Source organism: Bradyrhizobium vignae, from assembly GCF_004114425.1.
In the GTDB taxonomy this organism is placed as follows: domain Bacteria; phylum Pseudomonadota; class Alphaproteobacteria; order Rhizobiales; family Xanthobacteraceae; genus Bradyrhizobium; species Bradyrhizobium vignae.
On the sequence record NZ_RDQF01000017.1, the window covers coordinates 55,696 to 149,399 of the forward strand.

Consider the following 93,704-nt stretch of genomic DNA (forward strand, 5'->3'; position numbering starts at 1 on the left):
CAATCGAAGCAGGCCGCTCAAAATGCCGAGGTCATGGGTGTCGTCATCTCCAAACCGGACAAGGAGCTCTGGCCTGATGACGGCAATGGTGAGCCCGTCACCAAGCTGGACCTTGCCCGCTATCTCGAAGCCGTCGGCGAATGGATGATCGTGCACCTCAAGGGCCGGCCTTGTTCGCTGATCCGCGCCCCCGACGGTATCAAGGGCGAATGCTTCTTCCAGCGCCACGCCATGCAGGGGCAGTCGAACCTTCTGGAGCTCGCGCGGGTCTCCGGCGACCGCAAGCCCTATCTCGAGATCGATCGGGTCGAGGGGCTTGCCGCCGTGGCGCAGATCGGCGGCGTCGAGTTGCATCCCTGGAACTGCGCGCCTTATGCCTACGACACGCCGGGCCGGCTGGTGTTCGATCTCGATCCCGCGCCCGACGTGGACTTCGCCGAGGTCGTCGAAGCGGCCAAGGAGATGCGGCAGCGGCTGGGTGATGTCGGCATGGACAGCTTCTGCAAGACCACGGGCGGCAAGGGCCTCCACGTGGTGGTGCCGCTGCTCCACGGCGCGCGCGAGAAGGTGAGCTGGAAGGAAGCCAAGGCATTTGCACAAGGCGTCTGCCAGTGGATGGCCAATGACGATCCCGAACGCTATCTGCTCAACATGTCGAAGAAGCTGCGCAAGCGAAAGATCTTCCTGGATTATCTCCGCAACGACCGCATGTCGACCGCGGTTGCCCCGCTGTCGCCGCGGGCGCGCGTCGGCGCCACGGTATCGATGCCGCTGACTTGGGCGCAGGTGAAGAGCGATCTCGATCCGAAGAAGTATACGCTGCGCACCGTGCCGGGCCTGTTGCCGAGATCGAAAGCATGGGAGGGTTATGACGATGCCGCCGCGTCGATCAAAGCGGCGATGAAGAAGCTGGCGGCGAAGGCGAGCTAGGTGCTTTCCAAACGTCATTCCAGGCTGCGCGAAGCGCAGACCCGGAATCCAGAGATTTGTGGCGCGAGGTTCCGGGTTCGCGCGTGCGCGCGCCCCGGAATGACCGCCCTAACTAGATCCGCCCCATCAGCAGTAGGATCAGCAGGATGATGATGACGAGCCCAAGGCCGCCGCCGCCATAATAGCCGGTGCCGTAGAACGGCCCGCCGCCGATGCCGCTGAAGCCGCCCAGCAGGGCGATGACCAGAATGATCAGAATGATCGTGCCGATTGACATACGAATCTCCTCAGCCCTTTGATGAAAGGGTCGTTTGCACCTGTCCCGTCGTGTGGGAGCAACTTGCCGTATGTTTTAAAGTTCCGGCTCCGCAACGTGGGCGCCGGCCCCAGCTCGCATGGAACCTTTGCCCTTCCGTCGGCCATGTCTAGGTGGGGATCAGTCAGCAGGGGTCAGGACCATGTCAGCGCCGCTTGTCGTCTCAATTCCGCATCGTCTCGGCCGCGAGGAGGCGGTGCGCCGGCTCAAGGCAGGGCTTGGCCGCGCCGCAGCAAGCATTCCCGTGATGCAGGTGGAGGAGGAACGCTGGAGCGGAGACAGCATGAACTTCCGCATCCGTGCGCTGGGGCAGGTCGCGACCGGTCAGATCGACGTGGCCGACGATCAGGTCCGGGTCGAGGTGGTGCTGCCCTGGCTGTTGCAGCGCTTTGCCGAGATGGCGCAGGCGACGATCAGGAAGCGCGGCCAATTGCTGTTGACCAAAGACGGGGGAAAGTAACTTCAGGCGTGCACGCGCTGCCGCGAGGGCCTGATGGCGTTCGCAGTTCGGGCCGCGATGGCCGAGGCGGGAAAGTCGCGGAAAGCCTGGGCGAGCGGCAGGTCGTTCCCCGCAAGGCCGGGCACGGTATAGCCTGTGATGTCGATCGTCGCGTCAAGCCCCTCCAGTGCGGGCCATTCCCGGCCTGCTTGGGTGAACGGCGCGAACTGACGCCCGACCACGACAATCGCAGCCGTGCGGCCGTGGCGACGCGCGAAGGCGATGACATGGTCGGCATGTGCGCCCTGTACTTCCAGCGGCTGGTAGTCGCCTTGCGCGAACACGTCGGCAAGCTCGTTGCGCAGCTTGACCAGATGCCGCGTCCAGGCCAGCTTGAGCCGGCCGTCCGGCCAGCTCTTGATCAGGCCGTTCCAGTCCGGCGCTTCCAATGACGTCAGCGCCGCGCGGCGCGCGGCGAAGTCGACGGGGCGGCGGTTGTCGGGATCGACCAGCGACAGGTCCCAGAATTCGCTGCCTTGATAGAAGTCCGGCACGCCCGGCAGCGTCGCCTTGAGCGTGAGCTGGCTCAGCGAGTTCAACGTGCCGAGCAGCGCGACGCGGCGAGCCAGGGTTTGCAACGCCTCCAGGAATTCGGCGGATTGAGCGGGGTCGAGGATCTTCTCGATGAAGTCGCGTATGCCGTTCTCGTAGGCTTCATGCGGATTGAGCCAGCTCGTCTCCTCCTTGCCTTCGCGCGCGGCCTTGAGCGCATAAGCCTGGATGCGCTCGACGAAGGCGGCATCGATCGACTCTTGCAGCGGCCAGGTGCCGAGCAGGGTCTGGTAGAGCATGTATTCGAACGTCGCCGACGGGGCGCGGAAATTGCCGTGGAGTGTGAGATGCGGCGCGTTCAACACCTTCCATCGCGCCACCGCGCTGGTCCATTCGCCGGGAACCTCGCTCAGCGCCGCGATACGCATGCGGGCATCCTCGCCGCGCTTGGTATCGTGGGTGGCCGTCGCGGTCATGCCTTGCGGCCATTCCCTGGCGCGGGCCTGCATGGCCTGGTGGAAGGCGGGAATGGTGAGGCCGGTGCTCGCGGGATCGCCGCCGACCTCGTTCAGCGCAAGCAGCCGGTGGAATTGATAGAACGCCGTGTCCTCCAGCGACTTCGCCATCATCGGCCCGGTGAACTGCTGCACCTTCAGCGCGAACCGGCGCACGCGCGGCGTGCTGTGCGGAGGACGGCCGGGCTTGAGCAAGTCCATGGTCAGCGCGTCCCGCAGGAAGTCGAAAATGCCTTCGTCGGCGGCAAACCACTCCCGGCGGGCGCGCGCGATGGTGTCCTCGATCAGCTTGCGGTCGTGCGCGGTGGGGCCGCTGTGCGTCAGGTAGGTGCGATAGACCGGGAAATGCAGCACATAAAGTTCGAGCGCCTGCCGCAAACTGTCGGCTGAGAAGTCGCGTGTCGAATAATGCCCGTTGGCGATGCGCGCGAGCAGGCGCGTCAGCACGGTGAACTCGCTGGTAAGCAAGGTCTCGAGCACCCGCCGCTTCGCCTCCTTGACGTAAGGCGCAAGCCGCGGCGGGCGGTTGCTGATCTGCCGCCAGGTCTCGTCGAGCGCTTCCAGGCCTTTGGGATCGACCAGCACATGGGTAATGACGTTCATCCACTCGTAGCCGGTGGTGCCCTGGACGCCGGCGAAATGCGGCAGGCGCTCGTGCTCGCACAGGATCTTCTCGATCACCGTATAGAACGGCTTTGTGTTGCCCTGGGCGTCGCGCACCAGCCGGCGCAGCCGCTGGCAGTATTGTGCGGGGTCACGCAGGCCGTCGATGTGATCGAGCCGGATTCCCTGTAGTTTGCCCTCGGCGATGAGTTGCTTCACCAGCCGATGCGTGGCGGCAAATGTGCTCGCGTCCTCGACGCGCAGGCCGGCGAGGCCGTTGACGTCGAAGAAGCGGCGATAATTGATGTCGCTGGAGGCAAGCCGCCAGTGCCCGAGCTTGTAGTGCTGGCGCTCCAGGAGATGATGCAGCGTCAGCGTCTGTGCCGGGCGGTCCTTGCCGGCGCGATAGGCGGCAAGGCCGCGACTGATGATGTCGGCGGCGCCTGCGATCTCCTTGAGCTCGGTCTTGAAGGCGGGAGCTTCCTTGCGATTGGGGCGGCGCAGACCGGTGTAGCGCGCCGCGAGCGCGAGCAGGCGCTTGCCGGGCTCCGTCTCGGCGGCGTCCGCCTCCTTGACGATCACGCGCAGTATCTCGCCGTAGCGCTCCGGCGCGATGGGTAAGCGGTGCTCGAAATACCAGGCGGAGAGACTTCCCTCGTCCGGATCGTAGCGCAGCTCGATGTCGCCGCGCTCCAGCGCCTCGCCGTAGGACGTGCCGAGGATCGGCAGCAGCACGCCGCCGCGGGCGCGGTAGGCCAATTGATCCCAGTCGATGTCGAAGGAGGCCGCGTGCGGCGAGGCCTGGCCCCATTCCAGCACGTCGAGCCACCAGGGATTGTCGGAGAAGTGCACGCCGACATGGTTGGGCACGAAGTCGATGATGAGGCCGAGATCGTGCTGCTGAAGCGCCTCGCTCAGCCGCGCAAAACCGGCCTCGCCGCCCAGCTCCGGATTGAGCTGGCTGTGGTCGACCGTGTCGTAGCCATGGCTCGAGCCCTTTCGCGCCTTCATCACCGGCGAGGCGTAGAGATGCGTGATCCCCAACGCTTTCAGGTAAGGTACGACCGCGGCAGCCTTGTCGAAGTCGAAATCCGCCGTGAGCTGGAGCCGGTAGGTCGCGAGCGGAATGGCAGGAGGCATGTCAACCTCCGAGACGCCAGACCACCGACCAGGGCGGAATCCGATTGCCGGCCGCGCTGCCCCAGATCGGCGCGCCCGCACTGACGGTGGAGGTGATCTCGTGATCCGAGAGATTGGCGACGAGGCGCAACGTCGTGCCGTCGCCCATCCGCCAATGCGCGGTGAGCAGGCCGTTGTCGGCCGCCTCGGCGTCACCGAAGCTCGCGCCCTTCAGCCGCGGCACGATCTCCTTATGACGGAGCGCGAGCAGGTCCTTCACCAACGCAAGGCGCTCGTCCTGCTGCGGCGTGCGGCCGGCCCAGTCGAGCACGGCCGATTGCAGCGTTGCGGGATCGAGTGGGTCGGGCACTTCGTCGCCGTATTTTTCGTACGCCCAGGCATATTCCTGCCTGCGCCCCTTGCGCACCGCATCGGCGAGTCCACCTTGGAAGTCGCAGAAAAACGGGAAGGGGACCGTCGAGCCCCATTCCTCGCCCTGAAACAGCATCGGCACCATCGGGGCGAGCAGGGTAACCGCGAGCGCGGCCTCGATCTGTTTTGGCGATGCCAGGCTTTCCAGCCGCTCGCCAAGCGGACGATTACCGATCTGATCGTGGTTCTGCAGGAAGTTGACGAAGGTCGCCGGCGGCAGCTTGCCGCTCGGCTCGCCGCGCGGCTTCTTGCCCCAGAATTCCGAAATCTCGCCCTGATAGACGAAGCCGGAGGCGAGCGCGCGCGCAAGATCCATGCGCGGCGTCTGGTAATCTCCATAATAGCCGGCATGCTCGCCGGTCAGCATCACGTGCCAGACGTGATGATAATCGTCGTTCCACTGGCCACGATATTTGCCGTTCGGCGGGTCCTGCGCAGCATCGAGCAGGCTGGCGCAATTGTCGCCGTTCTCCAGCACGAGGTGGATGTGGCGTCCCGTGGCCTTGGCGAGCTCGCCGGCGGCAACGCTGAGGTCCTGCAGCATGGACTGCTCGCCCGGGACAGCCATGATGTGGTTGGCGGCGTCGAGCCTGAGGCCGTCGAAGCGGTAGTCGCTGAGCCAGGACAGCGCGTTCTCGACGGCAAACGCGCGCACCTGCGGCAGGCGGTAGTCGATCGCGCTGCCCCATGGCGTGTGCGCATCGGTGAAGAAGGTCGGCGCATAGCGGCCGAGATAATTCCCCTCCGGGCCGAAATGATTGTAGACCACGTCGAGGAACACCATCAGCCCGCGCAGATGGGCCTCGTCGATCAGCGTCTTCAGGTCTTCGGGCCGGCCATAGGCGCTGTCGGGCGCATACCACAGCACGCCGTCATAGCCCCAGCCGCGGCGTCCTGCGAAATCTGCCAGCGGCATCAATTCCAGCGCGGTGATGCCGGTTGCCGTGAGATGATCGAGCTTGTCGATCATGGCGCGGTAGGTGCCTTCGGCCGTGAAGGTGCCGACATGGGTCTCGATCAGCACCGTCTCTTCCCACGGACGGCCCCGCCATTCGCGCGCGCGCCATACGAAGGCGTCGTGATCGATCACCTCGCTCGGGCCGAACACGTCCTCGGGCTGGAAAGCCGAAGCAGGATCCGGCACGTCGATCTCGTCGTCGATCCTGAACTTGTAGGGGCTGCCGGCGGTGAGGCCGGCAATGTCGGCGACGTACCAGCCATCCTGCCGGCGCTGCATCGCGTGCCTGCGGTCGAGCAAGAGGTCGACACGGCGCGCGGCGGGCGCCCATAGCCGGAACGACACGCCGTCCTTCGTCGGCCTCGCCCCGAAGGATGCCCTCATGGTGCCCCCGCAAAGGCGAGCACGGAGCGCGGCGGCGCCTTGCTGTCGCTCCCGGGCAGGAAGTCGATCGTATTCAGCTTGGCATCGGTCGTGTTCAGGATCTGCTGCCAGCTCTTATATTCGGCCATTCTGGGCAATTTGAATGCGATCTCTTCGGGGGCGGCGTTCAGGACGATAAAGATCGCAGCCCCGCCCGGTTCCATCGGGCCCATCACATAGGAGAGGAATCTGCCTTCCGGAAATTTCCAGTCGCTCTCCGTCATCTCGTCGCCGGCGGGCGTCAGCCACAACGCACCGTAGGAGGCGCCGTCGTTGGGCCGGCCATCAAGCCAGCGATGGCTGCGCAGCTGCGAGAACCGGCGGCGGATGTCGGCGAGATGGGCGACGAAATCGACCATGTCGTCGCCCTCCTTGCCGAGATTGTCCCAGCCGACCCAGCCGACTTCGTTGTCCTGGCAATAGGCGTTGTTGTTGCCGGATTGCGAGTTGCCGACCTCGTCGCCGGCGAGGATCAACGGAACGCCCTGCGCCAGCATCAGGCAGGCCAGCACGTTCTTGCGCAGCTGCCGGCGCAGGCTGATGATGTTGGGATCGTCGGTCGGCCCCTCGACACCACAATTGTTGCTGTGATTGTCGTTGGAGCCGTCGCGATTGTCCTCGCCATTGGCCTCGTTGTGCTTCTCGTTGTAGCTGAAGAGGTCGGCGAGGGTGAAGCCGTCGTGGACGGTGATGTGATTGATGCTGGCGCGCGGCCGGCGTCCGTCGTGGTTGAACAGGTCGGACGACGCGGTCATACGGCTGGAAATGTCGCCGATCAGGCTGCCTTCGCCGCTCCAGTAGCGGCGCATGGCGCTGCGATAGCGATCGTTCCATTCCGACCATTGCGATGGGAAGGCGCCGACCTGGTAGCCGCCGAGCCCGAGGTCCCAGGGCTCCGCGACGAGCTTGACGGCCGCCAGCACCGGGTCCTGCCGGACCGCGGTCAAGAACGAGCTGCCGCGATCAAAGCCGTGCGGTCCCCGCGCCAGCGTGGTGGCGAGGTCGAAACGGAAGCCATCGACATGGCAGACCTCGACCCAGTAGCGCAGGGAATCCATCACCATCTGCAGCACGCGCGGGTGGGTGAGGTTCACCGACGAGCCGCAACCGGTGAAATCGTCGTAGTAGCGCGGGTTCTCGCGGTTCAGCCAGTAATAGGAGGCGTTGTCGATGCCGCGATAGCACAGGGTCGGGCCGAGGTGGTTACCCTCGGCGGTGTGGTTGTAGACGACGTCGAGCATCACTTCGATTCCGGCATCGTGCAGCCGCGCCACCGTGGTGCGGAAGGAATCGAGCGCGTTGTCCTGAGCGTAGCGCGGCTCGGGCGCGAAGAAGGACAGCGTGTTGTAGCCCCAGTAATTGGCGAGCTTCTTTTCCACGAGGATGCGGTCGTCGACGAAGCTGTGGATCGGCAACAGCTCGACCGTGGTGACTCCGAGCTTCTTCAGGTGCTCGATCATCGCCGGCGAGGACAGGCCGCCATAGGTGCCGCGCAAGTTCGGCGGCACGTCGTCGCGCGTCTGAGTGAGGCCCTTGACGTGGGCCTCGTAGATGATGGTGTCTTCCCAGGAGATGTTGGGACGGATCTCGCGGCGACCCCAGTTGAAGGTCTCGTCGACCACGACGGCCTTCGGCATGCCGCGCGCATTGTCGCGCCGGTCGAAGGACAGGTCTTCGCGCGGTGAGCCGGTGCGATAGGCAAAATGCGCATCGCTCCAGACCAGCCGCCCGGCAAGCCGCTTGGCATAGGGGTCGAGCAGCAGCTTGTTGGCGTTGAAGCGATGGCCGTGCTCGGGCTCGTAGGGCCCGTGCACGCGATAGCCGTAGAGCTGGCCGGGCGAGACGTCATTGAGATAGCCGTGCCAGACATCCTCGGTCTTCTCAGGCAGCTCGATACGCTCGAGCTCGCGGCGGCCTTGCGCGTCGAACAGGCAGAGCTCGACCCTCTGCGCGTTGGCGGAGAACAGCGCGAAATTGGTGCCGCGTCCGTCCCAGCTTGCGCCGAGCCGTGCGGGCGATCCGGCGGTCAGGCGCATCGATCAGCTTTCCGGAACGAGGAAGATCGCGGCGAGCGGCGGAATGGTGAGGCGGAGCTCGGGCGTCTTGCCGTCAACGGTCTGAACCTCGCCGATGTTCCCGACATTGCTGCCGCCGTAATGGGCGGAGTCGGAGTTGAACACCTCTTTCCACTTGCCGGCCAAAGGCACGCGGACGCGATAGTTGCGATAGACATTGGGAGAGAAATTGACGACCACCAGACATCGCGCCTGCTCGTCAAAGCCCTTGCGCAGCCAGGCGAACACGTTGCGGTTGGCATCGTCGGTGATCAGCCATTCGAAGCCGGCCTGGTCGCAATCCATCTGGTGCAGCGCCGGCACGGCCCGGTAGAGCCGGTTGAGGTCGCGGATCAGCGCCTGGATGCCGGAATGGTACTTGTATTCGAGCAGGTGCCAGTCGAGCGATTGATCGTGATTCCATTCGCTGCTCTGCGCGATTTCCGCGCCCATGAACAGCAGCTTCTTGCCGGGATGTCCGAACATGAAGCTGTAATAGGCGCGCAAATTGGCGAAGCGCTGCCACTCGTCGCCGGGCATGCGGCCGAGGATCGAACGTTTGCCGTGCACGACCTCGTCATGCGACAGCGGCAGGATGAAGTTCTCCGAGAACGCGTAGTGCAGGCCGAACAGGATCTCGCCGTGGTGGTGCTTGCGGTAGATCGGATCCTTGCTGATGTAGCTCAGCGTGTCGTGCATCCAGCCCATGTTCCACTTGTAGCCGAAGCCGAGCCCGCCGAATTCGACCGGGCGTGAGACCTGAGGCCAGGCAGTGGACTCCTCAGCCGCCGTGGTCGCCTGCGGGAAGCGGGCGAACACTTCCGTGTTGAAACGGCGCAGGAAGTTGATCGCCTCGATGTTCTCCCGCCCGCCATACTGGTTCGGAACCCATGCGCCGGGCGGCCGGCTGTAGTCGAGATACAGCATGGAGGCCACCGCGTCGACGCGCAGACCGTCGATCGCGTAACGCTCCAGCCAGAACAGTGCATTCGACACCAGGAAGTTCGTCACTTCGGTGCGGCCGTAATTGTAGATCAGCGTGCCCCAGTCGAGGTGGCGACCCTGGAGCGGGTTGGCGTGCTCGTAGAGCGAGGTGCCGTCGAAATGGCCGAGCCCGTGCGGATCATCCGGGAAATGGCCGGGCACCCAGTCGAGCAGCACGCCGATGCCCTCGCGGTGGCAGGCATCGACCAGTGTCGCAAAGTCATCGGGTGTGCCGAAGCGGCTGGTCGGCGCGTAGAGGCCGGTCGGCTGGTAGCCCCAGGAGCCGTCGAACGGATGCTCGCTGACGGGCAGGAATTCGAGATGGGTGAATCCCATGTCGCGGGCGTAGGCCGGCAGCTGCTCGGCCAGTTCGCGATAGGTGAGCCATTCATTGTTGCCCTTGCGCCGCCACGAGCCGAGATGGACCTCGTAGATCGACATCGGCGCCGACAGGGCATTGATGCCGTCGGGCGCCGGGCGCGGCCGCGGCAGACGCGCCTCGTCGAACACGATCGAAGCCGTCTTCGGCCGCAGCTCGCTGGCAAATGCCAGCGGATCGGATTTCAGCGGCAGCAGGTGGCCGTGCGGGCCGATGATCTCGAATTTGTAGTGATCGCCGGCCTTCGCATGCGGAATGAACAATTCCCAGTAACCGCTGCCGCGCACCCGCATCGGGTGACGCCGCCCGTCCCAGAAGTTGAAGTCGCCGACCACGGATACGCGCCCCGCATTTGGCGCCAGCACCACGAAGCCGATGCCGTCCACGCCCTCGAGCCGCATCGGATGCGCGCCGAGCTTGTCGTAGAGGCGCTGATGGGTGCCTTCGCCGAGCAGGTAGAGATCGAAATCGGTCAGGATCGGCGGAAAGCGGTAGGCATCCTCGAACTCGACGACGTCGTTGCCGAAGGTCGCGCGCAGCTGGTAGTGCTTCGAGCCATTGGGCAGGGCGCCGATGAACAGGCCGGAATCGTGCACGCGGTCGAGCGGAGCGACCTCGCCATGCTCGCCGACCGCCTCGACATTGGTGGCCTCGGGCAGAAACGCGCGCACCACGCTTTTGCCGCCCTCGGGATGCAGCCCGAGATAGTGGAAGGGATCGGAGTGGCGGCCCTCGATGATCGCATAGGCCTCGGCAGGCAATTTAGGCATGGGCTTCGCTCTCGGCACTGGACAGAATGCGAAGCAGTTCGGTCAGCGGCGCATGGAGCCCCTCAGGCCGGTGGGACAGCTCGTGCTCTACTTCGTCGAACGCTTGATCAAGCAGGAAAAACCTTAACAGGCCTCGCGTTGATGGCCGATCTTCCGGCCACAGCCTCCGGTCGGTCATGGCTTCGCGGTAGGCGGATAGGAAGGTCGCGGTGGCGCGTTCGCGCCATTCGTCGAGCGCGGCGACGAGCCGGCCCTGCTCGTCGGAGGCGCCCGTGAGCGCGCGACTGAGGGCCGCGTTAACCGAAACGTCGATCGAGTGGATCAGGCCCGCGACGTCGCGGGCGGCCGGAGCCTTGCGCCGCTTGTCGACCAGTGGCACGCGCGGATCGCCGTCGAAATCGATGATGAAGATGTCGTCCTTCACGATCAGAGTTTGCCCGAGGCGGAAGTCGCCATGATGACGGATGTTCAACCCACGGGTCCCGGAAGGCAATAGCGCATTCAGCCGGTCGGACAGGCCCGCACGCGTCTCCGTAAGCCGATCGATCAGCGGCCGGTGCGCCTCCGGCAGGCCGTGGCGGCTGTCGGCCAGCCGTTCGAAAACCTGCTCGGCGCGAGCCTTGAGGTCGGATACGAGGCGCGCGATGCATGCGGAATCGATCGGCTCCGGAGCGAGCTCGTCCGGTCTTGCCGCGGCGAGGGCGACATGCAGCTCGGCGAGCCGCCGGCCGATCTGCGCGATGAAATGCAGATACGGCGCCTGCTCCTGGGTTTCGCGTGGCATCTTATCGGCCGGCGCCACGCGCTGCTCGTCGATATAACGATCGAGATAGCCCGTGGTCACCGTCCAGCCGTCGCCCTGGTTCTCGACATAGGCATGCAGCACGCCGAGCGCGCTGCGCTGGTCGCCGTCGACCAGCTCGACGCTGCCGAGCAGCGCCGGTGTGTTGGCGAAGCGCGCGACCTCGGTGAGATAGTGGCCGATCTCGATCTCGGGGCTGATGCCGCTTTCGAGCCGGCGATAGATCTTGGCGACGTACTGGTTGTCGACCAGCGCGGTGCTGTTCGACTGCTCGATCGCACGGATGCGCCCGGGCTCCTTGATCGTGTAATCGGCGAAGCGGCTGGTGGCCTTGAACTCCAGCCGCAGATTGTTCTCTTCCACCACGAGATTCTGCGACAGATTGCGCAGGAACAGGCCGATGAAGATCTGCTCGGTCGCGACATCGAGCAGCGTGCCTTCGCGCGCGCCCTGGCGCACGGCGGCCAGCGCTTTCGGGTTGAAGCGCTCGCGGTCGAAGCGCACCCACTCGATCTGTAGCGGCAGTACGTAGCGTGTGGTCGCGTCCCCCTGCCTGGTCTCGAAAAACGCGATCCAGGGGCGGTTGTCGCCGATGTCGCAGAACGGTACCGCAGAGGTCAACGCGGTCTTGATCTGCTTGGGATTGTGCTCGGGGAACCAACGCGTCCGTGACAGAAATCCCGGCAGCACGTCGCGCTCGAACACGCCGCGCTCGCGGGCAAGCGACACCCAGTTCGAGTTCACCGGGACCACCAGCGTCTCGAACTCCGGCACCGCGCTCGGCGTCACCGGCTCGGACTTGTCGCGCTCCAGAAGCTGGAACCAGTAGAAGCCATAGGGCCCCAGCGTGATCATGTAAGGCAGTTCGCCGATCGGGGGAAAGCGGGTGCGGCCGAGCATCTCCTGCGGGATGCGGTCCTTCCACGGCGACAGGTCGAGCTCGGTCGCTTGCGCGGCACGGGAGAGATTGGCGACGCAGAGGATCACCTCGTCGCGATACTGCCGGACATAGGCCAGCACGGCGCGGTTGGCCGGGCGGATGAAGGTCATGGTGCCGCGGCCGAAGGCGAGCGTCGACTTGCGCACCGAGATCAGCCGCTTGGTGGCGCTGAGCAGCGACGACAGGCTGCGCGACTGTGCCTCCACGTTCACCGACTCATAGCCATAGACCGGGTCCATGATCAGCGGCGCGTAGAGGCGGGCCGGATCGCAGCGCGAGAAACCGCCGTTGCGGTCCGGGCTCCATTGCATCGGCGTGCGCACGCCGTTGCGGTCGCCGAGATAGATGTTGTCGCCCATCCCGATCTCGTCGCCGTAATAGATGATCGGCGTGCCGGGGAACGACAGCAGCAGCGAGTTCATCAGCTCGATCTTGCGGCGGTCGTTGTCCATCAGCGGCGCAAGGCGCCTGCGAATGCCGACATTGATGCGCGCGCGGGGATCGTTGGCGTAGGTGGTCCAGAGATAGTCGCGCTCGACGTCGGTGACCATCTCCAGCGTCAGCTCGTCGTGGTTGCGCAGGAACAGCGCCCATTGGCAGCTCGCCGGGATGTCCGGCGTCTGGCGCAGGATGTCGGTGATCGGGAAGCGGTCCTCCTGTGCGATCGCCATGTAGATGCGCGGCATCAGCGGGAAGTGATAGGCCATGTGGCACTCGTCGCCACGGCCGAAATATTCCTGCACGTCCTCTGGCCATTGATTGGCCTCGGCCAGCAGCAGCTTGCCTTTGGAATACGCATCGAGCTCCTGGCGCAGGCGCTTGATGATCGCATGCGTCTCGGGGAGGTTCTCGTTCGAGGTGCCCTCGCGCTCGCAGAGATAGGGAATGGCATCGAGGCGGAATCCGTCGACGCCGGCATCGAGCCAGCGCTTCATCACCTGGATGATAGCGCTGACCACGCGCGGATTGTCGAAATTGAGGTCCGGCTGGTGCGAGAAGAAACGGTGCCAGTAGAACGCGCCGGCCTCGGGATCCCAGGTCCAGTTCGACTTCTCCGTATCGGTGAAGATGATGCGCGTGCCCTGGTATTTCTGGTCGGTGTCGCTCCAGACGTACCAGTTGCGCGCGCTGGAGCCTGGATGGCTGCGCCGCGCGCGCTTGAACCACTTGTGCTGGTCCGAAGTGTGGTTGACGACGAGCTCGGTGATGACGCGCAGGCCGCGCTTCTGCGCCTCCTGGATGAAGCGCTTGAAATCCTTCATCGTCCCGAAATCGGGATTGACCGACCCGTAGTCGGCGATGTCGTAGCCGTCGTCGCGGCCGGGCGAGGGATAGAACGGCAGCAGCCACAGCGCGGTGACGCCGAGCTCCTGGAGGTAAGGCAGCTTCTCGGTCAGTCCGGCGAAGTCGCCGATGCCGTCATTATTGCTGTCGGCAAAAGCCTTGACGTGGAGCTGATAGATGATGGCATCCTTGTACCAGAGCTCATCCACGACCTCGGCAGCCTCGGCTTTTTTGGCATCGACGGAAGACAGGACATTCATGGCGTGAACCCTTACGCCAGGCCGCGGAATAGAAGCGCCGGATCGCGCTCTGGATCGATACGCAATCTGATTCCGCCCCATTCGATGCAGGACCGCTCGCCGGTGACGAGGTTTTCGAGTGTCGTCACATGGTGTCGCTGCCCGCCGACGTCAATGGTGACGTCGCCGAGCGGCAGCCAGAATTCGCGCACGTGGCGCGACAGCGCGATCACGACGATGACGGCATTGTCCGGCTCGGCCGTCTGCTTCACGAAGGCAATGGTTTCGCCATCCTCGACGCCGAGGAAGCGCAGATTGACCGTCTGCCGGAGCGCCGCGTTCTCGGTGCGGATGCGATTGAGCGCGGCGATGTAGGGCTTGATGTTGCCGGGCTTGTCCCAGTCGCGCGGCTTGATCCGATATTTCTCGGAATCCAGATATTCTTCGCGGCCGGGAATGGCCTCATGCTCGAGGAGCTCGAATCCGCCAAAGATGCCGTAATTGCCCGAGAGCGTCGCCGCCAGTGCGATGCGCGACTTGAATGCCCAGGCCTCTCCGCTCTGGAGATGATAAGGCAGCAGGTCGGCCGTGTTGACGAACAGGTTCGGACGATAGAACTCGCGCTCGGGATAGCGCGTCAGCTCGCCGAGATATTGCTCCAGCTCCCACCTTTCCGTGCGCCAGGGGAAATAGGTGAACGACTGCGCAAAGCCGAGCTTGGCGAGGCCGTTCATCAGCTTCGGCCGTGCATAGGTCTTGGAGAACAGGATCACCTCCGGATGCCGGCGGCGGATGTCGTGGATCAGCCACTCCCAGAATGGAAGCGGCGCGGTGTCGTGATTGTCGATGGCGAAGATGGTGACGCCATGGTCGATCCAGAACAGCATGGCGTCGCGAAACGCATTCCACAGGCCGGTGCGATCCACCGAGGCGAAATCGGGAATGACGATGTCGGAATAAGGGCCGTCGGCCGTCCGTACCGAGCGGTCCGGCCGCCATTTGAACCATTCCGGATGCTGAGTCATCCAGGGATGGTCCGGCGAGCACTGCACCGCGAAGTCCAGTGCGAGCTCGAGCCCGTACTCGAGGCATGTGGCGACCAGCGCGCGAAAATCCTCGATCGTGCCGAGCTCGGGATGCAGCGCATCGTGGCCGCCCTCGGCCGAGCCGATCGCATAGGGCGAGCCCGGATCGCCCTCATTTGCCACCGGCGCGTCGTTGCGGCCCTTGCGGCTTGTGTGACCGATCGGGTGGATCGGCGTGAAGTAGAGCACGTCAAAGCCCATGGCAGCGATGTCGGGCACGCGCGCGATGCAGTCGCGCAGCGTGCCATGCCGGCCCGGCAATGCGCTCTGGCTGCGCGGCATCATCTGATACCAGGCGCTAGAGCGCGCCTTGTCGCGGTCTATGCTCAGCGGGAAGAGTGGTGAGCGGGTGAGGTCGGGGCGCGACTGGCTCTCGGCCATCGCTGTGCCGAGCTCGGCTGCGAGCAGTGAGGCGACGTCGCCGTTCCTCAGATAGTCCTCGCATTGCCTGATGATGACCGCTGCCGCGTCCTGCCGCGCGCCATGCGCCTTGGTCAAAAGGCCCGCGCCCTCGATGGCATCGAGGCTGACATCGGCCCCGGTACGCCGCTTGCGCGCGACCGCGTGCGACCAGGTGGCGAACTCGTCGGTCCAGGCTTCGATCGCGTAGACATATTGGCCGGGCTCAACGGGCGTGAACGCGCCGCACCAGCGGTCGTTGCCGTGATGGGTCATCGGCTCGCTCCGCCATTCGCGGTCCTGCTCTCCTCGCCAGATCAGCGCGGCGGCGATCACGGCCTCGCCGTCGCGGTAGATGTCGGCCCAGACCTCGACCGGTTCGCCGGCGATCCGCTTCACGGCGAAGCGGCCGCCGTCGATCGAGGGATAGACGTCCTCGATCAGGAAAGCGCTGCCGGCTGCGGCACTTTCGACAGTTTGAATTGTCTTGTTCACGGTGATGCCATTGACAAGAAAGCAGGAGCCCGTTTCCCTTGTCGGGAACCCACGCTTGGTACCATTATAGAAAGCCGCTTATGTGTCATTGGTTCCCCCGGGAACGGCAAGCGCAGTGTGCGAGTTACCCCTGACTAACCTCTTCCGCGACCTCGTTAAAATCGATGCCCCTGGCCAAACAATGGCCTGCAAGCTGCGTGCCGAATGGATCTTTTAGCTCAAGCCCGGATCAAGGGCGTTCAGTCCGAATTCATCGACGCTCTCGGCAAGCTGCGGGTCACCGCGCCCGAGGCTCTCAAATCCATCCTCGAGGCGCTGCCGGAGAAGCGGGTTTACAGCTTCGCCAGCGGGCCGGTCGTGGTGCGTGCGCTGGGACATCCGCGCACGGAATTGGCTTCTATCGGCACGCCGCCGCTGCAATGGAAAATCCTCGGCAACGGCAATGTGATCGCCCAGGGCGAGACGCGCGAGCCCGTGATCGCCTGGCCCGCCGGCCTGCCACTCGGCTATCACCGCCTGACGCTGACGGATGCCGCGGGCGTGACCGAAGAGGTACCGATGATCGTGGCGCCGGAGCGCGCCTTCGGCGGCGATTTCGATCGCGGCTGGCTGCTTGCCGTGCAGCTCTACAGCGTCCGTTCGGACCGCAACTGGGGCATCGGCGACTTCACCGATCTCGCCGGGCTGGTCCGGCTTGCCAAGCAGCTCGGGGCCGACGGCGTCGGCCTCAATCCGCTGCATGTCCTGTTCGACGACCACCCCGCCGATTGCAGCCCCTATTCGCCGAACAGCCGGCTCTTCCTCAACCCGCTCTACATCGACGTCGAGGCGATTCCCGAATTCTCGGCAGACCTCGTGCCCAACGCGGCCGCGACGGCGGCCCGTCTGCGCGAAGGTGATCGCGTCCCTTATGCCGACATGGCGGCGTTGAAATGGCTGGGCCTGCGCGCCGCCTTTGACAGCTTCGTGACGAGCGCGAGCCAGGCGCGCCGCAAGGCGTTTGACGGCTTCCGCGCCGCTCGCGCGCCGCTGTTGTCCCGCTTTGCCTGCTTCGAGGTGCTGCGGCATCGCTTCAACGCACCCTGGTGGGAGTGGCCATCCGAATGGCAACAGCCGGACGAGGCCAAATGCACCGAGCTGCGCAATGGCCCGGGCAAGCGCGAGATCGAGTTCGTCGAATTCGTGCAATGGACGGCCGACAGCCAATTGCATGCCGCCAAGGAGCTCGCCAGCCAGCTCGGCATGCGGGTCGGGCTCTATCTCGACGTCGCCGTCGGCGTGCAGTCCAACGGCTTCGATGCCTGGAACGAGCAGAAGGCGATTTCCCGCCATCTCGCCGTCGGCGCGCCGCCCGACGTGCTCAACACCATCGGCCAGGACTGGGGTCTCGCCGGTTTCAACGCCGGTGGGCTCGAGGCGCAGTCCTTCGTGCCGTTCGCCGACATGCTCGCAGCGTCGATGCGCCATGCCGGCGCCATCAGGCTCGATCACGTGCTGGGTCTGAAGCGGCTTTATCTGGTGCCGCGCGGCTTCAAGCCCGATAACGGTGCCTATGTGCAGATGCCGTTCGAGGCGCTGCTGGCGGCCGTCGCGTGCGAGAGCGCGGCCCACAAATGCATCGTGATCGGCGAGGACCTCGGCACCGTGCCTGAAGGTTTCCGCGAGATGATGCAGGATTTCGGCATCTGGTCCTACCTCGTCATGATGTTCGAGCGCGACGATGCCGGCCATTTCCGCAACGTCGACCACTACCGGCCCAACGCGCTGGTGACGCTGAACACGCATGACCTGTGCACCTATGCCGGCTGGCGCTCCTTCAGCGACCTCAAGATGAAGCGCTCGCTCGGGCTCGATCCCGGCGAGAACGACCAGGCGCGCTGGGATGCGCTCGGCAGGCTCGACGAGATCCTGCGCCAGAACGGCATCGGCGCCAACGACCTCTATTCGGTGCTCGCCTTCCTGTCGCGCACGCCCTCTCGCCTGCTCGCGGTGTCCATGGAGGATCTGCTCGGTGTGATCGACCAGCCCAACATTCCCGGCACGATCGACGAGCATCCGAACTGGCGCCAGCGCCTTCCTGTTGCGCTCGACAAGATCGCGTCCAAGATCGATCTCGCGGCTTTGAAGGCCGCGACGCGGGAACGTTCCTTGCCCGGCGGGAGTTGACAGTCGGGATTCCCAGGCTCGCACCACATTGGCTCAGAGGATCGAGGACTATGCGCTGATCGGCGATTGCGAGACCGCGGCGCTGGTCGGGCGCAACGGCTCGATCGACTGGCTGTGCTGGCCTGCCTTCGATTCCGATGCCTGCTTTGCCGCCATCCTCGGCACGCACAAGAACGGGCGCTGGCTGATCGCGCCGAGTGAGCACGCGACCCGCATCTCGCGGCGCTATCTCGGCAATACCCTCATCCTCGAAACGTGTTTTGAGACGAGTAGCGGCACCGTCGCGCTGATCGACTTCATGCCGCCGCGCGGCAAGGCCTCGGACATCGTGCGGCTGGTCCGAGGCGTCAGCGGCACCGTGAAGATGCGGATGGAGCTCGTCATCCGCTTCGGCTTCGGCGCCGACATTCCCTGGGTGCGGCGAATGGATCATGCGCTGCTCGCGATCTGCGGCCAGGACATGACGGTGCTGCGAACACCCGTCGAGACCCGCGGCGAGGACCTGACGACAGTTGCCGAGTTCGACGTCGGGGCGGGCGAGACCGTCCCGTTCGTCCTGACCTACGGCCCCTCGCATCTCGAGCCGCCGGCATCGATCGATCCGGAGCTCGCCTTCCAGGAGACCGAGAAATTCTGGCAGGACTGGTGCGGCCATTGTGCCCGCGACGGCGGCTATCAGGACCTCGTCTTGCGCTCGCTGATCACACTGAAGGCGCTGACCTTTGCTCCGACCGGCGGCATCGTCGCGGCCCCCACCACCTCCTTGCCGGAAAGGCTGGGGGGAAGCAGGAATTGGGACTACCGCTTCTGCTGGCTGCGCGACGCCACGTTCACGTTGCTGGCGCTGATGAACTCGGGCTACACCGAGGAAGCCTCGGCCTGGCACAGTTGGCTGCTGCGCGCCGCCGCCGGATCGCCGGCGAACATGCAGATCATGTACGGCATCTGGGGCCAGCGGCGGCTGCTGGAATGGGAGGCGGGCTGGCTCGGCGGCTACGAGGGCGCGCAGCCCGTGCGCGTCGGCAACGCCGCGCATGCGCAGCTCCAGCTCGACGTCTATGGCGAGCTGATCGATGCCTTCCACCAGTCGCGCATGGCCAAGCTCAAGCTCGACGAGCAGACCTGGGCGCTGGAATGCGCCGTGCTCAATCATCTGGCCGAGGTCTGGGACCGGCCCGACCACGGTATCTGGGAGCGGCGCGGACAGCCCAAGCATTATGTCTTCTCCAAGGTCATGACCTGGGTCGCCTTCGACCGCGGCATCAAGAGTGCCGAGACCTTCGGCTTCAAGGCGCCGCTGCTGCATTGGCGCACTCTGCGTGAGGCGATCCATCGCGACGTCTGCAACAACGGCTTCGATGCAGAGGAAAACGCCTTCGTCGAATCCTACGGCTCGAAACTGCTCGATGCCAGCGTGCTGCTGCTGCCGGCCGTCGGCTTCCTGCCGCCATCGGATCCGCGCATCCGCGGCACCATTGCTTCCGTCGAAAAATGCCTGATGCGCGACGGCTTCGTGCTACGGCACGATCCACGCGAGCTGCCAGCGGGGCAGCCACCGCTCGAAGGCGCGTTCCTGGCCTGCAGCCTGTGGCTCGCCGACGCCTATGTGCTGTCGGGCGATCTCGACAAGGCGCAAGCCTTGTTCGATCGCGTCGTGGGCATTGCGAACGATGTCGGGCTGCTGGCGGAGGAATACGACTCCGTGGCCCGCCGGCAGACCGGCAATTTCCCGCAGGCGCTGACCCACATCGCCCTGATCAACACCGCGCATAACCTCTCGGCGGCAAGACGGAAGAGCGAGAAGCCGGCGATGCAGCGGTCGAAGAAGTGACCGCTGCGGCATTGTTCACCTCTCCCGTAGCCCCGTCGGGGAGTTAGAGGTGGATACCGAGCGTCAGGCGACAGTCGAGGTCATTGGTTCCTTGGGGGCTTCAACTCCTACCCAACCCCATTCCGCTTCAAGATCATCTCCATCGCCTCGGCAAAACCGTCCTGCTCATTGCTCGCAGTGACGTGCGTCGCCTCGTCCTTGACGTTGTCGGCGGCATTGCCCATGGCGATCGAGACGCCGCTGACGCGGAACATCGCGAGGTCGTTCTGCATGTCGCCGATGGTGGCAACGGCATCGGTCGAGATGCCGACGCGCTTGGCCATGGCCTCGACGAAGGTGCCCTTGTTGAATCCCGGCGGGGTGATGTCGAGATAATAGGTCTGCGAGCGCACCGCGGTGGCTTCGCGGCCGAGCGCCTCCTGCATCGCTTTCTCGCAAGCCGCGAGCCTCGCCGCATCGGCACTGGCGCCGACGATCTTGCAGGCGCTCGATAGGTACGGCGAGAAATCGGGCACGATGGTGGGGTCGGCGCGGATCGTGTGCTGCTCGTGGGCGACGTAGCTGCCGCGGGGGTTGTCGATCAGCCATTTGTCGGTCGTGAACAGCCAGATGTCGGCGCCGTAGTCGCGGAGGATCTGCAAGGACCGCTCGGCCGCGCTCGCGGGAATCAGGTGCTGCTCGACCGGCCTCATCTCGGGATCGATGATCGAGGAGCCGTTGAAGGGACCGACCGGCAGCCACAGCGCCAGCGGTTTGATCAGGAAGCGCATGCCGATCGCGGGGCGGCTGGAGGTGATGGTGAAGCCGATGCCGGCCCGGTGCAGCCGCTCCACTGCGCTCCGCGCGCGCTCCGTCAGCGTCTTGTCCTTGGTCAGCAGCGTGCCGTCGACGTCGGAGACCACGAGTGAGATGGGGGTCATGGCAGGACCTTGGAATTCATCAGGTTTCTTGCCTCAGCGTTTTCGCGCCGCCCAGCTTCAGCTGCCGCACGATGCCGTCCACGATCGCCTCGACGGTCTCATCGATCGAGACCGTGACCACGTGCTCGCCCGGCTCCGGCGGCTCCAGCGTATTGAACTGGCTCGTCAGCAGCTCGGGCGGCATGAAATGGCCCTTGCGGCGCGCGAGCCGCTCGGCGATCAGCTCCTTTGTGCCCTTCAGGAACACGAATCGGACGTCGTCGCGACCACGCAGCAGCACCTCGCGATAGGCGTGCTTCAGCGCCGAGCACGCAATGATGACGTGCTCGCCGCGTCCGCAGACAAGCGCGATCTCGTCGGCGATCGCGTTGAGCCAGGGCCAGCGGTCTTCGTCGGTGAGCGGATGGCCGGCCCGCATTTTCTCGACATTGCTGGCGGGATGGAAGTTGTCGCCGTCCTCGAAACGCCAGCCGAGTCGCCCGCCCAGTGCTTTTGCAACCGTGCTCTTGCCCGAACCCGACACGCCCATCACGATCAATGCAAAAGGTGCTTCAGCGCCGCCCACGAATTTCCTCCGGAAGCGCGGCCCTATCGACCAGCCAGACGGTCTCACCATTCGAGCGCGCGCGTAAGGCCGGCAGATTCTCGCCATTGAGGAGGCGCGTCAAGATCGGCCGCTTGTCGTGCCCGGCAATCTCGAACAGCATCTCGCGGCAGGAAGCCAGAACGGGCAGGGTGAGCGAGACTCGCGGCACGAACGGCGCGACATTGGCTTTGGCGACACCGACGACCCAGCGTCGGGTCTCCTCGATCTCGGCATAACCGGGAAACAGCGATGCGGTGTGGCCGTCCGGGCCTGCACCCATCAAGACCACGTCGAACAGCGGCCGCGCCGGATCGAGCCGGTCTGCGCCGTAGAAGGCCTGCAGCTCGCGCGCGTAGGCTGCGGCACTGGCATCGGGGTTCTCGGCCGCGGTCGGAATCGGATGGACGTGACCAGGAGGCGCATTGGAATCGAGAAATGTCGTCCGCGCGACCGCCATGTTGTTGAGAGGGTCGCTTTCAGGCACGAACCGTTCGTCGCCGATGAACCAGTGCACGCGGTCCCATGGAATCCTTCCGCGCCACGCCTCGCTGCCGAGCAATTGATAGAGCTTCTTCGGGCTGGAGCCGCCGGTGAGGCAGATGGCGCTCCGTCCGGGATTGGCCGCGATCCGCGCCATAACCCGTTCGGCCGCGGTGCGGGCAAGCGCTTCGGCGTCGGCTTCGACGATCAGCTTCGGCTGGCCGGCCGCAGTCACGAGTATTTCCGCCAGCTTCGCCCGTCGCGCCGCAGCAACTCGTCGGCGCATTTCGGGCCGTCGCTGCCGGCTTCATACGTCTCGATGCCGTTGGTGCCGGCCTGTTTCCAGGCGTCCAGGAACGGCTGCACCGCCTGCCAGCCGGCCTCGACTCCGTCGGCGCGCTGGAACAGGATGTTGTCGCCGATCATGCAGTCGTGGATCAGCGTCTCGTAGCCGGTCGAGGGATCGGCGCGGAAATAGTCGCCGTAGCGAAACTTCATCTCGACGCCGTCGATGGTGACGCTCGGACCCGGGACCTTGGCGTTGAACTGAAGCTCGATGGTTTCGGTCGGCGCGATGCCGATGGTGAGGAAGTTCTGCGACAGGCGATCGACCGCCGTGCCCGAGAACATCGACAGCGGCGCCTGCTTGAACTTGATCGCCACCTCCGTGCGCTTGTGCGCCAGTGCCTTGCCGGTGCGCAAATAGAACGGCACGCCGGCCCAGCGCCAATTGTCGATCATCAGCTTCAGCGCGACATAGGTCTCGGTGGTACTGCCGGGCTTGACGTCCGCGGTCTTGCGATAGTCCGGGATCTCCTCGTCACCGATGCGGCCTGCGAGATATTGCGCGCGCACCGAGCTCTTCAGCGCTTCCTCCAGGCTCGGCCGCTGGATCGCAGTGAGCACCTCGGCCTTCTCGGAGCGGACCGAATGGGCGTCGAAACGGCTCGGCGGCTCCATGGCGACCAGCGACATCAGCTGGAACAGATGGTTGGGTACCATGTCGCGCAATGCGCCGGTCGCGTCATAGAAGCCGCCGCGATGGCCGACGCCGAGCTTCTCCTCGACGGTGATCTGGATGTGGTCGATGTGGTTGCGATTCCAGATCGGCTCGAACATGCCGTTGGCAAAGCGCAGCACCAGAATGTTCTGCACCGTCTCCTTGCCGAGATAGTGGTCGATCCGGTAGATCTGGTGCTCCTCCATGATCTTCAGCAGCTCGGCGTTCAGCGCACGCGCCGAGGCGAGGTCGGTGCCGAACGGTTTTTCGACCACCAGCCGCCGCCACGCGCCGTTCTCCTTCATCATGCCGGTGCGGCCGAGCTCGCGCGTGGTCGGCGCGAAGGCGGCGGGCGGGGTGGCCAGATAGAACAGCCGGTTGCCGCCGGTCTCGTGCGCGCATTCCAGCGAATCCAGATGCTCGCGCAGGCGATCGAAGGAGGGCGGATCCTTCGCGTCGGCCTCGACGAAGGTCAGGCATTCCAGCAGCTTCTTGGCGATGTCGTCGTCCACGGGCCGCGTCGCGAATTGCCGCAGGCCCTTCAGCAGGCTGTCGCGCAGCTCGTCATCCGACTGGCCCCTGCGGGCCACCCCGACGACACAGAATTTTTCCGGTAACAGGTGCTCGGCGGCCAGATTGTAGAGCGATGGCATCACCAGGCGATGGGTAAGGTCGCCGGTGACACCAAAGATGACGAAGGCGCAATTTTCCGGCTTGCGCTTGGCTTGCGGGTCTTTTGTCACGAATTGTCGGCCTTCGTTTCGTTACTTGCTACTTTGGTTTCGAAGCGTCCGGTTGCTTCGGCTCCTTGTGGCCGCCGAAACCGGCGCGCATTGCAGAGAGAATTTTTTCGGCGAAGGTGTGTTCCTTGCGGGAACGGAAACGCGTGTAGAGCGCCGCGGTCAAGACTTCGGCCGGCACCGCCTCGTCGATCGCCGCATTCACGGTCCAGCGTCCTTCGCCGGAATCCTCGACGAAGCCGGAATATTCCGACAGAAGCGGGCTGTCGGCGAGTGCGGTCGAGGTGAGGTCGAGCAGCCAGGACGGGATCACGCTGCCGCGCCGCCACACTTCGGCGATATCGGCGAGATCGAAATCGTAGCGGTGATCTGCCGGCAAAGCCTCAATGTTGGCATTCTTGAGAATGTCGAAACCCTCGGCATAGGCCTGCATCAGGCCGTATTCGATGCCGTTGTGGATCATCTTGACGAAATGGCCGGCGCCCACCGGACCGGCATGGATGTAGCCCTGCTCGATCCGGGGATCGCGGCCCTCGCGGCCGGGCGTTCGCGGAATGTCGCCGGCGCCGGGCGCGAGCGCAGCGAAGATCGGATCGAGCCGGTCGACCACCTGCTTCTCGCCGCCGATCATCATGCAATAGCCGCGGTCGAGGCCCCAGACGCCGCCGGAGGTGCCGACGTCGACATAATGGATGCCGCGCTCCTTCAGCGCCTTGCCGCGGCGGACGTCGTCCTGCCAGAAGGTGTTGCCGCCGTCGATGATGACGTCGCCAGCCTGCATTACGCCGGCGATCGTCTCGATCGTGGTCTCGGTGATGCGCCCGGCCGGCAGCATCACCCAGGCCGTGCGTGGCCGCTCCAGCTTCGCGACGAACTCTTCCAGCGTCGCCGAGCCGACCGCGCCGTCTGCGATAAGGCCGGCGACGGCCTTGGCGTCCTTGTCGTAGACCACGGTCGAATGTCCATGGCGCATCAGGCGGCGAACGATGTTGCCGCCCATTCGGCCGAGGCCGATCATGCCGAGTTGCATCTGCATCATTCCCTTAGTTCAGCGCCTCGTTCAGCGCCGTGTTGAGGGCCGCGAGACCCTTCTTGAGCCCGCCCTTCAGATGCACGCGCAGCGCACGCCGACCACGCTCGGTGAGCACGTCGAAGTCGCCCCGCGCCTGCGCCGCCTTGATGACGCCAAAGCTGGCTTTCTGGCCCGGCACCGTCAGATCCTTGGCATCGTCGGCCGTGATCTGGAGGAACACGCCGCTGTCGGGTCCGCCCTTGTAAGCCTGTCCCGTCGAGTGCAGGAAGCGCGGTCCGAACTCGGCGCAGGTCGCGACGTGCCGCTTCTCGCGCACCTCTAACCGCATGGCCTGCAGCGCCTCGATCGTCGCCTTGTCACGCGCGATGTAGCCGAGCAGGGCGACATAGTCGCCATGGTTCGAGCGGGAGAGATGCGCCTTCAGCCAGGAGCTGAGATCGCCGTTGGCGCCGGCCGCGCGCAGCGCCGCGGCGTTGGCCTCGTCGGTGTAGAGATCGGCCTCATCCGTGCTGACCACCGGCTGCTCTTCCGGCAACGCGCCGGTCTTCTCGAATGCGGCAGTGAGCTCGCGGGTTTTGATCTTGGCCGCTTCCACGTCCGGCTGGTCGAACGGGTTGATGCCGAGGATCGAGCCTGCAACCGCCGTCGCCATCTCGAAGCGGAAGAACTCCTGGCCGAGATGCTCGATCGACTTCATGACGATGCGCACCACGGGATGGCCGGCCGCTTCGATCGCGGCGAGCTTGGAGTCGTGGGCAGCGTCCGCTTCGCCCTCGATGCGGATGTCGATGAAGAAGCGATCATTGCCGTAGACCGAGGGATCGCCCAGCGGCTCGCCCTCGATCGGGATCAGGCCCTTGCCTTCCTTGCCCGTCGATTCCGCGATGAGCTGCTCGGCCCAGGCGCCGAAATCGGCGATCTTCTTCGATGCCAGGATCGTCACCTTGTCGCGGCCTTCGAGTCCGGCGAGGCCCATGGCAAGGCCGAGCTGCACGCCCGGGTTCTCGGATGGGGGCACGTCCGGTCCGCAGGAGCGGGCCATCGCGAGCGCATGCTCGACGAAGGTCTTGACGTCGATGCCCGCGGTCGCCGCCGGCACCAGACCGAAGGGCGAGAGCACCGAATAGCGTCCGCCGATCGAGGGCTCGCCGTGGAAGATGCGGGCATAGTTCAGCTTCTTTGCCGCCTTCTCCAGCGACGAGCCGGGATCGGTCACCGCGATGAAGCGATGGCCGGTCTTCACCTGGGTTCCGACCGCCTTGGCGACCTGCTCATGGAAATAGTCCTTCATCGCGTTCGGCTCGGTGGTTCCGCCGGACTTGCTGGAGACGATGAAGACCGTGTTGGCGATGTCGATCTTCGCCTCCATCGCCCGCACCTGCGCCGGGTCGGTGGAGTCGAGCACATGCAGCTTCGGGAAGCCGGGCTTCTTGCCAAAGGTCTCGGCCAACACTTCGGGGCCCAGGCTCGATCCGCCCATGCCGAGCACGACGGCGTCGGAGAATTTCTGGCCCTTCACGCGGCCTGCATAGTCCTCGTAGTCGGCAATGTCGGCCTTGGCCGGGCTGTCGAGCCAGCCCAGCCATTTGTCTTCGTCGGTGCCGGTCCAGATCGACTTGTCGCGCTGCCACAGCCTGCGGATTTTTGCCGAGGCTCGCCATTCCTCGGTGCTCTTGACCACGGCCTTGCCGAGCCCGTCGCCGAGCGAGAGCTGTTGGCGGTCGAGCGCGGGCCCGAGCACGGTGGTACGCTTGTGGGCGACGGCGCCGTAGAGCTTGTCGGCTGAGTCGGCGAACAGCTTGACGCCATCCTTGACCAGCTCCTCGGTGATCGCATCGAGCGAGATGCCGGAACGCTCCAGCTCCTCCAGCACGCGCCTCGCGTCATCGATATTCTCTTCCAGGCTGTCGCGCGGCTTGCCGTGGTCGCGGAACGCGTCCAGCGTCGCCGGCGGCATGGTGTTGATGGTGTCTGGGCCGATCAGCTCCTCGACATAGAGGACGTCGCTGTAGTCCTTGTTCTTGGTGCCGGTGGAGGCCCACAGCATGCGCTGCGGCTTGGCGCCCTTGGCGGCGAGCTTCTCCCAGCGCGGACCTGCGAACAGGCGCTTGTAATCCTGGTAGGCGAGCTTGGCGTTGGCGATCGCGACCTTGCCCTTCAGCGCGGCAAGCCGCTCCTTCTCCGATGGATCATTGGCGCGGGCGATCTTCTCGTCGAGCTGCTTGTCGACCATGGTGTCGATCCGGCTGACGAAGAAGCTCGCCACGCTCGCGACATGCGACGGATCGCCGCCGCCGGCGACGTATTTCTCGAGGCCGGCGATGTAGGCTTCGGCCACCTGGAGATAGACCGCCTTCGAGAAAAGCAGCGTGATGTTGATGCTGATGCCTTCGCTGATCAGCTGTTCGATCGCAGGGAGGCCCTCCGGCGTCGCCGGCACCTTCACCATCAGGTTCTTGCGGCCGACGTCCTTCCAGAGCCGCCGCGCCTCGGCGACTGTGCCGGCGGTGTCCATTGCGAGATAGGGCGAGACCTCCAGGCTGACATAGCCATCGCCGCCTTTGAGGCGGTCATAGACCGGCCGCAGCACGTCGGCGGCGTTCTGGATGTCCTCGACCGCGACGGTCTCGAACAGGTCGGCCACGGTCCGGTCGCCGCGCTTCAATGCCTTGCCGATCGAGGCGTCATATTCGTCGGAGCTGCCGATCGCCTTCTCGAAGATCGACGGATTTGAGGTGACGCCCTTGACGCCATCGGTGTCGATCAGCCGCTTCAGGTCGCCCTTGGCGACGAAGCCACGGGCCAGGAAGTCCAGCCAGACCGCTTGTCCGTGCTTTTCCAGTTCTTTGACGGGATTCATGATGCTTACTTCTCTCCAAGCCTGCGGACGAGGGGTTTTCGCGCCGGTCCTGACGCGCTATCCTCTAGCTTACATGCTCCCGGGAGGGAACCAATCAAGGGTATGGGAGTCATACTCTCCAGTGTAACTCCGTCGCGATCATGGCGATCCAGGCGGGGAGTGTCTGTGTTGCGTAGACATCGTTGGCCGGAGGATGCGGCTGCATGCACGTCCATGATGAAGGTTCGGCGGTTGCCGACAGCCAGCAACCGGTTGCGTCGACGGCGAGCATCGATGCATCGCGCGATCTCGAAATCAATGCGTGACACAGCTGCGGCTGCTGGTTGCCGCGGGCTTTGCCATGACCCCGCTCAGTGCAAGCCTTGCCTTCGACCTATGGGCGGTCTTGGCGATGCGGTCTTGGCGATGCGGTCTTGGCGATTATGACACGCAGTCGGCTATGCCGGCGTCGTGGTGTTCAGCCTAGTGACCAACTGGCTGATCTGGATGCTTCTGGCCGAGCGAGGAGCGGTGGTGGTCGTCACACCCTACGGCATCCGCGATCTCCGCATCGGGAATGAATTTCTGCTGTGGGAGTCGATCGCGGAGATTTCGGCTGACGAACGCCGCGGCCACAAAGCGATCGTGCTGACGCCGTCGCCGGCATTGCGGCGCCAGCTGTGCGCCATCCCGACTCTGGCCCGTTGCGCGCGGGATGGTCGCATCCGCGCGGAGGGCCTGGCGACCGATTTTGATACATTGCTGCGCGCCTGCCGCGACCGCCACGCTGCCAGCAGCGCGCGCCGCATTGCAGCAGGAAGATGACCGTGGCGCCCAAAGCTTCGCCGTACAAGTGTCATAAGATCGCCGCTCCCGGATCGCTATGTTGCATTGCCGGATCAGCACATCCCCGGGAACGCCCGGATGTTGCGACCAAGTGACATTTTCTGGAAATGAGCCAATATAGACAGAGATTCGCACAAAATACAGGCATGTGCCTGTTCGTAACTCATAGAGTGCCTACGTTGTGCGTTGCGTCGTATCGGCACCCGGGTGTCCAATGATCGTCATGTGCTCACGCTGATTCGAAACGGCCTGAGGAACGGTCCGGTAACTGCTTTCGTTTCAGCTTGTAGCGGAACTCACGCGGAGAGGGATCATGTACAACGATTCTCTATTCAACGCTTTCGCTCGGTCGTTCGAGGCGAGAAGCCAGCACGACATGTCGATGGCGGAATATCTGGAATCGTGTCGAAGCGATCCCATGAAATACGCGAACGCGGCCGAGCGACTGCTAGCGGCGATCGGTGAGCCCCAGACGATCGACACGGCCAAGGACCCACGCCTTGGCCGTATTTTTTTGAACCGCACGATCCGCACCTATCCGGCCTTCGCCGGCTTCTACGGCATGGAAGAAACCATCGAGCGCATCGTCGGCTTCTTCCGCCACGCGGCGCAGGGCCTCGAAGAGCGCAAGCAGATTCTTTATCTGCTTGGCCCGGTCGGTGGCGGCAAGTCTTCGCTCGCCGAGCGGCTCAAGTCGCTGATGGAAGTGAACCCCATCTATGTGCTCAAGGCCGGCGACGAACTCTCGCCCGTGTTCGAGAGCCCGCTCAGCCTGTTCGATCCCGATCAGCTCGGTCCGATGCTGGAGGAGAAGTACGGCATTCCGCGCCGCCGTCTCACCGGCCTGATGAGCCCGTGGTGCTACAAGCGGCTCGAAGCCTTCGGCGGCGACATCTCGCAATTCCGCGTCGCCAAGATCCAACCATCGCGGCTGCGCCAGATCGCGGTCGCCAAGACCGAGCCCGGCGACGAGAACAACCAGGACATCTCCTCGCTGGTCGGCAAGGTTGATATCCGCAAGCTCGAGACCTACGCCCAGAACGATCCCGACGCCTACAGCTATTCCGGCGGCCTCAACCGCGCCAATCAGGGCATTCTCGAATTCGTCGAGATGTTCAAGGCGCCGATCAAGATGCTGCATCCGTTGCTTACCGCGACGCAGGAAGGCAACTATATCGGCACCGAGAACATCGGCGCGATCCCGTTCACCGGGATCATCCTGGCGCACTCGAACGAAGCCGAGTGGGCGAGCTTCAAGGCCAACAAGAACAATGAAGCCTTCATCGACCGCATCTGCGTGATCAAGGTGCCCTACTGCCTCAGGGTCACCGAAGAGCAGAAGATCTACGAGAAGCTGATCCAGGGCTCCGAGCTCGCCTCGGCTCCTTGCGCGCCTTCGACACTGGAGACGCTGGCGCGGTTCTCGGTGATGTCGCGCCTGCGCAAGCACGAGAACTCCACCTTGTTCGCCAAGATGCGGGTCTACGACGGCGAGAGCCTGAAGGAATCCGATCCGAAGGCGCGCAGCGTGCAGGAATATCGCGATGCCGCCGGCGTCGACGAGGGCATGGACGGTGCCTCCACCCGTTTCGCCTTCAAGGTCCTGGCCGCGACCTTCAATCACGATCCGCAGGAGGTCGCCGCCGACGCCGTGCACCTGATGTACGCGCTGGAACAGGCGATCCGCCGCGAGCAGCTTCCGGAGGAAACCGAGAAACGCTATCTCGAATTCATCAAGGCGGAGCTGGCGCCGCGCTACGCCGAGTTCATCGGCAACGAGATCCAGAAGGCCTATCTGGAATCCTACTCGGATTATGGCCAGAACCTGTTCGACCGCTACGTCGACTATGCCGACGCCTGGATCGAGGACCAGGACTTCAAGGATCCCGACACCGGCCAGCTGCTTGATCGCGAGCTTTTGAACCAGGAGCTGACCAAGATCGAGAAGCCGGCGGGTATCGCCAACCCCAAGGACTTCCGCAACGAGGTCGTCAAATTCTCGTTACGGTCGCGGGCCCAGAACGGCGGCAAGAATCCGACCTGGACCTCCTATGAGAAGATTCGCGATGTGATCGAAAAGCGGATATTCTCCCAGGTCGAGGACCTGCTTCCCGTCATCTCCTTCGGGTCGAAGAAGGACGGCGAGACGGAGAAGAAGCACGGCGAGTTCGTCGCACGCATGGTGGAGCGCGGCTACACCGAGCGCCAGGTTCGCCGGCTCGTCGAATGGTACATGCGCGTGAAGCAGGCCGGCTGAGGCGGATGGGAGGCGGATGGTAAAGTGCCCATTCACATCATCGACAGGCGCCTGAATCCAGGCGGCAAGAGTCTTGAGAACCGCCAGCGGTTCTTGCGTCGGGCCAAATCCCTGGTGCAGGGCGCCGTCAAGAAGACCTCGCAGGAACGCGACATCAAGGACGTCCTGGAGGGGGGTGAGGTCACGATCCCGCTCGACGGCATGCACGAGCCGCGCTTCCGCCGTGAAGGCGGAACGCGCGACATGGTGCTGCCCGGAAACAAGAAGTTCGTGGAGGGCGACTATCTCCAGCGCCAGGGCCAGGGCAGCGCCAAGGATTCCGGCCCCGGCGAAGGCGACAGCGAGGACGCCTTCCGCTTCGTGCTGAGCCGTGACGAGTTCGTCGATCTTTTCCTCGACGACCTCGAGCTGCCGGATCTCGCCAAGCGCAAGATCGCGCAGACCGAGAGCGAAGGCATCCAGCGCGCCGGCTACACCACGTCGGGCTCGCCCGCCAACATCTCGGTGAGCCGGACGGTGAAGCTCGCGCTGGCGCGCCGCATCGCGCTCCGGCGTCCCCGCAAGGAGGAGATCGAGGAACTGGAGGCGGCGATCGCTGCCTGCACCGACGAGGCCGAACGGGCGGAGCTGGTTGCCGAGCTCGAAAAGCTGGAGGCGAAGTCCAAGCGCATCCCCTTCATCGACCCGCTCGACATCCGCTACCGACGCTTCGAGACGGTGCCGAAGCCCGTCGCGCAGGCCGTGATGTTCTGCCTGATGGACGTTTCCGGCTCGATGTCCGAGCACATGAAGGACCTGGCAAAGCGCTTCTACATGCTGCTCTACGTGTTCCTGAAGCGGCGCTACAAGCACGTCGAGATCGTCTTCATCCGCCACACCGACCGCGCCGAGGAGGTGGACGAGCAGACCTTCTTCTACGGTCCGGCCTCGGGCGGCACGCTGGTCTCGAGCGCGCTGCAGGCGATGCACGAGATCGTGCGCGAGCGCTTCAACCCGTCGGACTGGAACATCTACGCCGCGCAGGCCTCCGATGGCGACAATTCCTATTCCGACGGCGAGCTCACGGGGCTGCTGCTGACCGACAAGATCCTGCCGGTCTGCCAGTTCTTTGCCTATCTCGAGGTCGGTGAATCCGGCGGCAGCGCCTTCGATCTCTCCGACTCCTCGCTCTGGGCCCTCTATGAGCGCCTGCGCAACAGCGGCGCGCCGCTCTCGATGCGCAAGGTCTCGGAGCGCAGCGAGATCTTTCCGGTGTTCCACGATCTGTTCCAGCGCCGCGAAACTGCCCAGGAGAAGACCGCTCCATGACGGAACGTTTGTTCGAAGGCGCCGATTGGGATTTTCACACCTTGCAGCGCATCACCGATGCCTGCGAGCAGGTGGCGTTGAAGGATCTCGGGCTCGACGTCTATCCGAACCAGATCGAGGTCATCACGGCCGAGCAGATGCTGGACGCCTATTCGTCGGTCGGCATGCCCCTGTTCTACAAGCACTGGTCGTTCGGCAAGCACTTTGCGTTCCACGAGGCGTCCTACCGCAAGGGCCTGATGGGGCTCGCCTATGAGATCGTGATCAACTCCTCGCCCTGCATCTCCTATCTGATGGAGGAAAACACGGCGACGATGCAGACGCTGGTGATCGCGCACGCCGCCTTCGGCCACAACCACTTCTTCAAGAACAATTATCTGTTCAAGCAGTGGACCGATGCCGACGGCATCCTGGACTATCTCGACTTCGCCAAGAACTACGTCATGCAATGCGAGGATCGCTACGGCCGCATCGAGGTCGAGCGCACGCTCGATGCCGCGCATGCGCTGATGTCGCACGGCATCGACCGCTATCCCGGCAAGAAGAAGCTCGATCTGCGCGCCGAGGAGAAGCGGGCAGGGCGCCGCCGCCAGCACGAGGAGGAGGTCTTCAACGATCTCTGGCGCACGGTCCCGAAGGGCGCGGCCAAGAGCCGGTCCGCGCTCAGCATCGAGCGCCGCCGCAAGCTGCTCGGCCTGCCGCAGGAGAATTTGCTCTATTTCCTGGAGAAGAGCGCGCCGCGGCTGGCGCCCTGGCAGCGCGAGCTGCTCCGCATCGTCCGCCACATCGCGCAATATTTCTATCCGCAGAGCCAGACCAAGGTGATGAACGAGGGGACGGCGACCTACGTCCACTATCGCATCATGACCAAGCTGCATGAGCAGGGTCGCATCAGCGACGGCAACTTCCTCGAATTCCTGGGATCGCACACCAACGTCGTGTTCCAGCCCGAATTCGACGACCCCCGCTTCTCCGGCTTCAACCCTTACGCGCTCGGCTTTGCCGTGATGCAGGACATCGAGCGCATCGTCACCAAGCCGGAGGATGAGGACCGCGAATGGTTCCCCGACATCGCCGGCAAGGGCGACGTCATGGGCGTGCTGCGCGACGTCTGGGCCAACTACCGCGACGAGAGCTTCATCGGCCAGTTCCTGAGCCCCAGATTGATGCGGCACTTCCGCATGTTCCATCTGCACGACGATCCCGAGGAGCGCGCCGGCATCCGCGTCGATGCCATCCATGACGAGCGCGGTTTCCGCCGCGTGCGCCGCGAGCTGGCGCGGCAGCACGACGTCGGCTTCATCGATGCCAACATCGAGGTGGTCGATGTCGATCTCTCCGGCGACCGCCGCCTGATCCTGCATCACCACGTCATCAAGGGCTCGCAGCTCAACGAGACCGATGCCAAGCGGGTGCTCCAGCATCTCGCCGACCTCTGGACCTACGACGTCGCGCTGATCGAGGTCGATGCCAAAGACAAGGTCCTGCGCGAATATGTCGTGAGCCCGCGCCCGATCCCGGCGGCGGTGGCCTGAGGCGAGCGGCTAAAGCATGATCCGGAAAACCGCTTCGCACTTTTCCGGATCATGCTTTAGACCGATCGCTTCTTCGCCGGCTTCTTCTTTGCCTTCGACGCATTCAGCTGCACCGCCGCGCGGATCAGCGTCTTCAACGCCTTCTCGTCGATCTCTACGCCCTCGCGAATATCGATCGCGCGCCGCACATTGCCCTCGAGACTGGAGTTGAACAGGCCCGCGGGATCCTCCAGCGCCGCGCCCTTCGCGAAGGTCAGCTTCACCACGTTCTTGTAGGTTTCGCCGGTGCAGATGATGCCGTCGTGCTCCCAAACGGGAACGCCGCGCCATTTCCACGCCTCGACGATGTCGGGGTCCGCCTGCTTGATCAGACCGCGGATCCGCGCGAGCATCTCGCCGCGCCAGTCGCCGAGCTCCTTAATCCTGCCGTCGATCAGTTTCGAGGGCGAAGGTTCATTCGTTTCTTTCACGCGTACCTTTTTCGATGTCATGGCCTTCTGCATCATCCTGCCTCGTTCACGCGTTGCCGCGGCTGACATGGGGCAACGCGAACAGATAGAGCCCGGTCGCGAGCAGCGGGATGAGCGGCACGAGCGCCAGGACGCCGATCCACACGGCCTGGAGCTGCATGGTCATCGCCACGATGTTGGCGATGACCGCGAGCGTGAACGCCATCGACAGCCAGCGATGAATCTGCCGAATCCACATTTGGGTGCTCATTGAGACCTCCTCCGAGATTGATCGAAATGGACGCCGGCGGAGCTAGCCTGCCCGCGCCAGTACTTCGTCCAGCTTGGCCAAAAACTGCTTCCAGCCGGCATGCGCGCCGCCAAAGGCCTGCTTCTGCGTCGGGCGGAAGCCCGCCTGCTCGACGCGCAGGCGCGTGCCCGCGCCCGTCGGTGTCAGCGTGAAGGTCACCACGCTCTTGAGATCGAAGGCGGCGTCCTCATGCGAGAAATTCCAGGTGTAGGCCAGCGTCTTCTGCGGCTCGATGGTGAGCACCTCGCAGTCCAGCACGCCGCCCCATTCGCCGCGCAGGTTGAAGCGATGACCGACGACGGGCTTGAAGTCGTTCTTCATCAGCCATTCCTCGATCAGATGTGGCTGCGTCAGTGCGCGCCACAGCCGCTCCACTGGGGCGGCAAATTCGCGCTCGAGGACGACGGAGCGTGTCTCGGCAGGTTCGTTCATTGGTCCATCCTCTTCAGGAGATCGTCGAGGGCGTCGAGCCGCCTCTGCCAGAAGCCGGTCATCTGGCTAGTCCAGTCGACCAGCGGGTTGAGCGCGCCGGGCTGCGCGCTGTAGTGCGTCTGTCGTCCTTCATGGCGGTCGCGCACCAGCCCAGCCTGCTTGAGCGCGCCGAGATGTTTCGAGACCGCCGGCTGGGACACACCGGATCGCGCGGTCAGCGCCCCGACGGTCTGCTCGCCCTCGCGGCACAGCCGCTCGAAGATCGCCCGCCGGGTCGGGTCGGCAAGCGTCCTGAACAGGAGATCGTGCGCGGCGGACATGCGAGATCCATAACCGGGAAGTTATGGGTTTGGTCTATAACCGTGGAGTTATGGGTAAGTCAAGCGGGGTGGTGATGAGGCGAGAGGGCGCCACGTACTCCGCTGTCATTGCGAGGAGCCCTTGCGACGAAGCATCCAGATTGTCTCGGCGCAGGGATTCTGGATTGCTTCGCGGAGCCTGTCATCTGGCCGCGCTTCGCGCGGACCCGTTGGCTCGCAATGACGGTGGATGAGGTGACGCCTTCCACAACGCTACGGCCGCGAATACAGATACCCCTGCGACTGCAGCTCGGCCATCCGCACTACGCCGCCCTTCTCGGCGCTGACGAAGCCCGGCAGCAGCTCGTTGAGCGTAACGTTCTGCGCCTTCATCGTGTTGCCGCAGGCGGCAAGCTCGACGCCATCTTTGGAGAAATCGCCGACGCGTTTGCTGACCTCGGGGTTGGCCTGCGCCGAGTGAAACGCCCTCAGCGCCGGGCCATGGATCACCAGCGCGATCGTCACATGCTCGGGCCCGCCGACGCCGTCGATGTGGTTCTGGATATTGCCGAGCACGAAATTGACCTTCTCGGCATCGCTGAGATGATAGACGACCTTCAGCTTGCTCGCGCCCGCTTCGGTCGCGGCTTTCGCACTGGAGGCGCCAAGTGCGGCGCCAAGTGCCGCGCCAAGCGCCGCGCCCAAGGTCGAGACGGCGCTCCACAACATGTTCCGCCGGTTCATGGCGATCTCCTTCGGCTGACTGAGCCCGGCGACAGATATCACTTGTGGCGCAGTGCGGCGAGCTCCTTGCGATCGGTCACCAGCGAAGCGCATTCGCTGGTATCGGTGCGGTCGAGGCGGAAAATCTTGTCGTCGGCGCCGGCGACCAGCGATCGCTCGGCCTCGTCGTCCGGCTTGTTGTTCTGCCAGACCCTGATCTGCTCGAGGCGGATGATCGCGGATTTGTTGTCCTTGGACAGCGCCACTTCGATGCCGCCGCCTTCGCAGTCGACGCCGCAGCCCATGCGGACCTCGTCCCCCTGGCTGAGAAGGACGGCATGGCTGCCGCACGAGCCGCTGGAGTCGAAATCGCCGGAGCGGTGCCGATAGCGGAAGCCCAAGCGGAAGGAATTGTGCAGCTGCTTGTCCTCCTTGTCGGTTTCCGCCGAGATCAGCAGCTTCATGGATGCCACCTTCTGCTTGGGATGCCGCGCCAGGTGTTCGGCATCGTAGCGGCGGACGAAGCAGGCGTAGGACTTGTCGGCGGGTGTCCCCGCATAGAGCCGCGCATTGAAGGCGTCGGCTTCGGCCTTTGTGGTCTCCCGGACCTTGTCGGCCTCGTCGGCGTGAGCGACGCCGACGAAGGCGGCAAGGACGAGCGGCAGGAAAAGAGCAAGCTTCATGATCGCACCCAGCGTGTGAACCGTCGTCAATCCGCAACGAGCAGGCGGGAGCCGACTGGCGGTTAGTCGCAGGCGGCGAGCGGCGCGTTCAAGCGCTTCTGGCGCACGCTCTGGATGCTGCTCTTCTCCAGGGCGCCGGTCGTGTTCATCACTCGGGTCGGCATTCGCGACACTGGGATCGCCGATGACACCATGGCCTGGAGATCCGTCCGCGACCTATCGGCCCGGCAATTTCGCGTCCAGGGCGCAGCCGAGGCGGTGGCCGCATGCGTGGCGCGTTCAGCTCGCACACGCGCGCAGAGCGGAGCGGGCAGCGCGGTTCCATGCACCGCCTTAGTCGAGCGTAAGGCCGCAAAGGTTCAATCGAGGTGGGCCCTTCGCCCCTAGGGAACTCGATGTCGCGCAGCCTTCGACATTGTTCCCATTCGGCGATGTGATAGCCTTCACAGGCGATTGCTCTTGGCAGTCGTAGAGTGGGACCGCCTCTTGTCTTGTGTGGAGTCCCCCCGCATGGGCGAAATTCGCAACTTCAGATCCGGAAATCAGGATGAGCCGCCGCCGCACGGCGCAATGCCTCGTCGTCTCGCCGCGATCATCGTCGGCGACATCGCCTCCTACAGCCGGTTGATGCAGGCCGACGAGGAAGGCACGCATGCTCGCGTCAAGCGGATCGAGCGAGATCTCATCCAGCCCAGCATCATCGAACACCATGGAAGCCTGGTGAAGACGACCGGCGACGGCTTCATCGCCATTTTCGACAGTCCCGTGGAGGCCGTTCGATGCAGCATCGTCATCCAGCAAAATCTCGTCGCTCGCAACGCTTCGGTTCCCAAGCATTCCCGGCTCGAATATCGGATTGGCGTCAATCTCGGCGACGTCATCGTGGAGCCGGACGACATCTATGGTGACGGCGTCAACATCGCCACGCGTATCGAGGGCATCGCGGAGCCGGGGCAGGTCTACATCTCCGGCGCGATCTACGAGCAGATCAAGCACAAGATCGTGTGCGGCTATGAGTCGCTCGGCGACCGCAAGGTCAAGAACATCACCGATCCCGTGCGCGTCTATCGCGTGCTGCCGGATGCAGATGCCGTCGGCAGGACAAGAAGCCGGCGCGAGAACGCGCTGATCTTTTTCCTGGCCGTCACGCTGCTCGTCATTGCCGCCGGCGCACTCTGGTATTTGCTGGCACAGCCGCAAGGCAGGGGCGGCCAGCAGGTCGCAGCGCCCGCCGTCTCTCCGGCGCCATCCCCGGTCCCGCAAGCTCTGCCGCGCGAAGCCGCGACGCAGGCGCCGCAACCATCTCCTTCATTGGCGTCGGCGCCTTCATCGCCCGCACCGGCGCCGAGCCCGTCCTCGACACCGCTGCGCGAGCCCGAAATGATCGCCATTCGCGGCGGCAGTTTCGCGATGGGAAGCAACGACGATCCGACCGAGCGTCCCGTGCACCAGGTCACGATCAAGCCGTTCTCGATCGGAAAATATCCGGTGACCGTGCAGGAGTGGAACGAATGTGCGGCTGCGAAGGCGTGCTCCTTCACGGCCACCGGCAAGGACGATGCGCCGGTCAGCAATGTGAGCTGGACTGATGCGCAGCAATATGCCGCCTTTCTGTCGCAGGCGACGAAAAAGCAGTACCGGCTCCCGAGCGAGGCCGAATGGGAATACGCAGCCCGCGGCGGTACGCAAACGAAGTATTGGTGGGGCGACAAGCTCCAGCCGGGCATGGCCGGATGCAAGGATTGCGGCGACCTCGCGGCCGAGCAGCCGGCGAAGGTAGGCAGATTCAAGCCCAATCCATTCGGCCTCTACGACATGGGCGGCGGCGTCGACCAATGGGTCGAGGATTGCTGGCACAAGAATTACCAGGGCGCGCCCGTCGACGGCTCGGCATGGACCGGCGGCGACTGCTCATCGCACGTCCTGCGCTCGGGCTCCTGGAAGAACGATTCGAGATACGTGCGGCCGTCCAACCGCGATGGCTATGATACCAATGTTCGTTACCCGACGCATGGATTCCGTGTCGCGCTCAGTCCTTAGGTCTGGAGTAGGTTTGATGAAAATCATTCGCTGCGCCGCGCTGGCAGCGGCGCTCGCATTGCTGCCCATCGTTCTGCTGCCAAGCGCTGCTTACTCTCAGGGCAAGACCGCTCCCAAGGACGCCAAGCTCTATTTCATCACCCCGCAGGACGGCCAGAAGGTCCGTGGTGGCTTCTGGGTCCGGTTCGGTCTGCGCAATATGGGCGTGACGCATGCCGGCGATGACTACCAGAATGCCGGTCATCACCATTTGCTGGTCGACGTCAACGACCCCATCGATACCAAGGAACCGATCCCGCAGGACAAGTCCCATCTGCATTTCGGAGCAGGGCAAACCGAAACGCTTCTCGAGCTTCCGCCCGGCACGCACACGCTGCAACTGGTGCTGGGCGATGCGAAGCACTATCCCTTCGATCCGCCCGTCGTGTCTGACAAGATCACCGTACGAGTCAGGCAGCCCGGTTCAGTGCGGCGCCGTTGATCACCGCAGGCTGGCGTTGATCTTGTCCAGAACCGCCGAGCCTGGGCAGAGCGTGTCCGCTTCCAGCGTGTTGAGCGGGGTCTCGACCGTGTTGAGATGCTCGTGCAGATCTTCCGCATCGGGGTCGACATAGAGCAGGCCGGTGACGATCTGCCCCTTGGCGGCGTGCCTCGCGAGGAAGGTCTGGGCTCCCAACCGGTCATGCGGATCGTAGTCGGCGTCGATCTTGCGCAGCGCGACCTTGCTGCCGTCGTGCTGCTCGACCACCTGCACCGTGCCCGGTGCGTAATCGACGGCGATCGGATCGCGGCTGACCAGCACGTCGAGCCGGTTCACGGCATCGTTGTGCTCGCGGACGTAGTCAAAACTCTTGGTCGAGCCGGCGTGGTTGTTGAATGCGATGCAGGGGCTGATGACGTCGATGAAGGATGCGCCCTTGTGGCGGATCGCGGCCGCGATCAGCGGCACCAGCTGGGCCTTGTCGCCGGAGAATGAGCGCGCGACGAAGGTTGCGCCCAGCTGCAGCGCGATCGCGACGAGGTCGATGGCGTTGTCGGTGTTGGTGACGCCCTTCTTGCTCTTGGAGCCGCGGTCGGCGGTGGCCGAGAACTGGCCCTTGGTCAGGCCGTACACGCCGTTGTTCTCGACGATATAGGTCATGTTGACGCCGCGCCGGATCGAATGCGCGAACTGGCCGAAGCCGATCGAGGCGGAATCGCCGTCGCCGGAGACGCCGAGATAGATCAAATCGCGGTTGGCGAGGTTGGCGCCGGTCAGCACGCTGGGCATGCGGCCGTGAACGGAGTTGAAGCCGTGCGAATTGCCGAGGAAATAGTCCGGCGTCTTCGACGAGCAGCCGATGCCGGAGATCTTCGCCACCCGGTGCGGCTCGATCGAGAGCTCATAACAGGCCTCGATGATCGAGGCCGTGATCGAGTCGTGGCCGCAGCCCGCGCACAGCGTCGAGATCTTGCCCTCGTAGTCGCGATGCGTGTAGCCGAGCTCATTCTTCTTCAGGCCGGGATGATGGAATTTCGGCTTGGCGATATAGGTCATGCGAGCACCTGAAATTTCCGCGGCGTCATGGCCGGGCTTGTCCCGGCCATCCACCTCTTGGCCAGGAGAAAGAAAGGCGTGGATGCCCGGCTCAAGCCCGGGCATGACGGACGAGAGCGCAAGGTGTTGTTCATGACACGGCCTTGCGGAGCGGGGTCACCTTGAGGTGATCCTGGTGGTCGCCAATGGTTTTCGCGATGAAGCGGGCGGTGATCGGCGTGCCGTCGTAATGCACGATCGGCACGAGCCGGACGGGATCGATGCCGTTCTCATTGACGATCAGCTGCCGCAGCTGGCTGTCGCGGTTCTGCTCGACCACGTAGACGAAGTCGTGCTCGGCGAGGAAGCTCGCCACGCTCGAATGGAACGGGAAGGCGCGGATGCGCAGGCGGTCCAGCTGATGCCCGCGCGCCTCCAAAAGTCCGATCGCCTCATCCATCGCCGGGGAGGTCGAGCCGAAATAGATCACGCCGTATTTCGTCGGCCGTTCCGCATTGGCCTGCAGCGGCCGCGGCACCAGGTCCTGCGCGGTCTCGAACTTGCGCACCAGGCGCTGCATGTTGTCGGCGTAGACCGTGCCTTCCTCGGAATAGCGCGCATAGCGATCACGCGAGGTGCCGCGCGTGAAATAGGAGCCCTTGGTCGGGTGCGTGCCGGGATAGGTGCGGTAGGGAATGCCGTCACCGTCGACGTCGAGATAGCGGCCGAAGTCGCGGCCCTCCTCCAGCATCTCCGCGGTCATGATCTTGCCGCGGTCATATTGCCGGGCATCGTCCCACTTCAACGGGCGGCAGAGCCGGTGGTTCATGCCGATGTCGAGGTCGAGCATCAGGAAGATGGTGGTCTGCAGCCGGTCGGCGAGATCGAACGCGGCGGCCGCGAACTCGAACGCTTCGGCCGGATCTTCCGGGAACAGCAGCACATGCTTGGTGTCGCCATGGGAAGCATAGGCGCAGGCGATGATGTCGCATTGCTGGGTGCGCGTCGGCATGCCCGTGGAGGGGCCGGCACGCTGGATATTCATGATCACCGCCGGAATCTCGGCGAAGTAGGAGAGGCCGATGAACTCCGTCATCAGCGAGATGCCGGGGCCTGAGGTCGCGGTGAAGGCGCGGGCGCCGTTCCAGGAGGCGCCGATGACGATGCCGATCGAGGCCAGCTCGTCCTCGCCCTGCACGATCGCGTATTTCGCCTTGCCGGTTTCCGGATCGTGCCGGTACTTCTTGCAATGGGCGGTGAAGGCCTCCGCCACCGACGAGGACGGCGTGATCGGATACCACGCGCACACCGTGGCGCCGCCATAGACGGCGCCGAGCGCGGCGGCGCTGTTGCCCTCGATGAAGATGCGGTCGCCGACCTTGTCGGACTTCTTTACCCGCAGCCCGATCGGACATTTCAAATTCTGCAGCGCCCAGTCGCGGCCGAGATGCAGCGCATGGACGTTGGAGGAGAGCAGCTTCTCCTTGCCCTTGTACTGCTCGCCGATCAGCTGCTCGATCAGCTTCGGGTCCATGTCGAGCAGCGCACTGAGCGCGCCCAAATAGATGATGTTCTTGAACAGCTGGCGCTGGCGCGGATCAGTGTAGGTCGAGTTGGTGATGGCGGTGAGTGGCACGCCGATCACGGTGATGTCGTCGCGGAACTTGGTCGACGGCATCGGCTTGGTGGAATCGTAGAACAGGTAACCGCCGGGCTCGATGCCGGCGACGTCCTTGTCCCAGGTCTGCGGGTTCATCGCCACCATCATGTCGACGCCGCCGCGGGCGCCGAGATGACCGGCCTCCGTCACCCGTACCTCGTACCAGGTCGGCAGGCCCTGGATGTTGGAGGGGAAGATGTTGCGCGGGCTCACGGGGACGCCATGGCGCAGGATCGCGCGCGCGAACATCTCGTTGGCGCTGGCCGACCCCGAGCCGTTGACGTTGGCGAAGCGGACGACGAAGTCGTTTACGCTGCTGATCGGCTTTTTGTCGGGCATGTCGAACCTGCGTGAGTCATCTCGATGAAATACTTCTGCATGTCCCAGGCTCCGGTGGGACAACGCTCGGCGCAAAGCCCGCAATGCAGGCAGACATCCTCGTCCTTCACCATCACGCGCCCGGTCTTGAGGTCGCTGGATACGTAGAGGTCCTGATCCGGATGCAGTGAGGGCGCCTTCAGGCGCTGGCGCAAATCGCTTTCCTCGCCGTTACCCGTGAAGGTGATGCAATCCATCGGGCAGATGTCGGCGCAGGCGTCGCACTCGATGCAGAGCGAGGTCGAGAACACGGTCTGCACGTCGCAGTTCAGGCAGCGATGCGCTTCGCCCAGCGCAAGCTTGACGTCATAGCCGAGCTCGACCTCGGCGCGGATGTCCTTCAGCGCAACGACCTTGTCGCGATGCGGCACCTTGAAGCGCTTGTCGATCGAGATGTCGTTGTCATAGCTCCATTCGTGGATGCCCATCTTCTGTGAGGAGATTTGCACCTCCGGGAGCGGACGCTCACCGATGTCCTCGCCTGACAGCATCTTGTGGATCGACAGCGCGGCGTCATGGCCGTGCGCGACCGCCCAGATGATGTTCTTCGGACCGAACGCGGCATCGCCGCCGAAGAACACTTTCGGATTGGTCGATGCAAAGGTCTTGGGATCGACCTTCGGCATGTGCCATTTGTCGAACTCGATGCCGCAATCCTGCTCGATCCAAGGGAAGGCGTTCTCCTGGCCGACCGCGACCAGCACATCGTCGCATGCGAAGGTCTGGTCCGGCTCGCCCGAGGGAACGAGGTTGCGGCGGCCCTTGGCGTCGTACTCGGCCTTCACCTTCTGGAACGTGACGCCGGTGAGCTTGCCGTTCTCGTGCACGAAGGCGACGGGGACCAGGAAATTGAGGATCGGAATGTCCTCATGGATCGCATCCTCCTTTTCCCAGGGCGAGGCCTTCATCTCCTCGAAGCCGGAGCGCACGATCACCTTGACGTCCTCGCCGCCGAGACGGCGCGCGGTGCGGCAGCAATCCATTGCGGTGTTGCCGCCGCCGAGCACGATCACGCGCTTGCCGATCTTGTCGACATGGCCGAACGAGACCGAGGCCAGCCATTCGATGCCGATATGAATGTTGCTTGCTGCCTCTTTCCGGCCGGGAATGTCGAGCTCGCGGCCGCGCGGCGCGCCGGAGCCGACGAAGATCGCGTCGTACTTCTCTGCAAGCAGCGACCTCATGCTGTCGATGCGGTGGCCGCCCTTGAAGTCGACGCCGAGAGCCAGGATGTAGCCGGTCTCCTCGTCGATCACGGAGTTGGGCAGGCGGAATTTCGGGATCTGCGTCCGCATCATGCCGCCGGCTTCCGGATCGGCATCGAACACGGTGCAGTGATAGCCGAGCGGCGCGAGATCGCGCGCCACCGTCAGCGAGGCAGGGCCGCCGCCAACGAGCGCGACACGCTTGCCGTTCGTCGGCACGGGCTTCGGCAGGCGCTGCCTGATGTCGTCCTTGAAGTCGGCGGCGACGCGCTTGAGGCGGCAGATCGCCACCGGATTCTCCTCGACGCGTCCGCGGCGGCACGCCGGCTCGCAGGGACGATCGCAGGTGCGTCCCAGAATTCCGGGAAACACGTTCGATTTCCAATTGATCATGTAGGCATCGCTGTAGCGGCCTTGTGCGATCAGTCGGATGTATTCGGGAACCGGGGTGTGCGCAGGACAGGCCCACTGGCAATCGACCACTTTGTGAAAGTAGTCGGGGGCCGCGATATCGGTCGGTTTCATTCCTACCCTGTCCGCCCAGGCTCAAAGGACCCGGCGGCCTCTTCTTGAGCTTGGCGAACGCTTAACGCGCGTCGATCTGGTTTCTGAATGACGTCATTAGGTTAGCTTATTAGAACCACTCCGAAGTACAACGGCAAATTTGCGCGCTTCCGCTCTTTCATGGGAGCCAAGCGCGCACAGCATCAATGGCCGCACGCAATGTGCGTGCGGTGCAACATGCTGCGATGGGGATGCGGGTTCAGCTGCGTGCGATATCGCTCTTCGCGAGGTCCCACATCAGGCAATAGGTGCCGACGGAGATCGGAAGCGGGAAGGGCGCCGCAGCCGGACCGGTGAAGCGCTCGGCGATGACGGCGGAGACCGCGCCGACATGCGTGCCGTCGATCAGCACGAACCAGTCGCGCGCGCCCTCGTTGCGCGCCGCCGGTATTTCCGCCGTTGCACCCGACAATTCCGGTTCGCTTTCGAGCAGATGCATCGAGATGATGCCGTCGCGCTCGTCCGGCGTCAGTCTGTCTTGCAGTGCATCACGCCAGGACGCTGCATTGTCGGGCGTCGGCCGCAGCCGTACAACGCCGAGCGCAGCGCCGCGTCCGGTGCCCTTGCTGATCGTGATGCGTGCGACGACCCGGAGCATGTCCTTGAAGCGCGCCATGGTCTGCCGCGACCAGTCGGTCGGGTTCGCGAGCCGCGCCTTGTAGGCGGGACTGTCGAGCACGTCGAGCCTCGCGGTCGAGTACAGGCACAGATATTTGGGATTGGCGGCATGCGCGACATAGCGCCGCGCTTCGAGGAATCCGTCGATCGCGACACGCTCTTCCAGATGCTCGCGATCATACCAGCGGTTGAAATCGATCTCATCGGCGGCGTCAATATTCATCGACGTCAGCAGCATGCCTTTCCCGGCGAGCGGCATTGTTCTTGTCCTTCCATGCTAGCCCCTCATGGTGAGGAGCGCGTCTCTCGGCCTTCATCCTTCGAGACGCGCGCGAAGGGCGCGCTCCTCAGGATGAGGGGCTAGATCCTTATCGCGGAATCTTCGAAGCAAGGTCGGCGATCGACTTCATGACGGCATCCCTCACGCCGCCATCATAAAGCGAATGTCCGGCCTCTTCCACGATGCGAAGCTCGGAACCGGACCAGACTTTCGCAAGGGCCTGGGACGTCGCGGGAGGACACAACAGATCATAGCGCCCCTGCACGATAATGCCGGGAATGCCTTCGAGCCGGCCCGCGTTTCGCAGCAGCTGGTTTTCGCTCATGAAGCTGTCGTTGACGAAATAATGCGCCTCCATGAACGGCGTCGCCGGCAGCGTCCGCCACACGTTCAGCGAGGCCAGGTCCAGCCGTGTCTTTGCGGGCTTGTGCTCCGAGAGCGTGCGCTCGGTGTCGTGCCAGGCCTTCGCCGCCGGGCCGTGCACGGCCGGATCGGCATCGAGGATGCGGCGCCAATAGGCCTCCACCGGCCGGTCGCGTTCTTCCCGAGGCAGCGCGCTGAGGAAATCCTCGTACAACGCGGGATGGAATTGCGACAGGCGCGAGGTGAAGGCCGTCTCGACCTCGGCCCGCGTGCCGAGAAACGTCGCGCGCAGCGCGATGCCCGACACGCGCTCGGGGTGCGCTTCGGCATAAGCCAGTGCCAGCGTCGCACCCCAGGAGCCGCCGACCACGATCCAGCGCTCGAATCCGAACTTTTCGCGGATCTTCTCCATGTCCGAGATCAGGTGCGCGGTGGTGTTGTGCGCGCGCGATCCCTTGGGACGGCTGCGGCCGCAGCCGCGCTGGTCGAACAGCACGGCGCAGAAGCGATCGGGATCGAACAGCCGGCGATGGTCGGGCTGGCAGCCGCTGCCGGGCCCGCCATGCAGATAGACCGCAGGGATTCCGTCCGCGCGCCCGATGCTCTCGATATAGAGCTCATGGCCGTCGCCGACGTCGAGCATGTCCGCGGTCAGCGGCGCAAAAGGATCGGCGCGCCTGATCGAGCTGGCTGCGTCGGCGTCAGGCGTCATTCTCGGATTCCAGCGTGCCGCCGGCGAAATTGCGATACAGGAAGCGGTTGGTCTCGCCCTCGGCCTCGCGCTCGGCCTGCTTGAAGATGGTCTCGTGCAACGGCGACAGCGCGCAGGCCGGGTCGGTGTTGGCGGCATCGCCCGTCAGCGCAAAGGCCTGGCAGCGGCAGCCGCCGAAATCGATCTCGCGGAATTCGCAAGACTTGCACGGCTCCTTCATCCAGCCGGTGCCGCGATAGCGGTTGAAGGCCTCCGAGTTCTGCCAGATCCAGGCGATTGAATGGTTGGAACGCACCGATTCGAACTCGAGCCCGGTGATGCTCTCGGCGGCGTGGCAGGGCAGCACCTTGCCGGCGGGCGAGATGTTGAAGAACTGCCGGCCCCAGCCGCCCATGCATTTCTTCGGCCGTAGCGCGTAATAATCGGGCACGACGTAGTCGATGGTCAGCCGGCCCTTCAGCCGCTCGCGCGCCTCCTCGACCAGGCGGGTGCATTCGTCCAGCTGCGCCACAGTCGGCATCAAGGCAGCGCGGTTCTTCAGCGCCCAGCCGTAATATTGCACGTTGGCGACCTCGAGCCGGTCGGCGTCGAGATCGAGGGCCATCTGGATGATATCAGGGAGATGGTGCAGGTTCTGCCGGTGCATCACCGCATTCACGGTGAGCGGCAGATCGAGCTCGCGCGTCCATTTCGCCACTTCGAGCTTCTTGCGATGAGCGTTCTTGTAACCGGCGACGCGATCGGCGAGGCCTTCCTCGACACCCTGGAACGAGATCTGCACATGGCAGAGCCCGGCATCCGCCAGATCGCTCAGGCGTTCGCGCGTCAGCAGCACGGCCGAGGTGATCAGATTGGTGTAGAGGCCGGCGTCGCTCGCATGCTTGACCAGCTCGACCAGGTCCTTGCGCGCCGTCGGCTCGCCGCCGGAGAAATGCACCTGCAGCACGCCAATCTCGGCGAGCTCGCTCAACACCTTCTTCCATTCCTCGGTGGTCAGCTCCTTGCCGGAGCGGTCGAGCTCGACCGGGTTGGAGCAATAGGGGCATTGCAGCGGGCAGCGATGGGTGATCTCGAGCAATACCGCGAGCGGGATGCCAAAAGTTTCCGCCGTCGAGCGCTGCTTCTCCAGCACCGCGAGGCTGTCGCTGGTCTCTGGCGGGATGTTGCCCAGCACATCGCTCATGACGTCTTCTCCCGGGCTTCGGTGAGAAAGCCCTTGTCGGCGAGATCCTGCAGCATGGCGATGACATCGGTGAGGATCGCCTCGCGCGGCGCGGCATATTTCGCGGCCAACTGATCTGCGACGTCGCCGACGCTGCGCTCGCCGTTGCAGAGCTGCAGCACCTCGACCGCGATCTCGTCCGGCGCCAGCACCCGTTCCGGCGCCAGGATCACCCAGACCTTGCGGGTCTCGTCAAACTTCAGCTTGGCATGCCGCGGCAGCACGGGGCGGCTTGCCTCGCTGACGCTGATGTTCCGCGGCCCAGCCATCGATCCTCCTCTTCAGCTCGCTTTGGGCACGAAGGCGCCCGGCGGAATGTGGCCCTCGACATAGGCATGCTGGAGCGCATCGAGCTGCACCCACAGCACGTTGGTCTTGAAGATCAGCGCGTTGCAGACCTGCGCGCGCTGCTCCGGCGTCGTGGCGTGCGTCTTGACATAATGAAGCGCGAAATTGGCATCGCGCGGTGCCTGGGTCAGGCGGCGCTTGAAATAGCTCATGATATCAGGATTGACGAAGTCGTAATGCTCCAGCATGCCGGAGATGCGCTCTTCATGCAGGTTCGGCGCGAACAGCTCGGTGAGCGAGGAGGCGATCGCCTCCAGCGGGCTTTTTTCGCGGCAGTAGTGGACGTAGGCTTCGACCGCGAACCGCGTCGCCGGCAAAATGCCTTCGGTGGATTCGACGTAGGCGGTGTCGAGGCCAAGCCCTTCGGTCAGCTTGAGCCAGCGTTCGATTCCACCCTCGCTGCCGACATCGCCGTCATGGTCTTCGATGCGGTGGCGCCATTCCACGCGCGTGGCGCGGTCGCGGAAGCGCGAGATCACCACCGCGTCCTTCATCGGGATGGTGCTCTGGTAATAGTAGCGGTTGAGCGCCCAGGCCTGCACCTGGCCCTTGTTGAGCTTGCCGCCATGCAAGAGCTTGTGGAACGGATGCAGGCTGTGATAGCGCGTCGCCCCGATATGGCGCAGCGTCGCCTCGAGCTCCTCGGCAGAGTTGAGCTTGATGTCCTTGCCGATCGAGAGCGCGGTCATTCCAGTCGATGATGCGGCATTCACAGCACGATCTCCGTTCCATCCGCGGGTATCTGCCAGCCCGCCTCCTCAGTGATCTTGCGCTCGGGCGAGTCGGGCAGCAGCGCCGGATTCGAGTTATTGATATGCAGAAACAGCTTCCTGTCGATATTGAGGTCGGCCAGCCGTGCGATGGCGCCGTCCTCGCCGGACATCGCGACATGTCCCATGCTCTTGCCGGTCTTGTGGCCGAGGCCGGCCCTGATCATCTCGTCGTCGCGCCAGACCGTGCCATCGAAGAACACCAGCGCCGCGCCGTCGATCTCGGCCTTCAGCGCGTCGGTCACCTCGGCGCAGGCCGCAATGAAGTAGAAGAACTTGCCCGCGGCCTTGTCGGTGATCTTCAGGCCCAGAGTGTCGCCGTCGCCGCTCCCGCCGCCCGGATGCATCTTGCCTTCGAGATACCAGGCCGACTTGCCCGGCACTGCGAAGGGTAGCACCTCCAGGCCGGAGCGCGCCCCATCCGGCAGCCGGGGCTCGAACGGCTCACTGACACCGATCGGCTGGCGCCGCACGTTCTTCTCATTCAGCACATTGAAGATGCTGTTGCTGGCAAGGATCGCCAGCACCTTCTCGTGCGCATACACCGTAAAGGGCGAGCCCTCGCGCATCGACAGCAGGCCGGCTACGGCATCGACTTCGCCGTTGGTCAAAATCACGCCCGCAATCGGCGTGTGACGCAGTGCGCCCGCCTTGGGGTGCAGCTGCGGCGTGGCATTCAATTGCTGCCGCAGGTCGGGAGAGGCGTTGATCAGGAACCAGTGCTCGCCGTCACCGCTGAAGGCGACCGAGGCTTGGGTCCTTTGAAGCTCGTGGCCGTCGCTGCGGGCCGCTCGGCAACCCTCGCAGCCGCAATTCCATTGCGGAACTCCGCCGCCGGCCCCGGCGCCCAGGACGACGACGCGAAGCATGATCCGTCTCCTGGAGGCAAATTCGCGAGGTGGATCTCAGGCCGACACAAAAGCTGTCTTCCGGACATCATCGTGACCGAAAGAAGTCGGGCCGAAAGATCCACCTGCGCAGAACGCGATCTCACCAACCGCTTACTTGCGGGTGGCGCTCACATACATGTTGATTTCCATGCCGCAGGGCACTTCGACGATCTTCGGGGCTTTCCAGGCCATTTCGGCTCTCCATCTTGCGAATTCGGGACGTATCCGCCCGCCCGTTAAACTAATGCTGGCGGAAAAGTTCGCCAGTGAAATTTTCCCGACCTAGGTAGTAGCCAGCGGAATTGTTGCACTGCAAAGTGAGCGCATTGCGGCCGTAAAGATGAACGAATGCCGTCCGCAAAATCGCCGATAGGTCGTGATCCCTGTCGGGATAAACGAGTTGTGAGTATGCAACGGCTTCTGTTCGGCTCCAGGCGACCCCATTGGATCAGGCATGCCCAGATATTTCTTCAACACCCGTATCGGCGACGAATTGATCGTGGATCCCGACGGCGAGGACCTGCGTAACCCCGATCGCGCCTGGGAGGTCGCGCGCCAGATGATCCTTGAGGTCGTGAAGTCGGAAGGCACCCAACGGGCCTTGCTGGACGCGGTGATCGAGGTGACCGATACCGACGGCGAGATCGTGCTGGAGTTTCCCTTCACCGAGGCCCTGCTGGATATGCCGGACCAGTCGGCGACGAAGCATTAGCCGGACGCGCGGTCGGGTAAGGGGCCCGCCGCTCTCTCCACCGTGATTGCGAGCCAACGGGACCGCGCGAAGCGCGGCCCGATGACAGGCTTCGCGAAGCAATCCAGAATGAGGCACCAGCCAGCGCCAAACCTGCCCTTCACCCCCGCGAAATCCGCATGGCTTTGCCGCGTTGCCGGCGCTAAAAGACGCCGGTCATACGGAGCAAACCATGCAAGACCTCTGGCGCCTGTCGGCCGCCGACCTCGCCACCCTCGTCAAGTCCAAGAAAGTCTCTGCCAGGGAGGCCGCGCGGGCTGGCCTCGCGCGGCTCGATGCCGTCAATCCCCAGCTCAATGCCGTGATCGACCACCGGCCGGAGGACGTGCTCAAGCAGGCCGATGCCGTCGATGCGGCCATCGCGCGGGGCGAGGACCCCGGTGTGCTCGCCGGCGTGCCCGTCACCATCAAGGCCAATGTCGACCAGGAAGGCTTTGCCACCACCAACGGCCTGAAGCTCCAGCGCGACCTGATCGCGCGCGAGGACAATCCGGTGGTCGCCAATTTCCGCAAAGCCGGCGCCGTCCTGCTCGGCCGCACCAATTGTCCGGCCTTCTCCTACCGCTGGTTCACCACCAATCTGATCCATGGCGACACCAAGAACCCCCGCGACGCTTCGCTGACCCCGGGCGGCTCCTCCGGCGGAGCCGGCTCGGCGGTCGCGGCCGGCATCGGTCACATCGCCCATGGCACCGACATCGCCGGGTCGATCCGCTATCCCGCCTATGCCTGCGGTGTGCACGGATTGCGCCCGACGCTCGGCCGCATCCCCGCCTTCAACCCGGCACTGCCGGAGCGCCCGATCGGGCCGCAGATCATGGCGGTGTCAGGCCCGCTGGCGCGCACGGTCAACGATTTGCGCATCTCGCTCGAAGCAATGTCCGCCCGTGACGTCCGCGACCCCTGGTTCGTGCCGGTGCCGCTGCAAGGCCCGACACGGGAAAAGCGCGCCGCGCTCTGCCTCAATCCGGGCGGCCTTGCCACCACGCCGGAGGTGAAGGCGGCGGTGAGCGATGCCGGCAAGCGCCTCGAACGCGCCGGCTGGACCGTCGACATCATCGCGGACACGCCGCCAATGCGCGAGGCGGTCGAGTGGCAAATAAAACTCTGGCTCGGCGACGGTTATGAGGCGCAGCTGGAAATGGCCGAGCGCGAGGGCGATCCCGGCGCGCTGGCCTGTCTGCGCGGCAACCGCGCAAGGGTCACGCCGATGGACCAGGCCAATTACGCCAAGGCGCTGACCCGAAGAGCCACGCTGACGCGCGAATGGATGTTGTTCTTCGAAAGATACTCGGTGCTGCTGACGCCAGTCTCAGGCGAGTTGCCGTTCCCGGATCATCTCGACCGCAAGGACGACGAATCCTTCAAGCGCGTCTGGGAAGCGCAGCTGCCGCAGATCGCCATTCCCTTCATGGGCTTGCCGGGCCTCGTCGTCTCCACCGGACTCGTCGGCAAGGCCCCGGTCGGTGTGCACATCGTTTCCGGCCGCTATCGCGAGGATCTCTGTCTGCTGGCAGGTGAAGCGATCGAGGCCGGCGGCGTGCCGCCGTCGCCGATCGATCCCGCGGGCTAGCGATGAGCACCATCTACGACTTCAAGGCCAACTCGCTTGCCGGCGAGGAGGTGCAGATGCGCCGGTTCGAGGGGCAGGTGCTCTTGATCGTCAACACCGCGAGCAAATGCGGCTTCACGCCGCAATATCGCGGCCTCGAGGATCTCTATCGCGACCTCTCCCCGCGCGGTTTCTCGGTGCTCGGCTTTCCCTGCAACCAGTTCGGCGCGCAGGAGCCGGGGCAGGCGAGCGAGATCCAGGAGTTCTGCTCGACCCATTACGACGTCACCTTCCCGCTGTTCGAGAAGATCGACGTCAACGGGCCGAAGGCGCATCCTCTGTACGAGTACCTGAAACGTCAGCAATCCGGCCTGTTGGGCGCCTCCATCAAATGGAATTTCACCAAATTCCTGGTGGACCGTGAGGGCCGCGTGGTCGCCCGCTACGCGCCGACCGCACGGCCCGAAGGATTGCGGCAGCAAATCGAAACACTGTTGTGAGCGAGACAAGCATGAGCGACGAATTTCCCGACCGCCTGTCGGTCGACCCGAACAGCCCGTACTACAACGCGGACATCCTGGCGCGCGACGTCGGCATCCGCTTCAAGGGCATCGAGAAGACCAATGTCGAGGAGTATTGCATCAGCGAAGGCTGGGTCCGCGTCACCGCAGGGAACGCCAAGGACCGCTACGGCAACCCGCTGACCATCAAGGTGCACGGCCCGGTGGAGCCGTATTTCAGGGATAAGAAATAGTTTGAACTGAGCGCGCGCCGCTCTCTCCTCGTCATTGCGAGGAGCTCGCGACAAAATTGCGCAGCAATTTTGCGCGGATGCGACCAAGCAATCCAGGATCTTTCCGCGGTGACAATCCGGATTGCTTCGCTTCGCTCGCAACGACGACAACAACCACCAAAGGCCAGCCCCATGTCCGTCCGCATCACCGACGTCCGCGAGATCACAAAACCGATCTCGTCCCCGATCCGCAACGCCTATATCGACTTCACCAAGATGACGACGAGCTTAGTTGCCGTCGTCACCGACGTCGTTCGTGACGGCAAGCGCGTCGTCGGCTACGGCTTCAACTCCAACGGCCGTTACGGGCAGGGTGGCCTGATCCGCGAGCGCTTTGCCTCGCGCATTCTCGAAGCCGATCCGAAGTCGCTGCTCAATAGCGCCGGCGACAATCTCGACCCCGACAAGGTCTGGGGCGCGATGATGACCAACGAGAAGCCCGGCGGTCATGGCGAGCGCTCGGTCGCGGTCGGCACCATCGACATGGCGGTGTGGGATGCGACGGCGAAGATCGCCGGCAAGCCGCTGTTCCGCCTGCTCGCCGAACGCCACGGCGTCACCGCCAATCCGCGCGTCTTCGTCTACGCCGCCGGCGGCTACTATTATCCCGGCAAGGATCTTTCGATGCTGCGCGGCGAGATGCGCGGCTATCTCGATCGCGGCTACAACGTCGTCAAGATGAAGATCGGCGGCGCGCCGATCGACGAGGATCGTACGCGTATCGAGGCGGTGCTGAAGGAGATCGGCAACGACGCGCAACTCGCCGTCGACGCCAACGGCCGCTTCGATCTGGAAACGGGAATCGCCTACGCAAAAATGCTGCGCGACTATCCCCTGTTCTGGTACGAGGAGGCCGGCGATCCCCTCGACTACGCGCTGCAGGCGGCGCTCGCCGAATTCTATCCGGCTCCCATGGCGACAGGCGAAAACTTGTTCAGCCACCAGGACGCCCGCAACCTGATCCGCTACGGCGGCATGCGCCCCGATCGCGACTGGCTGCAATTCGACTGCGCGCTGTCCTACGGCCTGTGCGAATACCAGCGCACGCTCGAGGTGCTGAAGACCTACGGCTGGTCCCCCAGCCGCTGCATACCGCACGGCGGCCACCAGATGTCACTCAACATCGCCGCCGGCCTCGGCTTAGGCGGCAACGAAAGCTACCCCGACCTGTTTCAGCCCTACGGCGGCTTCCCGGACGGCGTCCGCGTCGAGAACGGCCACATCACCATGCCCGAGCTTGCAGGCATCGGCTTCGAAGGCAAGTCCGATCTCTACAAGGAAATGAAGGCGCTGGCGGAGTAGCCCGACTGTGGCGACACACACGTCATTGCGAGCGAAGCGATCCAGAATCTCACCGCGGAGGCAAGTCTGGATTGCTTCGCTGCGCTCGCAATGACGGCGGAGAGAGCCGTGACGTTCTCGTATGTCTCCGCCTGCGGCGGCTTCATCGCTCTTTCCCCGCCTCCACCGCCGCCATCGGCTGTCGCGCCCCATACATCAACGACCGCCACAGCCATTCGAGCGGGCCGTAGCGATAGCGACGCAGCCACCAGACGCTGAACAGCGCCTGTGCGGCGTAGACGGCAATGCCGATGGCGAGAGCCTCGGCGACGCCAAGCCGGCCGAACAGGCCGAGGCCGTAGCCGTAAAAGATCCAACCGAAGATGAGGGACTCCGCTATGTAGTTGGTGAAGGCCATCCGTCCCAGCGGCGCGGCCCAGCCGAGCAGCTTCTTGCCGCGATCGAAATGGGCGATGCCGAGGATGGCGGCGCCATAGCCCAGCGCCAACAGGGTGGCGCCGAGCGGCTCGATGCCGCGATAAAGCAGGCCCGCGCCGAGAGCGAGCGCGGGAAGCCCGATGACGAACAGGGCGCGGGTGTTTTGCACGATGCCGCTCCGCCAGGCCAGTATTCCCAGAAGAAATAGCCCGATCGTACGCAGAAAGACGAATGCGTGGAGCGAAGCGATCAGGGGAATTTCGCGCAGCCGAAACGCCAGCACATCGAGAAAGCCGCCCGTCGCATAGATGCGATTGGCGTCCATGGCATCGCGCCAGATCATAGTCCGGCTGGGAAACAATCCAGCCGGCGGAAAAGCCTGCATCGCCAGATACAGCCCCAGAGATGTCACTGCGGCGAAAGCGAGCAGCCAGCGCGGGCCAAACAGCAATGGTAGCACGATGAATCCGGCTAGCGCATATTCGGCGAGGATATCGCCATTCCAGATCAGGCAAAGGTGGATAATGCCGAACACCAGCAGCACGGCAAGCCGGCGCAGGAGCAAAACGGTGCGACGTTTGCTGGCGGCGAGCCGGTCGAATTGAATGGCAAGACCTGCGCCGAACAGCAGCGAAAACAGCGCGAATGCCTTGAGCTCGATAGCCTGTGTCAGGATCGTTTCGATGGTCTGGTCGATGGGCGAAGCGAGTGTCTTGGGGCCGAGAAACTGCTCGAAGATCGAAATGCGAAATTCCATCACGAGATTGATCGCCATGACGCCGAACAGGGCGATGCCCCTGAGCACGTCGATGGCATCGATCCGCTCTACGGACGGTGTCGGAGCTGCGGGGCTATATGGCGTCATGCAAGTCTCGGCTAATTCGGCCTTGCTGCCGCAGCTGCGCCCGGCCAGGCTCGGTGCAGGCGAGGTGCCGCCACGTTCTTTGTCATTGCGAGCGAAGCGAAGCAATCCAGAGTCTGTCCGCGAAGGCAGTCTGGATTGCTTCGCTGTGCTCGCAACGACGCTGTGACGCGGCCTCTTTACGACAGCCGCATGTCCAGCAGCCTTCGTCCCTCGCCCTTCAGCAGCTTCTTCACCGCACTGGACGCCACCACCTCGCCGTCGTTCGCATAGGCCTCGTGGTTCTTCTCGATGTCGTCGAGGCGGTAGAGATAGTTGACCATCACGCCGGCGGACTCCCGCACGCCCTTGGGCGAGAGGTCGCCCATCCAGTTGATGCGCTCGAGCCGGGCACCGTTGCCGAGATGGAAGCGGGCGACGGAATCGATCAGCCGGCCCTTCGGCGTGCGCGCCCTCAGGAAATAGTAGGCGGCGAGCGGCTCCAGCACGCCGCGAAGCAGTGCCGCCGTCTCGGGGCTTTCGAACCATTTGGGATCATCGAGACGCTTCAGCGCCTCGCGGTCCTCGTCCGCCAGCGGCAGCTCCTTGTCCTGCTTCACCCAGGCCATGAAGCCGGGCACCGGCGACAGCGTCACGAAGGTGTCGAGCTTCGGCAATTCGCGGCGCAGCTCCTCCACCACCTGCTTGATCAGGAAGCTGCCGAAGGAGATGCCGCCCAGGCCGCGCTGGGTGTTGGAGATCGAATAGAACACGGCGGTGCGCGCCTTCTCGATGGGAAGGTGCTGGCGGTCGACCGCGAGCAGCGGCGCGATCGCGCCCGGGATCGTCTCTGTCAGCGCCACCTCGACGAAGATCAGGGGCTCGTCCACCATTGCGGGATGGAAGAAGGCGTAGCAGCGGCGGTCGACCGGGTCGATACGGCGGCGCAGATCGTCCCAGTCGGAGATCTCATGCACGGCTTCGTAACGGATGATCTTTTCGAGGATGTTGGCCGGGGTCGACCAGTCGATCCTGCGCAGCACGAGAAACCCCCTGTTGAACCACGAAGAGAGAAGATGCGAGACGTCGCGGTCGAGCGCGGCGAGATCGGTGTGCCCGTTCATCATGCCGAGCAGATCGGCGCGCATCTTGACGAGATCGCCGGTGCCACCCGGCGCGCGGTTGAGGCGGCGGATCAGTTCCTGCCGCCGCGGCTCGGAGGCGAAGTGCAGGGCACTGGCATCCTCGTCGCTCGGCTTGGCGCGCCATTGTTCGATCGCCTTGGAAAGTCGTTCCCGGTCGGGGCCGAAAAAGCGCACCAATCCTTCGAAAAAGGCGCGGCGTCCCGCCGCATCCAGCTCCTGATAGAGATCGAGCACCTCGCGCGCCATGGCGGTGCCGGAGGCTTCGCCCCGGCCGGACAGCAGCGCGCCGCAAAGCTCGAGCAGTCCATCGGCATCTCGTTTGGTGTCCGAGGCGTCGCCGCGGCGAAGCAGCGTGCGGCCGCGCTCGGAGATGGTGGCGAGCAGGTCGGAGAAGAAGGCGTTGGCCATCTGGGCTTTCGATTCAGGTTTGTGCGTTGCGGAAGCTTACATGGGATTTGGGCAGAAGCCGATCACAATCAAGGAGGGGGATGCGGCATCTTTAGTTGGAGTGTGCGTTTGGCGAATGACGGCATGTTCAGGCCAGCGGGATTTGGAGAACGCGGCGGCCATCTCACCCGCCGTCATCGCAAGCGCAGCGAAGCAATTCAGACTGCCTCCGAGGAGGGATTCCGGATTGCGTCGTCGCATCCGCGCAAAATTGCTGCGCAATTTTGTCGCGAGCTCCTCGCAATGACGGGGGAGAGAGTTACGCAAGGCGCTCGCAATGACGAGATTGGGGCTACCCCTTCCCCGCAAACTCCGTCGGCGTCCGCCCCGTCACCTGGCGGAACGCCGCCGAGAACGCCGGCACGCTCGCATAGCCAAGCTGCGTGGCGAGCTGTTTCACCGAGACATTTGCATCCGTCGACAGCCGCTGGATCGCAGCCGCAATCCGCGCGCGCTGGCACCAGCTCTTGAAGCTGAGCTGCGTCTCGGTCGAGAACAGCCGCGACAGCGTCCGCACGGAGGTTCCGACCGCGCGCGCCAAGGTGTCGATGTCGTGCAGGCCGGTGGGATCGTCGAGCACGATCATCGCGGCGCGGCGGCAGCGCACTTCGCGCGGCAGCGGTACGAACGTCGTGGAATCCTCGGCCTGGTGCAATTCCAGCATCACCAGGCGCACCAGCAGTTCGGTGCGCTCCTCGGTGTTGCCTGCATCGAACAACGCGAGGATCGCCTGATTGAGCAGCGGTGACACCCGCACCACGAATTCCCTGGTCAGGCCGTCATAGCGCTGCTGGCGCTTCAGCCAGGACAGGTCGAAATACAGCGTGCGCATCTCGATGTCGGCGAGCAGGTCGATGGCGTGCTCGAGCCCGGCCGGCACCCAGACCGCCCGGTCCGGCGGCACCAGCCAGCGTCCCCCGGGCGTCGTCACCTGCATGGTGCCCCTGGTCGCATAGATCAGCTGCGCCTCGCGGTGCAGGTGCGGCTCGATCCGCATCCCCTTGGGATAATCGCGGGCGACCAGGTGCACGCCCGCGGGCGAGCGGTGGTTGCTCCGGACCTCGCGGAGGATTGGCGTTTCCAAGACAGTCATTGGCAGCATCCCGTCATTCGCAAGACATATACCTCATTTTCGGAGCAGGAGAGGATTCGGGAAATGAACAGCCCCAGCCGGGTCATCAGTTTCGTCAATGCAGGCCATTTCATCGACCATTATTCGATGCTGATCTTCGCCGCCGCCGTCATCATCATGGGCCCGGCGCTCGGCATGGCCTATTCGGAACTCCTGCCTTACGCGACGCCGGGCTTCGTTGCCTTCGGGGCGGGCTCGCTGCTCACCGGCTGGCTCGGGGATCGCTGGAGCCGCCGTCACATGATGCTGATCTTCTTCATCGGCATCGGCGCCTCCATGATCGCGGTCGGCTTCGTGCAGACTCCCGTGCAGCTCGGCGCCGCGCTGCTCGCCATCGGCATCTTCGCCTCGATCTATCATCCCGTCGGCACTGCCATGATCGTGTCCTATGCCGACCGGCTCGGTCGCGAGATGGGCATCAACGGCGTCTGGGGCAATCTCGGCGTCGCCTCGTCGGCCCTGGTCACCGGCGTGATCGGCCAGTATCTCGGCTGGCGCTTTGCGTTCATCGTTCCCGGCGTGGTCACGATCCTGATCGGCATCGGCTTCGCGATGAGCGTCGTGCATGAGGACCGCAAGGGCTCGAAGCAGGCGGCGGCCCAGGCGCGGGTGGCAAAACAGGACATGTGGCGCGTGGTGCTGTCGCTGCTGATCGTGGTGATCGCGATCTCCACGACCTTCAACGCCGTCACAGTCGCGCTGCCAAAGCTGTTCGCCGAGCGGCTCGCTGATCTCACCAAAAGCCCGGCGCTGCTCGGGGTCATCGCCGCCTGCGTCTACGTGTTCGGCGCGATGACGCAATATACGATCGGCCGGCTGCTCGACCGCTACTCGCTGAAGACGGTGGCGCTGCCGCTGTCCTTCATGCTGGCGCCGTTCCTGTATCTGGCCGCGAGCCTGAACAATCTGCCGCTGATCGTGGTCTCGATCGGCATCGTCATGGGCGCGTTCGGCCAGGTCACGGTGAACGATGCCATGGTCGGCAAGTACACCACCGAGGAGTGGCGCTCGCGCGCCTATGCCGTGCGCTATTTCGTCGGCTTCACCGCGGCCGGCGCCTCCGTCGGCCTGGTCGCCTGGCTCTACGAGCAGGGCGGGTTCGTCACCATGCTGCACGCCTTCGCCGCCCTCTGCCTGCTCGCGATCGCCGCCGCGCTGATTCTGCCGCGCGAGATCAGGACGCCGCAGCCGGCGTGAGAGGCTCTCGTGTCCCGGACAAGCTGCAACGCGTTGGCGTTGCTGCGTAGAGCCGGGACCCAGAAAAAAATTACAGGCGAGTGTCTCGGCGGCATGGGCCCCGCCTCAGCAGCGCACCGTCGAAGAGACGCTGCGCTGCGCCCGCAATGACGGGGAATGTGGCGGGCGGCGGGACCTGCGGCGGTACTTCCCCCGCTGCCTGCCCATTATCCCATTCTGCCAGTGTTTTGCCCGACGGAGCAAGTCGTTTCGGCAAGTCCGAAATTTCGTGAGGTTTTTCAACCCCATCTCTACTGTGCATGGGGTTGTTTTCGCACTTTTTGTTTTCGCCCCCTGAACCCGCCGGTGCGGCGGAACCCGCTCTGCCTTCCGCGGGTTCTATCCCCTGTGGCCCCGACGCCCGGGATAGATCAAGGGGGAAAGATACCTGCATGCCATGGCGCCTGCTCCGAACGGTCGGCCTTGTCCCCGCGGCGCTTATCCTCACCACCATTGCAGTCGCCGCCGAACGCGGCAAATCGGCCGGACCCTCCGAGTCGCTCCTGATCCTGCAGATCGCGCTGCTGATGGCGCTCGGCCGCGGCCTCGGCGAGATCATGCAGCGGATCGGCCAGCCCTCGGTGATGGGCGAACTGCTCGCCGGCATCATCCTGGGGCCGTCGCTGTTCGGCTGGATCTGGCCGGAGGCGCAAGCCGCGATCTTCCCCAAGACGCCCGAGCAGAAGGCGATGATCGACGGCATCGCGCAAGTGGGCATTCTGCTGCTGCTCTTGCTGACCGGCATGGAGACCGATCTCAAGCTGGTCCGGAAGGTCGGCAAGGCCGCGATCGCGATCTCGATTGCCGGCATCCTGGTGCCCTTCGCCTGCGGCTTCGCACTCGGCGAGTTCCTGCCGGATGCACTGCTGCCCAATCCGCAGGAGCGCCTGGTGGCATCGTTGTTCATGGGCACGGCGCTGTCGATCTCCTCCGTGAAGATCGTCGCCGTGGTGGTGCGCGAGATGAATTTCATGCGCCGCAATGTCGGGCAGATCATCGTCGCGACCGCCGTCATCGATGACACCATCGGCTGGATCATCATCGCCGTCATCTTCAGCCTGGCCTCGCACGGCACGCTCGACATCGCCTCGGTGGCCAAAGCCGTGCTGGGGACGCTCGCCTTCCTCGCCATCAGCTTCACGATCGGCCGCCGCCTGGTGTTCCAGCTGATCCGCTGGGCCAACGACAACCTGGTCAGCGCCGCGCCTGTCATCACGGTGATCCTGGTGCTGATGGGCGTCATGGCGCTGATCACGCACCTGATCGGCGTCCACACCGTGCTCGGGGCCTTCGTCGCCGGCATTCTCGTCGGCGAGTCGCCGATCCTGACGCGGCAGATCGACGAGCGCCTGCGCGGCCTGATCTCGAGCTTCTTCATGCCGGTGTTCTTCGGCCTGGCCGGGCTCAGCGCCGACCTCCCGGTGCTGCGCGATCCCAGCCTCCTGATGCTCACCGGACTCCTGGTCGTGATCGCCAGCGTCGGCAAGTTCGGCGGTGCCTTCGTCGGCGGTACCTTGGGAGGGCTGAATGCCAGGGAGTCGCTGGCGCTCGCCAGCGGCATGAATGCGCGCGGCTCGACCGAGGTGATCATCGCAACCATCGGCCTCTCCATCGGCGTGCTCAGTCAGAACCTGTTCACGATGATCGTGACCATGGCAATCGTGACGACGATGGCGATGCCGCCGATGCTGCGCGCGGCGCTGGCCAGGCTGCCGATGAACGAGGAGGAGAAGGAGCGGCTCGAGCGGGAAGAATTCGAGAAGCGCGGCTTCATCGCCAATCTCGAGCGTCCCCTGCTGGCGGTGGACGAGAGCCCCAACGCCACCTTCGCCGCCCACGTCGCCGGCCTGATCGCCGGCATGCGCGGCCTGCCGATCACGGTGCTGCATATCGGCAAGCACGCCGAGGAGCAGGAGAAGGGCCGCCATGAGAGTCACGAAGCCGTGGTCAAGAAGGCCGCCGAAACCGTCTCCGCCAACGGCGATGGCAATGCCGGCAGCATCGACGTCGTCACCCGCACCGGGCGCGCGGAGCTCGGCGAGACCATTGCCGACGAAGCGCGCAAGGGGTTCGACCTCCTGGTCGTCGGCGTCGCCAAGGTGGCCGCCGCCAAGGACCGTTTCGATCGCAAGATCGAGGATATCGCCGCAACGTTCGACGGACCGCTCGCCATCGTGGCCGCCAAAGGCAAGCATCTGAAGCAGCCAATGCCCGATGCGCTCAACATCCTCGTTCCCGTTTCCGGCAGCGCCGTTTCCAAGCGCGGTGCGGAGATCGCGGTGGCGCTGGCCGGCTCAGGCTCGCTCCGGGTGATCTATGTGGCGACGACGCGCGACAAGGGCGCACAGCGCGGCACTTCGCGCGGGCTGAGCCAGGAGACGGGCATCCTCAAGGACACCAGCGATCTCGCGGCCCGATACGACGTCGACATCACTACCACGCTGCGGCTGAACCGGGCGCCGGAGGCCGCGATTCTGCGCGAGATCGATACCACCGACGTCGACCTCGTCGTCATGGGTGTCGACCGCATCCAGGCCGATCACCTTTCCTTCGGCGGCGTCGCCGACGCGGTGCTCAGGCAATCGAAGGTCTCGGTGCTGCTGGTGTCGAGCGGCGAGGCGCGGCAGGCGCCGCCGGAGAAGGCTTAGGCTACATCGAGTTCAGTCCGGCTGCACCTGCGCAGGAGGTGCGCTCCCTCTTGCGCTTGCGGGAGAGGTTTGGGGAGAGGGCTGTCTCCTCATTGAGACACTCCCCTTAGCGCCGATCCCTCTCCTCCGTCATTGCGAGCGCAGCGAAGCAAATCCAGACTGTCACCGCGGAAAGATTCTGGATTGGTTCGCTGCGCCCGCAATGACGATGTGGATGCCTCGGCGCCTTAAGTCTTCACCGCCACCGCCTTCGGCGCCTTCTTCGAGGCGCGCCAGTTCTCAAACCGCTGCACCACCACGAAGAAGGCCGGCACGAACAGCACCGCAAGGCAGGTCGAGGCCAGCATGCCCGAGAACACGGTGATGCCGATCGACTTGCGCGCGCTGGCGCCGGCGCCGGTCGCGAGCACCAGCGGCACGACGCCGAGGATGAAGGCGAAGGAGGTCATCAGGATCGGGCGGAAACGGGCACGCGCGGCTTCGATCGCGGACTCCAGGATCGGCTTGCCGTCGCGGCCGTGCAGCTCGAGGCCCACCTCGACGATCAGGATCGCGTTCTTGGCCGACAGCGCGATGAGCAGGATCAATCCGATCTGGCAATAGAGGTTGTTGTCGATCTTGAGCCCGGAGAGGATCAGCATCGGCCCGAGCAGCGACAGCGGCACCGCGAGGATCACCGAGATCGGCGCGTACCAGCTCTCATACTGGCCGGCGAGCACGAGATAGACCAGCAGCATGGCGAGGCCGAACACCCAGTAGATCTGGTTCGAGACCGCCTTCTCCTGATATGACATCGCGGTCCATTCATAGCCGGTGCCGGGCGGCAGCGTCTTGTCCGCGATCTCCTCCATCAGCTTCAGCGATTGGCCCGATGAATAGCCCTGCGCCGGCAGGCCGATCACCGTCGAGGACGGATAGAGGTTGTAGAGGCTGATCAGCGACGGACCGGTGGCCGGCGTGATCTTGGCGACGGTGCCGATCGGGATCATGTCGCCGTTGGAGTTGCGCACCTGCATGTTGGCGATGTCGCGCTCGGTGACGCGGAAGGCCGGATCGGCCTGGGTGTAGACCTGGAAGACGCGGCCGAACTTGTTGAACTGGTTGACGTAGGACGAGCCGAGATAGGTCGATAGCGCCGAGAACACCTGGTCCGTCGTGACGTGCAGCGTCTGGGTCTTGATGCGGTCGATCTCGACGTTGAACTGCGGCACCGACGAGCGGAACGAGGTCTGCACGCGCTGCAGCGCGCTCTGGCTCTGCGCGTTGCTGACCATCGCACCGGTGATGGCCTGCAGCTTGGCGAAATCGCTGTTGCCGTCGCGCAGCTCGACCTGCATCGAGAAACCGGCGGCGTTGCCGATGCCCTGGATCGGCGGCGGCGGCAGCACAATGGTGCGCGCCTCCATGATGGTTGCGAGCTTGTCGTTCAGCCCGAAGACCAGCGAGCGCAAATCCTCGCCGGGTCCTTTGCGCGCGTCCCAATCCTTCAGGATGATGTAGGCGACGCCGGCATTGGCGAGGCTGGCGCTGTTGTCGAGCGCGGAGATGCCGGCGATGGTGATGACCTGCTGGACGCCGGGCGTATCCTTGATGATCTCGCTGGCCCTGTCGAGCACGTTCTGGGTCCGCTCCAACGCTGCGCCGTCGGGCAGCTGGATCGCGGCGATCAGATAGCCCTGGTCCTCGATCGGCAGGAAGCCCGTCGGCACCCGCGACAGGCCGTAGCCGCTGGCTCCGATGACCAGCAGCGCGAACGCGACCGAGATGGTGGCGTTCTTCACCAGGAACGTGATCAGCCTGGTGTAGCCGCGCTCGACGCGGTCATAGACGGCGTTGAAGCCTCGATAGAAGAAATTGCGCTGCTCCGGCGGCACCGCCGGCCGCAGCCATAGCGCACACTGCGTCGGCTTCAAGGTCGCCGCGTTGATCGCGGAGAGCAGCGCGGTCGCCGCGATCACCAGCGCGAATTGCGAGTAGATGCGCCCGGTGAGGCCGGCAAGGAACGAGGCCGGCAGGAACACCGAGATCAGCACCAGGGTGATGCCGACTATCGGCGCGAACAGCTGGTCCATCGCCCTGATCGCGGCGTCGTGGCCGTTCATGCCCTGCTCGATGTTGTGCGCCGCGCCTTCCACCACCACGATGGCGTCGTCGACCACGATGCCGATCGCGAGCACGATCGCGAACAGCGTCGACATGTTGATGGTGAAGCCGAGCGCCGCCATCGCGGCGAAGGCGCCGATGATGGTGACGGGCACGGTCGTCGCCGGCACCAGCATCGCGCGCCAGTCCTGCAGGAACACGAGGATCACGACCAGCACCAGAAGGCCGGCTTCGATCAGCGTCATGTAGACCTCGTGCACCGAGGCTTGCACGAACTTGGTGGTGTCGAACGGCGTGTCGTATTTGATGCCTTCGGGGAAGCGCTTGGCGAGCTCGGCCATCTTCTTCTCGACGGCCTGCTCGACCTGCAGCGCGTTGGCGCCGGGCGACTGGAACACGCCGATGCCGGTGGCGGGCTGCTTGTTGAGCGAGAAGATCTGGCTGTAGGTCTGTGCGCCAAGCTCGACCCAGCCGACGTCGCGCACCCGCGTGACGTCGCCGCTGGTCCCTGTCTTGACGATGATGTTCTCGAACTGGGTGGTGTCGTCGAGCCGTCCGTTGACGTTGAGCGTGTACTGGAACGCCTGGCCCGGCGGCGTCGGCGGTGCGCCGACCTGGCCGGCGGAGACCTGCTGGCTCTGCTGCTGGATCGCGTTGATGACGTCCTGCGGTACCAGGCCCCGGGCCTGCAGTTTGCTCGGGTCGAGCCACACCCGCATCGAATACTGGCCGGCGCCGAACACCGTGACGTTGCCGACGCCGGGCAGGCGGGAGAGCTCGTCGCGGATGTTGATGGTGGCGTAGTTGCTCAAATAGAGGCTGTCATACTTCGCCTCGGGCGAGGTCAGCGTCACGAACAGCAGGATAGCGGTCGATTTCTTCTGGACGGTGACGCCCTGGTTCTGCACCGCCTGCGGCAGCTGCGCCAGCGCACTGGAGACACGGTTCTGCACCAGCACCTGTGCGAAGTTGAGGTCGGTGCCGATCTTGAAGGTCACGGTCAGCGTGTAGGTGCCGTCCGAGCCGCTGTAGGACTGCATGTACAGCATGTCCTCGACGCCGTTGACCTGCTGCTCGATCGGCAGCGCCACGGTGTCGATCACGGTCTTGGCGCTGGCGCCGGGATAGCGCGTGGTGACCTGCACCGTCGGCGGCACCACGTCGGGGTATTGCGCGATCGCAAGGTTGAACAGGGCGACGCCGCCGATCAGGATCATCAGGAGTGCGATGACGTTCGAGAGGACCGGCCGCTCGATGAAGAATTTTGAGATCATGGCTGGCGGCTCCTACTTGGTGGACGCCTGGGACTGGTCGATCTTCGTCACCTGCGGGTCGATCTTCTGCCCCGGGATCACCCGCAGCAGTCCCGCGATCACGACGCGGTCGTCCGGCTTGAGGCCGCTTTCAATCACGCGCAGGCCGTTGTCGGTCGGCCCGATCTGCACCTTGCGCTGCTCGACGACATTGTCGTTGTTGACGACGAGGAGATAGCGGCCGCCCTGGTCGCTGCCGAGCGCGGTGTCGGGGACGAGCAGGGCTTCCTTCTCCTGGGTGAAGGGTACGCGGACGCGGACGAAATAGCCGGGCAGCAGCACCCGCTTGTCGTTGGGTATGACGCCGCGCACGGCGAGCGTGCCGGTCGATGTATTGAGGGTCGGCGAGACGTAGTCGAGGTGGCCTTCATGCGGGTATCCGGTCTCGGTCTGGAGGCCCACCTGGACCGGCAACTGTCTGAGATCGGCGACCGTCAGCCCGCGGCGGGCCGCTTCGGCGCGGATGCGAAGGACGTCCTGCTCGTTGACGGTGAAGTTCACCCAGATCGGGTCCAGCGCGACGATGGTCGCGAGCTGGGTCGGGGAGGAGACGCCGACGAGCTCGCCGATCGAGACCAGGTGCGCGCTGACGATGCCGTCGAACGGCGCCGTCACCTTGGTGTAGCCGTAATTGACCTCGGCGAGCCTGGTATTGACCTGCGCCTGTTGGAGACTGGCCTGCGCGTTTTCGCGGTTCGAGGTCGAGGTGTCGAGGGTGGACTGCGAGACCGCCTGGCGCTGCACCAACTCGGTCTGCCGCTTGAAATCGGCCTCTGCCTGCTTCAGCGTGGCCTGCGCGCCGGCCTCGGCTGCCTGTGCCTGCTCGAGCTTGAGCTTGTAGGTCTCCGGCTCGATTGTGAACAGCTGGGTGCCCTGCTTGACGAAGGTGCCGTCCTGGTAGTCGATCGATTGCAGGAAGCCCTGCACGCGCGCGACCAGATCGACGCTCTTGATCGGCGCGGTGTTGCCGGTCGCCTCGACGTAGCGCGTCACTGCGCGCTGCACCGGCGTCGCGACGTCCACCTTGGGCGGCGGCGGCGCCACGAAGGTGTTCTTGTCCTCGCAGCCGGCGAGCGCGATGACCGCGGTTGCCGTTGCCAAGGCCCGCCCGACATGTTTCCGCGCTTGCCTAGGCCGTGCGGGAGATGCGAGATTCGCGCGCGTCATTCGGTGGCTCCCGGATTGCTGTCTGTCGGTGCGGCAGGCTACCAACAAATGCCCGGCCGCGGAACACCATAGCCATGGCAGTCAGAGGCCTTGCACTGCAAACGGCGGCGTGCCCTTTGGCAGGTTCATCATGACAAATCGCTTTTCACTGAGCGCATGATCGACCAGAATTGGCGAAGGCGGTGTGATTGATGCGCCGGAAGGATTCGCCGATCCGGACGGAGTAGCGGCAGCGGCTGCATGACAACTGAAATTCAGATTCGCGCCTTCGCGCCGCTCGATGCGGCTCCTGTGCGCGAGCTGTTCATCCGGGTAAATCGTCTGTTGGCACCCGCGCATTTGGCGGAGGCGTTCGAAAAATACATCACTCGCTCGCTCGTGGAGGAGATAGATCGAATCGCCGAATACTATTCGAGCCGGGACGGCGGTTTTTGGGTCGCTGTCGACGACGACGAAATTGTTGGCATGTTTGGGCTGGAGAGCGTTGGCGGGGAAGCGATGGAGCTGCGGCGCATGTACGTCGCTCCCGGCGCGCGACGCCGGGGAATTGCGCGGAACATGCTGGCGTTTGCGGAGCAGGAATGCCGCCGCCGGAAGCGGTTACAATTGCAGCTGAGTACGTCCGAGCTTCAGCAGGATGCGCTGGCGCTGTATCGTAACGCCGGATACGAGAACGCGGGCGAAGAGATCGCCGATGCCGCCACCAACAAGACGCTAGGCGGCGGCATTCGCCGCTACCATTTCATCAAGCGGCTCTGAGGTGAAAACTGGCTCTGCCGAGAGGAGGATGCGCATGCGATTGTCCCTGGTGACAGCTTCGTGATCGTCTACCGCCTCTTGATCTCCTCATACTTCGCCATCGCGCGCTCGAACTTCCGGTTGAACAGCCACATCGCAGCGAGGATCTCGCGGAAGCTCGCCGAGGTGCGCGCCCGGTCGGTCTGTCCGAAAGCAAAAATGCTGTTGTTGCGCAGGTGCTTCATGATCATGGGGCTGGACACCCTGTAGTTCAGGAGATCGCCCGATTTGAGCGCAGCCCGCGTCGGCGTGGGAACGATCTGGATCAGTTCGAACAGCTTCATCTGGTCGATCGGATCAGGCAGCGTCTTCACGATTTGCGGGATCTCACGGAACAGGTCGGCATGCGCGTTCATCAGCCCGTCCCGCACGTTGGTCCAGTGGTTGAAGCGGTGATCGGTGCCGCGGGCGCGTGCCTCCTCCTTGTCGTCGCGCGCGCTCAGCGCCGGATCGATCGCGGCGATGTCGCCCTTGATGGTCTCCCATTTCCGGCGGCCGTTGCGGTCTTCGGAGGGGCCGGTCTGGAAGCTGCCCATGTAGGTGTTCGAGCGCGCATTGCGGACATTCTGCTTGCCGTTGGTCTCGGCGAAGAACAGCCCGAGGCTGATGCGCCCTGCGGCCTCCGCATGCTCAGGCGCAAGCCCCTTGGCGCGCGCAATGGCGACCGCGAGATCGACGACGTCCTTGAACGGCGTTGGCGAATTCTGCGCGCTGGCAGGCGGCGCCTCCATGATGTCGAACAGCTTCGAATATTCGTCGATCAAAGGCTCGATGTCGGCGTCGAAATAGGCCGGAGGAATCTCGAACTTGTTGGGCCTCCCGATCCGCGCCGGCATGGCGTCCGTCAGGTCCTTGTAGCTGCTGATCACCGCGACGCGCGCGAGATAGAGCGCCTGTCCCGGCAGATTGGGCAGCGGCTCCTTCGCCTCGATCTGGCGTCGTCGCTCGGCGAGGATGGATTTGAAATCGGCGAGCGCCCGCTCGTAGGTGGCGAGCGCCTCGGATTGCCTTGGCGTTGGCGCGCCTTTCTGTGCAACGACGGGCGCCGCGACGAAGAAGGCAGCGGCCGCAAAGAACGCGGCGGCAAGTCGTCTCGATCCCATGGTTGGTTCCCGTCGATTCGATGGCCAGGGAGATCGTAAGCATCAGACGCGAGCTGCCGCAATTCTTCCTCTCACGCCGCCCGGTAGTCCGGCGCGGTCGCCAGAAACTTCGCGTAGATATCCGCGTCCGGCGGCGAGAAGCGCCCGGCGAACCCGCCGCGCTTCCAGTTCTTCGCACCGATGTCGGCCATCAGCTCGTCGAAATGACGGTAGTGATAGGGCGCGACGCAGAGTCCGCCATAGACGCCTGCCGCCGGCCGCTCGACGCGCTTGAAGTGCAGCATCATCTCGATGTTGTCGCGCATCTGCTTGGTCGACGGCTGGTTGGCGAGCTGGCCGTCGGCGTAGCGCACCAGCCAGTTGGCGGCGAGATCGGCGCAGAGCACGGTGCAGAACGACGAGTTGAAGCCGACGAAGCCGAGCTCCGGCAGATCGGGGTTGGCGATCAGACGATAGAGCCGGTACTGGCCGTCGGCATCGACCAGTTTCTGCCGGTAGGCCTCGGGCAGGAACGGCACGCCGAGCTTGTAGCCGATCGCGAGCACCGCGAGGTCGGCCTTGATGCGCTCGCCGCCGCTCATCACGATGCTGTCGCCTTCATAACGGTCGAACGTGCCGAACACCGCCTTGATGCGGCCGTCGGCGACCATGGGATAGAAGCCCGGCGTTGCGATCGGCACCGAGCAGTTGACGCCGTCTTCGATCCGCTCCTTCGGGACCATCTTGCAGCGGCCGAGCTTGAGCTGCGCCTTGAGCAGGCTCTCCAGCCCGCGCCAGTTCGCCCAGACCAGCGGCGCGGCGATGCGATGTGCAAATCTCGCCATCGCGCTCGCGCCCCAGCCCAGAAACATCTCCTCTTGCGCGCGGATGTAGAGGATGCGCTTGAAGTTCACGAGACCGCCGATGAAGTAAGGGATGCGCCAGACCGGCTCGCGCATTACGATCGTGACCTCGCGAGCGCCTGACTTCACCGCGTTCACGGCGATGTCGGTCGCGGACTTCGAGCCGCCGAGCACGACGACGCGGCGTCCCTTTGCAAGTACTGGATCGCCGTATTTCGACGAGTGCCGGATCTGGCCGCCCTGCGCCAGAAAACCGTCCTCGCCGGGGCAATGCAGCTCGCGCGGCTCATTGAATTGGCCGGTGCAGACGGCGACGAAATCGAAGTCTTCGTTCGTCGTGCCGTCTTTGCTCGTCAGGGTCAGCGTCCAGCCCGGTCTGCCGTCCGCGCGACGCGCCATGCCGGCAACTTCGGTGTCGTGGCGCAGCATGCGGTCGAGGCCAAAACTCCTGGCGTAGTCGGCGAGATAGGCATGGACCTGCGGCCCGGTCGGCCATTCCGGATAGGCATCCGGCATGGCGCGGTCGGTGTAGCGATAGAGTTCCTTCGGGCTCTGCGTCTGCACCTCAGGATAGGAGCGCGCCGGCTCCCAGACGCCGCCGAGATCCGAGCTGCGCTCGACGATGGTGACGCGGTGGCCGCGGCGGGAGAACGCCTTGGCGGCGGCAAGGCCGGAGACGCCGGCGCCGATCACGCAGACATGTTTGGGACTGACCATGGGATTGCTCGCTATCGATGTGTTTTCCGGGCAAGCGGCCACGTTCGGCCGCAAGGCGCGGCCGGTAGGCCTGCAAGCAGATGACAGTGGACGAGGGAGCCTAGTCGTTGGCCTCGGGCGGCAGGAAATCGACCTCATGCAGCGCCGAGATACGCACCACTTCGGCAGGGTCGGTCAGATTGTGCAGCTGGTTGAACAGCGCCTCCAGCTTCTGCATCGGTGAGACCCAGAACAGCGCGCGGCACGGCTTGTCGGACTTGTTGAAATAGCCGTGCGGAATGCCGCGCGGCATGCGCACGAGGTCGCCGGCATGGGCCTTGACCCATTGGCCATCCAGCTTGAGGTCGAGCGTGCCTTCCTGCACCAGGATGAACTCGTCCTGGGTCGGATGGATGTGCACCGGCACGAACTGGCCGGGATCGCTGTTGGTCTCGAACGCGAAGGTGGAGTCGGTCACGGCTTTGGGGAAATAGACCTGGTCAAGGATGTTCCAGCTCTTGCCGCCATAGCCCGTGCCGTTAGCGGTAATGCCCTTTTCGAGTGCAGTCATGGCTTGCTCCTCATGGATTCCGGCGGGGACGGAGCTTTCGCCAGCGATAGGCGCCTGTCTATCCGCTAAACGAATCCGAACGCCGCCATTGCCATGCAGCACGAGGATTTTGCAGGAGCCGCTCTTTTCGCATCCGCGGAACTATTATAGGCTTAAAGCAATTCCGTGACGCGAAGCGTGGTCGATGATGTCCGCAGCCGTGCTGGAACTGAACGCAAGGGCGCCTGCAGCTGAGCGGCTTGCGGCCTTCGCGCGCGTCACCACCGACAATGTCGACGAAGCCGCCGAGCAGATCGGGCGCATCTTCTGCCCGCACGATCTCGAGCCGGGAGAGGCGCGGGCGGCCGGCTTCTCCGCCCGGCACAATTGCGCTGATTTCGCCGGCTTCTCCATCAACTATGTCGCCTATGGCGGATCGGTCAGTATCGATCCCGGCTGCCTCGAGCGCTTCTTCCTGGTGCAGGTCCCGCTGGCTGGCGCCGCCCGCATTCGTGCCGGCGGCTGTGAACTCGATTCCGCGCCGGACCGGACGGCGTCACTGCTGTCGCCGACGATCCCGACGCGGATGATCTGGACCGACTGCGCCCAAGCGATCCTGCTGCTCGAGCGCCGCATGGTCGAGCAGCGAGCCGCGGCGCTGGCGGGCAGGACGGTCGGCACGGTCGAATTCGATCCCGTGATCGAACTCGACGCGCCCTCCGGACGGGCCCTGCAGACCAGTCTTGCCGAGTTGATGACGCTCGCCGAGCGTGTCGGTCCCTCCGGCAGGCTGTCGCCGGTCGCGATGGCCGATTGGCGCGAAGCGCTGCTCGATCATCTCCTCAACGGGCAGAGGCATGGCCTGTCGGACGCGATTCGAACGTTCTCAGGACAGGCCGAGCGCTTGCCGCGCGCGCTCCGCGCCGCGCGCGACCATCTGGCGGACAATGCCGGCGAGCCGCTCGATCTCGCGCAGCTCGCCTGCGTGTCCGGCATCGGCATTCGCGCGCTTCAGCTCGGCTTCCGCCGTCACTTCGGCGTGTCCATCTCGCAGATGCTGCTCGACATGCGCCTTGCTGGCCTGCACGCGCGCCTCGCGCAGGCGGCACCCGATGCCTGCATCACCGAGATCGCCTTCGATCTCGGCTTCACCCATCTCGGCCGCATGGCCGGCGCCTACCGCGATAAATTCGGCGAGACACCGTCGGCCACGCTGCGGCGTCGGATGAGCTAGATGAAGTGAATCGGGCAGCTGTTCGCGGTTTGCCTCTCCTACAGGAGCCCTACAGGAGAGGTGTTCCGAGTTCTGGGCGCGTCAACTCAACCAAAACTCATCCAACTCTGCTTCCGTGCCGCCTCAACCCGACGGCGAATCGGTCTGGAGCAGCGTCGTCACCCAGATCGCGCGCGCCACCTGCTGCGTCGGGTTGTCGAACATGTGCGGCACGATGCTCGGGAAGCGAAAGCTGTCGCCGGCTTCCAGCAGGTGAGCCTGGTTGTCGAGCCACAGCCGCAGGCTGCCTGAGAGGATGTAGCCCGCCTTCTCACCGGTGTGCTGCAGGAAGTCGGTGCCGGACGAGGCTCCGGGATTGAGCGTGAGCTCGTAGAGCTCGAGCTGGCCTTTCCCTGCAGGGGTCAGCGCTTCCTTGACGACGCCGCTGGCGGTGAGCCGCAGCAGCCGCCGGCTGTTCTTGCGCACGATGTAGCGTTGCCCGTCGGAGGGATCGCTGCTTTCGAAGAAGTAGGAGATGGGAACGTCGAGCGCGATGCTGAGCAGGCGCAGCGTACGGACCGACGGCATGGCGCGCGCGCGCTCGAGCTGGCTGATCATGCCGGTGGACAGGCCGGTCTTGTTGGCGACGTCCTGGATCGAGAGGCCGGCGCGCTGACGCAGCAGCCGCACCGTTTCACCCAGGCGCTGGTCGACCGCATCGTCAGCTTCGATCGCCGGAGCGTCCTTGGTGCCGTTCGTGTCGCCGCGACCATCCATGTCGCTCTCCCATGCATCATCTCAGCCTCGGGCATCGGCTCCGTGACTTTAGTCAGAGTGAAAAGATTGCGCATACTAGCAATGTGATTGACAGCTGTATTTAGTCATGATGAACTTTTGATCGAAAAATTTAGAAGCACTAAAGCCCACTCCTGTCCCTCTGCCGGGGTCTCGGGGCGCGGGAGACGGTGCCGCGTGCGGAAACGGAGAGTGGGTGATGGCACACGACACTGGCAAGCGTGGCGTTGGGGCACTGCATCTCGGCATTCCGAATCGCCGTCAATTCGTCCAGCTCGGCGCGGGCGCCGCAGCGGGATGGACGCTTTCAGGCAACGCCTTCGCCCAGACCGAACGTCCCACCAATCCGCCGGACAAGCCGCGCGGCCAGGTGATCGCGGCGCTGTCGCAGGAGCCGACCGTCTTTCATCCCTTGATGCCGGGCATCGAGGTCGACCAGGGCATCTGGTGGCAGGTGTTCTCGCTGCTCTGGTACATCGATCCCGCCGGCAATTTCGTTCCAGATCTCGCGCGCGAAGTCCCGACCCTCGAGAATGGCGGTCTATCGGCCGACGGTCTGACCTGGAAGATCAAGCTGCGCAATGACGTGAAATGGCACGACGGCACGCCTTTCACGGCCGAGGACGTGAAGTTCTCGCTCGAATTGATCAACGACCCCAATTTCCGCGCCCGCAGTCGCGTCGGCCACAGCCTCGTCAAGGACATCAAGGTCGTCGCGCCCGACGAGATCCATTGGCGCATGGAAGCGCCCTATTCGCCCTACATGTCGATCCTGGGATCGCTGACCTTCATCGTGCCAAAACACATCCTGGAGAAGGTGTCCGATCCGAACGCCTCGCCGTTCCACAATGCGCCTATCGGCACCGGGCCGTTCCGCTGGGGCGAACGCGTGCCCGGGGACCACATCCTGCTCAACGCCCACATCGGCTATCACGGCAAGGGGCCTTACGTCGAACGCGTGGTCTTCAAGTACATCCCCGATCTCACCGTGCTCTACACCCAGTTCCGCACCGGCCAGGTCGACTACACCGGCCTGCAAGGCATCTTGCCGAACTTCGTGCAGGAGGCGAAGACGCTGAAGGGGCGCAATATCGTCGTCTCCTCGACCTCCTCGGTGGAGCATATCGCGCCCAATCTGGAGTTCGGTCCCTTCGCTGATCGCGCGGTGCGCGAGGCGCTCTATCTCGCCATCAACAAGCAAGCGATCATCGATGCGCTCAATTACGGATTGCCCAAGCAGACCGAGAGCTTCGTGCCGCAGCAGGCCTGGTCGTTCCAGCAGGGACTGCCGCAGCATAAATACGATCCGGCCAAGGCCAACGCGCTGCTCGATGCCGCCGGATGGGTACGCGGCGCGGGTGGCATTCGCGAGAAGGGCGGCGTCAAGCTCGAATTCGCCAACTCCACGACGTCAGGCAACGCGGTGCGGGAGCAGACCCAGCAGCTTCTGATCCAGGACTGGCGTGCGATCGGCGCTGCGATGCGCGTCAACAACATGCCGGCGGCCGTGATCTGGGGCGACTTCTGGCAGCAGTCGAAGTTCAACTCGGTGATCGTGGGCGTGAATTTCATGTTGGGCAGCGACCCCGACGTGACGCCGCGCTTCGGCTCGGGCTCCATTCCCGCCAAAGGCGGGCGCGGCTACAACACCTATCAGTACCGGAGCGCGGAGGCCGATCGGCTGCTCGCCGAAGGCGCCAAGCAGTTCGATCTGTCACAGCGCAAGGCGAGCTATGGCGAGCTGCAGAAGCTGATCCGTAACGATCTCGCCATCCTGCCGCTGTTTCAGGGGTTCATTGCCGAGGGCGTCAAGGAGGGCCTGCAGGGCTTCCGTCCCAACATCAACACCTCGATCAACTGCTGGAATATCCGCGAATGGTATTGGGCCTGATGTCCTGGCCACGCCGGATCGCCTGAGATGGCCCGTTACGTCGTCAATCGCCTGGCGCAGGCAATCATGCTGCTGGTGATCGTCTCGGGAATCGGCTTTGCCGTCCTGCATATGGCGCCCGGCGGTCCGCTGTCGCAATTCGCGGCCTCCGCGCAGATGACGCAGGAGGATCTCGATCGCGTCACCAGGCAGCTCGGGCTGGATCGGCCGCTCCCGATCCAGTATCTCGACTGGTTCGGCCGCATGCTCAAAGGCGATTGGGGCCGCTCCTATCGTGACGGCGAGGCGGTGCTGTCGGTGATCTCCTCGCATCTCGGCGCCACGCTGGAGCTGATGGCGACGGCGACGATCATCGCGGTGCTGCTCGGCTGCTGGATCGGCATCCTCGGCGCGCTGCGCCGCTATTCGCTGTTCGATGCGCTCGCCACCGTCGGCGCCATGATCGCGCTGTCGATTCCGACCTTCTGGTTCGGCCTCGTCACCATCTACGTCTTCTCGGTGAAGCTCGGCTGGTTGCCGTCCGGCAACCGCGAGACCGTTGGCGACGGCTCCTTTCTCGACCTGCTGCATCATCTGATCGCGCCGGCCATGGTGCTGGCGCTGGTCGAGACCGCGATGTGGGGCCGCTTCATGCGCTCCTCGATGCTCGAGGTCATCAACCAGGACTACATCCGCACTGCGCGCGCCAAGGGCATGCCGGAATGGCGCATCCTCACCGTGCATGCCTTGCGCAACGCGCTGCTGCCGATGATCACGGTGGCGGGCCTTCAGTTGCCGACGCTGCTCGGCGGCGCGCTGGTCGCCGAGACCGTGTTCACCTGGCCCGGCATGGGCCGGCTATTCCTCGATTCCATCGGCTATCGCGACTATCCCGTGGTGATGGGCATCCTGATGTTCTCGGCGACGATGGTGCTGATCGGCTCGCTGCTCGCCGACATCCTCTACGCCGTGGTCGATCCGCGCATTCGGGTGGGCTAGGCGATGGCGACCGCAGTCCTCTCCACCGCCCAGCTGGCGCCCGGCCAGGCCGCATGGCGGCGCTTCCGCCGGCACCGGCTGGCGCTCGCGGGCGCCGTGATCATCCTGGTGCTCGTGCTCGGCTCGGCCTTCGGTCCGTATCTGCTGCCGTTCGATGACACCTATATCGACATCATGAAACGGTTCGCGCCGCCGCTTTCCGGCGCGCACATCCTCGGCACCGACGAGCTCGGCCGCGACGTGCTGGCGCGGCTGATGATGGGCGGGCGTGTCTCGCTCTCGATCGGCATCGTCGCGATGGTGATCGCGATGGCGGTCGGCATCGTGGTCGGCGCCTTCGCCGGATTCTATGGCGGCGTGGTCGGCGCGGTGCTGATGCGGCTGGTCGATGCCGTCTTGTGCTTTCCGACGATCTTCCTGCTGCTTGCGCTGGCGGCGCTCACCGAGCCGGGCCTCGTCACCACCACCGTGCTGATTGCGGCCACCGCCTGGATGGCGGTTGCCCGCGTCGTCGAAGCCCAGGTGCGGTCGTTGCGCGAGCGTGAGTTTGCGGTGGCCGCGCTCGCCTTCGGTTCGTCGAACTTACGGATCATGTTCCGCGAGCTGGTGCCCAATGCGATCGCACCGATCGTGGTCGCTGCGACGCTCAACGTCGCCAAGGCGATCCTGCTCGAATCCTATGTCAGCTATCTCGGCTACGGCATCCAGCCGCCGGCGGCGAGCTGGGGCAACATGCTCAACAACGCGCAGATCTATCTCACCAGCGCGCCCTGGCTCGCGATCGCGCCGGGCGTCGCCATCACGCTCGCCGTGACCAGCTTCAACTTTCTCGGTGATGGCCTCCGCGATGCGCTGGATCCGCGAATGAACATCCCATGACGAGCAAGATCTCGATCGAACTGACCTCCAGGAGTGCCCCATGTCCCCGCCGCTCAACCGTATAAATAGCGACGAACGCCTGCCGACGCAGGTGGATGTCGTCGTCATCGGCGGCGGCGTCATCGGCGTTTCCGCGGCCTATCATCTGGCCAAGAAGGGCCATTCTGTCGCGCTGGTCGAAAAGGGCCATGTCGGCGGCGAGCAGTCCAGCCGCAATTGGGGCTGGTGCCGCCAGCAGGGCCGCGCGCGCGAGGAGATTCCGCTCGCCCGCGAGGCGCTGCGGCTTTGGGAGGACATGCAGAACGATGCCGGCGTCGATGCCGGCTTCCGCCGCACCGGCGTCCTCTTCCTCACCAAGAGCAAGGATGAACTCGCAAGCTGGGAGCGCTGGGCAGCGGTCGCGCGCGAGCAGCAGGTCCACTCCACCGTGCTGACTCCCGCGGAGGTTGCCGAGCGCATGCCTGGGAATGCGGACCAATGGGTCGGCGGCCTGCACACGCCCAGCGACGGCCGCGCAGAGCCATCGATGGCCGTGCCCGCGCTCGCCACCGCCGCGCGAAAACACGGCGTCACCATCCATCAGGGCTGCGCCGCGCGCGGCCTGGAGACGCGAGGCGGGAAGGTCAGCGCGGTCGTCACCGAGAAGGGCACCATCCGCACGCAAGCGGTGCTGCTGGCGGGCGGCGCGTGGTCCTCGTTGTTCTGCCGCCGCCACGGTATCGAGCTGCCGATCGGTCTCGTCAACGCCACCGCGTGCCGGACCACGCCGGGGCCGGAGATCACCTCCGGCGCGCTCGGCACCGATTTCTACTGCATCCGCCGCCGCCTCGACGGCGGCTTCACGCTGGCGCTGCGCAACCGCGGCACGGTGGAGCTGTCGCCGGACCTGTTCCGCTACGCGCGCACCTTCTGGCCGACCTATCAGCATCGCAAGAACGGCCTGAAACTGTCGTTCGGCAAGTCGTTCTTCGACCAGCTCATGCGCGGCACGGGCTGGAGCTTCGACAAGCCGTCGCCGTTCGAGGCCGAGCGCGTGCGTGATCCCGCGCCTGACATGTCGCTGGTCAATTCGGCGCTCGCAGCGCTGATCAAGTCGAATCCGGAATTGAAGGACATCGAGATCGCGGAAGCCTGGGGCGGCACGATCGACTGCACGCCGGATACGATTCCGGTGATCTCGCCGGTCGATGCGCTGCCCGGTTTCTTCCTCGCGACCGGCTTCTCCGGCCACGGTTTTGGCATCGGCCCCGCGGCCGGCAAGCTCGCCGCCGACATCGTGACGGGTTCGACGCCGCTGGTCGATCCCGCCGCCTACAGCCACAAGCGCATGATCGACGGTCGGCGGCTCGCGCCGGTCAGCCCGTTCTGAGGGCCGGTATGACGGTTCTCTACAAGGCCAACATGGTGCGCGGCGCCGAGTGGGCGCGCTTGTTCGCGGAGCGCGCGCCCGACATCCCGTTCCGGCTCTGGCCCGACATCGGCAATCCCGCCGACGTCCGCCATCTCGTGGCATGGGTGCCGCCGGATGACATCGCGACGACCTTTCCCAATCTCGAGCTGGTCTTCTCGGTTGGTGCAGGCGTCGATCAGTTCGACACCTCGAAAGTCCCAGCGCACATTCCGCTGGTCCGCATGCTGGAGCCCGGCATCGCCGAGACCATGGTCGAATACGTCACCATGGCCGTGCTCGCGCTGCATCGCGACCTTCTACACTTCATCAATCAGCAGAAGCAGCAGGTCTGGCGCGAAATCCGGATCACGCCGGCCAAGCGCCGGCATGTCGGCGTGATGGGGCTCGGCCAGCTCGGTCAGGCCGTGCTCGCACGTCTCAAGGCGTTCGGCTTTCCGCTATCGGGGTGGAATCGCTCGCCGCGCCAGATCGAGGGTGTCACCTGCTACGCGGGCGCCGACGCCTTGCCGGACTTTCTGGCGCAGGTCGACATTCTCGTCTGCCTGCTGCCGCTGACGGATCAGACGCGCGGCATTCTCAATGCCGATCTGTTCGCGTGCCTGCCGCGCGGGGCAGGGCTCGTCAATGTCGGGCGTGGCCCGCATCTCGTCGAGTCCGACTTCCTTGCGGCCCTCGACAGCGGCGCGCTGTCAGGCGCGGTGCTCGACGTCACCGATCCCGAGCCGCTGGCTGCAGGACATCCGTTCTGGAGCCATCCGCGTATCCTGCTGACCCCGCACAATGCCAGCATGACGACGCCCGATACGGCCGTCGATTTCGTGCTCGACGTCATCGCCCGTCACCGCCGCGGCGAGGAGCTGCCGGGGCGTGTCGATCGCACGCGCGGTTATTGAGGTGATGATGCGAGCATCGGTGCAGCCACGAGCGCAGTTCACCTCTCCCGCTTGCGGAGACACCCTCTCCCCAACCCTCCGCAAGCGGGGGAGGGAGGGCACTTTCTCCGCGGCGGGCCCCGAGGTCCATCTGTGAGCGGCGCCGCGACCAAACCCGTCGTTGCCGAAGCCCCCGTGCTCTCGGTCGCCGGCCTCACCACCTCCTTCATGCTCGACCGGAGATGGATCCCTGTCGTCCGCGACGTCTCGTTCGATATCGCGCCGCGCGAGACCGTCGCGATCGTCGGCGAGTCGGGCTCGGGCAAGAGCGTCACCGCGCTCTCGATCATGCGGCTGATTCCGCAGGAGGTCGGCCGCGTCGAGGGCCGCATCATGCTTGCGGGGCGCGATTTGCTCGGGCTGCCCGAAGCGAGCATGAAAGACATCCGCGGCAATGACGTCGCCATGATCTTCCAGGAGCCGATGACGAGCCTCAACCCGGTGCTCACCATCGGCTTCCAGATAGCGGAGGCGCTGATCCAGCATCGCGGCCTGTCGCGCGCGGCGGCGGAAGCCGAAACCATCCGTCTGCTCGATCGCGTCCGCATCCCGGCGGCGACATCGCGCTTCCACGAGCATCCGCATCGCTTCTCCGGCGGCATGCGCCAGCGCGTGATGATCGCGATGGCGCTGGCCTGCAAGCCGAAGCTCTTGATCGCGGACGAGCCGACGACCGCGCTCGACGTCACCATTCAGGCCCAGATCCTCGAGCTGTTGAAGGAGCTCCAGCGCGAGGAGGCGATGTCGATCCTCTTCATCACCCACGACATGGGCGTGGTCGCCGAAATCGCGGATCGCACCGTGGTCATGTATGGCGGGCAGGCGGTCGAGCTCGATGCCACCTCGCGCATCTTCGCCGCGCCCTCGCATCCCTACACAAGGGCACTGCTCGCGGCGGTGCCGCGCCTCGGCTCGATGGACGGGCGAGCGCGGCCGATGCGGTTTCCGATCGTCGACAAGGTGACGGGGACTTTGGACGAGCCGGCGGAGACGCCAGACACGGTCTCGACCGCCGAGCGGCCGCTGCTCGAAGTCTCAGGCCTCACCACGCGCTTTCCGATCCGCTCGGGCCTGTTCGGCAAAGTCTCGGGCCGCGTCCATGCGGTCGAGAACGTCTCCTTCACCCTGCGCGCCGGCGAGACGCTGGCGCTGGTCGGCGAATCCGGTTGCGGCAAGTCGACGACGGGCCGATCCATTCTGAAGCTGACGGAGCCGGACAGCGGAACGGTCCTGATCGATGGCCAGGATGTACTGGCCATGAACGGCCGAGCTCTACGCGATTTCCGCAAGAACATGCAGATCGTGTTTCAGGATCCGTTCGCGAGCCTCAATCCGCGCATGTCGGTGGGAACGGCGATCGCAGCACCATTGCTCGCCAACGGACTCGCCTCGGCGTCGCAGGCCCGCGACAAGGTCGCCGACCTCCTCGTCCGCGTCGGCCTCGTCGCCGACATGGCCGCGCGCTTCCCGCACGAATTCTCCGGCGGCCAGCGCCAGCGCATCTGCATCGCGCGCGCACTCGCGCTCGGACCGAAGCTGATCGTCGCGGACGAAGCCGTCTCGGCGCTCGACGTCTCGGTCAAGGCGCAGGTCGTCAATTTGATGCTCGACCTCCAGGCCAGCATGGGCCTTGCCTACCTCTTCATCTCCCACGACATCGCCGTGGTCGAGCGCATGAGCCACCGCGTCGCCGTGATGTATCTCGGCGAGATCGTCGAAATCGGCACGCGCGCTTCGGTGTTCGGCAATCCCCAGCATCCCTATACCAGGAGGCTGATGGCCGCCGTGCCGGTGCCCGACCCGTTGCGCCGCGGTATGCGCCGGGAAGCATCCAACGACGAGATCAGAAGCCCGGTGCGCGCGCCGGATTATCAGCCGCCAGTGCGTCAATATCGAGAAGTGTCGCCCGGCCACGTCGTCCAGGTCTGGGGCGAGGAGTGGTCGGGCTGACACTGCGAACTTCACGATGCCAAGCGCGGATCTTCGATTTTCGGCAAGACCGGGGCGCTCCTGACCAACCGCGCGTTGCAGATCCAGCGTGTTCGCGGTCCGGTTAGCGCGACGGTGCAGACGCGTCCTCCGGAAAATGTGACCGAATGGAGCGACAGCGAAGAGCAGTGTGTGAACCGCTTCATACTCGATCGCTCGGTTTCTGAACTACCACTCCCGCAAGAAATTGCCGCACCCGCACATTTGCCAAACTCGGGTGAGATGCAATGCCTGCGCAGCCGCATGCTCGCAGCTTTGGATTGGCTCCGTTTTGCTCACGAGCAGGCCAATCCCATCACTCAGCATCTTTTCAGAAATTGGAATGGAAGGGCATCGCGCAACTCACGCAGCTTCTGTTCGGGGTCGGCCGGTAGGCTGCTACTAGCTCAGAAGGAGCTCCCTATGAAGATAAGCAGCGCAATTTCCAGCGCCTTCTCTTTGACCAGGCGCGTCAGCAATCTCCGGATCGCCCGTTCCAGTCTGATCAAAACGGCTCATCTTCTTGAAAGGATCGGACTGGCAGCCGTTGGGGGCTCTTGCGGCCTGTATGTTGGTGCGACCCTGTTACGTCAGAAAGGTGGACTGTTTGAAAGCGGCTGGATCGTGCTGATAACGATGCTCTATGGGGCTCTCGGCTATTACGTCGGAATTGATTTGTCCGGCAATGTTGCAAGGAGGCCGACGTCGAGCATCTCGGAAGAATGGAACGGTTCCGAGCCGGTCGAGATCATGAGTGCGGCCGGAACGTTCAGCGCGGCGATCGCCGCAACCATGTCCGTCAGCATCCTTGTCCTTGACCAAAACCTGCCTAACGGCCTGATAGGCTTTGTTGCCGGCTGTTGGGTGGTTGGTTCTTCGCTTCAAGTTGCGGCGGGCACGATGGCTCGCAGCTATGAAGCGCCGATCAGCGAGCAATGAAGTGAACTGCGGTGACGGAAAAAGCCCGCCTGGTACTGTAGGTGAGCACAAGCCGCAGTATTGCAACGATGTGTAACGGCAAGGCCGTTCGCATCGAGTGGTGCCGTTGCTTGAAAGCGGTATCGGTAACCTAAGCTGTCGCGAACAAACAAGACGTGCCATCATGGTGGCGTTGGTATATTGTCCCCCGCGCCGTGATCCAAAATTCTGCTAATTGCCAACCACACGATCGGTGGAGCCAATGCAGATTGCGGAGTGGCTCGAAAAGCTGGGGCTAGCGCAATACGCAGAGCGCTTTGCGCAAAATGGGATCGACATAGGCGTCCTTCCCGAACTGATGGACGAGGACTTCGATAAGCTCGGAGTCCTGCTCGGCCATCGCCGCAAAATGTTGCGTGCGATCGCCGACCTCGATCCAGCCGCGTCGATCGCATCGCCGGTTCATCCTCATGACGCCGAGCGCCGTCACCTCACCGTCATGTTCTGCGATCTGGTCGGCTCGACTGCGCTCTCGGCGCGTCTCGATCCCGAGGATATGTGGGAAGTGATCCGGGCCTACCGCGCGGCCTGCGCGAGCGTTGTTGCGGCCTATGATGGCAGGATAGCCCGGTTCGTCGGTGACGGAATACTCGTCTATTTCGGCTATCCCCGCGCTCACGAGGATGATGCGGAACGGGCGGTGCGGGCGGGTCTCGAGGCGATCTCTGCGGTTCGGCAACTCGATACAGCCGATGGCGAACGGGTCGAACTGCGAATCGCAATCGCGACAGGGCTTGTGGTGGTTGGCGACCTCATCAGCGGAGAGGCGTCAGAGGAGCACGGAACGATCGGCGATACACCAAACCTCGCCGCCCGGCTCCAGAGCCTTGCGGAGCCGGGGGCGGTCGTCGTTGCCTCGTCCACGCGCAGGCTGCTGGGAGATCTCTTCACTTTTCGCAATCTGGGCCGCCGCGAGGTCAAGGGAATAGCCGAACCCATCGCGGTCTGGGCGGTCGAGGGAGCGACCGCATCGGAGAGCCGTTTCGAAGCGGTCCGCCCGGCGCGCTCGATCGGGTTTGTCGGCCGCAAGAACGAGATCGAATTCATCCTCTCGCGGCAGCAAGAGGCATGGCAGGGTCAGGGCCGGATCGTATTGATTTCTGGTGAAGCGGGCATCGGCAAGTCGCGTATTGTCGCAACGCTCTCCGAAAGCCCCTCGCTGGGGGTGCACCGCCGCGTGCGGTATCAGTGCTCGCCTTACCACACCAACAGTGCGCTTCATCCCTTTGTCGCGCAGCTCGAGCGCGGCGCCGGCATCCGCCCGCATGACACGCCCGGGCAAAAGCTCGATAAACTCGAGGCTATGCTGGCGCTCGGAACACAGCAGGTCGTTCAAGCGACACCGCTCATCGCGGCTCTCCTTTCTATTCCCACCGGCGACCGTTATCCGTCGCTCGGATTGAGCCCGGCGCAGCAGCGGCGACAGACGTTTGCCGCGCTTCTCGACCAGCTCGAGGGCTTGGCGCGAGAGCAGCCGCTGCTGATCGTTTGCGAGGATATGCATTGGGCCGATGCCACCACGCTTGAACTGTTCGATCTCGGAGTCGACCGGATCAGGGGGCTGCCGATCCTCGTGCTCATGACCTCCCGGCCGGAGTTCGAGCCCTCCTGGTCGGGCCTTGCCAACGTCAGTCTGTTGCGGCTCGATCGGCTCGACCGACAGGATACGCGCGCGCTGGTCGAGCAGGTGGCGGTCGGCCGCCAGCTGCCGCGCGAGATGATGGAGCAAATCATCGACAGGACGGACGGCATTCCATTGTTCGTCGAGGAACTGACCAAGATGGTGCTAGAGTCCGGATTGCTCGTCGAAGAGTCCGGACGCTATCGCCTCGACAGTCCGCTCCCGCCGCTCGCCATTCCAGCGACGCTGCAGGACTCGCTGATGGCGCGGCTCGACCGGCTGGCTCCAGTCAAGGAGGTGGCACAGATCGGCGCCGCCATCGGCCGCGACTTTTCATACGCTCTGCTGAGATATGTGACGGGACGCGACGATCTGACGCTGAGCAATGCGCTGGGACAACTGGAAGAGGCCGAACTGCTGGTCCGTCGCGGCACTCCGCCTGAAGCAAATTATAGCTTCAGGCACGCTCTCGTTCAGGAGGCAGCCTATGGGGGCCTGCTCAGGAGCAAACGGCAGGTGCTTCACAAGCGCATCGGCGATGTCCTGCGCGACAAGTTTCCAGTCGTTGCCGAGACTGAGCCGGAAGTTCTGGCGTACCACTTCACCGAGGCGGGACTGAACGAGATCGCTCTCGAATGGTGGCGCAAGGCGGGCCAGCAGGCGCTCAAACGCTCGGCCTATTCCGAGGCGATCGCACATCTCGGCAAGGCGATCGCCGCCGCCGATCAGTTGCCCGATGATCCCGGCCGGATGATGGGCCGGCTTCATCTTCAAATCGCATATGGCCGCGCATTACGGGGCGGCCTCGGGCACAACGCTCCCGAAACGGTAGCGGCATGGACGCGCGCGCGACAGTTCGCGGCCGATATCGATGATCCCGTTGAACTTGCGCCGGTCCATTCGGGTCTCTTCAATGCTTGCCTGACACACGGCGAACTCGCTCCGATGCGGGAGCTGGCGGATGCCATCTGGAGCGTCGCCGACCGACGGCCAGACTCGCCGGTGGCCGCCGTCGTTGCCCATTGGACGAGTGGCGTCACCTGCTGGTTCGGAGGCGACTATTTGAACGCGCGAACGCATCTTGAGCGGGCGCTGGCGATCTATGGGGCCGAACCGGATCCCGCGACATTCAGGGCTTCGGCGCTGGATCTTCCGTTCGTGATCATGAGGTTTCTCGCCCTGGTGCTCTGGCCGCTTGGCGCAGTCGCTCGCGCGCGCAGGCTTGCCGCCGACGCGGTGAGTGCTTCAGGAGAAAAGCGGGCGCTTTCCCAGGCCAACGCGCTTGTTCATCGCGCCGTGTTCGATGGACTATGCGGGGGCATGTTGCAGCAGACAGAGACGATCCTGGCGCTCGGTCTCGCGCGCGACCATACGATGCCGCTGTACGTGGCCGCCGGCACCTACCTGAATGGCCTCGCCAAGTGGCGTGCCGGCGACCGAATCGCCGGTCTGGCGGATATGCGTCACGGCTGGACCTTGCTGCACGAGAACGACTGCTACCTCTGCGAACCGTTTTGGGGAATGCATATCGCCATGGCGGAAGCAGAGGTGGGCCAGGTCGACACCGGGCTTGAACTCTTGAACGAGTTGATCGCCTCGACGGGACAATCCGGCCAGCATTGGCTTGATGCCGAGCTGCACCGCGTGCGGGGAGAACTCCTGTCGCGCCATGATCCTTCGAACGGTGCCGAGGACGCCCTCAAGCGAGCGTTGGAGATCGCCCGACACCAACAGACGAAGACCTTCGAATTGCGCAGTGCCCTTGGACTTGCGCGCCTGCACAAGATGCACGGTCGAGCGGGCGCGGCATTCGATGTGCTCGCTCCCACGCTCGCCGAATTCGATGCCGAGGGAAATCTTCCCGAAGTCGAACAGGCGAAGGAGCTGCTCAAGCAAGAGCATTGAGGCATGTCCCGTCAACTCTTGCTGGCGCCTTGGGGGCCAGGCGTGACGGTCACGAATTGACGTGCACGAAATCCCGCAGCAGCGGGTAGATCTCGTTGTTCCAGCGCTTGCCCGAGAACACGCCGTAATGGCCGACGCCGGCCTGCATGTGGTGGACGCGGCGATAGGCGCGCACGCCGGTGCAGAGGTCTTGTGCTGCGAGGGTCTGGCCGATCGAGCAGATGTCGTCCTTCTCGCCCTCGACCGTCATCAGGCCCATGCGGCTGACGGCTTTGGTGTTCACCGGCCGTCCGCGATGCATCAGCTTGCCCTGCGGAAGGAGATGCTCCTGGAATACGTCGCGCACGGTCTCGATGTAGAATTCCGCCGGAAGATCCATCACGGCGAAATACTCGTCGTAGAACGTCTTGATCGTCGCGGCCTTCTCCTTCTCGCCCTTGGCGATGTGGTTGGCGAGATCGAGATGCTGCTTGATATGGCGCTCGAGATTCATCGATACGAAGGCGGTCAGCTGCACGAAGCCGGGATAGACCTTGCGCAAGGCGCCGCGGCACTGCATCGGCACGTAGTTGATGAGGTTGCGCTCGAACCACTCGATCGGCTTGCTCTTGGCGAACTCGTTGACCCTGGTCGGCTGGATCCGCGTATCGATCGGGCCCGCCATCAGCGTCAGCGTCGCCGGGCGCGAGGGATGGTTGTCCTCGCACATGATCGCGGCGGCCGCGAGCGCCGACACCGACGGCTGGCAGATCGCCACCATATGCGGCCGCGGGCCGAGTTGTCCGAGGAAATCGATCAGGTGCTCGGTGTAGTCGTCAAGCCCGAAGCGGCCTTCGCTGCGCGGAATGTCGCGCGGATTGTGCCAGTCGGTGATATAGACGTCGTGGTCCTGGAGCAGCGTCTTAACTGTGCCGCGCAGCAGCGTGGCGAAGTGTCCGGACATCGGCGCCACCAGCAGCATGCGCGGCTGCTCGGGGGCGCCATCCTTCTTGAAGTGCAGCAGCGAGCCGAACGGCGTCGCGTAGGAGATCTCCTCGGTGACGGCGATTTCGCGATTGCCCACCATGACGCTGTCGATGCCGTAGGCCGGTCGGTCATAGGTCAGGGTGGAGCGCGAGATCAGCTCCAGCGCGGCCGAGAGCCGGCCGACGACCTGGTCCGACAGGCCCTGCGGCACCAGATTGAGGAGTTTGAGCGCGGACGAAGCCCCCGCGCGCCACGGCGCCGTCAGGTCCATGTGGTTCTGAAACGCCTGATAGTACATCGACATCATACCGAAATGCCCGTCTGTCCCCCGTCGTGATGCAATATCGAAGCCAGACGGGAGCCGGACCGCCCGGAAAATTGGCACGTCGCTTGCTGCTCTCTGGGCGGGAAGCACCGGTCACGGGCCCGCACGCCTGGCGGTGCGTTGCCCCAGGCGTGAGGGAAGGGCTCTATGGCGAAGGCGACACTGACCATCAGCAGCAAGAACTACTCGTCCTGGTCGCTGCGTGGCTGGCTGCTGACGAAATTCTCTGGGCTCGATTTCGAGGAGATCGTCACCGCGCCCGACGATCCGTCGGCGCGCGCCGAAATCCTGCTGCTCTCGTCGTCGATCCTGGTGCCGTGCCTGCGACACGAGGGCGCCGTGGTCTGGGATACGCTGGCGATTGCCGAATATCTCAACGAGGTGATGCCGGACGCCGGCCTGTTGCCGGCCGACCGCATCCAGCGCGCGCATTGCCGCTCGATCTCAGGCGAAATCCATTCCGGCTTCACCACGCTGCGCGCCTCGTTGCCGGTCAACCTGAAGGGGCACTTTCCCGGCTTCAAGATCTGGTCGCGGGCGCAGGCCGACATCGACCGCGTCTGGTTCATCTGGCGCGACTGCCTGGAGAAATCGGGCGGGCCCTTCCTGTTCGGCGCGCAGCGCACCATGGCGGATGCGATGTATGCCCCGGTGGTGACGCGCTTCATGACCTATGACGTCAAGCTGGCGCCGCCGCTGAAGGCCTATGCCGAAACCATCATGGCCATGCCCGAGATGCAGGAATGGATCGCGGCGGCGAGGGAGGAGCCAGCCGAGATCGAGGAACTCGAGGTCGAATATTAGGCAGGTATTGCGCGGCCCTGCCTGTTTCGGCGGCGGGGGGCCCTGCCGCGGCGGCCTCACGGCGATGTCTTTGCCACGATTAACCTTTGGCGCCGGTGCCAGGCCCGGCCCATCCGGCGCGCTGCCGAGATATTGTACACGTCCCTAAAGCTGCATCGACATCTAGCCGTGAACAGGTGCGTACACGGCCTTTCAGCTGATTCGGACGTGATTCGTTCGGGCCGCGTTCCGAAGGTTAAAGCGAAGCGCGGCCCCGTCGCATTTTGAAACAGAGACCGCCTTCAGGCGGCACCGCGCTGCTTCACGCGTGGCAGGCGCCAGCCGATCACGGTTGCTTCGACCGCGATGCCGGCTTCGTGATTCTGCCAGCGTCCCTCGACATAGCGGCAGGCGAACGGCAGTTGATACGTTCCGCTGTGATCCTCGCACAGCACTTCGAGTGGCAGGCCCGGCGGTGGTTCTCCGGCGCCATCGAACTCCGCCAAACGTCTATCGCGCGTTGCCATTCCAAAAATCTCCCCTAATCAAAGCGCGGGAAGAGCGCCCACTTCTTCCGCGTGCGGTTCACTGCTCCCCGTCCCGGGGCAACGAGCCAAGCTCAACGCGAGAATGCGGTGCGAGTGTGGTAGCTTCACGCCGCTGTGCGCAAACAGCGCACATTGCCGTGATCGACTGGCCGAGGAACTTTCATGCTGCTTCGAAACGCTGGCATTCGTTTCGCGATGTTGCTGCTCGCAGCGCTGGCGCCTCTGCCGGTGCACGCGCAGGACGTGCCCGGCATCGAGATCTGCACAGTCGAGAAAACGATGGAGCGGCGCACCAGCTGTCTGCAGAGCAATGTTGATTTCCTGCAGAAGACCATCACCAAGCTCAATCTCGACCACCAGCAGAAGCTGGATGCGGCCAACCGCCAGATCGACGCGCTGAAGACCAGCCTCGCCGGCTTGCAGAAGACGCTCGGCGACCTGCAGGCTGCGCAGGCGAAGACGGCCGAGGATCTGAAAAAGAAGCAGGACGCGCCGCCGCCCAAGGACGCGGCGAAATAACCGCCGTTCACGCGACGCGATATCGCTCCATCACGCCACGATCGGGCTCGTAACCGAGCCCGGGGCCTGAGGGCACCGCGACATGGCCGGTGGCATCGACATCGGCGCGGCCGTTCCAGAGGCAGGCCTCGCGCTTCAAATAGAACATCTCGACCGGCCCGTCGTCGCGCGTCGCGAGCAGATGCAGCGTCGCCAGGAGGCCCGGGCCAAAATAAGGAGAGTGCGGAACGATCTTGACGCCGGACCGATCGGCCAGCGCCGCGACCTTCAAAAATTCCGTGATGCCGCCGACCTTGATCACCGAGGGCTGGGCGTGGCTCACCGCGCCGGCCTCCATCATCTGGCGGAATTGATATTCAGTGCAGGCATTCTCGCCGGCAGCGATGCCGATTCCACCCTTGCGGCGCACGTCGGCGAGCGCGGTGAAATCCTCGGGCGGCCAGACCGGCTCCTCCAGAAACATCGGTTGCGCGTCCCGGCACGTCGCCGCGAATGCGATCGCCTGCTCGGCCGTGAGCGGGCAGTTCATGTCCACCATCAGCGGAACGGTCGGCCCGATCGCCTCGCGTGCGGCGATTACCGCCGGCTGCGTGGTTTCGTGCAGCTTGATCGCGCCATAGCCGAGCGCGAGCGCCTTCCTGCATTCGGCGGCGATGTTGTCGGGCGAGCCGATCCGCAGCAGGCTCGCGTAAGCCGGAATGGCCGTGCGCCTGATCTCGCCCAGCAGGCGATGCACCGGCACGCCTTTGACCTTCGCGGCCAGGTCCCACAATGCGATATCGAGCCCTGATATCGCGAACATGGTGATGCCGTAGCGGCCGAACAGATGCAGATTGCGCTGGATCTGTTCCATCACCGCGGGAATGCCGGCGGCATCGGGCACCTTCAGCCCGCGGGCCTGCGGCGCGATCATCTCCTCGACGGCGCTGCGCGTCGTGCGCGGGCAGACATAGGCGAAGGCATCGCCCCAGCCGGTCAGCCCGGAATCGGTCGTGACCTCGACGAGGACCATGTCGAGCGCCGTGATGGCGGAAGCGCCCTGGCGAAAGCTCGCGACACCGGCCTCATAGGGAACGCGGATATGGTGCGCCCGCACATTGGTGATTTCCATGATCCGGTTCCTCTTTCTGGTGAGCGGTTTCGACGAATGTAGCCACGAACGGCAGGGCGTTGCCAGTGGCGATTGCCGGACTATCCTTAGGCGAAGCACAGCAATGCCGATCAAGCGGAGCGGTCGAGACAGGCGCATCATGGCCGCGCTTCGAACGAGGGCCCGAACCGCCATGAATCCAGCCCAGCGCGCGCTCTGGTATATCGAGAGCCATCTGGCCGAGCCGATGACGCTCGACGAGATCGCGGAGATCGCCGGCGTGTCGCGGTTCCACCTTGTGCGTGCGTTCGCCGCAGCGGTCGGTCTTCCGGTGATGCGCTACGTGCGGGCGCGGCGGCTGACGCAAGCGGCGCGCAGTCTGGCAAAGGGCACGCCCGACATCCTGTCGCTGGCGCTGGAGGCGGACTACGGCTCCCACGAAGCTTTCACCCGCGCGTTCCGCGACCAGTTCGGCACCACGCCCGAAGCGGTCAGGGCGGCAACGTGCGTCAGCCACCTCAATCTTCAGGAGCCGATCCTCATGGATTCCACGATGCTAGATACTCTCGCCCCACCGCGTTTCGAGACCGCCAAGGCCTTTCTCATCGCCGGTCCCGCCGAGCGCATCTCCTGCGACAACGGCGCCGTGATCCCCGGTCTGTGGCAACGTTTCCACCAGGAGGTCGCCGACATCCCCGCCCGCGTCGGGAACGTCGCCTACGGCGTTTGCTGCAACGCCGATGATGCCGGCAATTTCGACTACATCGCCGGCGTCGAGGTCGCCGACTTCTCCGACCTGCCGCGCCGCTTCGCCCGCATCCGCATCCCCGAGCAGCGCTACGCGGTGTTCTCCCACAAGGACCACGTCGCCTCGATCCGGCGCACAGTGAATACCATCTGGAATCAGTGGTTGCCGGCGTCGGGTTTCAAAGCTGCGGACGCGCCGAACTTCGAGCGCTATGACGAGAAATTCGACCCCGCCACCGGCAATGGCGGCTTCGAGATCTGGGTGCCGGTGAAGGAGTAGCGCGCAACGCTGGCATACCGTCCCGCTTGCTTGGCAAGCCTTGGCGACTTTGCCATAACCGCAGGCAAATCTTGCCTGCGGGGCCCGTGCTGGACATCCCGTGCAAGCCATAACAAGCAGCCGGGAGGGTCCCAAAATGCCTGACGTCCGCGTTCTCGCCACCGACCTCGAATTTCCCGAAGGGCCGGTCGTGATGCCGGACGGCTCGGTGGTGCTGGTGGAGATCCGCGGCCAGCGCCTGACGCGCGTTTATCCCGACGGCCGCAAGGAGATCGTCGCCAAGGTGCCCGGTGGCCCGAATGGCGCCGCCCTCGGCCCCGACGGCAAGATCTACATCTGCAACAATGGCGGCTTCTCCTGGATTCCGACCCGCAACATGATCATGCCGGGTCCGCAGCCGGACGACTATCTCGGCGGCTCGATCCAGCGCGTCGATCTGCAATCCGGCAAGGTCGAGACCGTCGTCACCAAATGCGGCGCGCACGATCTGCGCGGGCCGAACGACCTGGTGTTCGACAGGCAGGGCGGCCTCTGGTTCTCCGATCTCGGCAAGCGCCGCGCCCGCGAGATGGATGTCGGCGGCATGTATTACCTCAAGCCCGGCATGACCGAGATCGTGGAAGTCGTGCATGGCGTGCTGCCGGCCAACGGCATTGGGCTGTCGCCGGACGAGAACACGGTCTACATCGCGGAGACGCCGACCGGCCGGCTTTGGGCCTATGAGCTCTCGGCGCCGGGCACGCTCAAGCCGCGCGATGCGATCTATCGCGGCGAGCGCGGCAAGCCGATCTGCGGCCTCGGCGGCTACCAGATGTTCGACTCGCTCGCAGTGGAGGCGAACGGCAATGTCTGCGTCGCCACCCTCGTCTCCGGCTGCATCTCCGTGATCGCGCCCGACGGCACCTTGGTCGAGCAGGTTCCGACCGGCGACCGCGTCACCACCAACATCGCCTTCGGCGGCCCCGAGCTGAGGACCGCCTACATCACGCTGTCGGGTAAGGGCGAACTGATCGCCATGGACTGGCCGCGCGGCGGTTTGCCGCTCAATTTCCTAAACAAGTAGACGGTGCTAGTGACCGTCATTGCGAGCGAAGCGAAGCAACCGGAATGCGTCCACGGTGAGTCTGGATTGCTTCGTCGCTTCACTCCTCGCCTTCACTCCTCGCAATGACAACGGAGAGTAACTCAAATGCCCTGGCCCGATCCCATCACCCTGCGCGGACAGCACGCCCGTCTCGAGCCGCTGTCGCATCAGCATCGCGAGGGTCTGGTCGAGGCGGTCAAGGACGGCGAGCTGTCAAAACTCTGGTACACGGCGATCCCGCTGCCCGAGAACATGGGCAAGGAGATCGACCGCCGCCTCGGCTTGCAGGCCGCAGGGTCGATGCTGCCGTTCACCGTGTTCGATGCCGGCGGCAGGATCGTAGGCATGACCACCTACATGAACATCGATGCCACCAACCGCCGCGTCGAGATCGGCTCGACCTGGTATGGCAAGAGCGCTCAGCGCGGTCCGCTCAACACGCAGTGTAAGCTGTTGCTGCTGCGCCATGCCTTCGAGACGCTGAACTGCATAGCGGTCGAGTTCCGTACGCATTTCTTCAACCACCAGAGTCGCCGCGCCATCGAGCGCCTGGGCGCCAAGCAGGACGGCATTCTGCGCAGCCACCAGATCGCGCCGAACGGCACGCTGCGCGATACGGTTGTTTACAGCATCACCGCCGCCGAATGGCCGACGGTACAGGCGCATTTGGAATTCCAACTCAACGACAAGCCGCGCTAGACAGATGTGCACCGCATCGGCCGCGCTCTCGATCACCTCTCCCATGGGGAGAGGTGTCGGAAACCCGCAGCTGCAGTTCACTCGAATTCACGACATGCTGGGAGTAGCCGAATGGACAGATTTGATTATGTGATCGTCGGCGCGGGTTCCGCCGGTTGCGTGCTCACCAGCCGGCTCAGCGAGGATCCCAATACGACCGTCTGCGTGCTCGAGGCGGGCCCTTCCGACTGGCACCCGTACATCCATCTGCCGGCGGGTTTCATCAAGACCTTCCACATGAAGAGCATCAATTGGGCCTACCAGCAGGAGCCGGGGCCCTGGACCGGCGGGCGCAGCATCTATGCGCCGCGCGGCAAGACGCTCGGCGGCTCGTCCTCGATCAACGGCCACATCTACAACCGCGGCCAACGCATGGATTTCGACACCTGGGCGCAGATGGGCAACCGCGGCTGGGGCTATGCCGACGTGCTGCCGTACTTCCGGCGATTGGAGAGGCGGGTCGGCGAGGGCGAGGACACCTATCGCGGCCGCGACGGCAATCTCATCGTCACCACCATGAACTGGCGCGATCCGCTCTGCGAAGCCTTCATGGAAGGCGCGGTCTCGCTCGGCATCCCCCGCAACCCCGATTATAACGGCAAGACCCAGGAGGGTGTCTCCTACTGCCAGCGCACCATCAACAACGGCCTGCGCGTCTCCGGCGCCACCGCATTCCTCAAGCCCGCGATGAAGCGGCCGAACGTGCACGTGCACACGCATGCGCACGCGACCGAGATCATTTTCGAAGGCAAGCGCGCCGTCGGTGTGCGCTACATGAAGGGCGGCCGCGGCGGCCAGCCGGTCGAAGTGCGCGCCAACAAGGAAGTCATTCTCTCCGGCGGCACCTATAATTCGCCGCAACTCCTGCAGCTCTCCGGCGTCGGTTCGCCCGATCTGTTGCAGCAGCACGGCATCGCGGTGCGTCACGCGCTCCCCGTTGGCGAAGGCCTTCAGGACCATTACGCCCCGCGCACGGTCGCGCGCGTCAAGAACATCAAGACCATCAACGAGCTTCGCCGCGGCTTTTCGCTGTGGATCGAGGCGATGAAATGGGCCACCGCGCGGCGCGGGCTGCTGTCGCTGTCGCCGACCATGGTCTATTGCTTCTGGCACTCCGGCGAGAGCGCGGAGAGCTCCGACCTTCAGCTCACCTTCACGCCGGCTTCCTACAAGGAAGGCGTGCAGGGCCAGCTCGAGGACGAGCCCGGCATGACCGTGGCGTCCTGGCAGCAGCGCCCCGAGAGCCGCGGCTATGTCCGCATTCGCTCGGCTGATCCGTTCGCGCCGCCGATCATCCAGACCAATTATCTCGACGCCGAGCTCGACCGCCGCGTCATCGTCGGCGGCATGAAGCTCGCGCGCAAGCTTTTGAAGAGTGCCCCGCTGTCGCCCTACTACGCCTACGAGGATTTCCCCGGCCCCAACGTCAACACCGACGACGAATTTCTGCACGCCGCCACCCAACGCGGCACCACCACCTTCCACCCCGGCTGCACCTGCCGCATGGGCCCGGCGGACTCAACCTGGGCCGTGGTTGACGACCACCTCCGCGTCCACGGCCTGGAGGGCCTGCGCGTCATCGACGCCTCCGTGATGCCGCGCATGATCTCGGCCAACCTCAACGCCTCCACCATGATGATCGCCGACCGCGCCTCGGACCTGATCCGCGGCAAGCAGCCGATGGAAGCGGCGCGGATTCCGGACGCCGCGGTGGCGTGAGGCGCCACTTCTGCCGATATGGAGGTCCGGATGGAGCGCAAGCGCAATCCGGGGGCGTTGGCCCCGGGTCCGACGTTTTGCCCGGATTACGCTTTCGCTTCAGCCGGGCGACGAGGTGTAGCGACCTGTGACTGTCTCGTCGGGCAAAACACCTTGCCGCCCGTCAACCCCTGCGCGCGAAAATATTCTTCTTTACCGAAATTCGGAAATGCGGCATAAGCCGAAACAGCCCGGCTCACGGAAGAGGGGCGGTTCGCGAGTCGTTCGAAGCGCGGGCCGGGTTGCGGTGGACGCGGCAGCGTCGTGCGCGAGATGTCAAGGGCAGGGCGGATTGCTCTCCGTGAGCCCGAGGCTTCGTGCGGACGAGCGGCGCTGTGTGCGTACGGCAAAACCGTGTGGTCCTGGCCGTCGTTGCTACGGTCAAGCTCTTGCGGATGCGGCAGTCGCGTCAACCGGCGCGATGGCCGGTGACTTTCGCGGGAGTGAGGGAGGCCAGAACGAATTCGGCTCCCGGGAGAGCGCGGCATAAGCCGTCCGACCATCGCGCAGGGAAGGCCGAGTGATCGGCGACACCTGTATGCTGCTGTGCGGTTCTTCCTGCGTGTGCTTTGCGCGCAGCGGACCGCGGGTGCCAGTCGGCACCCGGCCTTCCCCATAGGCGTTAAGTTTGTTCTTGAGTGTTGGAATCACACGTGATTCCAAGGCGGGATGGCAGACGAATCGCTTCTGAACGAGGACTGGACGAGAGTGGTTACGCAGCTCGGCGGGGCTGCGCAG

General features: G+C 64.5%; 73 protein-coding genes and 1 pseudogene (1 of these 74 running past the window's edge). 33 read left to right on the forward strand and 41 right to left on the reverse strand.

Features of this window, described 5'->3' with window-relative positions; genetic code table 11:
• A protein-coding gene (ligD, locus tag EAV90_RS16845; RefSeq protein WP_129144108.1) for a DNA ligase D crosses the window boundary here: on the forward strand, positions 1–930 show its end. Its footprint begins 1,746 nt before the window's first position; only the last 930 of its 2,676 coding nucleotides appear in the window; the start codon falls outside the window, past its left edge; it ends in the stop codon at positions 928–930.
• A gap of 112 nt (positions 931–1,042) precedes the next feature.
• Here the strand turns inward: ligD and EAV90_RS16850 are convergent, their stop codons facing one another.
• A complete protein-coding gene (locus EAV90_RS16850) occupies positions 1,043–1,207 on the reverse strand; it encodes a DUF3309 family protein (protein WP_084298933.1) in 165 nt (54 codons plus the stop codon).
• 181 nt (positions 1,208–1,388) lie between these two features.
• On the opposite strand from EAV90_RS16850, the gene EAV90_RS16855 reads away from it, so the two are divergent.
• Entirely contained in the window at positions 1,389–1,706 is a 318-nt protein-coding gene (locus EAV90_RS16855; RefSeq protein ID WP_122401835.1) for a polyhydroxyalkanoic acid system family protein, read from the forward strand.
• Positions 1,707–1,708: 2 nt separating this feature from the next.
• Here EAV90_RS16855 and treY read toward each other — a convergent pair whose 3' ends face one another.
• The 6 genes from treY to EAV90_RS16885 are packed head-to-tail and all read right to left on the reverse strand — an operon-like array spanning position 1,709 to position 15,718.
• Positions 1,709–4,495, reverse strand: a complete 2,787-nt coding sequence (gene treY, locus EAV90_RS16860) for a malto-oligosyltrehalose synthase (RefSeq protein WP_129144065.1) — start codon at positions 4,493–4,495, stop codon at positions 1,709–1,711.
• A gap of 1 nt (position 4,496) precedes the next feature.
• The gene (gene treZ, locus EAV90_RS16865; RefSeq protein ID WP_129144066.1) at positions 4,497–6,248 is read right to left on the reverse strand and encodes a malto-oligosyltrehalose trehalohydrolase; all 1,752 of its coding nucleotides are present in this window, start codon (positions 6,246–6,248) and stop codon (positions 4,497–4,499) included.
• The gene (gene glgX, locus EAV90_RS16870; protein ID WP_129144067.1) at positions 6,245–8,323 is read right to left on the reverse strand and encodes a glycogen debranching protein GlgX; all 2,079 of its coding nucleotides are present in this window, start codon (positions 8,321–8,323) and stop codon (positions 6,245–6,247) included. The genes treZ and glgX overlap by 4 nt, the downstream gene beginning before the upstream one ends.
• A gap of 3 nt (positions 8,324–8,326) precedes the next feature.
• Positions 8,327–10,474 (reverse strand): 1,4-alpha-glucan branching protein GlgB, encoded by a 2,148-nt coding sequence (gene glgB / locus EAV90_RS16875; RefSeq protein WP_164936972.1) that lies wholly within the window; start codon positions 10,472–10,474, stop codon positions 8,327–8,329.
• The gene (gene treS, locus EAV90_RS16880) at positions 10,467–13,760 is read right to left on the reverse strand and encodes a maltose alpha-D-glucosyltransferase (RefSeq protein ID WP_129144069.1); all 3,294 of its coding nucleotides are present in this window, start codon (positions 13,758–13,760) and stop codon (positions 10,467–10,469) included. The genes glgB and treS overlap by 8 nt, the downstream gene beginning before the upstream one ends.
• An 11-nt stretch (positions 13,761–13,771) precedes the next feature.
• Positions 13,772–15,718 carry a maltotransferase domain-containing protein gene (locus tag EAV90_RS16885; protein ID WP_129144070.1) on the reverse strand — a complete coding sequence of 649 codons (1,947 nt, stop codon included), beginning with the start codon at positions 15,716–15,718 and terminating at the stop codon, positions 13,772–13,774.
• Between the two features lie 204 nt (positions 15,719–15,922).
• Between EAV90_RS16885 and malQ the strand changes: the two genes are divergently transcribed.
• Positions 15,923–17,884, forward strand: a complete 1,962-nt coding sequence (gene malQ / locus EAV90_RS16890) for a 4-alpha-glucanotransferase (RefSeq protein WP_129144071.1) — start codon at positions 15,923–15,925, stop codon at positions 17,882–17,884.
• A gap of 28 nt (positions 17,885–17,912) precedes the next feature.
• Complete coding sequence (locus EAV90_RS16895) at positions 17,913–19,715, forward strand: glycoside hydrolase family 15 protein (protein WP_122401843.1); 1,803 nt, start codon at positions 17,913–17,915, stop codon at positions 19,713–19,715.
• Between the two features lie 107 nt (positions 19,716–19,822).
• On the opposite strand, the gene EAV90_RS16900 is transcribed toward EAV90_RS16895, so the two are convergent.
• From EAV90_RS16900 to EAV90_RS16925, 6 genes are read right to left on the reverse strand one after another with little or no spacing between them, the layout of a single operon-like run.
• Positions 19,823–20,635 (reverse strand): HAD family hydrolase, encoded by an 813-nt coding sequence (locus EAV90_RS16900; protein WP_129144072.1) that lies wholly within the window; start codon positions 20,633–20,635, stop codon positions 19,823–19,825.
• Positions 20,636–20,654: 19 nt separating this feature from the next.
• On the reverse strand, positions 20,655–21,200 hold the full coding sequence (locus EAV90_RS16905) for a gluconokinase (RefSeq protein ID WP_129144073.1): 546 nt from the start codon (positions 21,198–21,200) through the stop codon (positions 20,655–20,657).
• Positions 21,187–21,936, reverse strand: coding sequence for a 6-phosphogluconolactonase (gene pgl / locus EAV90_RS16910; RefSeq protein ID WP_164936973.1), 750 nt, complete (start codon positions 21,934–21,936; stop codon positions 21,187–21,189). Before pgl ends, EAV90_RS16905 begins: the two co-directional genes overlap by 14 nt.
• The gene (zwf, locus tag EAV90_RS16915; RefSeq protein WP_122401847.1) at positions 21,933–23,444 is read right to left on the reverse strand and encodes a glucose-6-phosphate dehydrogenase; all 1,512 of its coding nucleotides are present in this window, start codon (positions 23,442–23,444) and stop codon (positions 21,933–21,935) included. Before zwf ends, pgl begins: the two co-directional genes overlap by 4 nt.
• A 28-nt stretch (positions 23,445–23,472) precedes the next feature.
• Positions 23,473–24,471, reverse strand: coding sequence for a phosphogluconate dehydrogenase (NAD(+)-dependent, decarboxylating) (gene gnd, locus EAV90_RS16920; protein ID WP_129144109.1), 999 nt, complete (start codon positions 24,469–24,471; stop codon positions 23,473–23,475).
• A 13-nt stretch (positions 24,472–24,484) separates the two neighbouring features.
• Positions 24,485–27,334 (reverse strand): bifunctional transaldolase/phosoglucose isomerase, encoded by a 2,850-nt coding sequence (locus EAV90_RS16925; RefSeq protein WP_129144075.1) that lies wholly within the window; start codon positions 27,332–27,334, stop codon positions 24,485–24,487.
• A gap of 203 nt (positions 27,335–27,537) precedes the next feature.
• Here EAV90_RS16925 and EAV90_RS16930 point away from each other — a divergent pair.
• The 4 genes and pseudogenes from EAV90_RS16930 (at position 27,538) to EAV90_RS16945 (ending at position 33,259) form a co-directional block, all read left to right on the forward strand.
• Positions 27,538–28,175 (forward strand): annotated as a pseudogene (locus EAV90_RS16930) (hypothetical protein).
• A gap of 297 nt (positions 28,176–28,472) precedes the next feature.
• Positions 28,473–30,416 (forward strand): PrkA family serine protein kinase, encoded by a 1,944-nt coding sequence (locus EAV90_RS16935; protein WP_122401849.1) that lies wholly within the window; start codon positions 28,473–28,475, stop codon positions 30,414–30,416.
• Positions 30,417–30,446: 30 nt separating this feature from the next.
• Positions 30,447–31,724: a YeaH/YhbH family protein gene (locus tag EAV90_RS16940; RefSeq protein WP_208738509.1), complete on the forward strand. Its 1,278-nt coding sequence runs from the start codon at positions 30,447–30,449 to the stop codon at positions 31,722–31,724.
• Positions 31,721–33,259 (forward strand): SpoVR family protein, encoded by a 1,539-nt coding sequence (locus EAV90_RS16945; protein ID WP_129144077.1) that lies wholly within the window; start codon positions 31,721–31,723, stop codon positions 33,257–33,259. The genes EAV90_RS16940 and EAV90_RS16945 overlap by 4 nt, the downstream gene beginning before the upstream one ends.
• A 56-nt stretch (positions 33,260–33,315) precedes the next feature.
• Here the strand turns inward: EAV90_RS16945 and EAV90_RS16950 are convergent, their stop codons facing one another.
• The 6 genes from EAV90_RS16950 to EAV90_RS16975 form a co-directional block, all read right to left on the reverse strand.
• A complete protein-coding gene (locus EAV90_RS16950) occupies positions 33,316–33,762 on the reverse strand; it encodes a DUF1801 domain-containing protein (RefSeq protein ID WP_129144110.1) in 447 nt (148 codons plus the stop codon).
• A 13-nt stretch (positions 33,763–33,775) separates the two neighbouring features.
• A complete protein-coding gene (locus EAV90_RS16955; protein ID WP_162500159.1) occupies positions 33,776–33,979 on the reverse strand; it encodes a hypothetical protein in 204 nt (67 codons plus the stop codon).
• Between the two features lie 42 nt (positions 33,980–34,021).
• Positions 34,022–34,450 carry an SRPBCC family protein gene (locus EAV90_RS16960; protein WP_129144078.1) on the reverse strand — a complete coding sequence of 143 codons (429 nt, stop codon included), beginning with the start codon at positions 34,448–34,450 and terminating at the stop codon, positions 34,022–34,024.
• Positions 34,447–34,770, reverse strand: coding sequence for an ArsR/SmtB family transcription factor (locus EAV90_RS16965; protein WP_129144079.1), 324 nt, complete (start codon positions 34,768–34,770; stop codon positions 34,447–34,449). The genes EAV90_RS16960 and EAV90_RS16965 overlap by 4 nt, the downstream gene beginning before the upstream one ends.
• 252 nt (positions 34,771–35,022) lie before the next feature.
• Positions 35,023–35,493 (reverse strand): DsrE family protein, encoded by a 471-nt coding sequence (locus EAV90_RS16970; RefSeq protein WP_164936974.1) that lies wholly within the window; start codon positions 35,491–35,493, stop codon positions 35,023–35,025.
• A 38-nt stretch (positions 35,494–35,531) separates the two neighbouring features.
• On the reverse strand, positions 35,532–36,155 hold the full coding sequence (locus EAV90_RS16975) for a hypothetical protein (protein WP_129144081.1): 624 nt from the start codon (positions 36,153–36,155) through the stop codon (positions 35,532–35,534).
• A gap of 510 nt (positions 36,156–36,665) precedes the next feature.
• Here EAV90_RS16975 and EAV90_RS16980 point away from each other — a divergent pair.
• Both EAV90_RS16980 and EAV90_RS16985 read left to right on the forward strand, forming a co-directional pair.
• Positions 36,666–38,195: an SUMF1/EgtB/PvdO family nonheme iron enzyme gene (locus EAV90_RS16980; RefSeq protein WP_129144082.1), complete on the forward strand. Its 1,530-nt coding sequence runs from the start codon at positions 36,666–36,668 to the stop codon at positions 38,193–38,195.
• A gap of 16 nt (positions 38,196–38,211) precedes the next feature.
• Entirely contained in the window at positions 38,212–38,676 is a 465-nt protein-coding gene (locus tag EAV90_RS16985) for a DUF4399 domain-containing protein (protein ID WP_129144083.1), read from the forward strand.
• On the opposite strand, the gene EAV90_RS16990 is transcribed toward EAV90_RS16985, so the two are convergent.
• From EAV90_RS16990 to pqqA, 10 genes are all read right to left on the reverse strand, one after another.
• Positions 38,677–39,732, reverse strand: a complete 1,056-nt coding sequence (locus tag EAV90_RS16990; protein WP_122401860.1) for a 2-oxoacid:ferredoxin oxidoreductase subunit beta — start codon at positions 39,730–39,732, stop codon at positions 38,677–38,679.
• Between the two features lie 130 nt (positions 39,733–39,862).
• A complete protein-coding gene (locus tag EAV90_RS16995) occupies positions 39,863–41,710 on the reverse strand; it encodes a 2-oxoacid:acceptor oxidoreductase subunit alpha (RefSeq protein WP_164936975.1) in 1,848 nt (615 codons plus the stop codon).
• The gene (locus tag EAV90_RS17000; RefSeq protein ID WP_129144085.1) at positions 41,680–43,479 is read right to left on the reverse strand and encodes an FAD-dependent oxidoreductase; all 1,800 of its coding nucleotides are present in this window, start codon (positions 43,477–43,479) and stop codon (positions 41,680–41,682) included. The genes EAV90_RS16995 and EAV90_RS17000 overlap by 31 nt, the downstream gene beginning before the upstream one ends.
• Positions 43,480–43,717: 238 nt before the next feature.
• Entirely contained in the window at positions 43,718–44,395 is a 678-nt protein-coding gene (locus EAV90_RS17005) for a DUF4286 family protein (RefSeq protein ID WP_129144086.1), read from the reverse strand.
• Positions 44,396–44,504: 109 nt separating this feature from the next.
• Entirely contained in the window at positions 44,505–45,491 is a 987-nt protein-coding gene (pip, locus tag EAV90_RS17010) for a prolyl aminopeptidase (RefSeq protein ID WP_129144087.1), read from the reverse strand.
• On the reverse strand, positions 45,481–46,674 hold the full coding sequence (gene pqqE, locus EAV90_RS17015) for a pyrroloquinoline quinone biosynthesis protein PqqE (RefSeq protein ID WP_122401865.1): 1,194 nt from the start codon (positions 46,672–46,674) through the stop codon (positions 45,481–45,483). The genes pip and pqqE overlap by 11 nt, the downstream gene beginning before the upstream one ends.
• Positions 46,671–46,982, reverse strand: a complete 312-nt coding sequence (gene pqqD / locus EAV90_RS17020) for a pyrroloquinoline quinone biosynthesis peptide chaperone PqqD (protein WP_129144088.1) — start codon at positions 46,980–46,982, stop codon at positions 46,671–46,673. Before pqqD ends, pqqE begins: the two co-directional genes overlap by 4 nt.
• A gap of 12 nt (positions 46,983–46,994) precedes the next feature.
• Positions 46,995–47,750, reverse strand: coding sequence for a pyrroloquinoline-quinone synthase PqqC (gene pqqC, locus EAV90_RS17025; protein WP_407194429.1), 756 nt, complete (start codon positions 47,748–47,750; stop codon positions 46,995–46,997).
• A 20-nt stretch (positions 47,751–47,770) separates the two neighbouring features.
• Complete coding sequence (pqqB, locus tag EAV90_RS17030; protein ID WP_129144090.1) at positions 47,771–48,700, reverse strand: pyrroloquinoline quinone biosynthesis protein PqqB; 930 nt, start codon at positions 48,698–48,700, stop codon at positions 47,771–47,773.
• Positions 48,701–48,832: 132 nt separating this feature from the next.
• Positions 48,833–48,913, reverse strand: a complete 81-nt coding sequence (gene pqqA, locus EAV90_RS17035) for a pyrroloquinoline quinone precursor peptide PqqA (RefSeq protein WP_007595659.1) — start codon at positions 48,911–48,913, stop codon at positions 48,833–48,835.
• Between the two features lie 262 nt (positions 48,914–49,175).
• Here pqqA and EAV90_RS17040 point away from each other — a divergent pair, with 262 nt between their 5' ends.
• From EAV90_RS17040 to tarD, 5 genes are all read left to right on the forward strand, one after another.
• Entirely contained in the window at positions 49,176–49,433 is a 258-nt protein-coding gene (locus EAV90_RS17040; RefSeq protein ID WP_122401869.1) for a DUF6894 family protein, read from the forward strand.
• Positions 49,434–49,644: 211 nt separating this feature from the next.
• Positions 49,645–51,045 (forward strand): amidase family protein, encoded by a 1,401-nt coding sequence (locus tag EAV90_RS17045; protein ID WP_129144091.1) that lies wholly within the window; start codon positions 49,645–49,647, stop codon positions 51,043–51,045.
• A 2-nt stretch (positions 51,046–51,047) separates the two neighbouring features.
• Positions 51,048–51,524 carry a glutathione peroxidase gene (locus EAV90_RS17050; protein WP_122401871.1) on the forward strand — a complete coding sequence of 159 codons (477 nt, stop codon included), beginning with the start codon at positions 51,048–51,050 and terminating at the stop codon, positions 51,522–51,524.
• An 11-nt stretch (positions 51,525–51,535) separates the two neighbouring features.
• Positions 51,536–51,778: a DUF3297 family protein gene (locus EAV90_RS17055; protein ID WP_035730878.1), complete on the forward strand. Its 243-nt coding sequence runs from the start codon at positions 51,536–51,538 to the stop codon at positions 51,776–51,778.
• Positions 51,779–51,949: 171 nt separating this feature from the next.
• Positions 51,950–53,119, forward strand: a complete 1,170-nt coding sequence (gene tarD / locus EAV90_RS17060; protein ID WP_129144092.1) for a D(-)-tartrate dehydratase — start codon at positions 51,950–51,952, stop codon at positions 53,117–53,119.
• Positions 53,120–53,261: 142 nt separating this feature from the next.
• Here tarD and EAV90_RS17065 read toward each other — a convergent pair whose 3' ends face one another.
• The 3 genes from EAV90_RS17065 to EAV90_RS17075 all read right to left on the reverse strand — a co-directional run bounded on the left by EAV90_RS17065 (position 53,262) and on the right by EAV90_RS17075 (position 57,062).
• A complete protein-coding gene (locus EAV90_RS17065; protein ID WP_129144093.1) occupies positions 53,262–54,401 on the reverse strand; it encodes a DUF418 domain-containing protein in 1,140 nt (379 codons plus the stop codon).
• Positions 54,402–54,577: 176 nt separating this feature from the next.
• Positions 54,578–55,930, reverse strand: coding sequence for a malonyl-CoA decarboxylase (locus EAV90_RS17070; RefSeq protein WP_122401874.1), 1,353 nt, complete (start codon positions 55,928–55,930; stop codon positions 54,578–54,580).
• Positions 55,931–56,261: 331 nt separating this feature from the next.
• Complete coding sequence (locus EAV90_RS17075; RefSeq protein WP_162500162.1) at positions 56,262–57,062, reverse strand: AraC family transcriptional regulator; 801 nt, start codon at positions 57,060–57,062, stop codon at positions 56,262–56,264.
• A gap of 63 nt (positions 57,063–57,125) precedes the next feature.
• Here EAV90_RS17075 and EAV90_RS17080 point away from each other — a divergent pair, with 63 nt between their 5' ends.
• On the forward strand, positions 57,126–58,298 hold the full coding sequence (locus EAV90_RS17080; protein WP_122401876.1) for an MFS transporter: 1,173 nt from the start codon (positions 57,126–57,128) through the stop codon (positions 58,296–58,298).
• Positions 58,299–58,729: 431 nt separating this feature from the next.
• Positions 58,730–60,985 (forward strand): cation:proton antiporter domain-containing protein, encoded by a 2,256-nt coding sequence (locus tag EAV90_RS17085; RefSeq protein ID WP_129144094.1) that lies wholly within the window; start codon positions 58,730–58,732, stop codon positions 60,983–60,985.
• Positions 60,986–61,212: 227 nt separating this feature from the next.
• Here EAV90_RS17085 and EAV90_RS17090 read toward each other — a convergent pair whose 3' ends face one another.
• Both EAV90_RS17090 and EAV90_RS17095 read right to left on the reverse strand, forming a co-directional pair.
• A complete protein-coding gene (locus EAV90_RS17090; protein WP_122401878.1) occupies positions 61,213–64,362 on the reverse strand; it encodes an efflux RND transporter permease subunit in 3,150 nt (1,049 codons plus the stop codon).
• A 12-nt stretch (positions 64,363–64,374) separates the two neighbouring features.
• Positions 64,375–65,568 (reverse strand): efflux RND transporter periplasmic adaptor subunit, encoded by a 1,194-nt coding sequence (locus tag EAV90_RS17095; protein WP_129144095.1) that lies wholly within the window; start codon positions 65,566–65,568, stop codon positions 64,375–64,377.
• A gap of 240 nt (positions 65,569–65,808) precedes the next feature.
• On the opposite strand from EAV90_RS17095, the gene EAV90_RS17105 reads away from it, so the two are divergent.
• A complete protein-coding gene (locus EAV90_RS17105; RefSeq protein ID WP_129144096.1) occupies positions 65,809–66,327 on the forward strand; it encodes a GNAT family N-acetyltransferase in 519 nt (172 codons plus the stop codon).
• Positions 66,328–66,395: 68 nt separating this feature from the next.
• On the opposite strand, the gene EAV90_RS17110 is transcribed toward EAV90_RS17105, so the two are convergent.
• The 3 genes from EAV90_RS17110 to EAV90_RS17120 form a co-directional block, all read right to left on the reverse strand.
• Positions 66,396–67,469, reverse strand: coding sequence for a hypothetical protein (locus EAV90_RS17110; RefSeq protein WP_129144097.1), 1,074 nt, complete (start codon positions 67,467–67,469; stop codon positions 66,396–66,398).
• A gap of 71 nt (positions 67,470–67,540) precedes the next feature.
• Positions 67,541–69,028 carry a flavin-containing monooxygenase gene (locus tag EAV90_RS17115; RefSeq protein WP_164936976.1) on the reverse strand — a complete coding sequence of 496 codons (1,488 nt, stop codon included), beginning with the start codon at positions 69,026–69,028 and terminating at the stop codon, positions 67,541–67,543.
• 100 nt (positions 69,029–69,128) lie between these two features.
• On the reverse strand, positions 69,129–69,578 hold the full coding sequence (locus EAV90_RS17120) for a cupin domain-containing protein (protein ID WP_129144099.1): 450 nt from the start codon (positions 69,576–69,578) through the stop codon (positions 69,129–69,131).
• Positions 69,579–69,765: 187 nt separating this feature from the next.
• Here EAV90_RS17120 and EAV90_RS17125 point away from each other — a divergent pair, with 187 nt between their 5' ends.
• Positions 69,766–70,791, forward strand: a complete 1,026-nt coding sequence (locus EAV90_RS17125; RefSeq protein WP_129144111.1) for an AraC family transcriptional regulator — start codon at positions 69,766–69,768, stop codon at positions 70,789–70,791.
• Between the two features lie 123 nt (positions 70,792–70,914).
• Here EAV90_RS17125 and EAV90_RS17130 read toward each other — a convergent pair whose 3' ends face one another.
• Positions 70,915–71,547, reverse strand: coding sequence for a cupin domain-containing protein (locus EAV90_RS17130; protein WP_122401884.1), 633 nt, complete (start codon positions 71,545–71,547; stop codon positions 70,915–70,917).
• A 217-nt stretch (positions 71,548–71,764) separates the two neighbouring features.
• Here EAV90_RS17130 and EAV90_RS17135 point away from each other — a divergent pair, with 217 nt between their 5' ends.
• The 8 genes from EAV90_RS17135 (at position 71,765) to EAV90_RS17170 (ending at position 84,128) form a co-directional block, all read left to right on the forward strand.
• Positions 71,765–73,456, forward strand: coding sequence for a peptide ABC transporter substrate-binding protein (locus EAV90_RS17135; RefSeq protein ID WP_129144100.1), 1,692 nt, complete (start codon positions 71,765–71,767; stop codon positions 73,454–73,456).
• A gap of 27 nt (positions 73,457–73,483) precedes the next feature.
• Positions 73,484–74,434, forward strand: coding sequence for an ABC transporter permease (locus EAV90_RS17140; protein ID WP_122401886.1), 951 nt, complete (start codon positions 73,484–73,486; stop codon positions 74,432–74,434).
• A gap of 3 nt (positions 74,435–74,437) precedes the next feature.
• Entirely contained in the window at positions 74,438–75,313 is an 876-nt protein-coding gene (locus tag EAV90_RS17145; protein WP_122401887.1) for an ABC transporter permease, read from the forward strand.
• Positions 75,314–75,353: 40 nt separating this feature from the next.
• Complete coding sequence (locus tag EAV90_RS17150) at positions 75,354–76,682, forward strand: NAD(P)/FAD-dependent oxidoreductase (protein WP_122401888.1); 1,329 nt, start codon at positions 75,354–75,356, stop codon at positions 76,680–76,682.
• A gap of 8 nt (positions 76,683–76,690) precedes the next feature.
• A complete protein-coding gene (locus tag EAV90_RS17155; protein WP_129144101.1) occupies positions 76,691–77,617 on the forward strand; it encodes a 2-hydroxyacid dehydrogenase in 927 nt (308 codons plus the stop codon).
• Between the two features lie 207 nt (positions 77,618–77,824).
• Positions 77,825–79,606, forward strand: a complete 1,782-nt coding sequence (locus tag EAV90_RS17160) for an ABC transporter ATP-binding protein (RefSeq protein WP_245509546.1) — start codon at positions 77,825–77,827, stop codon at positions 79,604–79,606.
• Positions 79,607–79,720: 114 nt separating this feature from the next.
• On the forward strand, positions 79,721–80,563 hold the full coding sequence (locus EAV90_RS40620) for a hypothetical protein (RefSeq protein WP_245509545.1): 843 nt from the start codon (positions 79,721–79,723) through the stop codon (positions 80,561–80,563).
• A 241-nt stretch (positions 80,564–80,804) separates the two neighbouring features.
• Positions 80,805–84,128 (forward strand): adenylate/guanylate cyclase domain-containing protein, encoded by a 3,324-nt coding sequence (locus EAV90_RS17170; protein WP_164936977.1) that lies wholly within the window; start codon positions 80,805–80,807, stop codon positions 84,126–84,128.
• A gap of 49 nt (positions 84,129–84,177) precedes the next feature.
• On the opposite strand, the gene EAV90_RS17175 is transcribed toward EAV90_RS17170, so the two are convergent.
• Complete coding sequence (locus EAV90_RS17175; RefSeq protein WP_129144103.1) at positions 84,178–85,401, reverse strand: polyhydroxyalkanoate depolymerase; 1,224 nt, start codon at positions 85,399–85,401, stop codon at positions 84,178–84,180.
• A gap of 165 nt (positions 85,402–85,566) precedes the next feature.
• Between EAV90_RS17175 and EAV90_RS17180 the strand changes: the two genes are divergently transcribed.
• Entirely contained in the window at positions 85,567–86,223 is a 657-nt protein-coding gene (locus EAV90_RS17180; RefSeq protein ID WP_122401893.1) for a glutathione S-transferase family protein, read from the forward strand.
• Between the two features lie 281 nt (positions 86,224–86,504).
• Here EAV90_RS17180 and EAV90_RS17185 read toward each other — a convergent pair whose 3' ends face one another.
• Positions 86,505–86,729 carry a hypothetical protein gene (locus tag EAV90_RS17185; protein ID WP_024339451.1) on the reverse strand — a complete coding sequence of 75 codons (225 nt, stop codon included), beginning with the start codon at positions 86,727–86,729 and terminating at the stop codon, positions 86,505–86,507.
• A gap of 183 nt (positions 86,730–86,912) precedes the next feature.
• On the opposite strand from EAV90_RS17185, the gene EAV90_RS17190 reads away from it, so the two are divergent.
• On the forward strand, positions 86,913–87,269 hold the full coding sequence (locus EAV90_RS17190) for a hypothetical protein (protein ID WP_122401894.1): 357 nt from the start codon (positions 86,913–86,915) through the stop codon (positions 87,267–87,269).
• Between the two features lie 7 nt (positions 87,270–87,276).
• Here the strand turns inward: EAV90_RS17190 and EAV90_RS17195 are convergent, their stop codons facing one another.
• Positions 87,277–88,380 (reverse strand): mandelate racemase/muconate lactonizing enzyme family protein, encoded by a 1,104-nt coding sequence (locus tag EAV90_RS17195; protein ID WP_129144104.1) that lies wholly within the window; start codon positions 88,378–88,380, stop codon positions 87,277–87,279.
• A 172-nt stretch (positions 88,381–88,552) separates the two neighbouring features.
• On the opposite strand from EAV90_RS17195, the gene EAV90_RS17200 reads away from it, so the two are divergent.
• The 4 genes from EAV90_RS17200 (at position 88,553) to EAV90_RS17215 (ending at position 92,927) form a co-directional block, all read left to right on the forward strand.
• Entirely contained in the window at positions 88,553–89,386 is an 834-nt protein-coding gene (locus tag EAV90_RS17200; protein ID WP_164936978.1) for an AraC family transcriptional regulator, read from the forward strand.
• A gap of 136 nt (positions 89,387–89,522) precedes the next feature.
• Positions 89,523–90,449: an SMP-30/gluconolactonase/LRE family protein gene (locus EAV90_RS17205; protein ID WP_122401896.1), complete on the forward strand. Its 927-nt coding sequence runs from the start codon at positions 89,523–89,525 to the stop codon at positions 90,447–90,449.
• 126 nt (positions 90,450–90,575) lie between these two features.
• Positions 90,576–91,169, forward strand: a complete 594-nt coding sequence (locus EAV90_RS17210) for a GNAT family N-acetyltransferase (protein ID WP_122401897.1) — start codon at positions 90,576–90,578, stop codon at positions 91,167–91,169.
• A 111-nt stretch (positions 91,170–91,280) separates the two neighbouring features.
• Positions 91,281–92,927, forward strand: a complete 1,647-nt coding sequence (locus tag EAV90_RS17215) for a GMC family oxidoreductase (RefSeq protein WP_129144106.1) — start codon at positions 91,281–91,283, stop codon at positions 92,925–92,927.
• Positions 92,928–93,704 lie beyond the last annotated feature (777 nt).

Excerpts from the sequence above, each read along its gene's own strand:
- EAV90_RS16850 (WP_084298933.1), bottom strand. The coding sequence starts at position 1,207 with ATGTCAATCGGCACGATCATTCTGATCATTCTGGTCATCGCCCTGCTG.
- EAV90_RS16855 (WP_122401835.1), top strand. The coding sequence starts at position 1,389 with ATGTCAGCGCCGCTTGTCGTCTCAATTCCGCATCGTCTCGGCCGCGAG.
- treY (WP_129144065.1), bottom strand. The coding sequence starts at position 4,495 with ATGCCTCCTGCCATTCCGCTCGCGACCTACCGGCTCCAGCTCACGGCG.
- treZ (WP_129144066.1), bottom strand. The coding sequence starts at position 6,248 with ATGAGGGCATCCTTCGGGGCGAGGCCGACGAAGGACGGCGTGTCGTTC.
- glgX (WP_129144067.1), bottom strand. The coding sequence starts at position 8,323 with ATGCGCCTGACCGCCGGATCGCCCGCACGGCTCGGCGCAAGCTGGGAC.
- glgB (WP_164936972.1), bottom strand. The coding sequence starts at position 10,474 with ATGCCTAAATTGCCTGCCGAGGCCTATGCGATCATCGAGGGCCGCCAC.
- treS (WP_129144069.1), bottom strand. The coding sequence starts at position 13,760 with ATGAATGTCCTGTCTTCCGTCGATGCCAAAAAAGCCGAGGCTGCCGAG.
- malQ (WP_129144071.1), top strand. The coding sequence starts at position 15,923 with ATGGATCTTTTAGCTCAAGCCCGGATCAAGGGCGTTCAGTCCGAATTC.
- EAV90_RS16900 (WP_129144072.1), bottom strand. The coding sequence starts at position 20,635 with ATGACCCCCATCTCACTCGTGGTCTCCGACGTCGACGGCACGCTGCTG.
- gnd (WP_129144109.1), bottom strand. The coding sequence starts at position 24,471 with ATGCAACTCGGCATGATCGGCCTCGGCCGAATGGGCGGCAACATCGTT.
- EAV90_RS16925 (WP_129144075.1), bottom strand. The coding sequence starts at position 27,334 with ATGAATCCCGTCAAAGAACTGGAAAAGCACGGACAAGCGGTCTGGCTG.
- EAV90_RS16935 (WP_122401849.1), top strand. The coding sequence starts at position 28,473 with ATGTACAACGATTCTCTATTCAACGCTTTCGCTCGGTCGTTCGAGGCG.
- EAV90_RS16945 (WP_129144077.1), top strand. The coding sequence starts at position 31,721 with ATGACGGAACGTTTGTTCGAAGGCGCCGATTGGGATTTTCACACCTTG.
- EAV90_RS16950 (WP_129144110.1), bottom strand. The coding sequence starts at position 33,762 with ATGCAGAAGGCCATGACATCGAAAAAGGTACGCGTGAAAGAAACGAAT.
- EAV90_RS16955 (WP_162500159.1), bottom strand. The coding sequence starts at position 33,979 with ATGAGCACCCAAATGTGGATTCGGCAGATTCATCGCTGGCTGTCGATG.
- EAV90_RS16960 (WP_129144078.1), bottom strand. The coding sequence starts at position 34,450 with ATGAACGAACCTGCCGAGACACGCTCCGTCGTCCTCGAGCGCGAATTT.
- EAV90_RS16965 (WP_129144079.1), bottom strand. The coding sequence starts at position 34,770 with ATGTCCGCCGCGCACGATCTCCTGTTCAGGACGCTTGCCGACCCGACC.
- EAV90_RS16970 (WP_164936974.1), bottom strand. The coding sequence starts at position 35,493 with ATGAACCGGCGGAACATGTTGTGGAGCGCCGTCTCGACCTTGGGCGCG.
- EAV90_RS16975 (WP_129144081.1), bottom strand. The coding sequence starts at position 36,155 with ATGAAGCTTGCTCTTTTCCTGCCGCTCGTCCTTGCCGCCTTCGTCGGC.
- EAV90_RS16980 (WP_129144082.1), top strand. The coding sequence starts at position 36,666 with ATGGGCGAAATTCGCAACTTCAGATCCGGAAATCAGGATGAGCCGCCG.
- EAV90_RS16985 (WP_129144083.1), top strand. The coding sequence starts at position 38,212 with ATGAAAATCATTCGCTGCGCCGCGCTGGCAGCGGCGCTCGCATTGCTG.
- EAV90_RS16990 (WP_122401860.1), bottom strand. The coding sequence starts at position 39,732 with ATGACCTATATCGCCAAGCCGAAATTCCATCATCCCGGCCTGAAGAAG.
- EAV90_RS16995 (WP_164936975.1), bottom strand. The coding sequence starts at position 41,710 with ATGCCCGACAAAAAGCCGATCAGCAGCGTAAACGACTTCGTCGTCCGC.
- EAV90_RS17000 (WP_129144085.1), bottom strand. The coding sequence starts at position 43,479 with ATGAAACCGACCGATATCGCGGCCCCCGACTACTTTCACAAAGTGGTC.
- EAV90_RS17005 (WP_129144086.1), bottom strand. The coding sequence starts at position 44,395 with ATGCCGCTCGCCGGGAAAGGCATGCTGCTGACGTCGATGAATATTGAC.
- pip (WP_129144087.1), bottom strand. The coding sequence starts at position 45,491 with ATGACGCCTGACGCCGACGCAGCCAGCTCGATCAGGCGCGCCGATCCT.
- pqqE (WP_122401865.1), bottom strand. The coding sequence starts at position 46,674 with ATGAGCGATGTGCTGGGCAACATCCCGCCAGAGACCAGCGACAGCCTC.
- pqqD (WP_129144088.1), bottom strand. The coding sequence starts at position 46,982 with ATGGCTGGGCCGCGGAACATCAGCGTCAGCGAGGCAAGCCGCCCCGTG.
- pqqC (WP_407194429.1), bottom strand. The coding sequence starts at position 47,750 with ATGACCGCGCTCTCGATCGGCAAGGACATCAAGCTCAACTCTGCCGAG.
- pqqB (WP_129144090.1), bottom strand. The coding sequence starts at position 48,700 with ATGCTTCGCGTCGTCGTCCTGGGCGCCGGGGCCGGCGGCGGAGTTCCG.
- pqqA (WP_007595659.1), bottom strand. The coding sequence starts at position 48,913 with ATGGCCTGGAAAGCCCCGAAGATCGTCGAAGTGCCCTGCGGCATGGAA.
- EAV90_RS17040 (WP_122401869.1), top strand. The coding sequence starts at position 49,176 with ATGCCCAGATATTTCTTCAACACCCGTATCGGCGACGAATTGATCGTG.
- EAV90_RS17045 (WP_129144091.1), top strand. The coding sequence starts at position 49,645 with ATGCAAGACCTCTGGCGCCTGTCGGCCGCCGACCTCGCCACCCTCGTC.
- EAV90_RS17050 (WP_122401871.1), top strand. The coding sequence starts at position 51,048 with ATGAGCACCATCTACGACTTCAAGGCCAACTCGCTTGCCGGCGAGGAG.
- EAV90_RS17055 (WP_035730878.1), top strand. The coding sequence starts at position 51,536 with ATGAGCGACGAATTTCCCGACCGCCTGTCGGTCGACCCGAACAGCCCG.
- tarD (WP_129144092.1), top strand. The coding sequence starts at position 51,950 with ATGTCCGTCCGCATCACCGACGTCCGCGAGATCACAAAACCGATCTCG.
- EAV90_RS17065 (WP_129144093.1), bottom strand. The coding sequence starts at position 54,401 with ATGACGCCATATAGCCCCGCAGCTCCGACACCGTCCGTAGAGCGGATC.
- EAV90_RS17070 (WP_122401874.1), bottom strand. The coding sequence starts at position 55,930 with ATGGCCAACGCCTTCTTCTCCGACCTGCTCGCCACCATCTCCGAGCGC.
- EAV90_RS17075 (WP_162500162.1), bottom strand. The coding sequence starts at position 57,062 with ATGACTGTCTTGGAAACGCCAATCCTCCGCGAGGTCCGGAGCAACCAC.
- EAV90_RS17080 (WP_122401876.1), top strand. The coding sequence starts at position 57,126 with ATGAACAGCCCCAGCCGGGTCATCAGTTTCGTCAATGCAGGCCATTTC.
- EAV90_RS17085 (WP_129144094.1), top strand. The coding sequence starts at position 58,730 with ATGCCATGGCGCCTGCTCCGAACGGTCGGCCTTGTCCCCGCGGCGCTT.
- EAV90_RS17090 (WP_122401878.1), bottom strand. The coding sequence starts at position 64,362 with ATGATCTCAAAATTCTTCATCGAGCGGCCGGTCCTCTCGAACGTCATC.
- EAV90_RS17095 (WP_129144095.1), bottom strand. The coding sequence starts at position 65,568 with ATGACGCGCGCGAATCTCGCATCTCCCGCACGGCCTAGGCAAGCGCGG.
- EAV90_RS17105 (WP_129144096.1), top strand. The coding sequence starts at position 65,809 with ATGACAACTGAAATTCAGATTCGCGCCTTCGCGCCGCTCGATGCGGCT.
- EAV90_RS17110 (WP_129144097.1), bottom strand. The coding sequence starts at position 67,469 with ATGGGATCGAGACGACTTGCCGCCGCGTTCTTTGCGGCCGCTGCCTTC.
- EAV90_RS17115 (WP_164936976.1), bottom strand. The coding sequence starts at position 69,028 with ATGGTCAGTCCCAAACATGTCTGCGTGATCGGCGCCGGCGTCTCCGGC.
- EAV90_RS17120 (WP_129144099.1), bottom strand. The coding sequence starts at position 69,578 with ATGACTGCACTCGAAAAGGGCATTACCGCTAACGGCACGGGCTATGGC.
- EAV90_RS17125 (WP_129144111.1), top strand. The coding sequence starts at position 69,766 with ATGTCCGCAGCCGTGCTGGAACTGAACGCAAGGGCGCCTGCAGCTGAG.
- EAV90_RS17130 (WP_122401884.1), bottom strand. The coding sequence starts at position 71,547 with ATGGATGGTCGCGGCGACACGAACGGCACCAAGGACGCTCCGGCGATC.
- EAV90_RS17135 (WP_129144100.1), top strand. The coding sequence starts at position 71,765 with ATGGCACACGACACTGGCAAGCGTGGCGTTGGGGCACTGCATCTCGGC.
- EAV90_RS17140 (WP_122401886.1), top strand. The coding sequence starts at position 73,484 with ATGGCCCGTTACGTCGTCAATCGCCTGGCGCAGGCAATCATGCTGCTG.
- EAV90_RS17145 (WP_122401887.1), top strand. The coding sequence starts at position 74,438 with ATGGCGACCGCAGTCCTCTCCACCGCCCAGCTGGCGCCCGGCCAGGCC.
- EAV90_RS17150 (WP_122401888.1), top strand. The coding sequence starts at position 75,354 with ATGTCCCCGCCGCTCAACCGTATAAATAGCGACGAACGCCTGCCGACG.
- EAV90_RS17155 (WP_129144101.1), top strand. The coding sequence starts at position 76,691 with ATGACGGTTCTCTACAAGGCCAACATGGTGCGCGGCGCCGAGTGGGCG.
- EAV90_RS17160 (WP_245509546.1), top strand. The coding sequence starts at position 77,825 with ATGCTCGACCGGAGATGGATCCCTGTCGTCCGCGACGTCTCGTTCGAT.
- EAV90_RS17170 (WP_164936977.1), top strand. The coding sequence starts at position 80,805 with ATGCAGATTGCGGAGTGGCTCGAAAAGCTGGGGCTAGCGCAATACGCA.
- EAV90_RS17175 (WP_129144103.1), bottom strand. The coding sequence starts at position 85,401 with ATGATGTCGATGTACTATCAGGCGTTTCAGAACCACATGGACCTGACG.
- EAV90_RS17180 (WP_122401893.1), top strand. The coding sequence starts at position 85,567 with ATGGCGAAGGCGACACTGACCATCAGCAGCAAGAACTACTCGTCCTGG.
- EAV90_RS17185 (WP_024339451.1), bottom strand. The coding sequence starts at position 86,729 with ATGGCAACGCGCGATAGACGTTTGGCGGAGTTCGATGGCGCCGGAGAA.
- EAV90_RS17190 (WP_122401894.1), top strand. The coding sequence starts at position 86,913 with ATGCTGCTTCGAAACGCTGGCATTCGTTTCGCGATGTTGCTGCTCGCA.
- EAV90_RS17195 (WP_129144104.1), bottom strand. The coding sequence starts at position 88,380 with ATGGAAATCACCAATGTGCGGGCGCACCATATCCGCGTTCCCTATGAG.
- EAV90_RS17200 (WP_164936978.1), top strand. The coding sequence starts at position 88,553 with ATGAATCCAGCCCAGCGCGCGCTCTGGTATATCGAGAGCCATCTGGCC.
- EAV90_RS17205 (WP_122401896.1), top strand. The coding sequence starts at position 89,523 with ATGCCTGACGTCCGCGTTCTCGCCACCGACCTCGAATTTCCCGAAGGG.
- EAV90_RS17210 (WP_122401897.1), top strand. The coding sequence starts at position 90,576 with ATGCCCTGGCCCGATCCCATCACCCTGCGCGGACAGCACGCCCGTCTC.
- EAV90_RS17215 (WP_129144106.1), top strand. The coding sequence starts at position 91,281 with ATGGACAGATTTGATTATGTGATCGTCGGCGCGGGTTCCGCCGGTTGC.